The organism is Streptomyces sp. NPDC058239 (assembly GCF_042882185.1).
Lineage (GTDB): Bacteria > Actinomycetota > Actinomycetes > Streptomycetales > Streptomycetaceae > Streptomyces.
In genome coordinates this window covers 352,374-437,871 of sequence record NZ_JBHVWS010000002.1, presented here as the reverse complement: position 1 = coordinate 437,871, position 85,498 = coordinate 352,374, and the positions used below count along the sequence as shown (strand labels likewise).

82 protein-coding genes, 1 tRNA gene and 1 pseudogene are annotated in these 85,498 nt (G+C 70.4%); 47 read left to right on the top strand and 37 right to left on the bottom strand.

All coding sequences use genetic code 11. From position 1 onward, the window contains the following. Window positions 1–68 precede the first annotated feature (68 nt). The 3 genes from ACFVYE_RS04545 to allB all read right to left on the bottom strand — a co-directional run bounded on the left by ACFVYE_RS04545 (window position 69) and on the right by allB (window position 2,965). The gene (locus tag ACFVYE_RS04545; RefSeq protein WP_114247492.1) at window positions 69–398 is read right to left on the bottom strand and encodes a putative quinol monooxygenase; all 330 of its coding nucleotides are present in this window, start codon (window positions 396–398) and stop codon (window positions 69–71) included. Between the two features lie 105 nt (window positions 399–503). Next, window positions 504–1,619, bottom strand: a complete 1,116-nt coding sequence (alc, locus tag ACFVYE_RS04540) for an allantoicase (protein WP_389604031.1) — start codon at window positions 1,617–1,619, stop codon at window positions 504–506. Between the two features lie 2 nt (window positions 1,620–1,621). Continuing rightward, window positions 1,622–2,965 carry an allantoinase AllB gene (gene allB, locus ACFVYE_RS04535; protein ID WP_389604029.1) on the bottom strand — a complete coding sequence of 448 codons (1,344 nt, stop codon included), beginning with the start codon at window positions 2,963–2,965 and terminating at the stop codon, window positions 1,622–1,624. Between the two features lie 341 nt (window positions 2,966–3,306). On the opposite strand from allB, the gene ACFVYE_RS04530 reads away from it, so the two are divergent. Next, window positions 3,307–4,107 (top strand): IclR family transcriptional regulator, encoded by an 801-nt coding sequence (locus ACFVYE_RS04530; protein WP_383979290.1) that lies wholly within the window; start codon window positions 3,307–3,309, stop codon window positions 4,105–4,107. Between the two features lie 37 nt (window positions 4,108–4,144). Here the strand turns inward: ACFVYE_RS04530 and ACFVYE_RS04525 are convergent, their stop codons facing one another. Next, the gene (locus tag ACFVYE_RS04525) at window positions 4,145–4,825 is read right to left on the bottom strand and encodes an ABC transporter ATP-binding protein (protein WP_389604027.1); all 681 of its coding nucleotides are present in this window, start codon (window positions 4,823–4,825) and stop codon (window positions 4,145–4,147) included. Beyond that, window positions 4,822–5,916 carry an ABC transporter permease gene (locus ACFVYE_RS04520; protein WP_383976785.1) on the bottom strand — a complete coding sequence of 365 codons (1,095 nt, stop codon included), beginning with the start codon at window positions 5,914–5,916 and terminating at the stop codon, window positions 4,822–4,824. Before ACFVYE_RS04520 ends, ACFVYE_RS04525 begins: the two co-directional genes overlap by 4 nt. A gap of 110 nt (window positions 5,917–6,026) precedes the next feature. Between ACFVYE_RS04520 and ACFVYE_RS04515 the strand changes: the two genes are divergently transcribed. Together ACFVYE_RS04515 and ACFVYE_RS04510 are read left to right on the top strand one after the other, a co-directional pair. Next, window positions 6,027–7,244 (top strand): sensor histidine kinase, encoded by a 1,218-nt coding sequence (locus tag ACFVYE_RS04515; RefSeq protein ID WP_383976783.1) that lies wholly within the window; start codon window positions 6,027–6,029, stop codon window positions 7,242–7,244. Then, a complete protein-coding gene (locus tag ACFVYE_RS04510) occupies window positions 7,241–7,873 on the top strand; it encodes a response regulator (RefSeq protein WP_383976782.1) in 633 nt (210 codons plus the stop codon). Before ACFVYE_RS04515 ends, ACFVYE_RS04510 begins: the two co-directional genes overlap by 4 nt. 17 nt (window positions 7,874–7,890) lie before the next feature. On the opposite strand, the gene ACFVYE_RS04505 is transcribed toward ACFVYE_RS04510, so the two are convergent. After that, window positions 7,891–8,193, bottom strand: coding sequence for a DUF5955 family protein (locus ACFVYE_RS04505; protein WP_266356559.1), 303 nt, complete (start codon window positions 8,191–8,193; stop codon window positions 7,891–7,893). A gap of 249 nt (window positions 8,194–8,442) precedes the next feature. Here ACFVYE_RS04505 and ACFVYE_RS04500 point away from each other — a divergent pair, with 249 nt between their 5' ends. Next, window positions 8,443–9,048: an NTP transferase domain-containing protein gene (locus ACFVYE_RS04500; RefSeq protein WP_383976780.1), complete on the top strand. Its 606-nt coding sequence runs from the start codon at window positions 8,443–8,445 to the stop codon at window positions 9,046–9,048. A gap of 234 nt (window positions 9,049–9,282) precedes the next feature. Then, window positions 9,283–10,902: a malate synthase A gene (gene aceB / locus ACFVYE_RS04495; protein WP_389604023.1), complete on the top strand. Its 1,620-nt coding sequence runs from the start codon at window positions 9,283–9,285 to the stop codon at window positions 10,900–10,902. A gap of 108 nt (window positions 10,903–11,010) precedes the next feature. On the opposite strand, the gene ACFVYE_RS04490 is transcribed toward aceB, so the two are convergent. Further along, window positions 11,011–11,484 carry an ATP-binding protein gene (locus ACFVYE_RS04490; RefSeq protein WP_383976776.1) on the bottom strand — a complete coding sequence of 158 codons (474 nt, stop codon included), beginning with the start codon at window positions 11,482–11,484 and terminating at the stop codon, window positions 11,011–11,013. Between the two features lie 118 nt (window positions 11,485–11,602). Between ACFVYE_RS04490 and ACFVYE_RS04485 the strand changes: the two genes are divergently transcribed. Together ACFVYE_RS04485 and ACFVYE_RS04480 are read left to right on the top strand one after the other, a co-directional pair. Next, a complete protein-coding gene (locus ACFVYE_RS04485) occupies window positions 11,603–12,463 on the top strand; it encodes a helix-turn-helix domain-containing protein (protein WP_383976775.1) in 861 nt (286 codons plus the stop codon). After that, window positions 12,460–12,666 (top strand): DUF397 domain-containing protein, encoded by a 207-nt coding sequence (locus tag ACFVYE_RS04480; RefSeq protein WP_383976773.1) that lies wholly within the window; start codon window positions 12,460–12,462, stop codon window positions 12,664–12,666. The genes ACFVYE_RS04485 and ACFVYE_RS04480 overlap by 4 nt, the downstream gene beginning before the upstream one ends. Before the next feature lie 239 nt (window positions 12,667–12,905). Here ACFVYE_RS04480 and ACFVYE_RS04475 read toward each other — a convergent pair whose 3' ends face one another. Both ACFVYE_RS04475 and ACFVYE_RS04470 read right to left on the bottom strand, forming a co-directional pair. After that, window positions 12,906–14,096, bottom strand: a complete 1,191-nt coding sequence (locus ACFVYE_RS04475) for a hypothetical protein (RefSeq protein ID WP_383976772.1) — start codon at window positions 14,094–14,096, stop codon at window positions 12,906–12,908. 321 nt (window positions 14,097–14,417) lie between these two features. Next, window positions 14,418–16,706 (bottom strand): glycosyl hydrolase family 18 protein, encoded by a 2,289-nt coding sequence (locus tag ACFVYE_RS04470; RefSeq protein ID WP_389604020.1) that lies wholly within the window; start codon window positions 16,704–16,706, stop codon window positions 14,418–14,420. A gap of 245 nt (window positions 16,707–16,951) precedes the next feature. On the opposite strand from ACFVYE_RS04470, the gene ACFVYE_RS04465 reads away from it, so the two are divergent. The 5 genes from ACFVYE_RS04465 to ACFVYE_RS04445 all read left to right on the top strand — a co-directional run bounded on the left by ACFVYE_RS04465 (window position 16,952) and on the right by ACFVYE_RS04445 (window position 22,568). After that, window positions 16,952–17,024: transfer RNA gene (locus tag ACFVYE_RS04465), tRNA-Arg, on the top strand. Window positions 17,025–17,133: 109 nt separating this feature from the next. Continuing rightward, window positions 17,134–18,270, top strand: coding sequence for a gala protein (locus ACFVYE_RS04460; RefSeq protein WP_389604018.1), 1,137 nt, complete (start codon window positions 17,134–17,136; stop codon window positions 18,268–18,270). After that, a complete protein-coding gene (locus ACFVYE_RS04455; RefSeq protein ID WP_389604016.1) occupies window positions 18,267–20,030 on the top strand; it encodes an ankyrin repeat domain-containing protein in 1,764 nt (587 codons plus the stop codon). Before ACFVYE_RS04460 ends, ACFVYE_RS04455 begins: the two co-directional genes overlap by 4 nt. Window positions 20,031–20,062: 32 nt before the next feature. Next, window positions 20,063–21,355 carry a sigma 54-interacting transcriptional regulator gene (locus ACFVYE_RS04450; RefSeq protein ID WP_389604014.1) on the top strand — a complete coding sequence of 431 codons (1,293 nt, stop codon included), beginning with the start codon at window positions 20,063–20,065 and terminating at the stop codon, window positions 21,353–21,355. 13 nt (window positions 21,356–21,368) lie between these two features. Next, window positions 21,369–22,568, top strand: a complete 1,200-nt coding sequence (locus ACFVYE_RS04445) for a VWA-like domain-containing protein (protein ID WP_383974425.1) — start codon at window positions 21,369–21,371, stop codon at window positions 22,566–22,568. 63 nt (window positions 22,569–22,631) lie between these two features. Here ACFVYE_RS04445 and ACFVYE_RS04440 read toward each other — a convergent pair whose 3' ends face one another. Next, complete coding sequence (locus ACFVYE_RS04440; RefSeq protein WP_383974422.1) at window positions 22,632–23,624, bottom strand: fibronectin type III domain-containing protein; 993 nt, start codon at window positions 23,622–23,624, stop codon at window positions 22,632–22,634. Window positions 23,625–23,835: 211 nt separating this feature from the next. Here ACFVYE_RS04440 and ACFVYE_RS04435 point away from each other — a divergent pair, with 211 nt between their 5' ends. Both ACFVYE_RS04435 and ACFVYE_RS04430 read left to right on the top strand, forming a co-directional pair. After that, window positions 23,836–24,897, top strand: coding sequence for an amidohydrolase family protein (locus tag ACFVYE_RS04435; protein ID WP_383974419.1), 1,062 nt, complete (start codon window positions 23,836–23,838; stop codon window positions 24,895–24,897). Between the two features lie 36 nt (window positions 24,898–24,933). Beyond that, window positions 24,934–25,548 carry a TIGR03086 family metal-binding protein gene (locus ACFVYE_RS04430; RefSeq protein WP_389604011.1) on the top strand — a complete coding sequence of 205 codons (615 nt, stop codon included), beginning with the start codon at window positions 24,934–24,936 and terminating at the stop codon, window positions 25,546–25,548. An 84-nt stretch (window positions 25,549–25,632) separates the two neighbouring features. Here ACFVYE_RS04430 and ACFVYE_RS04425 read toward each other — a convergent pair whose 3' ends face one another. Beyond that, window positions 25,633–27,762, bottom strand: coding sequence for a hypothetical protein (locus ACFVYE_RS04425; RefSeq protein WP_389604009.1), 2,130 nt, complete (start codon window positions 27,760–27,762; stop codon window positions 25,633–25,635). Window positions 27,763–27,871: 109 nt separating this feature from the next. Continuing rightward, window positions 27,872–28,555: an alpha/beta fold hydrolase gene (locus ACFVYE_RS04420; protein ID WP_383974412.1), complete on the bottom strand. Its 684-nt coding sequence runs from the start codon at window positions 28,553–28,555 to the stop codon at window positions 27,872–27,874. Window positions 28,556–28,675: 120 nt separating this feature from the next. On the opposite strand from ACFVYE_RS04420, the gene ACFVYE_RS04415 reads away from it, so the two are divergent. Both ACFVYE_RS04415 and ACFVYE_RS04410 read left to right on the top strand, forming a co-directional pair. Further along, a complete protein-coding gene (locus ACFVYE_RS04415; RefSeq protein WP_389604144.1) occupies window positions 28,676–29,455 on the top strand; it encodes a chitosanase in 780 nt (259 codons plus the stop codon). Window positions 29,456–29,705: 250 nt separating this feature from the next. After that, window positions 29,706–30,584: a chitosanase gene (locus ACFVYE_RS04410; protein ID WP_383974409.1), complete on the top strand. Its 879-nt coding sequence runs from the start codon at window positions 29,706–29,708 to the stop codon at window positions 30,582–30,584. Between the two features lie 94 nt (window positions 30,585–30,678). Here ACFVYE_RS04410 and ACFVYE_RS04405 read toward each other — a convergent pair whose 3' ends face one another. The 7 genes from ACFVYE_RS04405 to ACFVYE_RS04375 form a co-directional block, all read right to left on the bottom strand. Beyond that, on the bottom strand, window positions 30,679–32,133 hold the full coding sequence (locus tag ACFVYE_RS04405; RefSeq protein WP_389604007.1) for a nucleobase:cation symporter-2 family protein: 1,455 nt from the start codon (window positions 32,131–32,133) through the stop codon (window positions 30,679–30,681). 250 nt (window positions 32,134–32,383) lie between these two features. Beyond that, window positions 32,384–33,781, bottom strand: coding sequence for an 8-oxoguanine deaminase (locus tag ACFVYE_RS04400; protein ID WP_389604005.1), 1,398 nt, complete (start codon window positions 33,779–33,781; stop codon window positions 32,384–32,386). Window positions 33,782–33,824: 43 nt separating this feature from the next. Then, window positions 33,825–35,222: a nucleobase:cation symporter-2 family protein gene (locus ACFVYE_RS04395; RefSeq protein ID WP_383974950.1), complete on the bottom strand. Its 1,398-nt coding sequence runs from the start codon at window positions 35,220–35,222 to the stop codon at window positions 33,825–33,827. Between the two features lie 68 nt (window positions 35,223–35,290). Further along, entirely contained in the window at window positions 35,291–36,247 is a 957-nt protein-coding gene (pucL, locus tag ACFVYE_RS04390; protein ID WP_383974953.1) for a factor-independent urate hydroxylase, read from the bottom strand. 7 nt (window positions 36,248–36,254) lie between these two features. Next, window positions 36,255–36,644, bottom strand: coding sequence for a hydroxyisourate hydrolase (gene uraH, locus ACFVYE_RS04385; RefSeq protein ID WP_383974956.1), 390 nt, complete (start codon window positions 36,642–36,644; stop codon window positions 36,255–36,257). Next, complete coding sequence (uraD, locus tag ACFVYE_RS04380; protein WP_383974959.1) at window positions 36,644–37,156, bottom strand: 2-oxo-4-hydroxy-4-carboxy-5-ureidoimidazoline decarboxylase; 513 nt, start codon at window positions 37,154–37,156, stop codon at window positions 36,644–36,646. The genes uraH and uraD overlap by 1 nt, the downstream gene beginning before the upstream one ends. An 805-nt stretch (window positions 37,157–37,961) precedes the next feature. Then, complete coding sequence (locus tag ACFVYE_RS04375) at window positions 37,962–39,146, bottom strand: helix-turn-helix domain-containing protein (protein ID WP_383974962.1); 1,185 nt, start codon at window positions 39,144–39,146, stop codon at window positions 37,962–37,964. A gap of 131 nt (window positions 39,147–39,277) precedes the next feature. On the opposite strand from ACFVYE_RS04375, the gene ACFVYE_RS04370 reads away from it, so the two are divergent. From ACFVYE_RS04370 to ACFVYE_RS04345, 6 genes are all read left to right on the top strand, one after another. Continuing rightward, the gene (locus ACFVYE_RS04370) at window positions 39,278–39,826 is read left to right on the top strand and encodes a flavoprotein (RefSeq protein ID WP_383974965.1); all 549 of its coding nucleotides are present in this window, start codon (window positions 39,278–39,280) and stop codon (window positions 39,824–39,826) included. Between the two features lie 9 nt (window positions 39,827–39,835). Further along, window positions 39,836–40,009: a hypothetical protein gene (locus tag ACFVYE_RS04365; protein WP_383974968.1), complete on the top strand. Its 174-nt coding sequence runs from the start codon at window positions 39,836–39,838 to the stop codon at window positions 40,007–40,009. 732 nt (window positions 40,010–40,741) lie between these two features. After that, window positions 40,742–40,966: a hypothetical protein gene (locus ACFVYE_RS04360; protein WP_383974971.1), complete on the top strand. Its 225-nt coding sequence runs from the start codon at window positions 40,742–40,744 to the stop codon at window positions 40,964–40,966. 361 nt (window positions 40,967–41,327) lie between these two features. Continuing rightward, a complete protein-coding gene (locus ACFVYE_RS04355; RefSeq protein ID WP_383974974.1) occupies window positions 41,328–41,660 on the top strand; it encodes a DUF6233 domain-containing protein in 333 nt (110 codons plus the stop codon). Between the two features lie 26 nt (window positions 41,661–41,686). Then, entirely contained in the window at window positions 41,687–41,896 is a 210-nt protein-coding gene (locus ACFVYE_RS04350) for a hypothetical protein (protein WP_383974977.1), read from the top strand. A 196-nt stretch (window positions 41,897–42,092) separates the two neighbouring features. Next, window positions 42,093–42,224, top strand: a complete 132-nt coding sequence (locus ACFVYE_RS04345) for an HNH endonuclease (RefSeq protein WP_389603999.1) — start codon at window positions 42,093–42,095, stop codon at window positions 42,222–42,224. 46 nt (window positions 42,225–42,270) lie between these two features. On the opposite strand, the gene ACFVYE_RS04340 is transcribed toward ACFVYE_RS04345, so the two are convergent. Continuing rightward, window positions 42,271–42,411 carry a multicopper oxidase domain-containing protein gene (locus ACFVYE_RS04340; RefSeq protein ID WP_389604142.1) on the bottom strand — a complete coding sequence of 47 codons (141 nt, stop codon included), beginning with the start codon at window positions 42,409–42,411 and terminating at the stop codon, window positions 42,271–42,273. A 76-nt stretch (window positions 42,412–42,487) separates the two neighbouring features. Between ACFVYE_RS04340 and ACFVYE_RS04335 the strand changes: the two genes are divergently transcribed. Then, on the top strand, window positions 42,488–43,102 hold the full coding sequence (locus ACFVYE_RS04335; RefSeq protein ID WP_389604140.1) for a tyrosine-type recombinase/integrase: 615 nt from the start codon (window positions 42,488–42,490) through the stop codon (window positions 43,100–43,102). A gap of 146 nt (window positions 43,103–43,248) precedes the next feature. On the opposite strand, the gene ACFVYE_RS04330 is transcribed toward ACFVYE_RS04335, so the two are convergent. From ACFVYE_RS04330 to ACFVYE_RS04320, 3 genes are all read right to left on the bottom strand, one after another. Next, entirely contained in the window at window positions 43,249–43,617 is a 369-nt protein-coding gene (locus tag ACFVYE_RS04330; RefSeq protein ID WP_383974983.1) for a helix-turn-helix domain-containing protein, read from the bottom strand. Continuing rightward, a complete protein-coding gene (locus ACFVYE_RS04325; RefSeq protein WP_383974986.1) occupies window positions 43,614–43,865 on the bottom strand; it encodes a hypothetical protein in 252 nt (83 codons plus the stop codon). The genes ACFVYE_RS04330 and ACFVYE_RS04325 overlap by 4 nt, the downstream gene beginning before the upstream one ends. Window positions 43,866–43,963: 98 nt before the next feature. Beyond that, window positions 43,964–45,169, bottom strand: coding sequence for a lactonase family protein (locus tag ACFVYE_RS04320; protein ID WP_383974989.1), 1,206 nt, complete (start codon window positions 45,167–45,169; stop codon window positions 43,964–43,966). A gap of 224 nt (window positions 45,170–45,393) precedes the next feature. On the opposite strand from ACFVYE_RS04320, the gene ACFVYE_RS04315 reads away from it, so the two are divergent. The 3 genes from ACFVYE_RS04315 to ACFVYE_RS04305 all read left to right on the top strand — a co-directional run bounded on the left by ACFVYE_RS04315 (window position 45,394) and on the right by ACFVYE_RS04305 (window position 48,881). After that, on the top strand, window positions 45,394–46,233 hold the full coding sequence (locus ACFVYE_RS04315; RefSeq protein WP_389603997.1) for a TIM barrel protein: 840 nt from the start codon (window positions 45,394–45,396) through the stop codon (window positions 46,231–46,233). Between the two features lie 47 nt (window positions 46,234–46,280). Beyond that, entirely contained in the window at window positions 46,281–47,180 is a 900-nt protein-coding gene (locus ACFVYE_RS04310) for a 2-hydroxy-3-oxopropionate reductase (protein ID WP_383974995.1), read from the top strand. A 243-nt stretch (window positions 47,181–47,423) separates the two neighbouring features. Further along, window positions 47,424–48,881: a catalase gene (locus ACFVYE_RS04305; RefSeq protein WP_389603994.1), complete on the top strand. Its 1,458-nt coding sequence runs from the start codon at window positions 47,424–47,426 to the stop codon at window positions 48,879–48,881. 377 nt (window positions 48,882–49,258) lie between these two features. Here ACFVYE_RS04305 and gcl read toward each other — a convergent pair whose 3' ends face one another. Beyond that, window positions 49,259–51,034, bottom strand: coding sequence for a glyoxylate carboligase (gene gcl, locus ACFVYE_RS04300; RefSeq protein WP_389603992.1), 1,776 nt, complete (start codon window positions 51,032–51,034; stop codon window positions 49,259–49,261). A gap of 340 nt (window positions 51,035–51,374) precedes the next feature. Here gcl and ACFVYE_RS04295 point away from each other — a divergent pair, with 340 nt between their 5' ends. The 3 genes from ACFVYE_RS04295 (at window position 51,375) to ACFVYE_RS04285 (ending at window position 52,979) form a co-directional block, all read left to right on the top strand. Then, window positions 51,375–52,103, top strand: a complete 729-nt coding sequence (locus ACFVYE_RS04295) for a hypothetical protein (RefSeq protein WP_383976337.1) — start codon at window positions 51,375–51,377, stop codon at window positions 52,101–52,103. A 23-nt stretch (window positions 52,104–52,126) separates the two neighbouring features. After that, a complete protein-coding gene (locus tag ACFVYE_RS04290) occupies window positions 52,127–52,681 on the top strand; it encodes a GNAT family N-acetyltransferase (protein ID WP_383976316.1) in 555 nt (184 codons plus the stop codon). 76 nt (window positions 52,682–52,757) lie between these two features. Beyond that, entirely contained in the window at window positions 52,758–52,979 is a 222-nt protein-coding gene (locus ACFVYE_RS04285) for a hypothetical protein (protein WP_383976318.1), read from the top strand. Window positions 52,980–53,001: 22 nt separating this feature from the next. Here the strand turns inward: ACFVYE_RS04285 and ACFVYE_RS04280 are convergent, their stop codons facing one another. Together ACFVYE_RS04280 and ACFVYE_RS04275 are read right to left on the bottom strand one after the other, a co-directional pair. Next, window positions 53,002–54,609, bottom strand: coding sequence for an AMP-binding protein (locus ACFVYE_RS04280; protein ID WP_389603989.1), 1,608 nt, complete (start codon window positions 54,607–54,609; stop codon window positions 53,002–53,004). Beyond that, on the bottom strand, window positions 54,606–56,282 hold the full coding sequence (locus tag ACFVYE_RS04275) for an AMP-binding protein (protein WP_389603987.1): 1,677 nt from the start codon (window positions 56,280–56,282) through the stop codon (window positions 54,606–54,608). Before ACFVYE_RS04275 ends, ACFVYE_RS04280 begins: the two co-directional genes overlap by 4 nt. Window positions 56,283–56,404: 122 nt before the next feature. Here ACFVYE_RS04275 and ACFVYE_RS04270 point away from each other — a divergent pair, with 122 nt between their 5' ends. Continuing rightward, entirely contained in the window at window positions 56,405–57,247 is an 843-nt protein-coding gene (locus ACFVYE_RS04270) for a response regulator transcription factor (protein WP_383976324.1), read from the top strand. Window positions 57,248–57,262: 15 nt separating this feature from the next. Here ACFVYE_RS04270 and ACFVYE_RS04265 read toward each other — a convergent pair whose 3' ends face one another. Then, window positions 57,263–58,417, bottom strand: a complete 1,155-nt coding sequence (locus tag ACFVYE_RS04265) for a winged helix DNA-binding domain-containing protein (protein WP_383976326.1) — start codon at window positions 58,415–58,417, stop codon at window positions 57,263–57,265. A gap of 130 nt (window positions 58,418–58,547) precedes the next feature. Between ACFVYE_RS04265 and ACFVYE_RS04260 the strand changes: the two genes are divergently transcribed. After that, window positions 58,548–59,423, top strand: coding sequence for a DMT family transporter (locus tag ACFVYE_RS04260; RefSeq protein ID WP_383976328.1), 876 nt, complete (start codon window positions 58,548–58,550; stop codon window positions 59,421–59,423). Between the two features lie 148 nt (window positions 59,424–59,571). Beyond that, window positions 59,572–59,997, top strand: coding sequence for a cold-shock protein (locus ACFVYE_RS04255; protein WP_383976330.1), 426 nt, complete (start codon window positions 59,572–59,574; stop codon window positions 59,995–59,997). A gap of 81 nt (window positions 59,998–60,078) precedes the next feature. Here ACFVYE_RS04255 and ACFVYE_RS04250 read toward each other — a convergent pair whose 3' ends face one another. Further along, window positions 60,079–60,309 (bottom strand): DUF6296 family protein, encoded by a 231-nt coding sequence (locus ACFVYE_RS04250; RefSeq protein WP_383080002.1) that lies wholly within the window; start codon window positions 60,307–60,309, stop codon window positions 60,079–60,081. Window positions 60,310–60,553: 244 nt separating this feature from the next. Between ACFVYE_RS04250 and ACFVYE_RS04245 the strand changes: the two genes are divergently transcribed. Together ACFVYE_RS04245 and ACFVYE_RS04240 are read left to right on the top strand one after the other, a co-directional pair. Next, window positions 60,554–61,006, top strand: coding sequence for a DUF5709 domain-containing protein (locus tag ACFVYE_RS04245; RefSeq protein ID WP_383976333.1), 453 nt, complete (start codon window positions 60,554–60,556; stop codon window positions 61,004–61,006). A gap of 225 nt (window positions 61,007–61,231) precedes the next feature. Further along, window positions 61,232–61,600 (top strand): nuclear transport factor 2 family protein, encoded by a 369-nt coding sequence (locus ACFVYE_RS04240; protein WP_383976335.1) that lies wholly within the window; start codon window positions 61,232–61,234, stop codon window positions 61,598–61,600. Between the two features lie 283 nt (window positions 61,601–61,883). On the opposite strand, the gene ACFVYE_RS04235 is transcribed toward ACFVYE_RS04240, so the two are convergent. Beyond that, window positions 61,884–62,693: an ArsR/SmtB family transcription factor gene (locus ACFVYE_RS04235; RefSeq protein WP_383977601.1), complete on the bottom strand. Its 810-nt coding sequence runs from the start codon at window positions 62,691–62,693 to the stop codon at window positions 61,884–61,886. A gap of 240 nt (window positions 62,694–62,933) precedes the next feature. Here ACFVYE_RS04235 and ACFVYE_RS04230 point away from each other — a divergent pair, with 240 nt between their 5' ends. After that, entirely contained in the window at window positions 62,934–65,351 is a 2,418-nt protein-coding gene (locus ACFVYE_RS04230; RefSeq protein ID WP_389603983.1) for an endonuclease/exonuclease/phosphatase family protein, read from the top strand. A gap of 203 nt (window positions 65,352–65,554) precedes the next feature. Here the strand turns inward: ACFVYE_RS04230 and ACFVYE_RS04225 are convergent. The 3 genes and pseudogenes from ACFVYE_RS04225 to ACFVYE_RS04215 form a co-directional block, all read right to left on the bottom strand. Further along, window positions 65,555–65,815 (bottom strand): annotated as a pseudogene (locus ACFVYE_RS04225) (alpha/beta hydrolase); the annotation flags it as partial. Window positions 65,816–65,834: 19 nt separating this feature from the next. Continuing rightward, on the bottom strand, window positions 65,835–67,085 hold the full coding sequence (locus ACFVYE_RS04220) for a beta-ketoacyl-[acyl-carrier-protein] synthase family protein (protein ID WP_383977595.1): 1,251 nt from the start codon (window positions 67,083–67,085) through the stop codon (window positions 65,835–65,837). Further along, window positions 67,082–67,315, bottom strand: coding sequence for an acyl carrier protein (locus tag ACFVYE_RS04215; protein ID WP_383977592.1), 234 nt, complete (start codon window positions 67,313–67,315; stop codon window positions 67,082–67,084). Before ACFVYE_RS04215 ends, ACFVYE_RS04220 begins: the two co-directional genes overlap by 4 nt. 275 nt (window positions 67,316–67,590) lie before the next feature. Between ACFVYE_RS04215 and ACFVYE_RS04210 the strand changes: the two genes are divergently transcribed. The 10 genes from ACFVYE_RS04210 to ACFVYE_RS04165 all read left to right on the top strand — a co-directional run bounded on the left by ACFVYE_RS04210 (window position 67,591) and on the right by ACFVYE_RS04165 (window position 79,510). Beyond that, entirely contained in the window at window positions 67,591–68,319 is a 729-nt protein-coding gene (locus ACFVYE_RS04210) for a nitroreductase family protein (protein ID WP_389603980.1), read from the top strand. 198 nt (window positions 68,320–68,517) lie between these two features. After that, window positions 68,518–68,679 (top strand): hypothetical protein, encoded by a 162-nt coding sequence (locus ACFVYE_RS04205; protein ID WP_383977586.1) that lies wholly within the window; start codon window positions 68,518–68,520, stop codon window positions 68,677–68,679. 274 nt (window positions 68,680–68,953) lie between these two features. Continuing rightward, the gene (locus ACFVYE_RS04200; RefSeq protein WP_383977583.1) at window positions 68,954–70,507 is read left to right on the top strand and encodes a peptidoglycan-binding protein; all 1,554 of its coding nucleotides are present in this window, start codon (window positions 68,954–68,956) and stop codon (window positions 70,505–70,507) included. 433 nt (window positions 70,508–70,940) lie between these two features. Further along, window positions 70,941–72,395: an MFS transporter gene (locus ACFVYE_RS04195; protein ID WP_383975718.1), complete on the top strand. Its 1,455-nt coding sequence runs from the start codon at window positions 70,941–70,943 to the stop codon at window positions 72,393–72,395. 89 nt (window positions 72,396–72,484) lie between these two features. After that, window positions 72,485–74,062, top strand: a complete 1,578-nt coding sequence (locus ACFVYE_RS04190) for an FGGY family carbohydrate kinase (RefSeq protein WP_389603977.1) — start codon at window positions 72,485–72,487, stop codon at window positions 74,060–74,062. Window positions 74,063–74,137: 75 nt separating this feature from the next. Then, complete coding sequence (locus ACFVYE_RS04185; protein ID WP_383975722.1) at window positions 74,138–75,811, top strand: FAD-dependent oxidoreductase; 1,674 nt, start codon at window positions 74,138–74,140, stop codon at window positions 75,809–75,811. Continuing rightward, window positions 75,808–77,361: an FAD-binding oxidoreductase gene (locus ACFVYE_RS04180; RefSeq protein WP_383975723.1), complete on the top strand. Its 1,554-nt coding sequence runs from the start codon at window positions 75,808–75,810 to the stop codon at window positions 77,359–77,361. The genes ACFVYE_RS04185 and ACFVYE_RS04180 overlap by 4 nt, the downstream gene beginning before the upstream one ends. A gap of 43 nt (window positions 77,362–77,404) precedes the next feature. Further along, complete coding sequence (locus tag ACFVYE_RS04175; RefSeq protein WP_383975725.1) at window positions 77,405–78,064, top strand: glycerol-3-phosphate responsive antiterminator; 660 nt, start codon at window positions 77,405–77,407, stop codon at window positions 78,062–78,064. A gap of 7 nt (window positions 78,065–78,071) precedes the next feature. Further along, window positions 78,072–78,374 (top strand): putative quinol monooxygenase, encoded by a 303-nt coding sequence (locus tag ACFVYE_RS04170; protein ID WP_383975727.1) that lies wholly within the window; start codon window positions 78,072–78,074, stop codon window positions 78,372–78,374. Then, a complete protein-coding gene (locus ACFVYE_RS04165) occupies window positions 78,371–79,510 on the top strand; it encodes a zinc-binding dehydrogenase (RefSeq protein WP_389603974.1) in 1,140 nt (379 codons plus the stop codon). The genes ACFVYE_RS04170 and ACFVYE_RS04165 overlap by 4 nt, the downstream gene beginning before the upstream one ends. An 89-nt stretch (window positions 79,511–79,599) precedes the next feature. On the opposite strand, the gene ACFVYE_RS04160 is transcribed toward ACFVYE_RS04165, so the two are convergent. From ACFVYE_RS04160 to ACFVYE_RS04150, 3 genes are all read right to left on the bottom strand, one after another. Continuing rightward, complete coding sequence (locus ACFVYE_RS04160; RefSeq protein ID WP_389603972.1) at window positions 79,600–80,025, bottom strand: nuclear transport factor 2 family protein; 426 nt, start codon at window positions 80,023–80,025, stop codon at window positions 79,600–79,602. Between the two features lie 105 nt (window positions 80,026–80,130). After that, window positions 80,131–80,709, bottom strand: coding sequence for a dihydrofolate reductase family protein (locus ACFVYE_RS04155; RefSeq protein ID WP_389603970.1), 579 nt, complete (start codon window positions 80,707–80,709; stop codon window positions 80,131–80,133). Further along, window positions 80,706–81,383, bottom strand: coding sequence for a class I SAM-dependent methyltransferase (locus ACFVYE_RS04150; protein ID WP_383975734.1), 678 nt, complete (start codon window positions 81,381–81,383; stop codon window positions 80,706–80,708). The genes ACFVYE_RS04155 and ACFVYE_RS04150 overlap by 4 nt, the downstream gene beginning before the upstream one ends. Before the next feature lie 33 nt (window positions 81,384–81,416). On the opposite strand from ACFVYE_RS04150, the gene ACFVYE_RS04145 reads away from it, so the two are divergent. Beyond that, window positions 81,417–82,454 carry a hypothetical protein gene (locus ACFVYE_RS04145; protein WP_389603968.1) on the top strand — a complete coding sequence of 346 codons (1,038 nt, stop codon included), beginning with the start codon at window positions 81,417–81,419 and terminating at the stop codon, window positions 82,452–82,454. A gap of 34 nt (window positions 82,455–82,488) precedes the next feature. Here ACFVYE_RS04145 and ACFVYE_RS04140 read toward each other — a convergent pair whose 3' ends face one another. Then, window positions 82,489–83,004: a DinB family protein gene (locus tag ACFVYE_RS04140; protein ID WP_383975737.1), complete on the bottom strand. Its 516-nt coding sequence runs from the start codon at window positions 83,002–83,004 to the stop codon at window positions 82,489–82,491. Window positions 83,005–83,236: 232 nt separating this feature from the next. On the opposite strand from ACFVYE_RS04140, the gene ACFVYE_RS04135 reads away from it, so the two are divergent. Further along, window positions 83,237–84,469, top strand: a complete 1,233-nt coding sequence (locus ACFVYE_RS04135; protein ID WP_383975739.1) for an MFS transporter — start codon at window positions 83,237–83,239, stop codon at window positions 84,467–84,469. Here ACFVYE_RS04135 and ACFVYE_RS04130 read toward each other — a convergent pair. Continuing rightward, entirely contained in the window at window positions 84,456–85,184 is a 729-nt protein-coding gene (locus tag ACFVYE_RS04130) for a DUF4097 domain-containing protein (RefSeq protein WP_383975741.1), read from the bottom strand. The two genes, ACFVYE_RS04135 and ACFVYE_RS04130, sit on opposite strands and share 14 nt — an antisense overlap. Window positions 85,185–85,498: the final 314 nt, after the last annotated feature.

Sequence of the window (85,498 nt, the reverse complement as noted above, 5' to 3'; positions counted from 1 at the left end):
CAGGGCTGACCCTGGCCGCCGGCGGCACCCTGCCCGCACCCCCCGCCCCCCCCCCCCCCACGTCCGGATCACCGCGAGCGCGGGGTGAGCTCCGCCATCCGGGACCAACCCTCGCCCGGCACCTCGACGTTGATGATCTCCGGAGTCTGGGCAACGAGATCCGCCATCGTGTCCATCGCCGCGGCGAAGTGCTGCGACTTCACATGGGCCTCCCCGGCCTCGGGGGAGGCGAAGGCCTCCAGCAGGACGAACTGGTCCGGGTTCTCGACGCTGTACGACCACTCGAAGAACACATTGCCGGGCTCCTTCCGGGTGGCAAGGGTGAAGTCCTCGACGGCCGGGAGCCAGTTGTCGCGGTCGGCGCTGTGGACGGTGAATTTGACGGCGATGAAGATCATGCCCCTACGATCCCATATGCCTTGGATGTGGACCGATCGGGCACACCCGGATGGAGCCGGACGGGCTGGTACCGGCCCGTCCGGCTCCCGGTTGAGCCGAAGACCCTAACCGCCGAGCTCGCGGTGGCGCGCGGCCAGTCGTGCGGTGCCCTCCTTGGTCGGTGAGCCGAACAGCCGCAGCCGGGAAATGCCGCCGTCGGGGAAGATGTCGATCCGGATGTGCGTGGCGCGCACCGCCTCCGGCAGGACGAAGCGGTGGTTCGTGTCGGGCTGCAGCCGGGTCCGGGGCAGCACCTCGGTCCACTCGCCGCTCTTCCCGTCGCGTGCGGAAAGGCTCGCCCAGCCTGCCGAGTTGCCCTTCAGATACGCGGTGTCGATCTCCACGGCGCGGATCTCCGCCTGCTCGACGAGCCGGTAGCGGATCCAGTCGTTTCCCCTGTCGCGTCGGCGGCGGGTCTCCCAGCCGTCGTCCATCTTGCGGGACCTGCCCGGCTGGATGGTGTTGGTGGCCGGGGAGTAGAAGCGGTCGGAGGCGTCCTCGACCATGCCGCCGTTCTCCAGGGCGACCAGATCAAAGGTGCCGAGGGCGGCCAGCCAGGCGGGGTCGGGGGCGACCTCGCCGTACACCCGGAGTCGGGCGATCCCGCCGTCGGGGTGCTGGTTGACCCGCAGATGGGTGACACGTTGCTCGGCCGCGACGACGAAGCCATTGGCCGCGTGTCCGCCAACGGCTGTACGCGGTACGAGCGTTGTCCACTTCACGCCGGGCGCGAGGAGTTCCCCGGGCGACGGGGAGCCGGCGACGCAGGCCGCTTCGACGGAGACGGCCTGCGGGTAGTTGCCGCGGAAGTGGCCGGTGTCGACGATGATGCCGCGTACGACTCCGGGCGCGCCGAGCCGTACGAGTGCCCAGTCGTGGTCCTCGTCCGTGGGGTGCGGCCGGTCGGCGCTCGCGCCGCGTCGGCGGCGGGTCTCCCAGCCGTCCATGACCTTGCCCTTGTGGCCGAAGCGCTCGGGATCGAACTCGGCGGGCTCCGGCTTCAACAGATTCTCGCGCTCGGCGAAGAACTCGTCGTTGGCGGCGATCACTCCCGCGCCGAGCCGCCGGTCGGCGAGGTCGACGAGGTCGGTGAAGGGGAAGTCGGCGGTGCGGTAGTCGGCGTACGGATCGCCGCCGCCGTACGGATTCGCGTCGCCGGTGAAGCGGGCTGTCGCCGTCATGGTCAGTGGTTCCTTTCGAGAAGGCGTCCGGTGGGTCCGGCGACGGTGCCGTCCGCCGCGATCCTTGCGCCGCGCAGCCAGGTCGATCTCACGACGCCGTGCAGGGTCCTGCCCGCGTAGGCGGTGACCTGGTTGCGGTGGAAGAGTTCGGCGGGGTCGACGGTGAAGGTCTCTTCCGGGGCGAGGACGGCGAAGTCGGCGTCGCGGCCGGCCTCGATGGCGCCCTTGCGGGTGAGCCCGGCCAGCTCCGCGGGGGCGGCCGACATCCAGCGGACGACGTCGTCGAGCGAGTGTCCGCGCCTGCGGGCCTCGGTCCAGATGGCGGGGAGCCCCAGTTGGAGAGAGGAGATGCCGCCCCAGGCGGAGGCGAAGTCCGGCGTCTTGAGGTCGGTGGTGCACGGCGAGTGGTCGGAGACGATGCAGTCGATCGTCCCGTCGGCCAGCCCGTCCCACAGCGCGTCCTGGTTGGCGGCCTCCCGGATCGGCGGGCAGCATTTGAACTCCGTCGCGCCGTCCGGGACTTCCTCGGCGGTGAGGGTGAGGAAGTGCGGACAGGACTCGACGGTGATCCGTACGCCCTCGCGCTTGGCGGCGGCGATCATCGGCAGCGCGTCGCTGGAGGAGAGATGGAGCACGTGAACCCGGGCGTTCAGCCGCCTGGCGTGCGCGATGAGCCCCTCGATCGCGGTGTTCTCGGCGTCTCGGGGCCGGGAGGCGAGGAAGTCGGCATACGCGGGCCCGCTGCGCTGCGGTGCGGAGGCCAGATGGCGCGGGTCCTCGGCGTGCACGATCAGCAGGCCGCCGAAGCCGGCGATCTCGGTCATGGACCTGGCCAGCTGCTCCTGGTCGAGCTCCGGGAACTCGTCGACGCCGGAGGGCGAGAGGAAGCACTTGAAGCCGAACACCCCGGCCTCGTGCAGCGGGCGCAGGTCCTTGACGTTGGACGGGATCGCTCCGCCCCAGAATCCGGTGTCGATGTGCGCCTTGGGGGCGGCCACCTGCTGCTTGGTGCGCAGATGGCCGACGGTCGTGGTCGGCGGGAGGGAGTTGAGCGGCATGTCGAGCAGGGTGGTGATGCCGCCCGCCGCCGCGGCGCGGGTGGCGGTGAAGAAGCCTTCCCACTCGGTGCGGCCGGGGTCGTTCACATGGACATGGGTGTCGACGAGTCCGGGCAGCAGGACGTCGTCGCCGAAGTCCTCCGACCGGGCCCCGGCCGGCACCTCCGTGTCGTACGGCAGGACGGCGTCGATTCTCCCGTCGGCGACGGCGACCGCCGCGGGGCGCGTCCCGTCCGGGGTGACGACGCGCGTCGAGCGCAGTACCAGATTCACGTCCGCACCGGACACCCGTGCTCCTCACTTCGGACTTTCGGCCACTGGCAAATTCAACGAACTGTTGAAGGAGTCTTCACTCGGGATTCGGGCCCGTCAAGACCCCACTTTCCCCGCCGGGCGGCCGGTGGGCCACCCGCGCCCACGACTGGAGATTTCCACAAAGTAAAAGACCGATTTCGGAGAGCGGAACGTAGCATGGGACCAGTGCGGCGCCGCAGAACTGCCCCGCCGACTGCAGACACCAGGACAAACAGGCTCTGACCGGCCAGGACGCCGCCCCCGCAGCAGTGGGCCGATCGGGAACCGCCCGGTAGGCTGCTGCCTTGCTCTTCCGCCTCGAAAGGACCGTTGACGTGCCGCCGTCCCACGCCAGCACATCCGACTCCAAGCCCGCCGCTTCCAGCGGTGGTGTGCAGTCCCTTGAGCGCGCCTTCGATCTGCTGGAGCGGATGGCGGACGCGGGGGGCGAGGTCGGGCTCAGTGAACTCTCCGCGAGCAGCGGACTCCCGCTGCCGACCATTCACCGGCTGATGCGCACGCTGGTGATCTGCGGATATGTGCGCCAGCAGCCGAACCGGCGCTATGCGCTCGGCCCGCGTCTGATCCGGCTCGGCGAGTCCGCGTCCCGGCTGCTCGGCACCTGGGCCCGCCCGTATCTCGCGCGTCTGGTCGAGGAGACCGGCGAGACCGCGAACATGGCGCTGCTCGACGGCGACGAGATCGTGTACGTGGCGCAGGTGCCGTCCAAGCACTCGATGCGCATGTTCACCGAGGTGGGCCGTCGGGTGCTCCCCCACTCCACGGGGGTCGGCAAGGCGCTGCTGGCAAATACGCCCCCGGAGGAGGTACGGGCACTGCTCGCGCGTACCGGAATGCCGGCCGCCACCGAGAAGACGATCACCACTCCTGACGGCTTCCTCGACGCACTGGAACAGGTCCGCAGGGTCGGCTACGCGGTCGACGACAACGAGCAGGAGATCGGGGTGCGCTGTCTGGCGGTCTCCGTACCCGACTCCCCCACCTCGGCCGCGATTTCGATCTCGGGTCCGGCGGGCCGGGTGACGGAGGCGGCGACGGAGCGGATCGTGCCGATCCTGCAGCAGGCCGCGAAGGAACTCTCCGACGCGCTGGCCAGCAGCGGTTCCACCGGCTGAGGCGTCATGGGGGGAGCCGGGCTCCCCCCATGACGCCTCAGGTCGGTACGGCCGCCGTCAGACGTCCGTCGTCCATCGTGACGGTGCGGTCCACCCGGTCCAGATGGGCCCGGTCGTGCGTGACCATCACGGTCGCCGTCGACCGCTCCGTCGTCAGCGTGACCAGCAGGTCGAGCACTGCCGCACCCCGCTCGTGGTCGAGTGCGCTGGTCGGTTCGTCGACGAGCAGCACCGCCGGGTCGTTCATCAGGGCCCGGGCGATGTTGATCCGCTGACGCTGTCCGCCCGACAGCTGATGGGGCCTGCGGCCGGCCTTGTCCGCGAGGCCGACCGCGTCCAGCAGCTCCAGCGCCCGGCCGCGGGCTCCGCGTACGGCGCCGCCCGACAGATGGGTCATCACCTGGAGCTGTTCGGCCGCGGTGAGGGACGGCAGCAGGTTGGGCTGCTGGAAGACGATGCCGATGCGTTCGCGGCGCAGCGCCGCCTTTTCCGCACGGCCGAGGCCCGCCGTGTCCGTACCGGCGACGACGACCCGTCCCCCGTCCGGGGTGACCAGGGTCGCGGCCACCGCCAGAAGGCTGGACTTGCCGGAGCCGGACGGTCCGACGACCGCGGTGAGCGAACCGGCGGGCACATCCAGCGAGACCCGGTCCAGGGCGGTGAGCCGGCCGTCGCCGTCGGGGTAGGTGAGGGTGACATCGGCGAGGGTGAGGGTCATCGGGCACTCCCGAGTGCGGTGAGCGGGTCGACGGCGGTGATCCGCCGGATGGACAGGGCCGCCCCGACGGCGCCGAGGGTGATCATGACTGCTGCCGGGACCAGGACGGTCGCCGCGTCGAGGACGAACGGCACGGTCCCGCCGCTGACCACCGCGCCGATGCCCGAGGCGAGTGCGGTGCCCACCCCCGTACCGATGGCGAGCATCACGACGGCCTGCCCGAGCGCGTCGCGCAGCAGATACGGGGTGGAGGCGCCGAGCGCCTTGAGGACGGCGACATCGCCGCTGCGCTGGATCGTCCAGACGGTGAAGAAGGCGCCGATGACCAGGGCGGAGATGGCGAAGAGGAAGCCGCGCATCAGCTGGAGCGAGCCGTTCTCGGCCTGGTAGGAGCCGATGGCGGTGAGGGAGTCCCCGAGGGAGAGCGTGCTGGTGCCCGCCGCTCTGTCGCCCGCGGAGAGGTCCGCGCCGTCGGTGGTGGTCAGCGCGATCACCGTGGCGTGCTGCGCCCCGCCGGAGCCGTCGGCCCCCAGGCGCTGCCAGTCGTCGAGCGAGGTCCACACGACCGGCGTATGACTGTACGAGGCATCTGTCGTGACCGCTGCCACGGTCACCTCGCTGCCGCCGAGCCGCAGCCGTTCTCCGGCCCCGGCCCCCAGGTCGTCGGCGGCCTGCTCGGACAGCACCACCTTCCCGGTGCCGACGCGCGCACCGCCGACGGGCGCCAGGCCCCCGTCCGGCTCGACGCCGAAGGCCGAGACGGCGGCCGTGCGCTCCCCCTCGACTGCTGCGGCGTTGAGGGTGCGGATACCGAGCGGCTCCGCGTCACTCACACCGGGCTGCTCGGCCCAGCTCCGCCAGGCGCTCTCCTCGACGGTCGAATTCGTGAAGGACACCGACTGGCCGTCGGGCGGGGCGGCGAACGCGAGGTGGTCTGCGTTCAGCCCCGTGACGGCCGAGGTGTTCTCCCGGGCCAGACCGGCCGTGAGACCGGACAGCAGGCCCACGAGCAGCGTGATCAGCACCACGACCGTGCCCATGAGCGCGAACCGGCCCTTGGCGAACCGGAGATCTCTCCATGCGACGAACATGCTTCCAGCCTCGGCACTCGGGCCCCCGTAAACATCGCCCGGCGGTGGGGCCTGACATCAACCTTTCGATTGACCGGCCGCGGGGACCGTCCGTCTACGCTGGAGGAATCATGGATTCCCGTGCCGATCCCCCGGTCGCCGCCGCGCTGCGGCTGTGTCTGCACGCGCTGCTGGTGGGGCTGCTCGCGCTCGCGGCCCTACGGGCCCTGGGTGACGGGACACCGCATGCCACGGCCGTCGTCGTGGTCACCTGTGTGATGGCCGCCGTGTACGCGGCGGGCGCGCTCGCCCCCGCCGTGCAGCCGCGCGGCCGAGCGGCCGCCGTGTGGCTGGCGCTGCTGGGCGGCGTCTGGCTGCTGCTGCTCGTCCTGTCGCCCGACGCCCTGTGGGTGGCGTTCCCGCTCTACTTCCTGCAGCTGCATCTGCTGCCGACGCGCTGGGCCCTGCCGGCCGTCGCGGCGACCGCGGCCGCCGCCATCGCGAGCTTCGTGCTGCACGGCCAGGCCGTCACGCCCGGCGCCTTCATCGGTCCGCTGCTCGGCGCGGCGGTCGCGGTCGCGACGGTCCTCGGGTACGACGCGCTGTTCCGGGAGAGCGAACGGCGCCGCGAGCTCATCGAGGAGCTGATGGCGACCCGGGCGGAGCTGGCCGAGGCGGAACGTACGGCGGGCACGCTCGCCGAACGTGAGCGGCTGGCCCGCGAGATCCACGACACCCTGGCGCAGGGCCTGTCCAGCATCCAGCTGCTGCTGCGCGCCGCCGAACGCACCCTGTCCGCCGACGCTCCCGCCACCGCCCACGTCCGCCGGGCCCGCGAGGCCGCGCAGGACAATCTCGCCGAGGCCCGCCGCTTCGTCCGCGCCCTGTCGCCGCCCGACCTGGAGAACGGCTCCCTGGCGGCCGCCCTGGAACGCCTTGCGTCCCGCACCACGGGCCCCGGCCTCACGGTGCAGTTCGCGGTCAGCGGCCCCCCGGTGGAGCTGCCGACCCCGTACGAGGTGGCGCTGCTGCGTACCGCCCAGTCGGCGCTGGCCAACACGGTGCAGCACGCCGGGGCGCGGCGTGCGGAGATCACTCTCAGCTTCATGGACACCTCGGTGTCGCTGGACGTCGTCGACGACGGCCGCGGTTTCGCCCCGGGGAGCGGGCCGGTCGCGGCGGACACCGACACCGGCGGCTTCGGCCTGCCCGCGATGCGCTCCCGGGCCCGTTCGCTGGGCGGCACGCTGAGTGTCGAGTCGGCGCCCGACCAGGGCACGGCGGTCGCCCTCACCCTTCCGCTTCCCGTTCCGCTCCCCGACGGCCGGCCAGGACAGGACGCCGCATGACCACCCCCATCAGACTGCTGCTCGCCGACGACCACCCGGTGGTACGGGCGGGACTGCGGGCCGTGCTCGACGCCGAACCCGACTTCTGCGTGGTCGCCGAGGCGGCCACCGCCGAGCGGGCCGTCGCGCTCGCCGCGACCGGCGAGTTCGACGTCGTCCTCATGGACCTGCAGTTCGGTGCGGGCATGCACGGCTCCCGGGCCACCGCGGACATCACGGCACAAGCGGGCGCGCCCCGGGTCCTGATCCTCACCACGTACGACTCGGACGCCGACATCCTGGCCGCGGTCGAGGCGGGCGCCGCCGGCTATCTGCTGAAGGACGCCCCGCCGGAGGAACTGGCGGCGGCGGTACGCACGGCGGCGGCCGGCCGGTCGGCACTGGCTCCGGCCGTCGCCCACCGGCTGATGGACCGCATGCGGACTCCGGCCGAGGCCCTGACCAAGCGTGAGCTGGAAGTGCTGCAGCTGGTCGGCGAGGGCCTGTCGAACCTGCAGATCAGCAAGCGGCTCTTTCTCAGCCAGGCGACGGTGAAGTCCCATCTGGTGCACATCTACGCCAAGCTGGGCGTGGACTCCCGCACCTCGGCGGTCGCGGCGGCGACGGCCCGTCGACTGATCCGCCGCTGATTCCCGGCCGCCGTACGTCAGCGGCGCGGCGGCTCGCCGAAGAGATCCACGGCGACGCGTACGTCCCTGAGCGCGGAGGCCAGTGCGCTGACCGAGCCGATCGCCCCCGCGATCAGCAGCAGCGAACGGCGCAGGCGCGGAATCTCGGGTGCGCCACTGACGGCCATCGCATCCAGCGCGGCCAGCTCGTCCTCGGCGATCCCCCGGTCCGGGAACTCCGCGGGATGCCCCGCCAGCTCCCGGCGGAGTCGGGAGACGGCCGTACGCAGCTCCGTCACCCTCGGATCCTCACCACTGCTGGTCACCCGCGTCTGCCCCACGCTTCGCAACAAAGCACTCCCCCTCGCACATCCTTGTGCCAGTGTTTCGACCGGGTCCCGGACCGCGGTCAAGTGTCCGGGGATGCGCGCAAGTTAACGCCATGACAGGTGCCGAGCGCCACTCCGCAGACAGAATTCGGGGTGTCCCGTAAGGGTGACGTGCAGGTGGCTCCGAGGACGGCGCCGCCCGTCCGTACCCGCCTGGGGCCCGCTTGCGCGAGGAGGGCACATCTGAGGTATCCAGTCCGCATGACTCGGACAACACAGACCCCGGTGGTCGCCGGTCTGCTGCTCGCCGCGGGCGGCGGACGGCGACTCGGCGGCCGGCCCAAGGCACTGCTCGAACACCGCGGCAGGCCGCTGGTGGAGCACGCGGTACGAGTACTGCAGGAGGGCGGCTGCGACCGCGTCCATGTGGTCCTGGGCGCCGCGGCGGAAGAGGTACGAGCACGCGCCGACCTCGCCGGCTGCGCGGTGACCGTCAACCCCGAGTGGACCGAGGGCATGGGCTCGTCCCTGCGTGCAGGGCTCGGGACGCTCTCCGGTACGGGAGCGGACGCGGCGCTCGTCCTCCTGGTCGACCAGCCGGGCATCGGCGCGGACGCGGTGGCACGGGTGCGGTCGGCGTACCGCTCCCGGACGAGTCTCGTGGCCGCCTCGTACGACGGTGAACGCGGCCATCCGGTGCTCTTCGGGGCCGACCGGTGGGCGGACATCGCGGCGGAAGCGGTGGGCGACCGGGGCGCTCGGGCGTATCTGCGGGCACACCGCGATGCGATCACGCTCGTCGAGTGTTCCGATGTGGCTCAGGCGTACGACATCGACACGGTGGAGGACCTCAAGCACCTTGAGTGAAGCCACTGGCACCCGGCGCCGGCACCGCCCCACTTCTGTCGACCCGGAGAATCTCGACATCAACAAACCATTGAACTTCCACCATGAGGAAACTACTATCCACTGGTCAGAAGCCCTCTGCACCTCAGACGGCGCTCACGGCCGTATCCCGGAGCCCTGGCACGCCGTGCCGTTTCAGGCGACCCGGCGGCCGTGAGAAGCCGCCCGCACCGCCCGCTGAAGGAGTGACAGCTCATGTCCGCACCAGCGCCGTCCCCGCTGGCCATCGTCGATGCCGAGCCCCTGCCCCGGCAGGATGAGGTCCTGACCGAAGCGGCCCTCGCGTTCGTGGCCGAGCTGCACCGGCAGTTCACGCCCCGCCGTGACGAGCTGCTCGCCCGTCGCGGCGAGCGCCGCGCCGAGATCGCCCGTACCTCCACGCTGGACTTCCTGCCCGAGACGGCGGCGATCCGCGCGGACGACTCCTGGAAGGTCGCGCCGGCCCCCGCCGCGCTGAACGACCGCCGGGTGGAGATCACCGGTCCGACCGACCGCAAGATGACCATCAACGCCCTGAACTCGGGCGCCAAGGTCTGGCTCGCCGACTTCGAGGACGCGTCCGCCCCCACATGGGAGAACGTCGTCCTCGGCCAGCTCAATCTGATCGACGCCTACACCCGCAACATCGATTTCACGGACCCCAGGTCCGGTAAGTCGTACGCCCTCAAGCCCACCGGCGAGCTCGCGACGGTCGTGACCCGCCCGCGCGGCTGGCATCTGAATGAGCGTCACCTCCAGCTCGACGGCACCCCGGTGCCGGGCGCGCTGGTCGACTTCGGCCTCTACTTCTTCCACAACGCCCAGCGCCTCATCGACCTCGGCAAGGGCCCGTACTTCTACCTCCCGAAGACGGAGTCGCACCTGGAGGCCCGCCTCTGGAACGACATCTTCGTCTTCGCCCAGGACTACGTCGGCATCCCGCAGGGCACGATCCGCGCGACCGTCCTCATCGAGACGATCACTGCCGCGTACGAGATGGAGGAGATCCTGTACGAGCTCCGCGACCACGCCTCCGGGCTGAACGCGGGCCGTTGGGACTACCTCTTCTCCATCGTCAAGAACTTCCGCGACGGCGGCGCCAAGTTCGTCCTCCCGGACCGCAACGCGGTGACGATGACCGCCCCGTTCATGCGCGCGTACACCGAACTGCTCGTCCGCACCTGCCACAAGCGCGGCGCGCACGCCATCGGTGGCATGGCCGCCTTCATCCCGTCCCGCCGCGACGCCGAGGTCAACAAGGTCGCCTTCGAGAAGGTCAAGGCCGACAAGGACCGCGAGGCCCACGACGGATTCGACGGCTCCTGGGTCGCCCACCCGGACCTGGTCCCGATCGCCATGGCCTCCTTCGACGCGGTCCTCGGCGAGAAGCCGAACCAGAAGGACCGCCTGCGCGAGGACGTCTCGGTGGCCGCGGGCGACCTGATCGCCATCGACACCCTGGACGCCAAGCCCACGTACGACGGCCTGCGCAACGCCGTCGCGGTCGGCATCCGCTACATCGAGGCCTGGCTGCGCGGCATGGGCGCCGTCGCCATCTTCAACCTCATGGAGGACGCGGCCACCGCGGAGATCTCGCGCTCGCAGATCTGGCAGTGGATCAACGCGGACGTGGTCTTCGAGAACGGCGAGCACGCCACGGCGGACCTGGCCCGCCGGGTCGCGGCCGAGGAACTCGCAGCGATCCGCGCCGAGATCGGCGACGAGGCGTTCGACGCGGGCAAGTGGCAGCAGGCCCACGACCTGCTGCTCCAGGTCTCCCTGGACCAGGACTACGCGGACTTCCTGACGCTGCCGGCGTACGAGCAGCTGGGCTGAGCCTCCGCTTCCGCACTGACGAACTCCGCCCCCGGTACCGCACAGCACCGGGGGCGGAGATGCCGGGGCGTTCCCCGATGCGACGGGCCGCCCCGCGAGGAGGCGGCCTCAGCGCGTTCCGGCGTCCAGGCCGACCTCCGCCCAGACGCACTTGCCCGGGGCTCCGGTGCGCGGCACGGCACACCAGCGGTCCGCGAGCCGCGAGACCAGGAGCAGGCCGCGCCCGGACTCCTCGTCCGCCGCCGGGCACTGCGGCACCCCGGCCGGGGGAAAGCGCTCGGTGCGCGTGTCGGTCACCTCGATCCGCAGCGTGCGCCCACCGGTCTCCGTCAGCCGCAGATGGAAGTCGCGCCCCGGCACCCGGCCGTGACGCACCGCGTTCGCGGCCAGTTCGGCCGCGATGAGGGTCATCGTCTCGTTCGGCTCCGAGACGTAGGGGTACCCCCATTCGTCCAGCCGGAGCGACACGAGCCTGCGGGCCAGCCGTGCCCCGCGCGCGGTGGCGGTGAAGCACATGGCGAACTCCCGTACCCGCACGCCTGGTTTCGCGCCTCGCACGGACGGGTCAATTGCTTCGTTCATGAGGAAAACCCTCGCGGCGCGTGCGTAGCGTTGACCAGGACGGACGCGCGGACGGCGATCGGCTGTACGCGAGTGCGGCGTGGGCTGTACACGGCACGCCGCGTGACCGGGTGCGGCGGTGCGGACGAGCACGGAGGTGTGGGACATACCGGAGCAGGAGCGGCCGGAACAGACGTACGAGCCGGGGGCGGGCATTCTGGCCTTCTTCGGACGGCAGTTGAAGCTGTTCCGGGTGGCGGCGGGTCTGGAGCGGGCGGAGTTCGGGACCATGACCGGCTACTCCGCCTCGACCGTCGCCTCCTTCGAGCAGGGTCGCCGGATTCCGCCGCCGAGGTTCATCGACCAGGTGGACGAGCTGCTGAACGCGCACGGCGTGCTGAAGGCGGCCAAGGAAGAGGTGGCCCGCGCCCAGTACCCGGCGTTCTTCCGCGACGCGGCACGCCTGGAGGCGGAGGCGGTGGAGCTGTGCGCCTACGACACCCTGGTCGTCAAAGGGCTGCTCCAGACCGAGGAGTACACACGCTCCCTGCTGGTCGAGCGGCGTCCGCTGCTGGACGAGGCGACCATCGAGCAGCGGATCGCGGCCAGGCAGGCCCGGCAGGAGATCTTCGGCCGCTGGCCGGCCCCGCTGCTCAGCTTCGTGATGGAGGAATGGGTGCTCACGCGCGGACTCGGCGGCAGTGCGGTCCGCCGGGGCCAGCTCGAACAGCTCCTGCTGATCGGCCAGAAGCGCAATGTGGAGCTCCAGGTCATGCCCGCGGACCGTGAGGACAACGCGGGAGTCGACGGCCCGTTCACCGTCATCACCCGGCAGAACGGCGACCAGATCGGTTACCTGGAGGTGCAGGGCAGGAGCACACTGATGACCGACCGGGAGGAGGTCCGCGCACTGGCGGCCCGCTATGGGATCATCCGATCGCAGGCTCTCACTCCGCGCGAGTCCCTGGCCTTCATCGAAAAGTTGCTGGGAGAGGTATGAACGTCGAAGAGACCACCGATTCCGCCACCGTGCTGCGCTGGTTCAGGAGCAGTTACAGCGGCGCCGAAGGAGGCGACTGCCTTGAAGTCGCCACCCGTCCCGGCGTCGTCCACGTCCGCGACTCCAAGGACCGCACGGGACCGGTCCTCTCCCTGACCGCGCGGGGCTGGTCCGCCTTCGTCGAGTTCGCCGCCCGGGGCTGACCGAAGGAACACGGCCGCACCACGCAGGGCGGCCTTCTGTGCGCGGCTGCACACGCCGGCGCCGCTCCACCTGCGCGGCACATGGCCCCGCACAGAGCGCAGGGACGCTGTTGGTCGATTCGGGGCCTCGCGTGACGTCGGTTCCACCTGGGGGCGCGAGGGAGAACCCTTGCTCCGCTTCAGCGGTCGTCCGAGCGCGAGGTTCGACCCGGACGAGTGAGGGACGCCCCTGTCCCTCGTCAGGAAGCCGCACGTCGGGCCCCCACCGGGGGCATGGTGTGCAGCAGCTCCAGTCGGCGCTGGACGGCTTCGACCGCCCCGGAGCGTCGGCCGGGAACGCGTCGGCGCAACGAGACCAGAGGCGGGCCGAGTTCCCGCGCCCGCTGCGGGTCGCGAAGTTCCTGCCACTGGTGGTGGGCGCGGTCCACGGCGCCTTCCACGGCGGGGTCGTCCGGGGGCTGTTGCCGGGCAAGTCGGGCGTCGGCGGCAGCCATCCACAACTCGCAGCTGCGCGCCGGATCGTCGGCCAGCCGAGCGAGGTCGGCCCGGACCTCCAGCCAGTGGGTGGCCTGCACGGAGCCCGCGCCGTAGGTACGCAGAGCCCACCCCTCCCACATGACTGCGAGCGACGCCGCCTCGCCGTGCCGCCCCGCGTGGGCGGCGGCAGAAATCGCAGGCAACGGATCCTCTACGGCCACCTCGGTGTTCTCCGAAATCGGAGCGGGCGGCGTCGGAACAGGTGCAGGCGCCTGGTGCGGCCGGCCCGGTACCTGGACGGCCGACGCCGTAGGGACGGGGACGGCTCTGTCGTCGACGGCCAGGAACAGCGCGTCGTCGGGGCCGGCCTGGGCGACGGCCTGTTCATGGAGCTGGGCGAGCGGCGGGTTCATGCCACTGCGCCAGGTGGCGGCGAGGGCCTTCAGGTAGGCCGGTTCCATGATCCGGCGGCGGGCCGGCGGCGCGGTGATCCGGCCGTATACGCGGATCCCATGGCCGAGGACGAGGCCCTCGGCACGGAGTTGCTGCCAGGCGTCAGGGGCGGCGACCATGTCGATGACGACGGTGGTGGTGCCCGGGCGGCGCAGTTTGAGTTCGCCGGCCAGCCAGTGCCAGGGCAATGCGGTGTAGCGCAGGGTGGTCGGCGTGGTCCGGGCGAGTGCGAGGTGGATCAGGCGCTGCTTGTGGTCGAGGTGGAGTTGTCCGGTGATGTAGAGGGAGAGCGGGCCGGGTGCGGCGGCCGCGGCGCGGATGCGGGTGAGGACGGTCTGCGGGTCGGTCGGGTCGGCGAGTTCGACGATGGTGGCCGCCGGCGTGCCGGTCAGGAAGCTGGGCGGGACCGCCGCGAGCGTGGACAGGACGCTGGTTGCGTCGATGAGACAGCCCTTGCCCGCCGGGGCTGCCGCGATTAACAGTGCGGTCCCGGATGCCATGCCGCCCTCCCCGTTGATCATCACAACAGCACCGTAGCCGCTGCCCGGCTTGTGAACGTAGCCAGCGGCCGACTCCTGGACGATGCCCAGTGGGAGGTGGACATCAACAACCACAAGGGCGAGATCAGGGCGATCGCTCGTCAAGCAACCGCTCGCACCCTCCAGGAACAACGCCGCTACGAACACCAGCCCGAGTATTCTCTAGCCCCCGCCTGCGTCCTTCCGGGCCTGCTTCGCCCCGCCGGTCGTTTGACCGGCGGGGCGAAGCACTGCGAAGCGGCTGATGCGGGTGCGCTCCGCGGGGCCGTACGCTCCGTGCCGTTACTTCAGCCCGGTGTCCAGCGCGTTGAGCAGGGTGCCCTGGGCCGTGTCACCGGACATCTCCCAGACCATCACCCCCAGCAGACCCTTGTTCTTCACGTACTCCGTCTTCCTGCCGATGGACCAGGTGTCGTCGAAGGACCACCACTGGTTGCCGGTCCAGCCGTACGTGGACACCGACTGTTCGTCGTGATGGATCGTCATCGCCGGGTAGGCGCCGATGAGGTTGGAGTAGCCGCGGGTGCCGGCCTCCTCCGCGAACTGGCCGGGGGCCGCGCCGCCCGCGGGCTGCCATTCACCTGCGGCTCCGCCCTCGGTGACGTTCTGCCAGCCTCGGCCGTAGAAGGGGATGCCGAGGGTCAGCTTGCGGGGCTCGACGCCCGCGTCCGTGTAGGCCCTGATGGCGGCGTCGGCGCTGAAGTGGAAGTCGTACGGGTCCTGGTCGTCGGTGTGGAGGTTGGCCTGGTGGCCGGTCCGGTTCGGCTCCCAGGAGTTGTCACTGCCTGAGCCGTGGAAGTCGTAGCCCTGGACGTTGGCCACGTCCAGGGAGTCGAAAACCTTGCTCAGGTCCCAGCCGTCGCCGATCTTCTGCGGGTCGGCGGGGGTGAAGGCGGTGAGGAGGCGGTGGCCGCCGCCGAGGGCGTCCATCTGCTTACGGAACTCGGCGAGCAGCAGGGTCAGGTTGGTCTTGTCGTCCGGTGAGTAGTGGTTGCCGGGGTGCCCGGTGCCGGTGCCCGGCCATTCCCAGTCGATGTCGAAGCCGTCGAAGATTCCGGCTGCGGTGCCGGGGCCGCCCGCACCGTTGTACTCGGGCAGGTTGCCCTTGATGTACATGTCGATGCAGGAGGAGACGAACTTCTTGCGGGAGGCGTCGGTCGCCGCCACGTCGGAGAAGTACTTCGAGTACGTCCAGCCGCCGAGCGAGACCACGATCCTCAGGTTCGGGTGGAGCTTCTTGAGCTTCTTCAACTGGTTGAAGTTGCCGCGGAGTTTTCCCCAGCCGTCGTCCGCGACGCCGTCGACGGACTGGGCGGCGCCGAACGGGCGGGCGTAGTCGGCGTCCGCGTCACCGGCGCCGGTGCCCTGCTCGGGGTCCTGCGGGTCGGCGGTGGTGCCCTTGGTGACGCCGTTCAGGCAGGTGAGGTTATTGGGGTCGATGTTGGCGAAGGCGTAGTTGACGATGTCGAGCTTGTTCGCGGCGCCGGAGTCATGGAGGTTCTTGACGAAGTACTGGCGGCCGTAGATGCCCCATTGGACGAAGTAGCCGACCTTGGCGTAGTTGCCCGCGCCGACGATGTCGTCGGTCTTCACCGTGAGCGCGTTGCCGGCCGGGGAGGCGTTGTCCGCCGCGTCACGGGCCTTGACGGTGAAGGTGTACGAGGTCGAGGGCGAGAGTCCGCCGACGGTGGCGGTGGTCGTCGTACCGGAGACCGTGGTGGCGAGTTGGCCGCCGCGGTAGATGTCGTACGCGGCGACCCGCTGGTTGTCCGTCGCGGCGGTCCAGGCCAGGGTGACGGACGAGGAGTCGGTCGCCGTGGAGTGCAGCGAGCCCGGGGCGGTGGGCGGGGAGGTGTCACTGGCCGGGTCGACGGTAGCGACGGCCAGCGGGGCGCTCTCGGCGGAGGTGTTGCCGCGGGTGTCCTTGGCCCGGACGGTGAAGGAGTAGGCGGTCGCCGGGGTCAGCCCGGTGACCGTGGCGGAGGTTGCCGCGGTGGCGGCGGCGACCACCTTGCCGCCGGCCAGGATGTCGTACGAAGCCACGGGGAAGTCGCCCGCCGTGGCCGCCGTCCAGGAAAGCGACGCGGTGCGGGCGGTGACATCGGTCTGCTTCAGTCCGCCCGGCGCGCCCGGCGGCACATCCGCGGAGCCGTCGCACTTGTCGCCGTTGATCCGGCAGCCGGTCGGCGCGGTGATCGGGCCGGTGGCCACGAACCAGAAGCTGTACGGCTCGGTGGTGCCGTGCGCGGCGACGGTACCGTTGTAATGGGCGTTGACCGCGGTGATGTGGCTGCCCTGGGTGGTGACGGTGCCGTTGTAGGAGGTGTCGATCGCCACCCCGGCCGGCAGGTCGAATTCGAGGCTCCAGCCGGTGACAGCGGTGTCGGTGTCGTTGTGCAGGATGTAAGTCCCCTTCCACCACGACCCGTTGTCGGCCGAGGTGAAGGTGGCCGTCAGCCTGCCCGCCGCGTGTGCGGGTGCGGCCTGTAAGGACAGCAGTGCGAGTAGGAGTCCGAGGACGACGACGAGGGCGGTCGACGTTCTTCTTCCGAAGGTCATGTGCCCGAACATGGTTCTCCCTTGAGGCAGGGACCGGTGAGGCGGTCCTGAGGGGGAGCGGGATTCCTTGGTGCCATGGAGCACAGGGGAAACTAAATGGTCTGGACCAACTCGTCAATAGGTACAGACCATTTGCGAGTCGGCCTCCCAGGGACCGGCGACTTCGCCCCGGTCGGAGGTGAAGTCGGGCCTCGGGCGATCAAGTGGAGGCACTGGTGTGCGAATTCGGCATCGATACGGCTAGGATCACGCGCGGCAAGGCTGTAGCGCAGAGGTCGTCGCGCCCTAGCAGCGAGCTGGAGGACGTCGGTTCGAATCCGACCGGTCTTGCCGCCTTTTTCGTGGAGGAGAGTCGATGGCCTCGGTTCGTCCCGAGCGGCCGGGAGAACGCGGTCGCCCTCTCCCGGCCGGGTGCCGACGGGGGACCTGGGGAGTAGTGATGTTGCAGCCGATGCCCGTGCGCTGTCCCGCGATCGAGCACCCGGACATACCGCTCGCCGACGCGGCCCTGCTGGACCCGCTGCTGGAGCGGCTGGAGTCGGCACATCCCGTCGAGGCCGACGAGACGTTTCCGCTCGGCACGCTGCGGGTGGACGGCCGGGTCGATCTCTGCAAGCAGGGGCTCGGTGCGGCGGGCGCGGTCCGGGTGATGCCCGCGGTCGCCCGCTCCCCGCACGCCGCGCATGTGCTGCTCGGCACCAACTCGCTGGGCGACGAAGGGGCGCGGGCCGTCGCCGACGCGCTCGGCCGGGGCGGCCACGGGCTGCGGACGGTCTACCTCGGCTGCAATCGCATCGGGGCCGACGGGGTCACCGCGCTCGCCGGTGCGCTGAGCGAGGACGAAACCGTCAGGGCGTTGTGGCTGAAGCGCAATCCTGTGGGTGACGCCGGTGTCCGGGCGCTCGTTCCGATGCTGCGCCGCAACACCGTTCTGCGCACCCTCGACCTGGTGAACACCGGGCTCACGGCCGACGGCCTCGCGGCGCTGCTCACCGTACTGAGTCAGCGGTCCCGGCCGGTCGAGCGGCTGTTCCTCGGAGGCAACGGACTCGGCGCCGAGGCGGCTCCGCTACTGGCCGCGCTCATCCGCGACGCCGGGGTACGGGAGCTGTACCTTCCGGCCAACCACCTCGGTGACGAAGGGGCCGCCGTGCTGGCGGCCGCGGCCGACCCCGCCCGTCCGGTCCGGCTCGGTCTCGGCGGAAACGGGATCGGGCCCGCCGGTGCGCGCGCCCTGGCCGATGCCCTCGACGGGATCGAGGCGCTCGACCTGGGGCGGCCGCCCTCGGAGCGCAGTCTCGGGGCCCGGTCCAATGTCACCGGTGACATCGGAGCCCATGCGCTCGCCGGAGCGTTGCGCGGCAGCCCGCTGCGGCGGCTGGAGCTGTGCCACACCGGTCTCACCGGGCGGGGCGCGAAGACCCTCCTCGCGGCCGTCGACGCCGACTCGCGTCTGGAGTACGTGGGGTTGGGGCCGGGCCTGCCGCGCAAGGTGAAGCGGTCCTTCGCGACGCGGCTGCGCCCGGACGGCGGGACCCATGCGGACCTGCGCGCGGTGAGGAGCGTCTACCGGTGAACCCGGACACGGCCGCCGGGTACTTCGCGCCGGACGAGATGGCGAGCCGACGTCAGGTCCGCCGGTACGCGGTGCCCCGGTGGATGATCGAGGAGTCGGCCGAGCGGCGGGCGGCCGGCGACTGGCAGGGCGCCTGCGCGGCGGCCCGGTTCGACGTGAAGTTCGACCTTGCCCAGGTGTCCGAACGGTACGGTCCGGACGTGGCCGGAGCGCTCGGGGCCGATCTCCGTCATCTCGTCCCCGACCTGGTGCGCTGGCATCTGCCGCGCATTCTCGGCGGCCGTTCGACGCTCGCCACCGACCAGATCGTGATCCTGGCGGGCTACGGCCGTATGCCGGACGGGCCGGGATCGACGTCGCCGTACCTGTACCTCCGTACGCTCCCGATGGTCGACGGACCGCAGCGGATCGCCCTCCGGTTCGGAACGGCCGGGAAGGGGCGCCGGTCGGCGCCCGGCGTGTTCCGTTCGGGTATCGAGGACTGGCGCACCGCCCGGTATCTGTGGGACGCGCGCCGTACCGGCGAACTGGGCGTACGGGCCGGCGGCGCGGACCGGCCGCCGTTCCTCCACGCCGACGGCACACCGCGCACCGCCGATGAACTGCCCACCGCGGACCCGGGCCCCGGGGATCCGGTGGCCCGCGCCGAGTGGCTGACGCTGCTGCACCAGAACGGCCAGGTGGCCGAGTCCCTGGCGGCGGCGGGAATCGAGTGGGATCCGACACCACCGCAGATGCCTGCGTGGTACCGGGCGACTCCCGAATCGATCGTGGCCGGGCTGGCGCTCGACGTTCCCCACGTGGGGGCGGCGGTCCGGCGGTTCGCTGAGCACAGCCCGGCGGAGCGCTTCCAGATCGGTGGGGACTGGCGGGCCAACATCCTGCTGGAGTTCACGGACCGCGGTCCGCTGCGGATGAGGATCGCCGGGCAACGGGAGGCCGACGACGCGGCCTTCGTGCCCGAGGCGGCCTGGCGCCGGCTGCCGGACCTCGATCTGCTGCGGGCCGGTGGGGTGTCTGCCGGGCAGTTGCACCCGCTCGTCGCCGGGGCCCTCTTCACCGGCCTCGGCCCGGCGGCCGGCCCGCCGGGGCCGACGCCTCCCGCACCGGTGCGGGTCAGGTGCCGCGGCGAATGGCACGAGGTCGTCTTCCGCGACGGGCGGCTCGATTCCCCGCACAGCCCGCAGGAACGACAGCGCGAGAACGCCCTGCGCGCCTTCGGCGGCGCGATCACCGGCTGCTTCGCCGTGGAGCACGCGTGCGTGTCCGGCACGGGACGGCTGCCCAAGTCCCTGCAGGCGCAGCGCCGGGAGCTCTTTCTGCGCGTCCAGCACGGGGACACCCCGGGGGTTCTGGAACTGCTGGACGCGGGGGTCGACCTCCGGGTGCGGGACGGCGGACGGCGCAGCCTGCTCCATGTGCTGCATCTGCTCGACCACGAGCTCCTGCTGCCCCGGCTCCTGGCTGCCGGTCTCGATCTGGAGGCGCAGGATCACCTGGACCGCACTCCGCTCTGCGCGGCGGTCGACGGCGGCGGTTCGCCGGACCTCGTGAAGGCGCTGATCGAGGCCGGAGCACGGATCGACGTGCTCGATCAGATGGAGCTCTCGCTGGCCCAGCTGATCAGCAAGTACCGGCGGACGGACCTCGACTTCCTCAAGGAACGGGTGGAGAAGGAACATCCGGGCATCGGGTCCGAGTCGTGGGAGGAGTGGGAGGAAGAGAGGGACGACGCGGACGAAGAGGACGAGGACGAGTGAGTACCGGAGGACGAGCGGTGGCGGGAGACGCGGTGAGCACCGCAGGACGGACGGCCGCGCGACAGATGGCGAGCACCGGGCAGAGGGTGGGCGTCGCCGTGCACGGCGCCCCCGGGGCGTCACACGCGGTTTCCTCCGCGGGCACCACTCGCGGGCCCCTGGACGCCGCCGACGATCTCAATCGCAGGCTGCGGACCTCGCGCACCGAAGCCGCCACCAATCCTCAACTGGAGGCACTGGCACTGGCGGTGACGGCCAATCAGCCGGTGCTGCTCTGGGGCGAGCCGGGCATCGGCAAGTCGGCCGGGATGGAGCAGCTCGCCGCCGGGCTCGGCCTCGGGCTGGAAACGGTCATCGCCAGTGTGCACGAACCCTCCGACTTCGCCGGTCTGCCCATCGTCGGTGACGATCCGGCCGTGACCGGGGTGCCGATGGCCCCGCCGGACTGGGCGGTCCGGCTCGCGCGCACGGGACAGGGGCTGTTGTTCTTCGACGAGTTGTCGTCCGCTCCCCCGGCCGTGCAGGCGGCACTGCTGCGCGTCGTTCTCGAACGGCGGGTGGGCAGCCTGACGTTGCCGGAGTCCGTACGCATCGTGGCGGCGGCGAATCCTCCGTCGAGTGCGGCGGACGGCTGGCATCTCAGCCCACCGCTCGCCAACCGTTTCGTGCACCTCCAGTGGACGCATGATCCGCGCACCGTCGCACGGGGCATGGCCGGTACGTGGCCCGAGGTCGCGGTCCCGGTCGTCGACGCCGCCAGGGCTGCGGGCTCGGCGGCGCGGGCCCGAGGCGCGGTCTCCGGCTTCCTGACCGCGCGCCCGGGCCTCGTCCATCACATTCCGGCCGATGCGGAGAGCCGGGGCCGGGCCTGGCCGTCCCCGCGGACCTGGGACATGGCGCTTCGGCTGCTCGCCACCGGGTACGCGACGGGCGCCGGGCGGGAGGCGGTGGCCGCCGCGCTGACCGGGGCCGTGGGGGACGGTGCGGGCATCGAGCTGCTGTCCTATCTGGAGAATCTCGATCTGCCCGACCCCGACCGCGTACTGGCGGACCCCGACGCGTTCGCCCTGCCCGAGCGCGGCGACCGGCAGCTGGCCTTCCTCATCGCGGTCGTCGCGGCCGTCCAGGGCGATCTCACCCGGCGCCGCTGGGAGGCGGGCTGGGCGGTGCTGGCGAAGGCCGTGGACGCGGGTGTGCCCGATGTGGCGGCCAGGGCGGCGGTGGACCTGGCCGCGATGCGGGACACCGACTGGCCGGTGCCGGAGGGCATCGACGCCTTCGTGGAAGTGCTGCAGCTGTCCGGCGCCCTGCCGCAGAGCGGCTGAGGCGGGCACGTCGGTGCCGGAACCGGAATCCGCCCCGGGGCGGCCCCAGTTGGACAGGACGAAGCTGCTCGCCGCCCGCTACCGGGCGGCGACCGACCGGCCCTATCTGGCCTCGGCGCTGTATGCCCTGTCGGTGGTGGCGAGCGCCGGGGTGCCGACGATGGGCGTGGACCGGCACTGGCGCTGCTATGTGTCGCCCGCCTTCGTCGATGCGACACCGGTGGCGGAGCTCGCGGCGGTGTGGGTGCACGAGGTGGCGCATCTGCTGCGCGACCACCACGGGCGGGCGGAGCGGCTGCCCGCCGCCGACCAGCGTGACCCGAACCGCGTCAATGTCGCCCAGGACTGCGAGATCAACGACGACCTCATCGCCGACGGGCTGCCTCTGCCGGCCGGCCGGATGGAGCCGCGGCTCTTCGGCCTGCCGAACGGGCAGCTCTTCGAGGCGTATCTCCCCGGTCTGCCGCCGGGCCCTCCCACGCACAACTGCGGGTCGGGCGCCCATGGACAACCGGTGCCCTGGGAACTGACCGGGGCCGACGGGCCGGCACGTCTCGGCCCGGTCGAGGCGGATGCGCTGCGGCGCCACACCGCGGAGGCCATGCGCGCTCACCGGCGCAGCCGGGGCAGCCTCCCCGCGGGCTGGGCGCGCTGGGCGGACCAGGTCCTGGAGCCCACGGTCGACTGGCGGCAGGCGCTCGCGGGCGCGGTGCGGGAGGCCGCCGCGTGGGCCGCCGGGGCGATCGACTACACCTACCGCCGCCCCTCCCGCCGCGGCGCGGCGCTCCGCGGCGTCGTCCTGCCGAGCCTGCGCCGGCCGTTGCCCCGTGTCGCCGTCGTCATCGACACCTCGGGGTCGATGGGTGATGACGAGCTGGCCTCGGCGCTGGCGGAGGTCACCGGAGTGCTGCGGGAGGTGGGCATCCGGGGCAACCGCGTCACCGTGCTGGCCTGCGACGCCGATGTGCAGAGCGTGTCCCGGGTGACGGCCACCGAGCAGATCACGCTGAGCGGGGGCGGCGGCACCGACATGCGGGTGGGCATCACCGCAGCCCTCGCGGCCCGGGACCGCCCGAACATCGTCGTCGTCCTCACCGACGGCTGTACGCCCTGGCCGGACGAGGCCCCCTCGTGCCGGCTCGTCGCGGCACTCATCGGCCCGGACGCCCCGCAGCCCCCGAGGTGGGTGGAGACCGTGCGCGTCACCTCCTGAGGCCGGCCGGGACGTCATGTCACCCACCGCACCGGCCCCGGGAACGACGGACCGTGCTTGGGCTCAGTCGCCGAGGACGACCGTGCGCTGAGCGGAGAAGTCCCCCCACTTCCCGTCAGGCAGCCTGGCGCGGATCTTCATCGAATAGCGGGTACCCCGCGGGTCGCTGACGGTGAGCCGGTAACTCGCCCGGCCTGCGGGCGGGGTGGAGCCCCACACGATCGTGGTGGTCAGCCGGCCGTCCATGAAGAGCTGGTACGCCGGGATCTCGCCGCCCGTCTCGGGCTGCTTCCAGTTCAGGTCGATGACGTACTCCTTGCCCTGGACGCGGTTGGTGATCCGCAGGTCGCCGGGGGCGGTACCGGCCGGTGCGCCCGGGGCGGACGCGGTGGTGAGATCGAGGGCGTCGCTGTCCGGCGAGGAGGTGTCGGCGGCGTCGCGGGCGCGGACGGTGAAGGTGTAGACGGTGCCGGGGCGCAGTCCGGTCAGATGCGCCGTGGTCTGTGTGCCGGGCACGCTGTGGATCCGGGAGTCCTCCTGGTAGATGTCGTACGAGGTGACGCCGACGTCGTCCGTCGATCCGCCCCAGGAGAGGTCTGCCGCTCGGCTGCCGTCCGCCGTTCCGCGCAGTTTCACCGGGCGGGTCGGCGGCTCGTGGTCGGCTGGGGTCGGGGCGGGTGTGGTGACGTTTGCGGCGGCGCTCGGCGCGGAGAGGTTCCCGGCGGCGTCGCGGGCGCGGACGGTGAAGGCGTAGACGGTCGAGGCGGTCAGTCCGTCGACGTCGATCATCACCTTGGCCGCCGGGACGGATTTGACCTTCTTGCCCTTGCGGTAGACCTCGTAGCCGGTGACCGCCTCGTTGTCGGAGGCCGGCTCCCACATGACGTGCACGGAGGTGGCGCTGCTGGCCTGTGCTGTCACATGGCCCGGTGTCGTGGGTTTCCGGGTGTCCGCCTGCGGGGTGGAGCCGCAGGCGGTGAGCGCGGCGAGGAGCAGGGCGGCGGAGCAGGCCGACGCGGCGGTTGCGTGGGGGCGTTGCACGGTCGTGCCTTCCATTCGGCGGCAATGGTCCAGACCTGTATCGCATGGTGTGAGGGTCGCCGACAAGAGGGTGGAGCGGAACGTTCCGCAATGTGCCGGTGTGCGCAGACGATCGTGCGTCGGTGGTCCGTCGGCGGGGTGCGGGTGTACACCAGTGGTTTGCCGGCGGTGCCGGTGTACACAGCGGTCCTTCGGCGGGGTCCCGGATGTGACGTACGGTCGGCTGATGCTGTGCATACGCGGGGTTGTGCTGCCGGAGCGCGAGGAGCGCGAGTTCTGGATCGACGGCGAGGTACTGCGCGCCGGCGGGCCGCCGGGCGGGCTCGCGGGCCGGGACGCGGAGACGATCGTCGACGGCGGCTGGCTGCTGCCCGGACTCGTCGACGTACACACGCATCCCGGGGCACTGGAGCCGGGCGCCCCCTTCGACGAGGAGCTGCTGCGCAGGCAGTTGGGTGAGCACCGGGATGCCGGAGTGCTCGCCGTGCGCACCCCTGGCACCTCGCAGCGGATGCCCGCGTGGGTGGACAAGGATCCTGAGTTGCCGCGCGTGACATCGGCGGGACGGTGGCTGGCCACGCCCGGCCGGTTCTTCCCCGGGTTCGGACGGGATGTGAGCGAGGCCGAGTTGGTGCGCGCGGCCGTGGAGGAGGCGTCCGCGTCGTCCGGGTGGTGCAAGGTCATCGGTGACTGGCGCGCCGACGAACCCGCCGTACCGCTCCCGCTGTTGACCTCGGTGGTGGAGGCGGTGCACGCGGCCGGCGGCAAGGTGGCGGTGCACTGCCAGACCGCCGAGGGCACGCGAAATGCCGTACTGGCGGGCGCCGACAGTCTGGAGCACGGTATGCATCTGGACCCGGCGCTGCTGGACCGGATGGCCGCGCAGGGAACGGCGTTCGTCCCGACACTGAGCGTCTTCGGCGCGAGGGTGGAGGAGATGCGGGCGCGGGAGCCGGGCGTGCGGCGTGATCTCTGGCTGGCCGGCTGGGACACCATGCTCGGCAATGTGCGCGCGGCCCACGAGGCGGATGTGACGGTGCTGGCGGGGACGGACTCCTTCCCGTGCGGGACGGTCGCCGGCGAGATGGACTGGCTGGTACGGGCCGGGCTGCCGGCCGAGGCAGCGCTGGGCGCGGCCTCCTGGACGGCGAGGGCCTGGCTCGGTCTGCCGGGGCTCGTGGACGGCGCACCCGCCGACGTCGTCGCGTACGCCACCGACCCGACCCTGGACCCTGCCGCGCTGGATCACCCGAGCCGGATCGTGCTCCGGGGACGCGTCGTGCGATGAGCGATGAGTTCCGGGCGCCGGAGCAGTCTGCACTTTATGGATACGCACACGGAGACGACACCCACGACTCCCACGATCGATCTGGAGCCTGCGGCCCGGCAGATCGCCGGCCTGCTCGACGGTATCGACGAACAGCGGCTGGCCGGCCCGACACCCTGCCCCGACTACACGGTACGGGAGCTGCTCGCCCACGTGGTCGGGCTGACCACGGCCTTCCGCGACGCGGCGCGCAAGGACTTCGGACCGACGACCGACACCGCCCCCGACGCCGCACTTCCGGTCCTCCGTGACGGCTGGCGCGAAGCGCTGCCTCCGCTGTTGGACGAGTTGGTGGCGGCATGGCGCGATCCTGCTGCCCGGCAGGGGATGACCAGGGCCGGCGGCGTGGATCTGCCGGGCGAGGTGGCCGCGGTGATCGCGCTGGACGAGCTGGTGATCCACGGCTGGGATCTGGCCCGGTCGACCGGCCAGAAGTACGAGGCGGACGAGGCGAGCCTTCGCGTCGCGCTGGCCATGCTGACCCCCGGCGACACCGTCCCCCGGTCCGAGCACATCTTCGGTCCGCCGGTTCCGGTCCCGGGCGACGCGCCGCTGGTCGACCGGGCCGTCGCCATGAGCGGCCGCCGCCCGGACTGGCGGCCGGGCGACTGAGCGGCGGGCAGTCGAGGCCGGGGCGAGAGGGGGCGGCCCGAGGCGCTGGGCCGGGACGGCCGGGGGCCGGACCCGGCCCCCGGGTCAGCTCAGCATGCGCGCCGCCTCACGTGCCTGCTCGCGCAGTCGTTCGTCGGCCGGAGCCATCCCCGATTCCAGGCCCGAGGCCGTCACCCTGAGGTCCCGCTCGGCAAGAGCCGTCAGGCGGCGGCGGTGATCTTCGGTGAGGGCGGTGCGGCCGAGGGCGACGAGCGCCTCCAGCGCGGTCACGGCGTCGGCGTCCTCCTCGGCGGAGTCCAGGACCAGACCCGCCAGACGGGGGCCGTCGAGGGATTCGGGTGCGATCGCGTGCAGCGCGAGCACGGCGGCCGGAGTCTGCAGCCGGTCCGTCAGCAAGCCCTCCAGCGCGGGAACCAGCGGCCGGGCCGCGGCGCCCATGCGGGCCGCCGCCCGTGCGGCACGGGTGAACGTCCAGCGCATCCACGCCGGTTCGACCTCGGCGAACACACCGGCCAGCACCAGAACCGCCTCTTCCGCGTCACCGGTGATCCGCCACAGGGCTGCGGCGATCTCGACGTCGCTGTCCAGCTGCGGGACATTGCGGTCCTCCTCGGGCGCGCTGAGCGCGGACCGGAGAGCGGGCACCAGCCCCGCCGCCTCGGGGCCCAGCTCGGCGGCAAGTCCCGCGGCCTCGCGCACACCATGGCCCCCACGGGCCAGCTGGGCGGCGACCGCCTCCGGCAGGGGGCCGCTCTCCCCGGTCAGTCGGCGCACGGCCGTTGCCGCGGCGAGCCGGCCGTCCTCCGGTCCAAAGCGGGCCGCGGTGGTCAGGAGTTCTGCCGTCGCCGCGCGGTGTTCCGGTGGGCAGACTGCGGCCAGTGCCTTCGGCACCGCCTTCGGGAATCTCGGCAGCGCGGACCGCAGTTCGGGCAGGGCGGCGGACGCCCGGCTCCCCCAGGCACCGAGCAGGGCCGTGAGCCGGATGGGCTCGTTGCCGTCCAGATCGTCCGCGCCCAGGCGGGTACGGATCGCGTCCAGCAGTGCGGGGTCGTACGGGAACGAGGTGTCGGCCGTCCCTCCGATCAGGAAGCCGCACGCCGCACCGAGCGCACGCGGGCGCTGCCCCAGGTCACGGGCCAGCAGGGGCGCGGCCAGGTCCGGGGCCACGGCGACGAGCGCCTCCAGGGCGCGGTCCGCCGGATCACCCGGTCCTGCGGCGAGCCGGGCCAGCACCGGAGCGACAGCCACGGCATGTGTGCCGAGCTTCTTGAGGAGCGAGTACGCCGCCGGTACGGAGGCCGGGTCGGCGGCCAGCGCCTCCATGGGGGCGGCCAGCCGTCCCGGCGCGCTGCGCGAAAGCTGACAGGCGGTCTCGGCCGCCCACAACGCCTCTGCACGCGCTTCGGGCACCGCACTGCGCAGTGCGGCATCGAGCAGGGTGTACGCCGCCTCGCGGTCCTTGTCGGTGTCGCGCAGCAGCAGTGTTTCGACGACATACTGCAGCGGTTCGTTGCGCTCCAGGTCGAGCCGGTCCCGGACGAGCTCGTGTGCGGGGAGGAGGGACAGCATCGCCTCGTGGTGCGCGGAGCTCCACGGCAGTCCGGCGTCCACACAGGCCAGCAGTGCCGCGATCCGCACCTCGCGGGGCTCGTCCGTGCCCATGGCTTCGGTTGCCGCAGCGGCCGTTCCCGCCGGATCCAGATGTGCCATGGCCCCGAGAAGTTCGGCCCGGACGAGGGGATCCGTCTCCACCTTCCGGCGCAGCCGGAGCACCGGCAGCACCTGGCCCGCCGCCCCCGTCATCGCGGCGGCCCACACCGCGGCCCGCCGCAGCCCGGACGCCTCGGCCGCGACCGACCCGAGAATCAGGGGCAGTTGGCCGGCGACGGCCGACCGGCAGGCGGCTTCGTCCGTGTCACCGTGGTCCTCGCCGCCCTCCGCTATCCCGCCGAGCAGTACCAGCAGGTCCTCCGTGCGGTACCCGGCCCCGGCGAGCTGGGCGATGTACGGCACGGCGCGGGCCGTGGCCTCGTAGACCGAGCCCTGATGCAGGATGCTGCCGTACAGCTCCGAGATCGCCTCGGACGCCGCATCCTCGTCGTCGCCGGCCAGTGCCCGCAGGCAGTCGGGCACGTCGGCGGCGCTTCCGTAGGCATGCTGCAGTTCGGCCCACGGCTGGGCGTCGACATCGGCGAAGAACAGTGCGAGTTCCATGGAGCGGATCATGGCACCCGGCGCTGACAACGCCCGGCCGCGTGTGGAGCCGAAGGGCAGCACACGGCAAGGCTGCCGGCCGGGCCGTGGGCCGGCAGCCGATCGCCCTTCAGCTGGTGAAGAACTCCGTGATCTGCTGGGCGACCTGGTCGGGGTGGACCTCATGCACCCGGTGACCGCCCCCGATCGTGATCAGCCGGCAGTCCGGGATCAGCGATGCCATGTCCTGCAGGCGCCCCTGGGGCATGGTCGACTCCGGGCCGCCGGCGATCATCAGCGTCGGCGCGACGATCTCGCCGAGGCCGGCCGCCCACTCGGGGTCGGGGTCGGCCACCTCGGCCCCGATGGGAGCGACGACAGCCCAGTCGTAGTCCACCGGCCCCTCCGGTTCGGCGGCCGGCTTCAGCTCGCTCGGGAACGGCGGCGGGGTCTCCACCAGCACCAGCCGCTCCACCCGGTCCGCGTGCTCCTGGGCGAGCAGATGGGCGACGACACCGCCCATCGAGTGGCCGACCAGGCCCACCCGGTCGAGCTCGCACTCGTCGAGAAAGCCGAGGACGTCGTCCCGCATCAGCTCGACGGAGTACTCGTCCGGCCAGTCGCTCTCGCCATGACCGCGCAGGTCGATGGCGTACACCCGCCACTGTTCGCCGAGCAGACTCCCGGCCGCCTCCCAGCTCGCGGCGGAGCCGCCGAGGCCGTGCAGCAGGACCACGGGCGAGCCGAAGGGGTCGCCCCAGGTCCGATACGCCAGCCGTACATCGCCGACATCCACAACAGACTGATCTTCCATACCCATGACGCTACAGCCGAATGAGCCAAGGCCTTTCACCCGTGGCTCCCCGCGGCCTGGCAGGGTTGAGGAGTGAACGTCGCTCCCCGCCCGCTGCTCATCGCTGTCGCCACTGTCGTCATGGCCGTCTCCGTGCTCTCCGGCTGCTCGGCGGCGGGGTCCGCCGAGCGCGGGCCGGAAGCCGGGCTCGACGATCCGGCGAAGAAGGAGATCGCCATGCAGCTGGTCTCCAGCGCGGAGAACTCCTCGCTCGACTGGAAGGCCCAGTACAAGTACATCGAGGACATCGACGACGGCCGCGGCTACACCGCGGGCATCATCGGCTTCTGTTCCGGCACCGGCGACATGCTGAAGGTCGTCGAGCGGTACGCGGCGGCGCGTCCCGGCAATCCGCTGGAACGGTTCCTCCCTGCCCTGCGCGCCGTACGGGGCAGCGATGCGCACGACGGGCTCGGCCGCCCGTTCACCGAGGCCTGGGCCGAGGCGGCCGTGGACCCCGCCTTCCGGTCGGCGCAGGACACCGAGCGCGACCGGTCGTACTTCGACCCGGCGGTCGCCCGGGCCGAGGCGGACGGACTCGGCGCCCTGGGGCAGTTCATCTACTACGACGCCTACGTGATGCACGGGTACGGCGACACGGACGGCACGGTCGGCTTCCGTACGATCCGCCGCGAGGCGATCGCCGCGGCTGCGCCACCGGCGCGCGGCGGGGACGAGGCGGCCTATCTGAACGCCTTCCTCGACGCCCGTGTCGCAGCGATCCGCAAGGAGCCCTCGCACTCCGACACCAGCCGGATCGAGACGGCCCAGCGGGTGTTCGTGGGCGAGGGCAGATTCGGGCTGGAGACACCGCTGCGGTGGCGGGTGTACGGCGACGGATACCGGATCGACGCCCGTTGAACCCGTGATCGACGGGCGCGGGAAGCGTCCGCCCCGCTGAAGGGCGGCTGGATCCACTCGGCCCGCCTCGACTGCCGAGGCCGGCGCACCTCGGCCCCGCATCGCGCCTTCCGCGCGGTGCGGGGCCTTCCTGCGTCCCGGGCCGCACTCCCAACTCCCTTGTGTCGAAGGGGTGTACGGCGGCCACCGCATTCTGATAGGAAAGCTTCCTAACAGACCGACACAACGACGAACTCCCTTTGGAGGACTGGTGCACGCTCCCCATAAGCGCACCGTACGTCGCAACACCCGCTCCGTGCGCATCGCGGTCATCGCGGTCGGCTTGACCCTCACGGCGATACCCGTCACGGCCTACGCCGGTGCCCCCACACACCCGGCGGTACATCAGCAGACGGCGGCCTTTCAGCATGCCGCCGCCGCGACCGGGCTCGACGATCCGGCGAAGAAGGAGATCGCCATGCAGCTGGTCTCCAGCGCGGAGAACTCCTCGCTCAACTGGAAGGCCCAGTACAAGTACATCGAGGACATCGACGACGGCCGCGGCTACACCGCGGGCATCATCGGCTTCTGTTCCGGCACCGGCGACATGCTCGACCTCGTCGAGCTGTACACCCAGCGCAAGCCGGGCAACGTCCTCGCGAAGTACCTCCCCGCGCTGCGGAAGGTGGACGGCACCGATTCGCACAGCGGTCTCGACCCGAACTTCACCAAGGACTGGGCGACCGCCGCGTCCGACTCGGCGTTCAAGCAGGCGCAGAACGACGAGCGGGACCGGGTGTACTTCAACCCGGCGGTCAGCCAGGGCAAGGCCGACGGCATCGGCACGCTGGGCCAGTTCGCGTACTACGACGCCATCGTCATGCACGGCGACGGCGGCGACAGCACCAGCTTCAGCTCCATCCGCAAACGGGCCCTCTCGAAGGCGAAGCCGCCGGCCCAGGGCGGCAACGAGGTCACGTATCTCAATGCCTTCCTGGACGCCCGGGTCTGGGCGATGCAGCAGGAGGAGGCCCACTCGGACACGAGCCGGGTGGACACCGCCCAGCGGGTCTTCCTGAAGAAGGGCAATCTGAACCTGGATCCGCCGCTCGACTGGAAGGTGTACGGCGACAGCTACCACATCGGCTGACGCACACCCAGGTTCACGGCTGTGGCGCGTACGGCAACACCCGTCGGGGTCTCCGTACGCGCCACAGCGACGTACCGGCCGAAACCGGCTTCGGTCAGTGGGCGGCCACCGGAGCCGCGGCCGCCGGGCTCTGCTCCTGCGGCGACGGATCCGGATGCGGCTTCCTGCCGAGGTGGTTGAAGGCCAGGTTGAGCACGATCGCCACGACGCATCCGGTCGAGATCCCGGAGTCGAGCACGACGAGCGCATCCTTCGGGAACGCGTGGTAGAAGTCGGGGGCGGCGATCGGGATCAGGCCGATGCCCACGGCCGCTGCCACGATCAGCGCGTTCTCACCCTTCTCCAACGCGGCGGTCGCCAGTGTCTGGATGCCGCTCGCGGCGACCGAACCGAAGAGCACGATGCCCGCGCCGCCGAGGACGGGCAGCGGGACGAGCGCGATGACGGATGCGGCCACGGGGACCAGCCCGAGCACTATCAGGATGCCGCCGCCCGCGGCCACCACGAAGCGGCTGCGGACCTTGGTCATCGCGACCAGACCGATGTTCTGGGCGAAGGCACTGCACATGAAGCCGTTGAAGAGCGGACTGATGGCGCTGCCCAGGGTGTCGGCGCGCAGGCCGCCCTCGATGGTCCGCTCGTCCGCCGGACGGTCGACGATCCTGCCGAGAGCCAGCATGTCCGCGGTGGACTCGGTCATACAGACCAGCATCACGATGCACATGGATACGATCGCGGCGACCTCGAACTGCGGTGCCCCGAAGTGGAACGGCGTCGGGAAGCCGACCAGGTCGGCGTCCTTGATGGCGCCGAAGTCGGTGATACCGACCGGGATCGCGATCAGCGTGCCGACGACCAGTCCGAGCAGAATGGCGATCTGCTGGAGGAAGCCGCGCAGCAGTTTGCGCAGGGCGAGGACGATCACCAGCGTGACCGCGGCCATGGTGATGTTGGTCGTCGAGCCGTAGTCGTCGGCCGTGGCATTGCCGCCCTGGGACCAGTTGAAGGCGACCGGCAGCAGCGAGACGCCGATCAGCGTGATCACGGTGCCGGTCACGACGGGCGGGAAGAAGCGGACCAGCTTGCAGAAGTACGGGGCGAGCAGGAAGCCGAGCAGGCCGGCGACGATGATCGCGCCGAAGATGACGGCGATGCCGTCGTGTCCGCGGTCCTTTCCTATCGCCACCATCGGCGTCACACCGGCGAACGAGACACCGTTGACGAACGGCAGCCGGGCGCCGATGCGCCAGAAGCCGAGGGTCTGGAGCAGGGTGGCCAGGCCCGCGGTGAAGAGGCTCGCCCCCATCAGGAAAGCGGTCTCCTTGGGGGTGAGGCCCACGGCGGGTCCCAGAATCATCGGCGGGGCCACCACGCCCGCGTACATCGCGGCCACGTGCTGGAGGCCGCTGGTGAACATCCTCAGCGGGGGAAGTGTTTCGTCGACCGGGTGTTTCCGGTCCGCCGAGGCCGAATCGCGGGCGGGGTCGAGGTGGGGGTCGGCATCGGGTGCTGCGACTGCGTCGTTGCGAAACCTGGGCGTAGCTGCCACGGCGGTTCCTCCGGTCGGGTACACGTCTGCGGCGACGTGGGTGTCAGGGAGGTGGTGCAAGTGGTGCGTTGGTGCAGGTGGGGCAGTTCATGCAGCTGGTGCGGGCAGCTTTCTTCTCCGGTACGGGGGGCGCGTACGTGCAAGTACCCGCCCCCTGCACCGGTTGCCGTGGACCCCGCTCGGGTCCACGGCGGCCGGCCGAGGGCCGTCCCCCTCGGCCGGCCGGTATCGGGGGGGGTGCCCCGGAGCGTCAGGCTCCGGCGGCGATCCGTGCGAGGCGGCGGGCCTCGTCGCGGGTGGCGCGGGCGATGGCGTCCTCGTCCGCGGTGATCAGGTGGTTGCCCTCGACGACCGGCTTGCCGTTGACGAGGGAGAGGGTGACCGGGGCCGCGGCGCCGAAGACGAGTGCGGTCACGGGATCGGCGATGGAGGCGTGGGCGAGGGTGTCCAGCTTCCAGAGCACCAGGTCGGCGAGCTTGCCGGGCTCCAGGGAGCCGATCTGGTCGGCGCGGCCGAGTACCTGGGCGCCGCCGTATGTTCCCAGGCGCAGGGCCTGGCGGGCATTCAGGGCCTTTTCGCGGTGGGCGCCGAGGCGGTTGATGAGGAGGGCGTTGCGCAGTTCGGTGTGGAGTTCGCCGGACTCGTTGGAGGCGGTGCCGTCGACGCCGAGGCCGACCGGGACGCCCGCGGCGAGCATGTCGGGCACCCGGGCGATGCCCGCGGCAAGCCGGGCGTTGGACGAGGGGCAGTGCGCCACGCCCGTTCCGGTGCGGGCGAAGGCGGCGATGTCGGAGTCGTTCATATGGACGCAGTGCGCCATCCACACGTCGTCGCCGAGCCAGCCGGTCGACTCGAAGTAGTCGGTCGGGCCCATCCCGAACAGCTCGTGGCAGAACTTCTCCTCCTCCACGGTCTCCGATCCGTGGGTGTGCATGCGCACCCCCTTGCGGCGGGCCAGCTCGGCGCCCTGTCGCAGCAGTTCGGTGGAGATGGAGAACGGGGAGCAGGGTGCGACGGCGACCTGGGTCATCGCGTCGAACGAGGCATCGTGGTGCGCGTCGACGGTCGCCTCGGTTCCGGCGAGCGCACCGTCGAGGGTCTCCACGGCGAAGTCCGGCGGCAGCCCACCGTCCTTCACGCTGCGGTCCATGGAGCCGCGGGCGAGAGTGAACCGCACGCCCATGTCACGGGCGGCCCCGATGATGGCGCCGGACAGATCGCCGGTCCCCTGCGGGTAGACGTAGTGGTGGTCCATGGCGGTGGTGACGCCGCCGCGGGCCATCATGGCGAGCGAGCCCTGTGCGGCGGCGCGGACCATCGGCTCGTCGATGCGCGCCCACGTCGGGTACAGCGTGACCAGCCAGTCGAACAGGTTGTGGTCGGTGGCGAGGCCGCGGGTGATCCACTGGTAGAAGTGGTGGTGCGTGTTGATCAGGCCGGGGGTGACCAGATGCCCGGTGCCGTCGATGCGGCGTACGACGTTCTCCAGGCCCTCTGGTGCCCGGCCCGCGCCGACGGATTCGATGCGATTTCCCGCGACGACGACATGGCCCGAGGCGAACTCGGTGTCGTCGGCGTCGACGGTCGCGATCGAACAGTTCTCGATGACGATGCGTTCCACGTGCTCAGGAGCTGCCGATGCTGCCATGGTGCTTCCTCTTCTATTCCGGCGGTGTGGGCACGGCAGGACCCTAGGAGGATTTGAGTGCCACAGCCGGGCGGCTGTGGGTGCCGAGATGGTGGAAGAACAGATTGAGCAGGACCGCGACGAGCGCTCCGGCGCTGATGCCGGAGCCCAGGACGGTCTGGGCCCAGGACGGGAATTGTGCGTAGAAGCCGGGCGCGGCGAGCGGGATGATGCCCGCGCCGAGCGCCACGGCGACCAGGATGATATTGGAGCTGTCGTCGAGTCCGGCCTCGGAGAGCGTACGGATACCGCTCACTGCGATCGAGCCGAACAGGACGATGCCGGCGCCGCCGAGCACGGGCATCGGCACGAGGGAGACGACCGCGCCGAGCACCGGGAAGGCGCCCAGGACCAGCAGCGCACCGCCTGCGGCCGCGACGACATAGCGGCTGCGCACCTTTGTCAGTGACACCACGCCGACGTTCTGCGCGAAGGCGCTCGTCGGAAAGCCGCCGAAGACCGGGCCGAGCAGGGTGGCGATGCCGTCGGTGCGCAGTCCTCGGGTGATGGTCCGGCCGTCGGTGCGCCGGCCGCAGATCTCGCCGAGGGCCAGCATTCCGGCGGAGGACTCGGTCATCAGGACGAGCATGACGATGCAGAGCGAGAGGATCGCGGCGGGCCGGAACTCGGGGGCGCCGAAGGCGAAGGGGGTGGGCAGGGCGGCGACCGGGGCGGACTTCAGCGCGGAGAAGTCGGCGAGTCCGAACGGGACAGCGGCCAGGGTTCCGATCAACATGCCCATCAGCAGGGCGACTTGCTTGAGGAAACCGCGTCCGAACCGCTGGATCAGCAGAATGACGACGAGCGTGAAGGCGGCCAGCGCGAGGTACTTCATCGCGCCGAAGTCAGCGGCGTTCTTGTCGCCGCCCTGCGCCCAGGAGACCGGGACGGGCATCAGGGTGACGCCGATGAGGGTGATGACGACGCCGGTGACCAGCGGCGGGAAGAAGCGGAGCAGCCGGCCGAAGAACGGTCCGACGGCCAGGCAGAAGACTCCGGCGACGATCACCGCACCGTAGATCGCGGGGAGTTGGTGACCCGGCGCGGTGGTCTCGGCGATGGCGAGCATCGGGGCGATTCCGGCGGAGGAGGCGGCGTTGACGAACGGCAGCCGGTTCCCGGCGAAGCCACCGACGCCGAGGGTCTGCAGGACGGTGGCGCAGCCGGCGATCAGGAGGCTCGCCGCGATCAGCCGGGTCATGCCCGCCGGGTCGAGGCCGACGGCCTGGCCGATGATGAGTGGAGGGGTGACGACGCCCGCGTACATGGCGGCGATGTGCTGGAGCGCGGCGGGGACGAGCCGCGAGGGACGGAGCTTTTCGTCCACCGGGTGGACGGGGGGCCGAGGTGGGGTGGGACACGGGCCTTCTGCTTCTGCCGGCCCAAGTGCAGGCTGTGCCATGGGGGTTCCCTCCGGTCCGGCCGGTCCCCGCCCGGCTGTGTGCGGGCGGGGACCGGATCGGCGCCGTGTCAGAGGTTGGTCATGTCGACCGGGATCTGCGGTTCGATGCCGTCCCGCAGCACGGTGGCCTCGATCAGGCCGTACGGGCGGTCCGCCGCGAAGTAGACAGCGCTGTCATCGGTATCGTTCTTGAGCCCGAACGGCTCCAGGTCCACCAGGAAGTGATGCTTGTTCGGCAGCGAGAAGCGGATCTCGTCGACCTCACTGCGGCTGTTGATGATGCGCGAACCCATCTGGTACAGGGTCTGCTGCAGGGAGAGGGAGTACGTCTCGGCGAAGGCCTGGAGCATGTGCCTGCGCGTCTGCTCGTAGGACTTCTCCCAGTTGGGCATCCGCGTGTCGTCGCTGGTCCAGTTGTACCGCCACTTGGCGGACACCTCGGTCGCGAGGATGCGGTCGTACGCCTCCTTGAGCGTCGTGTACTTGTCCTTGACGTAGCCCCAGAACTCGGAGTTGGTGGAGTTCATCACCACGAGGTCCTTGAGCCCCGAGATGATCTGCCACTTCTCGCCGTCGAAAGTGATCTGGGTGGTGCGCGTCTCCTGGCCCTTGCGTACGAAGGAGTGGTTGACCTCGTCGGCGCCGATGAACTGTGAGTTGGCGTCCGAGGCGGCGATGCGCTCCCAGGCGTACTCCTCGATCCGGATCCTGGCCGTCCTGATCGGCTCCTGCGACGTCACGAAGTGGCGGGCGAGGTGGATGCCGAACTGTTCGGCCGACTCGATGCCGTGTTCCTTGGCGAACGCGTACACCGTGTTCTTGGTGGTGTCGGTCGGCAGGACGTGGGCGTTGGAGCCGGAGTAGTGGACATCGTCCATGTCGCCGGAGAGGGCGATGGAGACGTTCAGGTCCTTGATGTGGTGGGTGTCGCCGTCCCGCGTGATCCTGACGACGCGGTTCTCTGCCTTGCCGTACTGGTTCTGGCCGAGGATCACAGGGCGGGGGCGGTGGGAATCGGCGGTCATGTCGGTGCTAGCTCCCTCGGTAAACGGAGTAGCCGAACGGGTTGAGCAGCAGCGGTACGTGATAGTGCTCGCCCGGCCAGACGGCGAAAGTGATCGCCACCTCCGGGAAGAACGCACCGCTGTCCCTTACGCGGGGGGCGTCCTGCTGCGCCTCGGCTTGCTTCTTGGAGAAGTACGTCTCGACCTCGAAGTCGAGTCGTACGTGAGTTGTGCCTTCCGGCAGCGCCGGCAGGTCCTTGCACCGCCCGTCCGCGTCGGTTACGGAGCCGCCGAGTGCCACCCAGGCGGCTTCCGGGCCCGAGCGGGCCGCGAGCGAGACGGCGACGCCCTCGGCGGGGCGTCCGACGCTGGTGTCCAGGATGTGCGTGGACACCGATGCGGTGGTTTCGGTGCTCATCAGTCCTTGTCCTCTTCCACGAGACGGGTCAGCCGGATTCGGTTGATCTTCCCGAGTTCGGTGCGCACGATGTCGCGCTCCTGCTCGGGCGAGTTCCCGATCCGGGACTTCACCGCGTCGCGCATCTGCTCACCGGTGGCTCCGGTGGCACAGATCAGGAAGACATGTCCGAACCGCTCCTGGTAGGCCAGGTTCAGTTCGAGCATCTCGGCCTTGAGTTCCTCGGTGGCGTCCGCCATCCCCCGCTGTTCGCGGGAGGAGGTCGGGTCTTCGGGCTTCGGGCGGCCGATCGGCGGGTGACCGGCCATCGCATCGGCCAGATCCTCCGGCGTCAGCGCGGCCGTGGCGGCGTCACCGGCAAGGAGAAGGGCTTGTGCGGTGGCGTACGGGCGTCGGGAGAGGATCGCTCTCCCCCATGCCGTACTGGCACACACCTCGTGCAACGCGGCGGCGGCTTCGTCGTCCGCCAGAGTGTTGAACCGGGCGAGGCCCGGTGTGGAGCTCGAAGTCACGGGAGCCTCCGTGGCTGTTTTCGCTGTGCGTCTCTTCGCGTCGCGTCGGTCGGGCTGCGGATAGCTAACGCCCTCCACAACACCACGTCAACACTTTGTTGAAATTACGCGAATGTAAAAGGCCGTCGCCCGATGCTCCGGACGAGCTCCACCTCGCTCGACGGACGGGGCGTTTGGTGCCCCTGACCTGGCTTGACCGGCAGTTCCGGGCAAAGGGCCGATGCTCTCGCACATATGCCGGGGATGACACTAGCCGTCGCTACGAACACACGTTTGGTTTATCGCCCCTGGCAGCACGGCCCGGCCCACGCCTCGGTATCGAGGTCGTGGGCCCCGAGCCGGTCACGGATGATCCCGACGCTGACCGCACCGGTGGTAAGGGGCTTCTTGCACCAGATGCAGTCACGGCCCATGGACTGGTCCCACGCCAGCGTCCCCGGATCGGGGAGCGGCCGGGAGGCTGGGCCCTCGGCTAAGGCCGTCTTGACTCCTGCTCGGCTTCCCGGGCGGCGCAGGCGGCGGCGTCCGAGCAGGCCCGCGGGAACCAGCTGTACGCGGCGCCACCTTCGGGCCTGGCGCGCTTCTCGCCGAGGTCCCTGTCCTCGCCGACGGTGAGAGCAGTCCTGCACCAGACACAGGACCATCCACGCTGTTGCTGCTCCGTCAGTTTGTCGACTGGCGGTAAGTCCCTCACGGTCATGGCGTCCCCGGCTCGTCTTTGATCAGGTGAGACCAGCGTGACGGGCGTGGGAGGACTCAACGCTCACGAATCTGTGAGCGATGGCAGGTCAGGGCGTGAGCGCGGCTACAGGCCGATCCAGGCAGCCATGTGCCCGAGGGTGTCCGGAGTGCGGCGCGAAATGTGCACCAGGCCCTTGATGGTCTCGCGGGCTCCCGGGTGGTATCGGGTCTGCTCCGGCGCGGCATGCCGGGCGTCGATGATGCTGCTCAGCGCGGCCTCGGTCCGGCCGGTCTCCATTTCCGAGCGGGCCTTGTCGATGAGGAAGTGGGCGCGCCGGGATGTGGCCAGAGCCGTGGGCAGAGTGATCTGCCTGGCCTGGGTGAGGGCTTCGTCGTACTGCCGCATCTCGACCGCTGCCGACATCTTGTGCAGGGCCACGTTCGTCGGCCCGAAGCTGAGCCAGTGGATTTCGGAGGCGTCCCCGGTCTGCTCGGCGCACCGCTTCGCCTCGGTGATATGGGTGTCGACTGCGGTCTGCTGGTCGGCGCGAGCTGCGATGACGGATGCCCCGAGGTGGAGTTGCCCGGTGACGGCCACAACCTCCCGGGTCTGCTCTGCTGCGCCGACGATGCCGTGGCCGGCGGCGACGAGGCGCTGCCCGATCGTGTACTCGCCTTCCCGGAAGTACACCAGGGCCCGCATGTACTGGCGGATCGCGGCCAGGCAGGGGTCGGAGGCCCGGTGGGCTGCCCAGTCCATGCGGTCCAGGGCCACGCTGGAGAGGTCGTAGTAGCCGAGCTTCACCGAGATGTCGTGGGCGGTGCGATATGTCGAGGCAAGGGCCTGCCACAGCTCCGTCGACTGGGCGCGCCAAGCCGCGGTGGTGAGCTCTGCGATCGTGGAGGGCAGCAGGCGGGCGGCGTTCCGCAGATGCGTGGCCCTCACCTGGGCGCACAGCTCATCGGCGCTTGCGATCAGCTGCCCTGCTGGTCGGTCGGGGATGGTGTCGTCGGCTCCCAGGTCGTACAGGTCGAGTGCTTCCCGGATGGGGCGCACGAGTTCGGCGAGGCGGTCCTGCTGCAGTTCGGTCACGTAGGGCTGTCCCGTCAGCACGGTGACGTCGATTCGGAGGGCCTGGGCAACCGCCGCGACGAAGTCGAGGTTCGCCGGTTTGGCGCCGCACTCGACTTGGTTGAGGAGGCTGTACGAGTACGGGAGCCGGTCGGCCAGCTGTCGCTGTGTCAGCCTGGCGAGTTTCCGCTGCTCTTTGATCCGGGCGCCTGTGTGGTCGTCGTCCAGTCTGGGCATACTGGTCTCCGTTCCTGACTCGTCATCCGGAACGGTACCCGCGCGTCCGCGCGCTGGATCCCGCATCGCCCCCGATTCCACCCGGTTCGGGGGCGGTTGCATGTCCGGGGCCCGACGGGTGGGATGGGCACATGACGTCTCGTGTCCTGTACCTGTTCGGTTCTGCTGCCCCACCGGTCTTCGAAGCGGGCAAGGTGATTGAGGAGGCCCAGGGCCACGGTTGGGACGTCTGCCTAGGGCTCACGCCGACGGCTGCGAAGTGGCTGGGACCGCAGCTGCACGAGCTGGAGGCGCTGACCGGTCACCCAGTGCGCTCCGAGTACAAGACGCCGGGCGAACCGGACGTGTGGCCGCCAGCGGACGCGATCCTGCTCGCACCGGCCACCTTCAACACAGTCAACGCCTGGGCCCTTGGGCTGACGTCAAGCTTCGTCGTCGGGGTGGTTGCCGAGGGAATCGGGAAGCGGATCCCGACCGTGACGATGCCCTGCGTGAACGCGGCCTACGTACAGCATCCGGCGTTCGACCGATCGGTGGAAACGCTCCGCGGAGCCGGGGTGACTGTGCTGTACGGGCCGGGCGGGTTCGAACCGAACCAGCCGGGCGAACGGCGCCCCGAGGGCTTCCCCTGGCATCTCGCCCTCAACGCGGTCGGCGCGATTGTCAGTCCTGCCTCCTAGCCTGTTCTCATGTCGATCACCCCTTCGCCTGCCACCCCTGTGCGCTCCCCCGCCGCGGTGAACGCGGACATCCGCGCGCTGTGGGCGGCCGGCCCACTGTCGCCGGCGGGTGAGGCGGAGTATCAGCGGCTGCTGGTGGAGTGGGAGGCCGCGGTCCGGTCGGATGTCGTCGCAGCGGCCTGACCTGCGCGGCTCCGGTCGATTGTCAGTGGCGCCGTTTACGATCCGGCCGCGGCAATCGCTATCCCTGAAGATCTGATCACGCTGGAACGTTCCGCCCTCGCGGAGCAGAAGTAGGCCCTCGCCGAGCCGTACACGCCGGAGGGGAACGGCATGGGACGAGGCAAATACGGCGGCCTTCCTCCTGATTCGCCTCAAGTCGACAGAGGGGTGGGACCTTGAGATCATCGACGGAAGCGTGAGGCCACCCTCTGTGGAGCTGTGGCCGTCATCGGATGCGGGGCCGCCCCATACCTGGGGCCGCCCGGGGCCCTCCCGGCCTCTACCTGAGCTGCGCGACCGTGCCGCTCAGGCGTGGAGCCGCCTCTTCATTCACGCCCGTCCTGTGCATTCCAACCTCTCGGCTGGGCATTTCGTTCGCGTGATGCCCGAAGGGAAGGCAGAACAATGAACGGACGTTTTCGCTTCATCGCGTTGGCACCCCTGGCAGTGTCCTCACTGGCACTCGGCTCGGTGCCCTTCACAGCCGGTTCCGCCCAGGCGGTCGCGCCTGCGGCCACATGCCACGTGACACAAGACCCCGGTATCGACGCCTTCAACGTCATCGCGCAGGGACTCACCCCAGGGTCGCCTTTGAAGCTGCGAGTGGGCGGAATGAATATCCCGCTCGTCCTGCAGGCTGGGGTCGACGGAGGTTTGAACAGCAGCCTTAAGGTGCCTACGAACGCCGGGGTCATGACCCTGCAGGAGGAGGGCGGGCCGAGACTCACATGCGGCACGGTCAAGCAGGCCGAGGAGAAGGAAGTCAACGACCAGTTGGCGATGGGCTTCAAGGCCGGCTTCGCCGCTGCCAAGGAGTCCTGCAAGGCGGAGCTGCCGCCGACCCTGGGCGCCCCGGACCCCAACTACGAGAAGGGGTTCAACGCGGGCACAGCCTCCGCGATAGCCAAATTCTGCTAGCGCTAGCGGGACTGGCACGCCCTTAGAGCCAGCAATGCTCATTGATCCCTGACATGTCAATGAGCATGGGGCCAGCAAGGGAAGAGGACCCGGACAGCCCGTCCGGGTCCTCTTCGAACGCGTATCAGCCCCCCTGGAATGCGCGTCCGCCCCGCTCCCGGGCGCTGTTCCGGGGGCGGGGCGGTTCAGTAGCTGCGCCCAGCCATAGGCGCGAATGTGATGAGTCCACGGTACTGGGCCGGTATGACAACCGGGCCGGACGCAGGTGGCCCCGCCGACGGGGGTGACAGCGGGGCCGAGGCCAGTGTGGCAGGGGTAGACGAAGCTCGCGGCGATCTCCGCAGGAACTAGAATCGAACTTATGTCCGATAGCCCGTCGCGCCTGGCCATGCTGCGCTTCGCCCGCCGCATCGCCGTGCAGCAGGTCGAGCAGATCGACCGCTGGATCGCCGACGAGGAACGCCGCGAAGCCGAGCAGCAGCAGGGGGAAGAGCGCCGGCCGCCAGCACCGGACTGGGTGATGGAGCTCAGCATCGGGCTCGGCGCCCGCCCCATCGAGGTGCACACCGGGCACTGCTACGCCATCGGAAAGCGGCACCGGGCCATCAGCCGCGGCCAGGCCCTCGCCGCACTCGCCGAGGGGATCCGGGCGTGCGCACACTGTCGACCCGACACCGAGCTCGGGGTGCTGTGAGCAGCCGCCCGGCGCACCCTGGAGGGATGAGCGTCCCGATAGTCATCCACGGCCTGTCCCGCACTGGCGGGCGGAGGGTCACCATCAACGGGCAGATCGTCGGGCTCGCGCACGATGACCGCGACCTCGTCGAATTCCTGAGGCGGGCCGGACTCGAAGACGCCTGGGACCTCCTCGACGACCCGCACTGGATCGAATGGCGCGGCGGCCGGGCGCATCGGTACGAAGCGGCGTGAGCAGCTAGGCAGCGGACCGCGCTCAGTCAGACACCATGCGGTATTCGGCGGTGTTGCGCTCGTTCTCGGTTCTCACAAGAACCCCGTCGCGAAGGAGCCGACACAAGGCGCCCCTTGCCTGCACCTCGCGTGCGCAAGATGAAGCAACTATCAGGTCACACCGCACACCCTCGGGTCGCTCGTCCTCGCGGACGCGGTGGGCGTGGACCACATGCAGCAGCTCACACCCGGGGGCGAGGACACGGACGGGAACGTTCAAGCGTTGTGCCGTCCGTGCCACAAGGCGAAAACCAGGCAGGACCTTCGGGCGGTCAGTACGCCGCTCTGACAGCACGACGCCCCGGTACGGGCGTTGGTGATGTGTACCAGGCGATTCAGCGCGGGGGTTCCATCATGCCGGTGTCCTCGTGGTCGAGAATGTGGCAGTGGAGGACGAAATCCCCGATGTACCGTTCGTATTTCGTCCGAGCCGCGAACGCCGCGACCTCGTTGCCGGCCCCGTCTACGACCTTCAGCGCCGCCGGAACGTACTTCCCGTCGCTGGCGACGATGACGGGCTGACCGTTGCGGTACTCGATCGACAGGGTCGCGATGTCTTCGGGCTTGACCTGGTCCGCCGGGATGGGCGTGGCTCCGGTGGGGCGAACTGGTCGGCTTGCGCCGGTGCTTCGTGGACTTCGAGGCGGGCAGCATTCAGATCCGCGAGACGATCACCAGGTTCGCGGCAAGCCGAAGCGGAAGGCTTACCCGAAGTCGACGGCCGGCAGCCGGATGGTTCCGATGTCGGCCCGCGCAGCCCACGCGCTGAAGGGGCACCTGGAGCGGCATCCCGCCGAGTCGTCCCGCACGGCCCCGTCGAGCGGCATGCACGCCAAGGAGCTGGTGTTCCGTGGGCGGCGCAGAGGCGTGCTGGGCAGAAGCAACTTCTGGCGGCTGTGGACGTCTGCGAGCGAAGCTGCGGGCGTCGCCGGGCAGGTGGAGAACCCGGTGACGGGTCGCATCGAGCGGTGGCCGCATGTGCACGACGTGCGGCACGCTTTCGCATCGCGCCTGCATGCGCTGGGTGTGCCGGAGGCTGACGCTCAGAAGATCTTGGGTCACGAGCGCGGGGCGAAGATCACGTGGCTGTATACGCACGCCAGCGCGGGGTCGGTCGATGCGGTGCGTGCCGCCCTGGATCGGGGTGGATTGAGGGTCGTCTCGTAGCGGAGTCCCCTCAAAGTCCACAACGCGTCCACGCGTCCACATCCAATGGGATCACTCCACATCCGGACCTTGAGGGGGTCAGATGTGGGGTGATCTGCGGTTTTACGGAATGCGAGCCTTTCACCTGTGTGGATATCGCTTCCACATCAGGCGTCCTTTTCCCTGTTGAGGTAGTTGTAGACGGTGAAGCGGCTGACCCCCAGCGCACCCGCCACCGTCTCCACGCCGTGCCGCACGGAGAAGGCACCGCGCGCCTCCAGGGTTCGCACCACCGACTGCTTGGCCTTGCGGTCGAGCTCGGCGAGCGGCATGCCGTGCCGGCGCTCCATGGCGGCCAGGATGTGGTCGAGCGACTCCGAGAGCTGGGGCAGCCGGACAGCTATGACGTCTTCGCCCTCCCAGGCCAGCACGACGTCGTCGGCCTGCGCCTGCTCGGGCCCGAGCAGTTCGGCGCCCATGGCGTCGACGAGCGGCTTGACCGCGGTGACGAGGGGGTGGTCCGCCGGTTCGGTCACTTCGAGTCCTCCCCGATGACGTTGACCTGGAGCGACACCCGGGTGGCACCCGATGCCAGGGCTCTGCGCAGCAAGGAGTCCACCGCGGTGAGCACCTGGTCCGCGCCGCCCTCCGCCGTGTTGCCGAAGGGGCCGACGTCCACGGCATCCAGGTCGGCCGTCTGGATGACCTCGCGGGCCACGACCGCGTGGGCGGGCGCCTCGTCGAGATCGAAGGGCTCGGTGGTGAACTCCACTCTCAAGCGCACTGTGTCTCCCTCATGCGTTCGCCACGTCTTCGTGAACCCGCAGCTCGGGCCCGACCCTAACGGACGGGCGCCGGGGCCGTCCGGTTACGGTTTCGCCCTCAACCGCCCGCCGGGCCCGTGCTCCGGTACGGGAGCACGCAGACGGCCGTCGGGGCGGGGAAGGCGTCACCGGTGCGGGTCAGGCCGCCGCTGCGGGCGTCGACCCGGAACACGGTCACCGTGCTCGACCTCTGGTTCGCCGCGAAGAGCAGCTTCCCGTCCGGCGAGAAGGCGATCTGCCGGGGAAAGTCGCCGCCGACGGGCACCGTGTCGAGCAGCCGCAGTACGGCGCCGTCGTCCTCGACGGCGTATCGCGTCAGGCTGTTGTGGCCCCGATTGGCGAGGTAGGCGAACCGGCCGTCGCCGGTGACCAGGAACTGCGCGGGATAGCTGGTGCCGGCACCGGTCCCGGTGGGCTGCGGGGCACCCGGGGACAGGGTGCCGGTGGCCGGGTCGTAGCCGCAGACGACCGCGGTGTTGTCGACCTCGCAGGCCAGGTAGGCGAAGCGGCCACCCGGGTGAAATGTGATGTGCCGCGGTCCGGCCCCGGGGCGCAGGGCCGCGTAGGAGACCGGGTCGAGCGTGCCGCGGTTCTCGTCGAGCCGGTACGTGTACACGGAGTCGTTGCCCAGGTCCACGGCGAGGATGTGGCCGCCGTCCGGGGTGGTGACGATCTGGTGGGCGTGCGGCCCGTCCTGGCCGGGGCCGGGGGGCGGTGCGGTGTGGGCGACCAGGTCCGTGCGCTCCCCCAGCGAGCCGTCGCCCCGGATGGGGTGCACGACGACGCTGCCGGAGGTGTAGTTCGCGGTGAGCAGCCACCTTCCCGTGGGATGGACGGAGAGATGGGTGGGCCCCGCCCCGCCCGTGCTGCGGGTTCCCAGCACCCGGTGGCCGCCGTCCGGTGACAGAGCGACGGCCGTCACCCCGCCCCGGTCCTGCTCGTCGACCGCGTAGACGGTGGCACCCGAGGGGTGCATGGCCAGGTACGAGGGATTGTCGACGCCGGTGATCGCGGGGCCGACGGAGATCGCCCCGGTGGTGGCGTCGTACGAGGCCGTACCGATTCCCTTGCCGCCGCCCTCGGCCGAGGTGTACGTACCGAGCAGCAGCTGCCGGGTGGTGCGCGGGCGAGAACCGACCGCGGGCACGGAGTTCGGCGCACTCCCGGGAGACCGGAGAGAGCCGGGCAGCGCGGGGGCCACGGACAGGGCGGCACCGGCGAACAGGGCTCCGAGGACGGCGCGCCGGCTGGTGGCGTGGTTCATGCGAGGCACCTCGTGTGGGGGTCGGCTGCATCGGATGCACCAGCCACCCTGACCCGCCCCGCACCCCATCGGCAAGCGGCGCAATTCCGGTTGCACCTTGCACAACCCGCACGAAGGCACCCGGCTGAATTCCGGGCACCCCCTTGACAGCTCTCCCAGCTCCGGGCAATCTTCCGTTACGTAGAAACTAACTTCCGCAATACGGAAGGAGCGCCGAAACCCTCATGGGCTACCCGGACCAGCGCTTCGATGTGAACCTTTCGATCCTCTTCACGGAACTCCCGCTCCTGGAGCGTCCCGCGGCCGCCGCCGCGGCAGGCTTCACCGCGGTCGAGCTGTGGTGGCCATGGATCGAGACCCCCACTCCTCCGCAGGCCGAGCTCGACGCCCTCAAGAAGGCGCTCGACGACGCAGGCACCCAGTTGGTGGGGCTGAACTTCTACGCCGGACAGTTGCCCGGCCCCGACCGCGGCGCGCTCTCCGTGCCCGGCTCGGAGTCGGACCGCTTCCGCGCCAATATCGAGGTGGCGGCCGGCTTCGCCGCCTCGGTCGGCTGCAAGGCGCTCAACGCGCTCTACGGCAACCGCGTCGACGGTGTGGACCCGACCGTGCAGGACGAACTCGCCCTGGAGAACCTGGTCGTCGCCGCCCGTGCGGCCGACCGGATCGGGGCGGTCCTGCTGATCGAGACCCTCAACAAGCCGGAATCGCCGCGCTATCCCCTGGTGAGCGCGCCGGCCGGGATCGAGATCGTCGACAAGGTCAACGCGGCGTCAGGGCTCGGAAACGCGAAGTTCCTGCTGGACCTGTACCACCTCTCGATGAACGGCGAGGACCTCGGCCAGGTCATCACTGCGTACGCCGGCAGGACCGGCCACGTCCAGATCGCCGACAACCCGGGGCGCGGCGCGCCCGGCACCGGCTCGCTCCCGCTGGAGGAGCTCCTCGACGAGCTGACGAAGGCCGGTTACGACGGCTGGGTCGGCCTGGAGTACAAGCCGGGCGGCCGGCCGAGCGCCGAGGCCTTCGAGTGGCTCCCGGCCACCGCGCGGGCCGCCCGCTGAGGGCGGCGGACTCCCCCTCGTACACACGCTTATCGGAAGGCACCCTCATGAGCAACAACCTCCCCAAGGTTGCATGGATCGGACTCGGCATCATGGGCTCCCCCATGTCCGAGAACCTGATCAAGGCCGGGTACGACGTCACCGGTCACACCCTGGAGCAGGAGAAGATCGACCGGCTGGTCGCGGCCGGCGGCACGGGCGCGGGCTCGATCGCCGAGGCGGTCCGGGACGCCGATGTCGTCATCACGATGGTGCCCGCCTCCCCGCAGGTCGAGGCCATCGCGTACGGCCCCGACGGCATCCTGGAGAACGCGAAGCGCGGCGCGCTGCTGATCGACATGTCATCGATCACCCCGCAGACCTCCGTGGACCTCGCGAAGAACGCGAAGGACAGAGGCATCCGGGTGCTGGACGCCCCGGTGTCCGGCGGCGAGGCCGGTGCGATCGAGGCCGTTCTGTCGATCATGGTCGGCGGCGAGCGGCCCGACTTCGACGCGGCGCAGCCGATCCTCCGGGCGCTCGGCAGGACCATTGTGCTGTGCGGTCCGCACGGCTCCGGTCAGACGGTGAAGGCCGCCAACCAGCTGATCGTCGCGGTCAACATCCAGGCGTGCGCCGAAGCGGTCGTCTTCCTGGAGAAGTCCGGGGTCGACCTCTGTGCCGCGCTCGACGTGCTGAACGGCGGGCTGGCCGGCTCGACCGTCCTGACCCGCAAGAAGGACAACTTCCTGAAGCGGGACTTCGCGCCGGGCTTCCGGATCGACCTGCACCACAAGGACATGGGCATCGTCACCGACGCCGCCCGCAATGTCGGTGCCGCACTGCCCGTCGGCGCCGTGGTCGCGCAACTGGTCGCCTCGCTTCGCGCACAGGGCGACGGCGGCCTGGACCACTCGGCACTGCTGCGCTCGGTCGAGCGCCTGTCGGGGCAGCCCGTCCGGGCCTGACCGGTCCGGCCCGGACCGGCCCGGACCGGCCCCCGGCCGGCCACCCCGGTCGGCCACCCAGAGACTTCCGGACGGCGTCGGCGCTGACACCTGTCCTGTCGCGCCCAGGCGTCGGCGTCGTCCGGAACACCAGACTCCAAACTTCAACAAACTGTTGACGTCTGGTTCGGGGCGTATCTACGCTCCTGGAGCCTCAAGCCGTCGCAGTTCAGCAGCTCCCGTACGGAAGGTCGCCCCGACACCATGACGCAGCGTGTGCTTACGACCGAGTCAGGCGCCCCGGTCGCCGACAACCAGAACTCCGCCACCGCCGGCGCCGGTGGCCCGATCCTCCTCCAGGACCAGCACCTGCTGGAGAAGCTGGCCCGCTTCAACCGGGAGCGCATACCGGAGCGCGTGGTCCACGCCCGCGGCTCCGGCGCGTACGGCTACTTCGAAGTGACCGACGACGTCACCGCCTTCACCCGCGCCGATTTTCTCTCCGCGGTCGGCAGGCGCACCGAGACGTTCATCCGCTTCTCCACCGTCGCCGACTCGCTGGGCGGCGCGGACGCCGTACGCGACCCGCGCGGCTTCGCCCTCAAGTTCTATACGGACGAAGGCAATTACGACCTGGTCGGCAACAACACCCCGGTGTTCTTCATCAAGGACCCGATCAAGTTCCCCGACTTCATCCACTCGCAGAAGCGCGATCCGTTCACGGGCCGTCAGGAGCCGGACAACGTGTGGGACTTCTGGGCCCACGCGCCCGAGGCGACGCACCAGGTGACCTGGCTGATGGGCGACCGCGGCATCCCCGCCTCGTACCGCCACATGAACGGCTACGGCTCGCACACGTACCAGTGGACGAACGCGGAGGGCGAGGCCTTCTTCGTCAAGTACCACTTCAAGACGAACCAGGGTGTGCGCTCCCTCTCCAGCGAGCAGGCCGCCGAACTCGCGGGCAAGGACGGCAACTCGCACCAGACGGACCTGCTGCAGGCCATCGAGCGCGGGGTGAACCCGTCCTGGACGCTGTACGTGCAGGTCATGCCGGCCGCCGAGGCCGCGGACTACCGCTTCAACCCGTTCGACCTGACCAAGGTGTGGCCGCACAGCGACTACCCGCTGCAGCGGGTGGGCCGGCTGGTCCTCGACCGCAACCCGGACAATGTGTTCGCCGAGGTCGAGCAGGCCGCGTTCTCCCCGAACAACTTCGTGCCCGGCATCGGTCCGTCCCCGGACAAGATGCTCCAGGGCCGGCTCTTCGCCTACGCGGACGCGCACCGCTACCGGCTGGGCGTCAACCACACCCAGCTCCCGGTGAACGCACCGCGCACCGCCGTCGTCGACAACTACGGCCGCGACGGACTGCACGCCACGCGCAACGGTGCGCGCCACGACAAGAACTACGAGCCCAACTCGTACGCGGGCCCCGCCCAGACCGGCGCGGCGCTCTCCGCCCCGCTCGCGATCCACGGCTGGACCGGCACCCACGAGGCACCCGCCCACACCAAGGACGACGACTTCTTCCAGGCGGGAGAGCTGTACCGGCTGATGTCCGAGGACGAGAAGGGCCGCCTGGTCGCCAACATCGCCGGGGGGCTGTCCCAGGTGACCCGCGACGACGTGATCGAGAAGAACCTCGCCCACTTCCACGCCGCCGATGCCGACTACGGCAAGCGCGTGGAGGAGGCCGTCCGCGCCCTGCGCGAGGACTGAGCCTCCCGCTGAACCCTGCTCGCGCCGTGTACCCGGATGAGGGGTGTCACGCGGCGCGGGCAGGTCGAGGTCGCGGCGGCTGTGCGACACCAGTGCGGTGGTGGGGGCCCGGGGTGTCCTGTCTCCTGACCTGAAGGAGATGGGGCTTCGGGCCCGATCGCCGCCGCCGCGACCTCTGTTCTGCTTCACCCGCGCCAGGGCGCGGAGTACGGATACGGTCCCGTGCTCCGCGCCCTTCTCGGCGTTTCCGGCTGCGCCCGGGGTGGCGGCCCCCGCCATCAGGTTCCGTCCTGTCAAATGCCGGACCGGCCGGAGAACGGCGGTGGCCCCCGCCCCCAGCTCTCGGGGGCGGGGGCCACGGGCGGGCCGGCAGGTCGTCAGGACGTTGTGAGCGGGAGGATCGCGGTCGGTGCGTGGGACGGGTCCGTCGCGATGTCCTCGAACTCGTTGACGGACGCGATATCCGTACCGCTCATCGCGATGTTCGTCACGCGCTCCAGGATCGCCTCGACCACCACCGGGACCCGGAACTCCGCAGCCAGCTTCTTCGCCTCCTCGAAGGCCGGCAGCAGCTGTTCCGGCTCGGTGACGCGGATCGCCTTGCAGCCCAGGCCCTCGACGACCTTGACGTGATCGACGCCGTAGACGCCGATCTCCGGCGAGTTGAGGTTCTCGAACTCCAGGTTGACCTGGAAGTCGATGTCGAAGTTGCGCTGCGCCTGGCGGATCAGCCCCAGGTAGGAGTTGTTCACCAGGACATGGACGTACGGGATGCGGTGCTGCGCACCGACGGCCAGTTCCTCCAGCATGAACTGGAAGTCGTAGTCGCCGGAGAGCGCGACGACGGAGCCGTCCGGGTCGGCCGTGGCGACGCCCAGCGCGGCCGGGATGGTCCAGCCGAGCGGGCCCGCCTGGCCGCAGTTGATCCAGTGGCGCGGCCGGTAGACGTGCAGCATCTGCGCACCGGCGATCTGGGAGAGCCCGATCGTGGTGACGTACCGGGTCTCGGGGCCGAAGGCCCGGTTCATCTCCTCGTACACCCGCTGCGGCTTGAGCGGCACGTTGTCGAAGTGCGTACGGCGCTGCAGCGTGGCCCGGCGTTCCTGGGTGGACGCGGCCCACTGCGAGCGGTCCTTGAGCTCTCCGGCCGCCTTCAGCTCGCGCGCCACCTCGACGAACAGTTCCAGCGCGGCCCCGGCGTCGGAGGCGATACCGAGGTCGGGGGCGAAGATCTTGCCGAGCTGGGTGGGCTCGATGTCCACGTGGACGAAGGTGCGGCCCCGGGTGTAGACGTCCAGCTTGCCGGTGTGGCGGTTGGCCCAGCGGTTGCCGATGCCGAGGACGAAGTCGGACTCCAGGAAGTTCGCGTTGCCGTAGCGGTGCGAGGTCTGCAGGCCGACCATGCCCGCGTTCAGCGCGTGGTCGTCGGCGATGATGCCCCAGCCCATCAGGGTCGGAACGACCGGAACGCCTGTCAACTCGGCGAATTCCACCAGGAGTTCTGACGCGTCGGCGTTGATGATGCCGCCCCCCGCGACGAGCAGCGGGCGCTCGGAGGCGTTCAGCATCTCCAGGGCTCGCTCGATCTGCTTGCGGGTCGCGGCGGGCTTGTGCGCCGGCAGCGGCTCGTACAGGTCCGGGTCGAACTCGATCTCCGTGAGCTGGACATCGATGGGCAGATCGATGAGGACGGGGCCGGGGCGGCCGGTGCGCATCAGGTGGAAGGCCTGCTGGACCACACCCGGGACCTGGGCGGCTTCGAGGACGGTCGTCGCGGCCTTGGTGACGGGCGCCGCGATCGAGGCGATGTCGACCGCCTGGAAGTCCTCCTTGTGGAGCACGGCGGTCGGGGCCTGCCCGGTGATGCAGAGGATCGGGACGGAGTCGGCGATGGCGGAGTAGAGGCCGGTGATCATGTCGGTGCCGGCCGGTCCCGACGTACCGATGCAGACGCCGATGTTCCCCGGGCGTGCCCGGGTGTAGCCCTCCGCCATGTGGGAGGCGCCCTCGACATGGCGGGCGAGCGTGTGATGAACCCCGCCGGAGGCCTTGAGGGCCGCGTAGAAGGGGTTGATCGCCGCGCCCGGCACACCGAACGCATTGCTGACGCCTTCGCGCTTGAGGATCTCAACTGCCGCTCGGGCAGCGGTCATTCGAGGCATTGAGTGCTCCTGCTCGGACCTGGTGGAGTCGGGCTCTGTCGCGCCACCTGAGAGCACCAATTCCGCATTAATTCCGCATTGCGGAAACTTGATTCTGTTATACGGAAATCAATCTAAAGTGCGACCGGGCGACCGTCAAGAGAGCGGGCACGGGGCGGCCGGTGTGCGCACCCGTCCACGAAGTACGCCAAGTCACTCCCCAGGACCTCGCTGTTGGTGGACCATGGGGATACGGAGCGGAGTCGGCCCGCATCGGTCGGCGCAGGCGCACTTCGGTGCGCCGAGGTGACCCGTCGCCGGGGCGCGCAACCGGGGCCGGAGGGAGTTCATGGTGGAGTCGGTGCCGGTACGCTGCCCGGCCTGCCGCCGCGACCACACGTACAGCACGCCGGTCTATCCCTGCCCGTGCGGCGCGCCGACCGCCCCGCCCGTGCTGCGCGGCGCCCCGGTCGTACCGATCACGCACCGCACCTGGAACGACGACTGGGTGACGGTGCGCTGTCGCACCTGCGGGCGCCACGACCAGTGGCCGCAGCCGGAGCTGTGCTGCCCGTGCGGGACGGTGCTGCGGATACCGGTCCGGCCCGTGACGGAAACCGGCAGCACCCCCGGACCCGCCCACGGGGCCCGGCCCGACCGGCCGTCCCACATTCCGCTGCCGCGTACGGCGCCGCCGCCCCGGCCGGCGTTCCAGCCCCTGCCGATCCGTACCGCACACGATGCGGTCGCGAGCGCCGCCCTGTATCTGAAGTGGCTGGGCTACCACGATGTCGTACAGCCTGCGGAGCGCTCCCCCGCGCGGATCGATCTGCGGGCCACCGGGCTGATCGCCCAGGTCGACGCGGTCTCCCGGCCGACCGTCCTGCGCGACGTCGAGTGCCTCTGGCTGAACGCACTCAGCGCATCGGTCACGAGCGTGTTCTTCTCGCTCACGGGATACGCGCAGGACGCCGAAGCGCGCGCGGACGGCCTCGGCATCCCGCTCTTCGTCATGGACCGCACGGGAACGCCGCAGCCGGTCAACAGCCCCGCGGACGATCTGATCAGCACCGGCGCCTGAGCCCGGGGCGCCATACTGGCCGTATGCGTATCCGTACCGCCCGCCGCTCCGATCTTCCGCTGCTTCAGGACATCGAGCGCGCCGCCGGCGAACCGTTCCGCGCGCTCGGCATGTCGGCCATCGCGGACGACGATCCCCCGCCGCTCGGACTGCTGGACGACTACCGCCGGGCCGGCCGCGCCTGGGTGGCCGCCGACACCGGGGACCACCCGGTCGGCTACCTGATCGCCGACCCGGTCGACTGCGCGGCCCACATCGAACAGGTCTCCGTCCATCCGTCCGCCGCACGACGCGGCCTGGGCCGCACCCTCATCGACCACCTCACCGGGTGGGCGCACGAACGGCAGCTGGGCGCGCTGACGCTGACGACCTTCTCCCACGTCCCGTGGAACGCGCCGTACTACGCCCGCCTCGGCTTCCGCACGCTGAGCGAGGCCGAACTCACCGACGGACTGAGGAAGATCAGGGCGGAGGAGGCGGAACACGGCCTGGACCGCTGGCCGAGGGTCTGCATGCGGCGCGAGATCCCGCGCGCCGGGCACGACCCGCACCTCAGCGGAACCGACCGACGACAGTGAGTGCAATCGGTCACGTTCGGACCGAGGGCCACAAATGTTCGGTCGGTTGTCAGTGCCGGGCCTTAAGGTAGGGAACATGGCTTTAACTCCACGGCACACACCACCTGTCGACCCGCCGCACACGACCCGACCGACGTCCCCGTCCGCCGCCGAGGCGAACGAGGCGATACGGGCCCTGGTGGACGCGCGCGCCGGACAGGACTGGTCCTCCGTGGAGTCCGCCGCCTACGAAGTGCTGCTGATCGAATGGGCGGCCGCGACCCGGGGCGTTGCCGGCGACATCATCGAGGCCGCCTGACAACGCCCGGGGCGATCCTGTCCTACTGCCCGTAGCCCTCACGCAGTTCGATCTTCCGGACCTTCCCGCTGACCGTCATCGGGAAGGTCTCCAGGATCTGCAGCCGCCGCGGGATCTTGTAGTGCGCCAGCTGTTCACGGCAGTAGCCCGTCACCTCTTCCAGGGTCGGCGGGTTCGCCGGGTCCCTCGGGATGACGCAGGCCAGGATCTCTTCGCCGTAGGCGTCGTCCGGTACGCCCACCACCTGCACATCCGCGATCTTCGGGTGGCTGTGGAGGAACTCCTCGATCTCCCGCGGATATACGTTCTCACCACCACGGATGATCATGTCCTTGATCCGGCCGACGATCTGTACGTAGCCGTCCTCCCGCATCACCGCGAGGTCCCCGGTGTGCATCCAGCGGCCCGCGTCGATCGCCTCCGCGGTGCGCTCGGGCTGCTCCCAGTAGCCGAGCATCACGCTGTAGCCGCGGGTGCAGAGTTCGCCCGCCGCACCGCGCTCCAGGGTCACGCCGGTCACCGGGTCGACGACCTTGACCTCGATGTGCGGCATGACGCGGCCGACGGTGCCGGTGCGGCGCTCCAGGTCGTCGTCGCGGCGGGTCTGGGTGGAGACCGGCGAGGTCTCCGTCATGCCGTAACAGATGGACACCTCGTCCATGTGCATCTCGGCGACGACCCGCTTCATCACCTCGACCGGGCAGGGCGATCCGGCCATGATGCCGGTGCGCAGCGAGGAGAGGTCGTACGAGGCGAAGTCGGGGAGGTTCAGCTCCGCGATGAACATGGTGGGGACGCCGTAGAGCGAGGTGCAGCGCTCCTGTTGAACGGCGGCGAGCACGGCGGCCGCCTCGAAGGCGGGGCCCGGGATCACGATGCAGGCACCGTGCGAGGTGATGCCGAGGTTGCCCATGACCATGCCGAAGCAGTGGTAGAAGGGGACGGGCAGACAGACCCGGTCCTGTTCGGTGTAGGCGACCAGCTCCCCCACAAAATAGCCGTTGTTGAGGATGTTGTGGTGGGAGAGGGTGGCCCCCTTGGGGAAGCCGGTGGTGCCGGAGGTGTACTGGATGTTGATCGGGTCGTCGCAGGACAACTCGGCTTCCCTGGCCGCAAGTTGCCCGGCGGTCACGGATCCGGACACGGCCGTCAGCTCGTCCCAGGACGGGTCACCGATGTAGTGCACGGCGCGCAGGTCGGGGCAGCCGCCGCGGACCTGGTCGACCAGGGCGCGGTAGTCACTGGCGCGGTGCGAGAGCGAGGAGACCAGGAGCGAGATCCCGGCCTGCTTCAGCACGTACCCAAGCTCGTGCGCCCGGTAGGCCGGGTTGATGTTGACCATGACGGCGCCGATGCGGGCGGTGGCGTACTGCACGAGCACCCACTCGGGGCAGTTGATCGCCCAGATCCCGACCCGGTCCCCCTTTGCCACCCCGGACGTCATCAGCGCACGCGCCAATTCGTCGACCGCCGCGCCGAATTCGGTGTACGTCCAGCGTCGCCCCGACGTGACGTCGACGAGCGCCTCGCGCTCACCGAACGCCTCGATGGAGCGGTCGAGATTGCGTCCGATGGTGTCGCCGAGCAGCGCCGTGGTGCCGGTGCCGTGCGCGTAGGACAGCACGCTCATCGCAGATCCCCCTCGTCGTACTCGGTGCCGGTGCCCCGGGCCGTGCGCTCGCGCAGCTCGATGCGGCGGATCTTGCCGGAGACGGTCTTGGGCAGCTCGGCGAACTCCAGCCGCCGGACCCGCTTGTACGGGGCGAGGACCGCCCGGGAGTGCTCGAACAGCACCTTCGCCGTGTCCGGACCGGGCTCCCAGCCCTCCGCGAGCACGATGTACGCCTTCGGCACCGCGAGCCGTACCGGATCGGGGGCCGGGACGACGGCGGCCTCGGCGACCGCCTCGTGCTCCAGCAGGGCGCTCTCCAGCTCGAACGGCGAGATCTTGTAGTCGGATGCCTTGAAGACGTCGTCGGCGCGGCCGACATAGGTGATGTAGCCGTCCTCGTCGCGGGAGCCGATGTCACCGGTGCGGTAGTAACCGCCCGCCATGGCCTCGGCGGTCCGGTCCGGGTCGCCGTGGTAGCCGGTCATCAGACCCACCGGACGGTCCGACAGATCGAGGGAGATCTCGCCCTCGGCCGCGCCGGGCTCACCCGTGACCGGGTCGAGGAGCTCGACCTTGAAGCCGGGGCTGGGCCGGCCCATCGACCCGGCCTTCAGCAGCTGGCCCGGGGTGTTGGCGACCTGTACGGCGGTCTCTGTCTGGCCGAATCCGTCCCGGATGGTGACGCCCCAGGTGCGCCGCACCGTCTCGATGACCTCCGGGTTCAGCGGCTCACCGGCCGCGACGACCTCGCGCGGCGGGGTCTTCAGCTGGGAGAGGTCGGCCTGGATCAGCATCCGCCAGACGGTGGGCGGGGCGCAGAAGCTGGTGACTTCCGAGCGGTCCATCTCGGCCATCAGCCGGCCCGCGTCGAAGCGGGTGTAGTTGAAGATGAAGACGGTCGCCTCGGCGCTCCAGGGCGCGAAGAGATTCGACCAGGCGTGCTTGGCCCAGCCGGGCGAGGAGATATTGAGGTGGACGTCCCCGGGCTTGAGGCCGATCCAGTACATCGTCGACAAGTGGCCCACGGGATAGGAGACATGGGTGTGCTCGACGAGCTTGGGGCTGGCGGTCGTACCGGAGGTGAAGTAGAGCATCAGCGGTTCGTCGGCGTCGGTCTCCCGGTCCGCCCCGAAGGTCTCCGGCTGATCGTCGGCGCCGGTGTACGACAGCCAGCCGGGCACGTCGGCGCCGACCGAGATCCGGGTGTAGTCGCCCGGCACCTCGTCGAACTTGGCGGTGTCGGTGTCCCGTACCAGGATGTGCCGGACATGGCCGCGCTCCATCCGGTCACGCAGATCGACCGGGCCGAGGAGCGGGGTGGCGGGGATGACGACGGCGCGCAGCTTCATCGCGGCCAGCGCCGTCTCCCACAGCTCGACCTGGTTGCCGAGCATGACGAGGATGCGGTCCCCGGCCCGTACCCCCTGGGCGCGAAGCCAGTTCGCGGTCTGGTTGGAGCGGGCGGACATCCGGGCGAAGGACACCTCGGTGCGGCCGCCGTCCTCCTCCACGATGTGCAGGGCGGTGCGGTCGTTGTGCTCGGCGATGGCATCGAACCAGTCGAGCGCCCAGTTGAAATGGTCGGTCCGGGGCCAGCGGAAGCCCTCGTAGGCCGCGTGGTAGTCCTCGCGGTGCTGCAGCAGAAAGTCCCGGGCGGCCCGGAACGTTTCCGTCGCGCTGGTTGCCGACATGTGCCCTCCTCATTGCGGACCGGACCGGTCACTTAACATCATGTAAACAGTGACCCAGGTCTCACCACCCCCGAACGGGGGTAGGCTGCCGAGCCTCCGGAGCCGGGCAGAGGGGCGTCAATGTGCCGGAATCCGTCGATGCGGTCGAGATGCAGGCAGCGCTGCTGCGGCTGCGCCGGACAAGTGGGCTGCCCGTGGCCTTCGGCGGGCTGCTCTCGGATGCCCGGCATGCCCGGATCGTCGAGCTGAACGGGGCGCAGACCGCTGCCCTGCGCGGTCTTGTCATCTCGGCCGGCAGCGGGCTCGGTGGCAAGTCGATCGCCCTGTCCCGGCCCTGCGCGGTGACCGACTACCACTCCTCGCGTCACATCAGCCACGAGTACGACATGGCGGTGGCGGCGGAGGGCCTGCGCTCGGTGGTCGCGGTGCCCGTCGTCGTACGACGCAAGGTACGCGGTGTGCTGTACGGGGCGCTGCGCGAGCCGGTCTCGCTCGGGGACCGTACGTTCGACGCGGCGGTCGCCGCCGCCCGCGATGTGGAACAGGCCCTGGTCGTACGGGACGAGGTGCAGCAGCTCCTGGCCGTGACCCGGGAACAGGTCACGGACCCGAGGGCCGCGCCGGAGGCATGGGAGGACGTCCGCGAGGCCCATCGTGAACTGCGTGCCCTGGTGCCGAAGGTCGCAGACCCGGCGCTGCGCGAGGAGTTGCTCTCGGTGTGCGGGCGGCTCGCCTCGGCGGCCGGTACCCGCGCGCCGCAGCCCTGCGGGGTGCACCTGGCGCCGCGCGAGGTGGATGTGCTGGCCTGTGTGGCGGCGGGGACGACGAACGCCGGGGCGGCACAACGGCTGGGGCTGCGCCCGGAGACGGTGAAGGGGTATCTGCGTTCGGCGATGCGCAAGCTGGGTGCGCACACACGTCTGGAGGCCGTGGTGGCGGCGCGGCGGGCGGGGCTGCTGCCGTAGCGCTACGGCGGGAGCTCACCGTTCGAAGTCGACGAACGTCGTGAACCGGATGTCGTATCCGTTCGCGTCGGTGCCCGCCGTCGCCATGGTGCGGAGCATCCGTACGGCCTCTTCCGCGACGGCGTCGCGGTCGGCCCGGCTCAGCCTGCCGAGCGGTTGCACGGTGAGTGACCTCGCACCGCACCCCGTGCCGGCCCCGGTGCCGAGCCGCCAGATCGCCGCGAGAAATCCGTCGACCAGCACCGTGCCGTACGCCTGATTGCCGTTCCCGTTGCGCCCCCGGTACTGCGGCGGGATGAGGCGCGTACGGTCCGCGTGGCCGAGCAGCACATTGTCGAACTCGGGCAGGAAACGCGGCGGGGCGGGGGTGTCCTCGTCGGGGCGTGGGGCGTCCGGCAGGTCGAAGAGTTCGACGCCGTTCTCGTCCCGGAAGGTGATGAGCTGCGGCCGCAGCCGTTCGAAGACCTCTCGCAGCCGGGTCAGTCCGGCCCACGTCTGCATGTCCTGCACGGAGGCGGGTCCGAAGGCTCCGAGATAGCGCAGCACGGTGGCGTCAGGTGCGGGGACCGGTGCCGACGGGCTGCCGAGCCAGTGTTCGGCGGTGGTCAGAGCTACCTGGCCGCTCCTTCCCCAGACCCCACGCGGGGTGACCTGTACCAGCGGCAGCAGACAGCGGGCGGCCACACCCAGTGCCTGCGGGTCGGCGTGGGGCCACTCGGTGAGCAACGCCTCGCGGATCTCCTTGGGGGTGCGGGGCCGCTCCTCGACGAATTGCCTGCCGACCGCCCCGAGCCTGCCCAGGTCCACCCCGGCGAGCCCCTTGCGGAACGTCCTGAGCTCCCGGTCGCGCGCCGCCTGGACGAGCGGGCGCAGGGTGAGCGCGTCGGCGGCCGTGTGCAGGTGGATGGTGGAGCGCATGGTGACGATACGGACCACCTCGCGGGACTCCATCAGCCCGGCGAGCTCGGCCGGGTCGAAGCCGTCGAGGCGGGCGTGGAGCTGGTAGTACGGCGGCTTGGTGTTCTGTGCCTGGAGGCCGACCAGATGCCCGACCGCCTCCTTTGCGGACATCGCGGTCCGGCGCAGCAACATCTGACGCTCCAGCGTGGCGCGGCCCAGCGTGCGCGGGGAGAGCACGGCGGGTGCTGCGGGGTTCCTCTTCGCGGCCATGGATGGCACGCTACGCGGACTTGCGGACAACTTCGGTCCTCATCGGGTTGCCTGCTCCGATCCGCACGCCCGCCATGCCGCCGCCCCGCAGGACCCCGGATCGTGGGCCCGCCACCCGCATCATGGGTTGGTGATCAGTGTCCTGTTCGCCATCCTGACCGCGATCAGCAACGGCGCGGCCTCCGTTCTCCAACGCCGCGCCGCCCGCACCGTGCCCGACAGCGAGGCGATGCGTCTGTCGCTGATCAGGCATCTGCTGCGCCGGAGGGTGTGGCTCGCCGGGATCGGCCTGGTGATCGTCGCGGCCGTCTGCCAGGCCGTGGCACTGGCCACCGGGCCGATCGCCCTGGTCCAGCCGATCTTTGTGATCGAACTGCCGGCCACACTGCTGATGGCCGGGTTCGTTCTGCGGGTCCGTATCCCCCGGCAGATCTGGTACGCGGTGGCGGCCGTGACGCTGGGACTGGCCCTCGGCATGGCCTCCGCGGCCCCGGGCGGCGGCAGCACGTCCGTGCGGGGAGCGGCCTGGATCACGGCGCTGATCGTGACCGGAATCTTCGAGGCCGCACTGATCGGCGCGGCCCTGAGCACGCGAGGCAACCCCCGGGGCGCACTGCTCGGTCTCGCCGCCGCATGCGGGTATGCCCTCACGGCCGCACTCATGAAGGACGCCATGGCACGGCTCGAAGGGGGCGGCGGAGCGGTGGCGCTCTTGACGTCCTGGCAGCTGTACGCCACCGCCGCGGCCGGAGTGGGCGCGCTGTTCCTCCTCCAGAACGCCCTCCAGGCGGGCATGCTGGTCGCCGTCCAGCCGCCGCTGACCCTCGGTGACGCGCTGATCAGCGTCCTGTACGGGGTGACATTGTTCGGCGAGGAACTGCGCACCGGGTGGTGGGTGCTGCCCGAACTGGTCGCGCTCGCCCTGATCACGGCGGGCTGCATCGAGCTGGCCCGCTCCCCGCTGGCGTCCGGAACCGCGCCCCCGCCCGCACGCAAGCTCAGGTGAGCCCGCCGCCGCCCCGCCGAAGGCACTCGCCCCGGTCGGGGGCGATTCCCCGCCACGGGGTCGCGCCGCCGGGCCGCACAGGGCTATTCTCCGGTCGAGCCATGTGTGGCAAACGGGCAAGGGGCCCGGTTCTTTCTTGGGGGTTGGTGTGGTTTCTGGTCGCGTGGTGCGGTTCGACGGCGCACGGGGATATGGCTTCATCTCACCCGATCACGGCGGTGAGGATGTGTTTCTCCATGTGAATGACATGTTGATCCCCGAGTCCTATGTGCACACGGGTACGGCGGTCGAGTTCGAGATCGAGGACGGTGACCGCGGGCTGAAGGCCTCGTCCGTCCGGCTCGCCGAGGGTCCCGACGGGAAGCCGCTGACCCCTCCGAGGCTCGCCTCGGTCGGTGTTTCCGGGTCGGCGGACGACGACACCTTGTGCGATGTGCTCAGTGCTGCCGAGTACACCAAGGAGGTGACCGACGTGCTGCTGGAGTCGGCACCCTCGCTGACGGGAGCTCAGATCCTGCAGGTCCGGAGCGGGCTGCTGCAGTTCGCCAAGAACCACGGCTGGACCGAGGGCTGACGGGGCGGCGCGGCACCGGCCCGCCTTCCTGTGATGCCGGGGCCCGTCCGGTCATGATCTGCCGGACGGGCCCCGGCTCATTCACGCGCTCGGCTCCCGCACGACCAGTGGGGTGCCAAGCACCTGGTGTCCGCCGCTGGCCAGCATGCGCACCTCTCCCCGGTCGCTGATCTCCGCGCGCACGATTCCGGTCTCGTCCTCGTAGATCGGGTATCCACCCGCCCCCGACTGCGCCGTACGCCGGACGATCACCGTGTCGTCCTCCACGGCGGACGACTGAAATACCAACTGGTAGCTCTCCGGGTAATCCATGGCGGCTCTCCCGATACGGATGGGGCGGGGGCATGCTCCGCCTGCACCTTCCATCGTCCCTCGGACCGGTCTGCCGCGCCCGGGCAGCGGCCCACGGCTGCGGGCTCATACCCAGGCCACTTATCCTGAACCCATACGGGCGGTTCGACGGCACTCGGGCGCTTACCGAATACATGCCCCCTTTCTTCCGAGTCGCGTGCGCGGCATGCACGACCGGGACCCCGAAACCGGGAAGGGACACACCATGAAGGATGCCGACATGGGAGACGATGTCTACCAGCCCCAACAGCCTGAGGCCTCCGACCCCGCCGAGCAGCTCGACATCGAGGACACCCTGGACAACCGGGGGCTGACCGACCTTCTCGACGAGGGCTACTCCCCGCCCGAGCGACCGTGGGCGGTGGAGGATCTGGGCACCACGGCCGCCGAACAGCACAGTGGCGAGCCGCTGGAGGGCCGCCTGGCAAGGGAACTGCCCGATGTCACCGAAGCCGACGGCGACGACCTGGGAGATCTGTCCGACGGTGACGGCGAACTCTGGGACGCGGAGGTCGGTACGGTACGCGCCGGCCGACTGACCCGGCAGCTGGACATCAACGAGCCGGACACCCTGGCGGCCGAGGACGTCGGGATCGACGGAGCGGCAGCATCGGCCGAGGAAGCCGCCATGCATGTAGTCCCGGACAGCCTGGGGTGAGGAGGCGCTTCTTCCCCTTGCACCGACGCCAGGAATGCATCGGCGGGAATACATTGACGCCAGGAGTTCATTACTTCCTCTCTGCCGCGATGTGACATCTCACCGGCGGCGCTCCGACCATGACCTCGGAGGTAATCGACGCCTTCCGCGCCATCGGACATCGTGTTCCTCACGAGCACACGGGAGCCCGGCCCCAGGGGCCGGACGCGAGGAGAGGACAGCACGATGACCGCATACGAGGACGCCGTTCAGCGCTACTTCGTCGCCTGGAACGCGGCCACCCCCGAGGACCTGGAGAAGGCCGTGGCGGCCGCCTTCACCGAGAGCGCCACCTACACCGACCCGCTGGCCGACGTGCGCGGCCACGAAGAGCTCACGGCCACGATCAACGGGGCCCATCAGCAGTTCCCCGGTTTCGAGTTCCAGCTGACCGGTACCCCGGACGGGCACCACGACATCGTGCGCTTCAGCTGGGACCTGGTCTCCACCGCCGACGGCTCGGCGCCTGTCGCCGGGTCGGACGTACTCACACTCGCCGACGACGGACGCATCACTTCGGTCAGCGGCTTCCTCGACCGGGTACCCGGGGCCTGAGCCGAGAGCAGGCGACAGCCGTCATGTGAGCTCCGCCGGTCCGGTGCCGGGACGGCCGTCGCCGCGGTCGACGGTCTCGAACAGCCGGCCGGCGGGGCTCGGGGGGCCGCAGAGCGTTCCGCCGTACCGGCGAAAGGTGCGGTGACCGCGGCCGCCGGCGAGCCGGCCGGTCGATCGCCGCACAGTCAGGTGCTCGCGCCTGCGCCTGCCGCGTTGCCCGCGCATTGCGCTGCCGCGGCGGGCGTCCGGCGCCGCCCCGGAGCCGGCGCCGGACCGCCTGGCGTCATGCCGGCTCGTCGAGGAACTTCCCGCCCTCCAGGAGGGTCTTGAGCGACGAGAGGATCACGACCCAGCCGCCGCTGACGCCCTCCAGCATCTTGCTGTCCGGGCTGTCGAACCCGTCGTGGGTGATCGTCAGCTTGATGCCCATCTCGGGCTCTTCGGCCGGCTCGATGTCGAAGGCGACCTCGGACCGCTCCTGGACGGCCCTGTCCCACTCCTCGTCCGAGGCGAAGTCGAACATCTGGCGGTGCATGGGCTGCAGGGTGTGCCAGGTGTAGGAGAGCCGCTTGCCGGGCTCCGCCTCCAGGACCCGCTGACCGACCTCCTCGAACTCGCCGTCCGGGTCCATCTTCCAGCGGACCGGCGCGCCGGCCTCCCAGGTCGACTCGGGACCGTAACCGCCCATGTAGATCTCGATGGATTCGGGGTCGGTCAACGCCCGGTAGAGCTTCTCGGCGGTGGTCTGGATGTAGATGACATAGACGAACTCGGGCTTGTCCATGGCCGTTCCTTCCAGGGTCTGTTCGAGTCGGGACAGCGCGGTCGGGCGGTGGCGTTCATACCGGCCGATCCAGCGGTCGGCGAACTCCTGGATCGGCACCGGGTTGAGGTGGTGCAGCTTCTCCCGGCCCTGGCGCACGACGGTGACCAGCAGCGCCGACTCCAGCACCGCCAGGTGTTTGCTCACCGCCTGCCGGCTCATGCCCAGGCCCTCACCCAGCTCGCGCAGGGTCTGGCCGCCCCGGGCGTTGAGCCGGTCGAGCAGTTCCCTGCGGCTCGGATCGGCGAGCGCCTTGAATATCGGGTCCATCGCCGCCATCACGGTCACCATCGCCTGTTCGTGTCCTCGGCCCCTTTGCAGCATAGGCAACCTTTTGGTTGCATGTCGAGCCCGGGCCGGCCCGAAGACGCCCCCACCGCACCGCCACGCTCCTCGCCCCATCGCTTCCGGGCCGCCGGAACGATTTCTGGAATTAACTTCTGATGTCTTGTCACGGCTGGTTCTACGCGCATAGCTTTTGCCCTCACCACACTTCGGGAGCAGCCCACCGTGCACATATCCAGACCCCGTTCCGTCCTGCTGGCCGGCGCCGTCGCCGTGACGCTGTCGGCCACCGCACTGCCCGCCGCCTTCGCGGCTCCGTCCTCGACCGCCGTGATCTCCGAGGTGTACGGCGGCGGGGGCAACTCGGGCGCGACACTCGCCCGCGACTTCATCGAACTGGCCAATGCCGGTTCCGCCGCCTACGACCTGTCCGGTTTCAGCGTGCAGTATCTGCCGGCCTCTCCTTCCGCCGGTTCGATGTGGCAGGTCTCCGCACTGAGCGGGTCCGTCGCCCCCGGCGGCCGCTACCTCGTCGCCGAGGCCGCGGGCACCGGCGGCACCGTCGCCCTGCCGACGCCGGACGCCACCGGCACGGTCGCGATGGCGGCCGGCGGCGGAACCGTCGCGCTGGTCTCCGGCACGACTCCGCTGACCTGCAGGACGGCCGCCGACTGCGCGGCCGACACACGGATCGTGGATCTCGTCGGCTACGGCTCCGCGGTCGTACGGGAGGGCAGCGGGCCTGCGACAGGGGCATCGAACACCTCCTCGGTGGCGCGCGGTGCGTCCCTCGCCGACACCGACGACAACGCCGCGGACCTCACCGCGGGCACCCCGACACCGGTCAACTCGGCCGGTGAGACATCCGGCGGCTCCGGTCCACAGGACCCCGGCGGCCCGACCGAACCCGGCACCGTCCGGATCCACGACATCCAGGGCACCACCCGTGTGTCGCCACTGGAGGGCCGGCAGGTGACCGGTGTCCCCGGCATCGTCACCGGCGTACGGACCACCGGTTCACGCGGCTTCTGGATCCAGGACACCGCGCCGGACACGGACGCCCGTACCGGTGAGGGCGTGTTCGTCTACACCGGCTCCACCGCGCCGGGTGTCGCCGTGGGCGACTCGGTGCTGGTCAGCGGCAAGGTGGACGAGTACTACCCGTCGTCGACCACCCAGTCGATCACCGAGATCACCGCCCCGAAGACGACGGTCCTGTCCTCGGGCAACGCGCTGCCGGCATCGGTCGTGCTCGACGCCGTCTCGGTGCCGGACGCCTACGTCCCCTCGGCGGACGGCGGTTCGATCGACTCGCTGGCCCTAGACCCGTCGGCGTACGCCCTGGACCTCTACGAGTCGCTCGAAGGCACTCGCGTCGAAATCTCCGACACCCGGGTCACGGGTGCGACGACCGCGTACGACGAGGTCTGGGTGAGCGTCAAGCCGGACGAGAACCGGACCCGGCGGGGCGGCACGCTGTACTCCTCGTACGACGACCAGAACACCGGCCGTATCAAGGTGATGTCGCTCGACCCGGCCCGGCCCGTCCCTGTCGCCGATGTGGGCGATGTGCTGTCCGGCGCCACCACCGGTGTCATGGACTACGCGTCGTTCGGCGGCTACAACCTCCAGGCCACCGAGCTCGGCACGCTCACCGACAACCACCTGAGGCGCGAAGTCACCCGGAAGCAGAAGGGCAAGGAGCTCGCCGTCGCCACGTACAACGTGGAGAACCTGGACGCCCTCGACGAGCAGGCCAAGTTCGACACCCTCGCCGAGGGCGTCGCGGCCGGCCTCTCCTCCCCGGACATCGTGTCGCTGGAGGAGATCCAGGACGACAACGGTGCGGTGAACGACGGCACGGTCGGCTCCGAGGCGACGCTGAAGCGGTTCACCGACGCGATCGTCGCCGCGGGCGGTCCGCAGTACGCATGGCGGTACATCGCCCCCGAGAACGGCAAGGACGGCGGCGAACCCGGCGGCAACATCCGCAACGTCTTCCTCTTCAATCCCGAGAGGGTCGACTTCGTGGACCGCGCGGGCGGCGACGCGACCACCGCCGTGACCGCGGTGAAGACGAAGAAGGGGGTGACGCTCTCGGTGTCGCCCGGCCGGATCACCCCGACCAGTGACGCGTGGGCCGACAGCCGCAAGCCGCTCGTCGGCGAGTTCCGCTTCCACGGGAAGCCGGTCTTCGTCATCGGCAACCACTTCACGTCCAAGGGCGGCGACCAGCCTCTGCACGGCCGGTACCAGGAGCCGCAGCGCAGCTCGGAGACCAAGCGGGTGAAGCAGGCTGCGGAGGTGAACACCTTCGTCAAGTCGCTGCTGGCCGCGGACGATTCGGCCCGGGTCATCACGCTCGGCGACCTCAACGACTTCGCCTTCTCCCCGACCATGGACGCGCTGACCAGCGGCAAGGTACTCAAGCCGCTGATCACCACGCTGCCTGCGAGCGAGCAGTACAGCTATGTGTACGAGGGCAACTCGCAGACGCTGGACCACATCCTGACCAGCCCCGGCATCCGTCGCTTCGACTACGACGTGGTGCACATCAACGCGGAGTTCGCCGACCAGGCGAGCGACCACGACCCGCAGATCGTGCGGGTGGACGTCAACGCCCGGAGCCACGGCGGGCATTGACCTCCGGATCCTGCGCGAAAGCGCGAGCCGCGGGTGGGGACGACCGGTCGCCGGACGGCCCCACCCGCGTCGAAGAGCGGATCGGGGCCGGCCCGTTCCGACTGCCCGGACCCGCCTCTCACGCCCTCCGCACCGGATGCACACCCGCCGACTGCCGCGGGAGAGCGGCCGGTCCCGGCGCCCGGTCCAGTGTGCGGTCGGTGAACTCCGGCGACGGCGGCGTGCAGGACGTCGTCCCCCGCGCCGGGCGGGAGCGGGTCCGCGCCGCCCGTGCCGGGCAGGTCGGCGGTGACGACGGGGGCGAGCGGCCCCGGGTGCTCGTCCATCCGGGGCCGGCCGTACATACCCTGGAGCGCGCCGCCGAGGACGACGACCGGCTCGGTGTGCGGCGAGGGCTGAAGCAGGACCCGGTAGCCGTAGCGCAGTCCGTGCACCGACAGGGTCCGGATGATCTCCTCGGCCATGACGGTCCTCGCTTCCGGGTCAGGCCCTGGTGAGGACGAGTGCGGCGTTGTGGCCGCCGAATCCGAGCGAGGTCTTGACGGCCACGTCGAAGACTCCCGGCCGGGCCTCCTTGCGCACCACCTCGATGGGGATCTCGGGGTCGGGAGCGTCGAGATTGACTGTGGGCGGCACGAGTTGGTGCTGGAGCGCCAGCACGGTCAGTGCGGTTTCGATGCCGCCCGCGGCACCGAGGGTGTGCCCGGTCATCGCCTTCGTCGAGGTGACCAAGGGGTACTCGCCGAGGACCCGGCGCAGCATCGTGGCCTCGATGAGATCGTTGGAAACGGTCGAGGTGCCATGGGCGTTGACATGGCCGATGTCCGAGGCACCGACTCCGGCGTCCGCGAGCGCGGTGCGCAGCGCCCGCTCGATGCCCAGGCCCTCGGGGTCCGGCGCGACGGCGGAGTGGGCGTCGCTGGAGGCCCCGTACCCGGCGATGTGTGCGCGGATTGCGGCGCCCCGGGCGCGGGCGTGTTCCGGCTGTTCCAGTACGAGGAGTCCGGCGCCCTCGCCGACGACGAAGCCGTCCCGGTGGGTGTCGAACGGACGGCAGGCCGCCCGGGGGTCGTCGCGCCGGGTGGAGACGGCCTTCAGCTGGCAGGCGCTGGCGATCAGCGGCCGGGAGCAGACCGATTCGGCGCCGCCCGCGATGACGATGTCGCAGGCCCCGGTGCGGAGCATCTGGTGGGCGGTGCCGATGGCGACTGTGCCGGATGAGCAGGCGGCGGAGACGGCCTGGCTCGGGCCGTGGGCGCCGAGGTCGGTGGCGACGCTGCTGGCCGCTCCGTTGACGACGGTGAGCGGGGCGAGTTTCGGGGAGATACGGCGTGCGCCGCGCTCGGCGAGTACGGCGTGCTGTTCGTCGTAGAAGGGCAGTCCGCCGTGTGCGGAGCCGATGACGACGGCGACCCGCCCGCTGTCCCAGACCGCGGGGTCGAGACAGGCGTCGGCGACGGCCTCGCGGGCCGCGAGTACGGCCAGCTGCGAGAAGCGGTCCATCAGCCGCGCGGCGGCCACCCCGAGCAGGGCGCTCGTGTCGAGGCCGGTGATGGTGTACATGAAGTCACAGGGCAGGTCGTGGAGTTCGGGCCGCCGCAGGACGGACGGGGCGGTGGCGGCCTCGGAGACCGTGCGCCAGGTGGCGTCGGCCCCCGCACCCGCCGCCGTGACCAGGCCGATCCCGGTGACGGCGGCGGCGAACGGCGCGAGGTGCCACGGGCGGGCCGTCATGCGGCGGCCTTGCGGTGCACCGCGTCCACGAGTTCCTCGACGGTGTCCCGCGAGGTCGGCTGGACATCGTCCGGATCTACGCCCATCCGGTCCTCGACGAGGAGGCGCAGTTCGTCCAGGGCCGGTGAATCCAGCCTGAGTCGACGGAGCGACACCTCGGGCCGGATGGCGAGGGGACCGGTTCCGAAGTTCGCCACCAGCAAGATGTTGATCTCTTCTGCCGTGCTCATGCGGCACTCCTGTGCTCTCGCACGCGGTGACGCCCTGCCGCGTGGGATGTGAGTGCCATTCGGGGGACGCCGGCTGGTCCGGAGAAACCCTTTATACGCCTTCGCGAAGGGGACTCCGGTCCGCGTTACCCCGTGCGGAGGGGGGCCGTCCAGGTGTACGAATCCGCTGGTCCGAGCCGATGGTGCGACTGCGGGAGCGGATCGCGTGTGCCGCCGTCCGGAGGCCGGTCAGCATGCCTCCCGTCGCCGGGGCTTCGCCCGTAGACTCCGCGATCATGACGACAGATATGCCGATAGGTGCGGCCGGGAGCGACGGCCCCGCGCTCTTTGCGACGATGTCCACCATGCGTGCCATGCGCCGTCTCAAGCCGGAGCCGGTGCCCGACGAGACGCTGGAGCAGCTCGTACAGGCCGCCGTATGGGGCCCCAGCGGCGGCAACATGCAGTGTTACGAGTACGTGGTGGTGACCGACCGCGAGGTGATGGCGCGCCTCGCACCGCTGTGGAAACGGTGCGTCGACGCCTATCTGGCGACGACCGGGAAGTACGCGCCGAAGGGCATGGACGACGCGGCGTACGGCCGGATGGTCGCCGCGATCGAGTACCAGCGTGACCACTTCGCCGATACGCCCGCACTGATCGTCCCCTGCTACCGGTTCCCGGAGCCGCGCCTGGACGAGGAGGGGCTGCTGGCTTCCGCGCAGGCGCTCGGGCCGGCCGGGACCGAGCACATGATGAACACCCAGACACGCTTCCAGGCGCTCGCCGAGGGTTCCTGTGTCTATCCGGGTGTGCAGAACATCCTTCTTGCCGCACGGGCGCTGGGACTCGCGGCGAACGTCACCATCTGGCACCTGATGCTGGAACAGGAGTGGAAGGCGGCCCTCGGCATCCCCGAGGACATGCACACCTTCGCCGCCATTCCGGTCGGGTGGCCGCAGGGCAACTTCGGTCCGGTCCGGCGCCGTCCGGTGGCGGACGTCATCCACCGCGACCGCTGGTAGGGCGGCGCCCCCGCCCGGCCCCGGGTGGTCAGCGGGGTCCGGGATCGACGGCACCCTGTGCGCGCTGGGCGCGGGGGCCGGCAACTCGCCCACCGAGATCCTGGTGCCGGTGCTGGAGCAGACGGGCGTACCCACGGGGGTGGGCACCCGGAAGGTGCCGGCCGCCGCCGAGGAGTCGCCCGGCCGTTCATCCCGCGGTTGCCGTACACCGACCGGGCCGCGATCACCCAGGGGTACGCGGGCGTGTACTCCAGCTTCCCGCTCCATGCGGAGAGAGCCGGTGAGCGGTACGGCGTACCGGCGCACGAGATCCTGCGGAGGGTGGGCGAGGCGGGGTACGTCGGCGTCAGGAGTACATGATCACCGATGTGGCGCTGCAGCTCGTCGCCGAACGGGAGCGGGGTGCGGTGCGCGTCTGACGTTCGCCTCTCGGCCCTGCCCGGTGACCGCCGCACAGGTCACCGGGCAGGGCTCCGACCTGCACCTCAACTGCGTTGGAGTGAAAGGGAGTTCAACACGCGATCAAGTGATTGTCATGCCCTGGACACGCCGATACCCTGAGCGGGCTTCGGCCCTCGGCCCACCCCACTCGGGCCCGGGGGCCGTTCTTCTCCCCCACAGAGCAGGAGCAGGTATGCCCAGACGAGCCGCCGCCCACACAAAGCGCCGCGCATCCGTCCTAGCGGCCCTCATCGCCACGGCCCTGGCCGCGTCCGGAAGCCCGGCCTTCGCCGCTCCGGCCGACGACCACTCCATGAACCGGGCGTTCGCACGAGCGGCCGCGAAGTTCGACGTACCGCGTGATCTGCTCGCCGCCGTCGGGTACGGCGAGACCCGTCTCGACGGCCACTCGGGGCACCCCAGCCAGGCGAACGGGTACGGCGTGATGCACCTGGTGAGCAACCCCACGAACCAAACGCTGGAGCGGGCGGCCGTCCTCACCGGCGAACCCCTCGCCGAACTCCGCAGCGACACCGCGGCCAACATCCTGGGCGGCGCGGCGGTGCTGCGCAGTTACGCCGACAAGCTCGGCCTCGACGACCGGGAACGCGACGACGTCAATGCCTGGTACCCGGCCGTCGCCCGGTACAGCGGCTCGACGGGGCAGGTCGCCGCCCTCTACGCCGACACCGTGTACACCTTCCTGGCCCATGGGCTCCACGCCACCGTCCGCGGCGGTGAGCACATCTCGGTGACGGCCCGTCCGGTCTCACCGCAGAAGGGCTCGCTCGACACCACCGACGTACGCACGCAGAGCACCGACTACCCGTCCGCACTGTGGGTTCCGGCCAATGCGAACAACTTCACCGTGGGCCGGTCGGCGAAGATCGACAAGGTGATCGTCCATGTCACACAGGGCTCGTACGCGGGCTCGATCAGCTGGTTCCAGAACCCGACGGCGGAGGTGAGCGCCCACTATGTGGTGCGTTCCTCCGACGGTCAGATCACCCAGATGGTGCGCGACAGCGACACCGCGTACCACGCACGGAGCCAGAACGCCTCGGCGCTCGGCATCGAGCACGAGGGTTTCATCGACGACCCCTCCTGGTTCACGGACACGATGTACCGCTCGTCGGCGGCCCTGACCCGCCACCTGTGCGACCGGTACGGCATCCCGAAGGACCGGGCGCACATCATCGGGCACAGCGAGGCGCCGGGCAATGACCACACGGACCCGGGCCCGTACTGGGACTGGACGCGCTACATGCAGCTGGTGGGCGGGGAAACCGGTGGCGGCAACAACGGTGACGGGCTGAGCTTCACCGCCTACGCGACCCAGCGGAGCGGCTCGACGGGCGCCCAGGTCAAGGCGGTTCAGCAGCTGCTGAGCGAGCAGGGCTACGTGGTGGGCGCGGTGGACGGCAGCTTCGGCCAGGCCACCCAGAATGCGGTGATGGCGTATCAGGCGAACCACGGACTGACGGCCGACGGCGTCGTCGGCGACAGGACCTGGACCGCGCTGCTGTCGGCCGGTGCGACGACGACCCTCAAGCAGGGCGACTCGGGCGACGGAGTGAAGCGGCTCCAGCGCTCGCTGACCGCGGCGCTCGGCTCGACGGTAAGCATCGACGGGAGCTTCGGCCAGGCGACGGTGACGGCGGTGCGCAGCTACCAGGCGAGCCGGGGCCTGACGGCCGACGGCATCGTGGGGGCGAACACCTGGGCGGCGCTGCAGGCGGGGCACTGACGAAGACCTCACGGGCGCGGGGCGGGGCGGGGCGGTGCGGATCGCGCACCGCCCCGCCTTGCGCATGCCGCTCGCGCCTCCCTGTCCCGTGCCGCGCATCGCTCCCCCGCCCCCACAACCCTTGACAGGACACCACGACGCCCCGATCGCGTTCGTCATCTGCACGCGGGGACTGTCACAGGCCGGCGGAGCGCCCTCCCCCGGCGCCGTCAAGCCCGGGTAACCGTTTGAGTAACCTGGCGGAAACCCTTGACGTTTCTCCTGACTCGTTCTTAACCTCACTGCGTAGCTCGTACTTCTTGCAGTTCACGTGCTGCGGCGCTTTCCGCAGTGTTTTGACAGGCACAGACATAGACCACCTGTCGGTGGTTTCGTCATGCCTGTTTTTTTGTGCTCCCCGTGCCGCCGATGGGTCTTCCTCGAAGGCGGATTCATGGCACAACGTCCGAGCGTCAAAGGCGTCGCCGACGTCGTTGCGCTCATCGATGGGCTGGGAAAGATCACCGGCCGGGCGCAAGTCATCTGGTTTCTCGTGTTCGGCGGGCTGTTCCTCGACGCCTATTCGAATGCCGCGCTGAGCGCCGGTCTGGGACCGATGACGTCCCAGATGGAGCTGACCAGCACCCAGGTCTCGATCCTCACGGCCACCGCTCCGGCCCTGGCGATCGTCTTCAACCCGGTCGGCGGCTGGCTCGCCACCCGGATCGGCCGCGTCCCCCCGCTGCTCATCGCCAAGGTGTTCGCCATCGCGGGCGCCCTGCTCGCCGCCTTCGCCGGTGACTTCACCGTCGTCTGGCTCGGCCGGGTCCTGGTGGGTGTCGCGTACGGCATCGACTTCGCGGTCGCCATGGCACTGCTCGCCGAGTACACCCCCGCGAAGCTGGGCGGCCGGCTGAACCTGTGGCAGGCGGTCTGGTACGTCGCCACCACCAGCAACCTCGCGCTCGCCCTGCTCTTCTTCAACCTGGACGTCGGTGCGGACATCTGGCGCTGGTCGGTCGGCTCGGCCGCGGTCGTCGCCGCCGCGCTGCTCGTGGGCCAGTGGCTGATGCTCAAGGAGAGCCCCACCTGGCTGGCGAGCAAGGGCCGTCTGGACGAGGCGGTAGTCAATCTGGACAGGATCTACAGGATCAAGGCCGTCGCCGGCAATCCCGACGAGGCGACCCGCGCCGCCACCGAGGCTCCGGCCATCGGGTTCCGCCAGGCCGGGCTGCTCTTCAAGGGCGAGTACCTGCCGCGCACGGTCCTCTCCTCGGTGATCTCGCTCGGGCAGTCGATGCAGTACTTCGCGGTCGGCTGGTACCTCCCGCTGATCAGCCTGACGATCTTCGGTGAGAGCTTCGAGAAGGCCACCATCGGCTCGATGGTCTTCAACGCCTTCGGTATCGCGGGCGGGCTCCTGTCCGCGTACTTCGGCCGCCGGCTCGGACTGCGGCTCAGCTCCGCCGCCGGATTCGCCGGAGTCTTCGTCGCCCTGCTCGCGATGGGGCTGACCTTCGAGAAGGTGCCCACCGCCGTGGCGTTCCTGCTGCCGGTCCTGTTCATCCTCTGCCACTCCTCGGGCCCCGGCGCCAACGGCAAGTCCATCGCCGCGCTCTCGTACAGCAGTGATGTCCGTGCGCTCGGCACCGGTGTCACCGGGATGGTCGGCAGCTTCGGCAGTGTCGTCGGGCTGTACGTCTTCCCGCAGATCAAGGATTCGCTCGGGCTCGCCGACACATTCCTGGTGCTCTCCGTCGTACCGCTGCTCGGCCTGATCACCTGTCTGGCGATCAAGTGGGATCCGACGAAGGCCGCTTCGCCCGACGAGGTCGCCGGACAGGACCGTGCCGCGGACGCCGCCCGGGCCGGCTCGACGCAATCCGCGAAGTCCGTGACCGCGCGCTGACCGGCCGCGGGACCTGTCACATCACACGATGGTCCTCCCCCTCCGTATCCCTCCGCACAGCTCGCGATGCTCGCAATGAAAGGGCTGCAATGACGCAGACGTTCCCCGGCGCCGCCCCACGGCGCGGTGTGCTGTCCATCGACGAGGGCACCACGGGCACCAGGGCCGGAGTCGTCCTCGACTCGGGCGCCGCCCACGAGGTGTTCTACCGGTCGATCAAGGTCAGCCATCCGGACGACCTCTCGGTCGAGCAGGACCCGATGGAGATCTGGACCGCCACCGTCGAGGTGGCGCGCCGGGCCGTGGGCCGGGCCCGCGAGGAGGGCATCGGCATCACCGCGGTCGCGCTCTCCACCCAGCGGGCCACCGCGATGCTGTGGGACCGGGTCAGCGGGCGGCCGTTGCTGCCCGCGGTGGTGTGGCAGGACCGGCGGTACGCGACCGAGCTCACCGCGTACGAGACGGAGTGGGACGCCGCCCTGCTGGCCCGTCAGGGCCGGCCGGTCGGCGCCCGCGCCCCGTTCCTCTGGGCCGCCCGGCAGATCGCCGCGCACCCGGGGGTGGCCGCCGCCCACCGCGAGGGCCGGCTGCTCTTCGGCACCGTCGACACATGGCTGATCTGGCGCCTCACCGGCGGCGCCGTGCACGCCACCACCCCGACCAACGCCGCATCCACCGGCGGCTATCTGCTGGAGCGGCATGCCTGGGACGAGGAGTGGATCAGCCACCTCGGCTTCCCCCTCGACCTGCTGCCGGAACTCCGCTCCGACGACGCCGGATTCGGTACGACCGACCCGGCCGCCCTCGGGATCGCCGTCCCGCTCGCCGCCTCCATGGGCGACCAGCACGCCGCACTCGTCGCACTCGGCGGTCTCGCCGCCGGGCAGGGCATGTGCGTGTACGGAACCGGCGCCTTCGTCGACGCGGCGACCGGCACCACGCCCGCCTTGCCCCGGCCGGACATCTCCGGGGTGCTTGCCCAGCCCGGCCGGCGGCAGGGCGACATCAGCCACTACAGCCTGGAGGCCTACACCTCCACGGCGGGTTCGGCGCTGCGCTGGCTCTGCGACGACCTGGGCCTGTTCGCATCGCCGAAGGAGCTCGGTGAGGAGGCGGGCCGGGTCCCCACCCGGCCGGGCCGCACCCCGCGTTTCGTCCCGGCACTCGCCGGGGTCCGTACGCCGGTCTGGCACCCGGAGGCCACCGCATCCCTCACCGGGCTCACCCTCGCCACCACCCGCGCCGATCTCGCGCGCGCCGTGCTGGACGGGATCGCGCACTCGGTGTGCGACCTGATCGACGGGGTCGCCGACACCATGGGCACGCCCTTCACCCGGCTCCGGGTCGGCGGCGGCGTCTCCGGCAGCGACCCGCTCATGCAGATCCAGGCCGACCTGACCGGCCTGCCGCTGGAGCGGGTCTCCGACTCCGCGACCGCCAGCCTGCGCGGCACCGCCTATCTGGCCGGTGTCGCCCAGGGCCTGTGGTCCTCGCTCGAAGAGGTCGTCGAGGCGCAGCCGCACGGCCGGATCTTCGAGCCCGCGATCACCGGGGCCGAGCGCACCGCACAGCGGTCCGCCTGGCGCGACGTGCTGATCGCCCACCTCGACGATCCCGCGCTGCTCCCCCTGAAGGACCCCGCACCCAAACCTCACACCCCCCATTGACGGCCCCTCACCGTCGCACTGGCGGCCCGTACCCGACCACGCGGGCGCCGCACCGAAACACCAGGAGTTGATGTTGTGATCACCATGCCCGCCCGGAAACCGCGGCGCAGCGCCGCGGCGACCCGCCGAACGCCGCTGCTGCTCGACCGGGCAGCCCTCAAGCGCCGGCTGGCCGACGACACGTACGACGTGCTCGTCATCGGCGGCGGCATCACCGGGGCGTACGCCGTACTCGACGCGGCCTCGCGCGGGCTGCGCGCGGCGCTGATCGAGAAGGACGACTTCGCATCCGGCACGTCGTCGAAGTCCTCCAAGATGGTGCACGGCGGCCTGCGCTACATCGAGCAGGGCAACGTCAACCTGGTCCGCCACTCGCTCCTGGAGCGTCACCGCTTCCGCAAGAACGCCCCGCATCTGGTGCACCGGCTGCCGTTCCTCTTCCCGATCCTGGAGAAGGAGGGCATTTTCGACGCCCGCCTCGCCAAGGGCTTCGAGGGTCTGCTGTGGACGTACGACCTGGTCGGCGGCTGGCGGATCGGCAAGCTCCACCAGCGGCTCACCGTCCCCGAGGTCCTCGCACAGGCGCCGACGCTGCGCGCCGAGAACCTCAAGGGCGGGCTGATGTACTTCGACGCCCGTACCGATGACGCCCGGCTCGTCCTCACCATCATCCGCACCGCCGCCGCGCTCGGCGCGACGGTCCTCAACGGTGCCAGGGCCGAGGGTCTGCTGACGCAGACGGGCAGGGTGGCCGGTGCCCGGGTCTCGGCGGACGGCGACACCATCGACATCCGCTCGCGGGCCGTCGTCAACGCCACCGGGGTGTGGACCGACGAGCTCGACGCGAAGGCGGACGACGGTCACAAGCCACAGGTACGGCCTGCCAAGGGCGTCCACATCGTGGTGCCGTGGGACAAGGTGCGGATCAACTGCACGGTCACCGTGCCGATCCCCGGCCGGGCCCGCCGCGCGACCTGCACCCGCTGGGGCAACAGCGTCGTGCTCGGCACCACGGACGAGGACTACCGGGGCTCCCCCGACGATGTGCACTGCACCCGTGCGGAGATGGACTTCCTGCTGGAGGGCGCCAACACCGCCTTCGAGGGGAAGCTCACCCCGGACGACGTGGTCGGTTCCATCGGCGGTCTTCGTCCACTGGTCGGCGGCAAGGAGGGCGCGACACTCGACATGCGCCGCGACCACCACATCACCGTCGGCCGCACCGGCATGGTGACGGTGACCGGCGGCAAGCTCACCACCAGCCGGCACATGGGCGAGCTCGTCATCGACAAGGTGATGACGGTCCTCGGCCGCAAGGCGAAGAGCCGCACCGCCGAGCTCCCGCTGCTCGGCGGCGCCGGTTACGACGCCGAGGCCGTCGCCGCGTCCGGTGGCATCGCCGCGCATCTCGGCGAACGCTTCGGCACCGAAGCCCGGTTCGTCGGCGACCTGATCCAGGACGACCCTGCACTGGCCGAGCCGATCGTCGCGGGACTCCCGTACACCAAGGCGGAGGTCGTGTACGCGGCCCGTGCCGAACTGGCCCGCTCGGTCGACGACGTGCTCTCCCGCCGGATGCGCGCCCGCCTGTTCGCCCGGGACGCCTCCGTCGACGCAGCCGAGGCCGTCGGCGCGATCCTCGGCCAGGAACTGAACCTCTCCCGGGCCGAGGCCGACCGCTCGGTCGCCGAGTACCTCGCAGCCGTCCGCCACGAAAAGTCCGTACTCCTCGAAGGGGCAACAGCATGATCAGCCGTCAGACCATCACCCATCCGTTCAACCGGGGCAATTACACGATCGGCGCCCCCAGCTTCGCCAAGTGGGCGCAGAACACCCCGGTCGGGGAAGGCGAAGCCGCCCTCCAGACCGACCCGGTCGAGGTCCCCGAGGCCGTGGTCGAGGCGCTGCGCGAGGCCGCGCACGCGGTGCACACCTCCCGCGACGAAGTCGTCACCCGGACCCGTGACTGGTGGGCCGGCTCGATGATCGGCGAGACCGAGGGCCGTCCGGCGACGCCGAACGCCGTGATCGTCGAGGCGGCCGACGCCGACCAGGTCGCGGCCGTGCTGCGGATCTGCCACGAGGCCGGCATCCCGGTCACCCCGTCCGCGGGCCGCTCCAACGTCACGGGCGCGGCGCTCCCCGTATTCGGCGGCGTCGTCCTGGATGTCTGCGGGCTGAACCGGATCACCGGCTTCGACGCCGAGTCGAACATCGTGGACGTCCAGGCCGGCATGTTCGGCGACCTCTTCGAGAAGCAGCTCCAGGAGGAGTACGGCGTCACCACCGGTCACTGGCCGTCCGCGTTCGCCGTCTCCACGGTCGGCGGCTGGATCGCCTGCCGCGGCGCCGGTCAGCTCTCCACCCGTTACGGCAAGATCGAGGACATGGTCGTCGGCGTGGACGTCGTGCACGCCGACGGTACGCGTGCCACGTACGGCGACTACGCCCGTGCCGCGGTCGGCCCGGACCTGCGCCAGCTGTTCGTCGGCTCCGAGGGCACTCTCGGTGTCATCGTCTCGGCGCGTCTGCGGGTCCACCCGCTGCCGGAGTACGCCGATGCCGTCGCGTTCGGCTTCAAGACCTTCGCCGAGGGCCTGGACGCCTGCCGCAGGATCATGCAGCGCGGTGCGACCCCGGCCGTCCTGCGGCTGTACGACACCCTTGAGTCGGGCACCCACTTCGGCCACCCGGAGACCAATCTTCTGCTCATCGCCGACGAGGGCGACCCGGCCATCGTCGACGCCTCGATCGAGGTCGCGAGGGAGGTATGCGGGGCGTACGGCCCCGAGCTGGACAGCAAGGCGGTCTTCGAGCGCTGGCTGGACGAACGGATGCTGGTCGGCAAGTCCGCCGACGGCTTCGAGCCGGGTCCGGGCTTTGTCGCCGACACCCTGGAGATGGCCGCGTCCTGGACCGACCTCCCGGTCATCTACGACGAGGTGGTCGCCGCGATCCAGTCGGTGCCCGGCACCCTGGCCGCCTCGGCCCACCAGTCCCACGCATACACCGACGGCGCCTGCGTCTACTTCTCGCTGCGCGGCGATGTGGCGCCCCGGTCGCGCCGCGACTGGTACCGCTCGGTGTGGGACGCGGCCAACGCCGTACTCATCAAGCACGCGGCGGCGCTCAGCCACCACCACGGCTGTGGTCTGCTGCGCGGCCCCTACCTGGAGGAATCCCTCGGGGCGGGCTTCGCGACGTTCGTCGCGGTGAAGAAGGCCCTGGACCCGGCCGGCATTCTCAACCCTGGCAAACTGGGCCTTCCCAGCCGATTCGGTACGTCCCCGCTGAACTGACATCAGCAGCCACGAACCCTCCTTCTCCAGGCAGGCCCTTGCCATGACCCCTTCCCCGTCCCGGTCCGGTGCCGCACTCGACCCCCGTCTCGCCTCGGCCTTCGCCGAGGTGCCGGTCGTCGCGTCGGTCGTCGGCACCCAGCCGCTGCGACAGTTCCTGACCGCACCGGCGAAGGTGTGCATCGTCGCGTCGCTCGCGGTGGGGCAGTTGCCCCAGGTGGTGCCGGCACTGAGCCGGGCGGGGAAGACCGTGTTCGTGAACGTGGACAGCAGTCCCGGTCTGGCTCAGGACCGGGGCGCGCTGGAGTTCATCAAGAACATGGGCGCGCACGGCGTGGTCAGCACCCGGCTCTCCCTCATAGAGAAGGGCCGCCCGCTCGGCCTGCTGACGATGATGAAGGTGTTCGTCACCGACCGGTCCAATCTTCGCCGCTCCACGGACGCCATCTCACGCGGGGCACCGGACCTGGTCGAGATCATGCCCGCCCCGATCGTCGCCCGGATGAGCGCGCAGGCACAGCGCGCGATGTCCCCGTCGGTCGCCGCCGGCTTCGTGGAAACCGCCGCGGACGTGGCGCTCGCGCTGGCCCTCGGTTCGGCCGCGGCCGCCACGTCCGACCCCCGCCTCTGGCACCTGCGCCGGGACCAGTTGCCACCGGTCCCGCCCGCCGCCCTGAAGAGGCCCGCCGCACCCCAGGAGTAATCCCCTCATGACATATGTGGTCGTAGCCCGCTACCGCACCAAGGCCGGTGAGGAAGACACCGTTCTTCCCCTGCTCGACACGATGGCAGCCGCCTCCCGCAAGGAGCCGGGCAATCTCGCCTACCGGGTCCACCAGGGCATCGAGGACCCGCGGGCGATCGTGCTGTACGAGGAGTACGCCTGCGAGGCCGACTTCACCGCGCACTGCGCAACCCCGCACTTCCAGGAGATCGTGCTCGGCAAGGTCGCCCCGCTGCTGGAGAGCCGCGACGTGCTGCGCTGCGCTCCGCGTGCACAGGTGCGGTCGTGAAAACCCGTGCCGCGGTCCTGCGCGGGATATCGACGGCCCGCCCCTACTCCGGGACCCGTCCGGTCGAGGTGGAGGAGCTGGAGCTGGGCGCCCCGCGCGAGGGCGAGGTGCTGGTCCGTATCGCGGCCGCCTCGCTCTGTCACTCGGACCTCTCGGTGGTCAACGGCGACCGGGTCCGCCCGCTGCCGATGGCCCTGGGACACGAGGCGGTGGGCATCGTCCAGGAGACCGGACCGGGCGTCAGCCGTGTTTCCCCCGGTGACCATGTGGCCCTCGTCTTCGTGCCCAGTTGCGGTTTCTGCGGCGACTGCGCGGCGGGCCGCCCGGCCCTGTGCGCGCAGGCAGCGGCGGCGAACGGCTCGGGCGCCCTGCTGCACGGCCCGTCGCTGCTGACCGACGCCTCCGGCAGGCCGGTCCACCACCAGTTGGGTGTCTCCGCGTTCTCCGAACACGCGGTGCTGGCCCAGGAGTCGGTGGTGCCGATCCCCAAGGACATCCCCTTCACCGTCGCGTCGATGTTCGGCTGCGCGGTCCTGACCGGCGCCGGTGCCGTCATCAACACGGCGGCCCTGCGCCCCGGCCAGTCGACGGTCGTCTACGGCCTGGGCGGCGTGGGCCTCTCCGCGGTCCTGGGCGCCCGCGCGGCAGGGGCGTATCCGATCATCGCGGTCGACCCGGTCCAGGAGAAACGCGACCTGGCCGTCCGGCTGGGTGCGACACATGCGTACGCCCCCGGCGACGCGATCGAGGCGGTCCGCGAACTCACCTCCGGCGGGGCCGAGTTGGCAGTGGAGGCGGTAGGCAGCCCCAAGGTCATGGCCGAGTGTCTGACGGCCGTGGCGCGGGGCGGCAGGGTCGTGTCGGTGGGCCTTCCCGCCCCCGACCGAGTGCTGGAGGTCCCGGCCCTGGCATTCGCTGGCGAGGGCAAGTCCCTGCTGGGCTCGTACATGGGCGACGCGGTCCCGCGCCGTGACATTCCCAGGTTCCTGGACCTGTGGCGGGCGGGCCTGATGCCGGTGGAGCAGATGCACACGGGCACGCTTCCGCTGGCCGAGATCAACGCGGCGATGGAGGAGCTGGCTTCGGGCCGGGCGATCCGCCAGGTCATCGACACGTCGGGGATGCTGAACGCCTGACGCGTCGCCCGGAATCCGTCGACGGCGCCCCTGCCGGCTGCAGGGGCGCCGTCAGCATGCGCCTGCGGAATCCGGGGACATGTGACATGTCATTCGGGCCGCTCGTTCGCGTCATTCGCATTGGTAGGCGCGCGCCGTACGGCGACCTTGCGACGGTTGATGCGCCACCCCTTCTCCCCACGCACGATCACGTCCTCGTACGTCACACTTCCGCTCGTACCGTCCGCCTTGATTCCGATCCCCTTGGACCGGGCGCGCACCCGATCGTCACCGACTTCGGTGAGGACGACGTTGGTGACGTGATGACTGACGGGGCCGCGTTGCCCCATCGCCCTGGCCGCGTCCCGGAATGCCTCCAGCCCGTGCATCGATCCGTGGCCCAGATCGGAGGCGTCGTAGACGACGTCGGCGGTGAACAGCTCGTCCAGTCGGTCGAGTTCACCGTCATCGACCAGGTGCCATTGCAGGGCGATCAGTTCATTGATGGCCAGGCGGTCCTCAGCTCCGAGTGTCATTCGCCGGTCCTTTCGTGAGATCTCGCGACGGTTCGGCAGTTATACGGGGAGAGCTCTCGTATGGCCCGGCAATGCAGCGGTCTTGCCACCGTGAGCGCGGGGAGTTCATCCCGGTGGAGCAGCCGCCGGGCGTTCGTAGCGCAGGAGAACGACCCCGTTGCCGAAGGTGCGGGTCTCGACCAGTTGCAGGACTGTCCGGGTATCCGATGCCGGGAACAGGGGCTTGCCTCGCCCGATGAGGACCGGATGGACGTAGATGCGGTACTCGTCGATCAGGTCGTGCCGCATGAAGGACGCGGCGAGATCGGCGCCGCCGAGCGACAGATCTCCGCCGGGCCGGGCCTTGAGAGCCTTGATCTCGTCGACGTCGGCCTCCCGCATGATGACGGTGTTCCAGTCGGCCCGCTCCAGCGTCCGGGAGAAAACGATCTTGGGCATGTCCCGCCAGATGGCTGCAAACTCCGCCACAGGGCCGGTAATTGAGGGATCGGAGTCGGCGGTCGGCCAGAACTCGGCCATGAGTCGATATGTCACACGGCCGTCCAGGAAGCCGCCCATGGTCCTGAGCTGCTCGTTGAAGTGACTGTGCAGTTCGTCGTCGACCAGGTGCCAGTCGATTTCACGGTCCGGTCCCTCGATGAAGCCGTCGAGGGACACCGACATCATCAGGACGATCTTTCTCATCGCAGTCCGTTCTTGCCGGAGTCGTCGCGCCATACGAGTGTGTAGCGCCAGAACAGTCGACGCCTGAGCCGCACGCCCGGCAACACCTGGCGCGCCTCGCGAACGATGTCGGAGAAGGTCATCTGCGCCGGCCGGGTCCTGGCGGTCATCGAGTCGGGGCGGAGCGCCTTGCGCCCCTTGTTCTTGATCAAGGCCATGACGGCATTCAACGGAATGGAGGCGAGACTCAGCAGGTGATCCCCGAGGGTCGCCTCGCGGGAGAGGCCGACCACCACCAGGGTTCCGCCGGGCGCCAGATGCTCGCGGAAGTGGGTGAGAGCGTCGGTGAACGGCAGATGGTGGACGGTGGCGACGCAGGTGATGACGTCGTACGGGCCGGGCGGCATCGCAGCGGGCGCGTCCGCGACGGTGAAGGTCACCGGAGCGGCCGGGACGGTCAGTTCACCGGCCCGGGCCACGATGTCCGGGTCCGAGTCGATTCCGTGCACCGCCTTCGCCCGTGTCGCCAGGAGCCGGGCCAGTTCTCCGCTGCCGGAGCCGACGTCCAGGGCGCGGTCCCATCTGCTGGGGAGCTGCCGCAGAATCCACCGGTGGTAGTGGGCGTTGTGGTCCCAGGGGTGGGCGGCGTGGAAGCGATCGAGGGCATGGAAGACTCGCTGCAGCAGCTTTGTCATGACTTGATTCCATCAGACCGGCGGGGACGTGGTGTGAGAGTCGGTACAGCCCGAGCAGCAGCGGTGCAGTGGGTCAAAGAGCACGCCCGGTCCGATTCCGGCTTCCGCGGCGCCTGCTTCAGCGGCTCGACGGTCGGTCTGCCGGACGACGCCGAACTGTCCCCCTTCTCCGACGTGGACATCGTCGTCGTCACCGCCGAGCCCGACCCGCCCGCCAAACCGGGCAAGCTCCGCTTCGAGGGTGCGCTGCTGGAAATCACGTATCTGTCGTGGGACGACCTCTCCTCGGCCGACGGTGTGCTCTCCTCCTACCACCTGGCAGGGAGCTTCCGCTGCGACACGGTCATCGACGACCCGACGGGCCATCTGCGCGGGCTGCGGGCCGACGTGTCGCGCCGGTTCGCCGAGCGGTCCTGGGTGCACCGCAGATGCCTGGACGCGGAGCGCCGGATCAAGACCCGCCTCGCCGCGTTCGACGCCTCGGCGCCGTTTCACGAACAGGTGACGGCCTGGCTGTTCCCGACCGGGGTGACCACCCACGTCCTGCTGGTCGCCGCCCTGCGCAACCCCACCGTCCGACTGCGCTACCCGGCGGCACGCCAAGCCCTCACCGACTACGGACAGGCACACCTGTACCCGGAGTTGCTGGAACTCCTGGGGTGCGCGCGGCTGTCCGCCGGCAGGACCGGGCATCATCTGGACGAGCTGGCCCGCACCTTCGACTCCGCCTCGCAGGTTGCCCGTACCCCGTTCTTCTTCAGCAGCGACATCACCGTCGAGGCGCGGCCGATCGCCATCGACGGGAGCCGGCACCTCATCGAGCGGGGCGACCACCGCGAGGCCGTGTTCTGGATCATCGCGACGTTCGCCCGCTGCCACACCGTCCTGGCCGCGGACGCCCCCGACCTGCACCTCGCACGCCTCCCGGCCTTCCGGGAGGCCGTCGCCGACCTCGGCGTCACCTCCACCGGTGACCTTCTCCACCGTGCCGGGGAGGTCATCGGCTTCCTCCCGCGGCTCCGGCAGACCGCTGAGGAAATCCTGGCGGCCAATGCCGACATCATCGGATGAGGCGGATGAGACGGATGAGGCGACGGGAGCCGGGTCAGTAGTAGCCCGTCTCGCCGTCCAGGATCTCCCTGATGGCGTCCAGATGGCCCGCGTGCCGGGCGGTCTCCTCGATCATATGGAACATGATCCAGCGCACGCTCGCAGCCGAGGCGTTGAAGTCCGGGTGCCGGCCCACGTCGTCGAGCGACTTCGCCGCAACAATCTCGTTCGACACCGCGATCTGCCGGTCGTAGTTGTCGAGGAGCTCTGCGAGCGGGACACCTTCGACCATCATGTCGGCGTCATCGGGCCCGTCGAACTGGGGCCCCACGGCCGGGCGGCCCAGCAGGACGACCTCGTACCAGAGGTGCTCGACCCATCGAAGGTGTGACACGACACCCGCCACCGTCATATGGGGCGAGGACGGAAGGACGGGCCGATGGGCGTCCGCCTCGGAAAGCCCTTCACACTTCCAGCGGGCGACAGCCCGCTGCATGTCGAGCCAGCCGACGAGCTGAGTCCGCTCGTCCGCGTCGTAGGGAGGGCGATTGCGGGAAGGAGAAAGTGACATGGTCGCCGAGGCTACTCGATGCGCTGTCACATCTCACAGCAATTTTCGGCCGCTGCGGCCCTGAAGCGACCCTCCACAACACGCCTCTCACCCTGCTAAGTTGGCCGCATGTTCCTCTCCCGTGCGTAGGACCCCGTACTGGCCCGCACCCCGTCCCACCGGGTGCGGCACTTCGGTGTCCCCGCATGCCCGCAGCGCCGCATGCCGCGCTGCCCTCACGAGGAACGTCCTCATGCTCTCGCCTTCACCCGCGCCCTCGCGCCCCCCTTCGTATGCCACCGTCCTGCGTACCCGTCACGCCTCCCGCACATTCGGTGCCGCCCTGTTGGGGCGGCTCTCGTACGGGATGGTCTCCCTGTCTCTGATGCTGGCGGTGAAGGACACCTCCGGCTCGTACTCCGTCGCGGGCGCCGTCATGGCCCTGTTCGGGGCGACCAGCGTCTTCCTCTCCCCCGCCCGTGCCGCGCTGATCGACCGCTACGGGCCGCGGCGGGCCCTGCCGCCGATGGCCGGTGTCTACGCCGCACTGCTCGCCGCCCTGGCCTGCGTCACATGGCGGCCGGGGGCTTCCTCGCTCCTGCTGGGGGTGCTTGCCGTGACGGCAGGCGCCTGCACCCCGCCGCTGGGGCCGGTGATGCGGACCCTGTGGAGCAGTCTCGTTCCCGACCGTGAGCTGTTGCAGCGCGCGTACAGCCTGGACGGTGTCGCCGAGGAACTGCTCTTTGTCACCGGGCCGTTGCTCGTGGGCCTGGTCATGAGATTCACCGTCCCCGCGGCAGGTGTCGCGATCAGTGCCGCGCTCGTGCTGGTGGGCGCGTTGGCGCTGGTGTCCTCACCCGCGGTGCGTGGTACCGGCGCGGCGCCGTCGGCGGAGAAGGCCGCCGCGTCACAGGACGGGCCCAGCGGGCAGCGGCTGCTCGGCATCGTCGGATTGCGGCACGCCGCGATCGTGGCAGCCGCCGTGGGGCTGTGTCTGGGGGCGCTGGATCTGCTGGTGGTGGCGTTCACCGAGCAGCACCACCGGGGCGCGGCGGTGGCGTGGGTGCTGGCCGCCCTCTCCGCCGGAAGCGCGGTCGGTGGGCTCGCCTACGGTGCTGTCTCATGGCGTGCGTCGAACCGGGTGCGGCTGCCGGTGCCGGCTGTCGGTCTCGGTGTGGCGATGGTCGTGGCCGGGATGTCGCCCAATGTGTACGTGCTGGTCGCGGTGGTCACGGCCGCCGGGGTTTTCGTCGCCCCGGCCTTGACCACCGCGTATCTCGTCGCGGACGAGTCCGTGGGCGCGGACAGCCGCACCCAGGCGGGTGCATGGGTCAACACCGCGGTCAATGCCGGGTCCTCGGCGGGTACCGCGGCAGTGGGTCTGCTGGTGGACCGTCTGCCGCCGGCCGTCTGCTTCGCGGTCGTGGCGGTTCCTGCGCTGCTGTGTGCGGCTGCGGTGGCACGCGGCGCGATCAGCCGTTCCTGACCGTGATGGAACCGTTGGTGGTGGCCAGATCGATCTTGTGATCGCCCGCCGGGTCATTGGCGACGCCGATGTCCTTGTGACCGTGGTGAGTGCTGGCGGCGACCACGTACCGGCCCGTCGGCGCAGTGACGACGATGGCCCCGTTGGACGTCCTGGCCCGGACGTCCTGCGGGTTCACCGGGGTCAGTTCGATCCGGCCGTTGGATGTCCTGGCACGGACGGGACCGGCCAGTCCACGCCCCTCGATCCGGCCGTTGGAGGTGCGCACATCGGCCGGGCCGGTCACTCCGTCCAGCTCGATCCGACCGGAGTGTGTGGTCACGTTCACCGGCCCCACTCGGGCCAGGGCCACGGATCCGGACGAGGTCCCGCCGGAGACCGGGAGGCCCTCGGGCACCTCGACGGTGTAGGACACCGAGCACCGGCTGCCGCAGCCGCTCAGCACCAGAACGCCGTTCTCGACCCGGTGCGACGCGCCTTCGGGCTTGTCCCCCCGGTAGCGGACCGAGCGGTGCAGGGACACGTCGGCGGTTTTCGCCACGCCCCGCAGGTTCACCCGGCCGGAGCCGAGATCCAGCCGGACGGAGGTGATCTTCTGCGACACACGGGCGTCGTCCTCGAAGGTGTTCCGGTCGATCAGGCCGCATGCGCCGAGCCCGATCAGACCGCTCCCCGCCATCGCTGCCGCCGTGAACACCCTGAGCCGGTGACGCATGAATCTCCCCCTGGATCCCGTTCAGCCTGGGCTCCGGCCCGCTCGGGGCCGGTGCTCAGCGCAGGCTATCCAGGTGTGTCAGGGGGCGACCATGGGGCCAACCCCCGGCCCGGGCGGGGGGATACCCACCGATGCGGGCATGGTGATGGTCCATCACTTCAGGCGAGCGGAGCCGCATCAGTCACCGAAAGAGGCGGGCGCCCCCCCCCCGGGGGGGGGGGGGGGCCCCCCAAAACCCAACACACACGGTGCAATGAAGCGCCAAGGCCCGGTTGTATCCAAGAATGATGACCGCCCCGGCCCCCCCCCCGGGT

Excerpts from the sequence above, each read along its gene's own strand:
- ACFVYE_RS04420 (WP_383974412.1), bottom strand. The coding sequence starts at position 28,555 with ATGGAAGATCAGTCTGTTGTGGATGTCGGCGATGTACGGCTGGCGTAT.
- ACFVYE_RS04460 (WP_389604018.1), top strand. The coding sequence starts at position 17,134 with ATGTTGCAGCCGATGCCCGTGCGCTGTCCCGCGATCGAGCACCCGGAC.
- ACFVYE_RS04440 (WP_383974422.1), bottom strand. The coding sequence starts at position 23,624 with ATGGAAGGCACGACCGTGCAACGCCCCCACGCAACCGCCGCGTCGGCC.
- ACFVYE_RS04155 (WP_389603970.1), bottom strand. The coding sequence starts at position 80,709 with ATGAGAAAGATCGTCCTGATGATGTCGGTGTCCCTCGACGGCTTCATC.
- ACFVYE_RS04275 (WP_389603987.1), bottom strand. The coding sequence starts at position 56,282 with ATGTCGGCAACCAGCGCGACGGAAACGTTCCGGGCCGCCCGGGACTTT.
- ACFVYE_RS04515 (WP_383976783.1), top strand. The coding sequence starts at position 6,027 with ATGGATTCCCGTGCCGATCCCCCGGTCGCCGCCGCGCTGCGGCTGTGT.
- ACFVYE_RS04175 (WP_383975725.1), top strand. The coding sequence starts at position 77,405 with ATGACCCCTTCCCCGTCCCGGTCCGGTGCCGCACTCGACCCCCGTCTC.
- pucL (WP_383974953.1), bottom strand. The coding sequence starts at position 36,247 with ATGACCGCCGATTCCCACCGCCCCCGCCCTGTGATCCTCGGCCAGAAC.
- ACFVYE_RS04480 (WP_383976773.1), top strand. The coding sequence starts at position 12,460 with ATGAACGTCGAAGAGACCACCGATTCCGCCACCGTGCTGCGCTGGTTC.
- ACFVYE_RS04510 (WP_383976782.1), top strand. The coding sequence starts at position 7,241 with ATGACCACCCCCATCAGACTGCTGCTCGCCGACGACCACCCGGTGGTA.
- ACFVYE_RS04245 (WP_383976333.1), top strand. The coding sequence starts at position 60,554 with ATGAAGGATGCCGACATGGGAGACGATGTCTACCAGCCCCAACAGCCT.
- ACFVYE_RS04430 (WP_389604011.1), top strand. The coding sequence starts at position 24,934 with ATGGATACGCACACGGAGACGACACCCACGACTCCCACGATCGATCTG.
- ACFVYE_RS04210 (WP_389603980.1), top strand. The coding sequence starts at position 67,591 with ATGACGACAGATATGCCGATAGGTGCGGCCGGGAGCGACGGCCCCGCG.
- ACFVYE_RS04350 (WP_383974977.1), top strand. The coding sequence starts at position 41,687 with ATGAGCGTCCCGATAGTCATCCACGGCCTGTCCCGCACTGGCGGGCGG.
- ACFVYE_RS04360 (WP_383974971.1), top strand. The coding sequence starts at position 40,742 with ATGACCCTGCAGGAGGAGGGCGGGCCGAGACTCACATGCGGCACGGTC.
- ACFVYE_RS04395 (WP_383974950.1), bottom strand. The coding sequence starts at position 35,222 with ATGGCACAGCCTGCACTTGGGCCGGCAGAAGCAGAAGGCCCGTGTCCC.
- ACFVYE_RS04140 (WP_383975737.1), bottom strand. The coding sequence starts at position 83,004 with ATGTCACTTTCTCCTTCCCGCAATCGCCCTCCCTACGACGCGGACGAG.
- gcl (WP_389603992.1), bottom strand. The coding sequence starts at position 51,034 with ATGACCGCTGCCCGAGCGGCAGTTGAGATCCTCAAGCGCGAAGGCGTC.
- ACFVYE_RS04135 (WP_383975739.1), top strand. The coding sequence starts at position 83,237 with ATGCTCTCGCCTTCACCCGCGCCCTCGCGCCCCCCTTCGTATGCCACC.
- ACFVYE_RS04305 (WP_389603994.1), top strand. The coding sequence starts at position 47,424 with ATGACGCAGCGTGTGCTTACGACCGAGTCAGGCGCCCCGGTCGCCGAC.
- ACFVYE_RS04280 (WP_389603989.1), bottom strand. The coding sequence starts at position 54,609 with ATGAGCGTGCTGTCCTACGCGCACGGCACCGGCACCACGGCGCTGCTC.
- ACFVYE_RS04370 (WP_383974965.1), top strand. The coding sequence starts at position 39,278 with ATGACGTCTCGTGTCCTGTACCTGTTCGGTTCTGCTGCCCCACCGGTC.
- ACFVYE_RS04375 (WP_383974962.1), bottom strand. The coding sequence starts at position 39,146 with ATGCCCAGACTGGACGACGACCACACAGGCGCCCGGATCAAAGAGCAG.
- ACFVYE_RS04365 (WP_383974968.1), top strand. The coding sequence starts at position 39,836 with ATGTCGATCACCCCTTCGCCTGCCACCCCTGTGCGCTCCCCCGCCGCG.
- aceB (WP_389604023.1), top strand. The coding sequence starts at position 9,283 with ATGTCCGCACCAGCGCCGTCCCCGCTGGCCATCGTCGATGCCGAGCCC.
- ACFVYE_RS04220 (WP_383977595.1), bottom strand. The coding sequence starts at position 67,085 with ATGACGGCCCGCCCGTGGCACCTCGCGCCGTTCGCCGCCGCCGTCACC.
- ACFVYE_RS04160 (WP_389603972.1), bottom strand. The coding sequence starts at position 80,025 with ATGACACTCGGAGCTGAGGACCGCCTGGCCATCAATGAACTGATCGCC.
- ACFVYE_RS04285 (WP_383976318.1), top strand. The coding sequence starts at position 52,758 with ATGGCTTTAACTCCACGGCACACACCACCTGTCGACCCGCCGCACACG.
- ACFVYE_RS04525 (WP_389604027.1), bottom strand. The coding sequence starts at position 4,825 with ATGACCCTCACCCTCGCCGATGTCACCCTCACCTACCCCGACGGCGAC.
- uraH (WP_383974956.1), bottom strand. The coding sequence starts at position 36,644 with ATGAGCACCGAAACCACCGCATCGGTGTCCACGCACATCCTGGACACC.
- ACFVYE_RS04290 (WP_383976316.1), top strand. The coding sequence starts at position 52,127 with ATGCGTATCCGTACCGCCCGCCGCTCCGATCTTCCGCTGCTTCAGGAC.
- ACFVYE_RS04150 (WP_383975734.1), bottom strand. The coding sequence starts at position 81,383 with ATGACAAAGCTGCTGCAGCGAGTCTTCCATGCCCTCGATCGCTTCCAC.
- ACFVYE_RS04265 (WP_383976326.1), bottom strand. The coding sequence starts at position 58,417 with ATGGCCGCGAAGAGGAACCCCGCAGCACCCGCCGTGCTCTCCCCGCGC.
- ACFVYE_RS04470 (WP_389604020.1), bottom strand. The coding sequence starts at position 16,706 with ATGTTCGGGCACATGACCTTCGGAAGAAGAACGTCGACCGCCCTCGTC.
- ACFVYE_RS04435 (WP_383974419.1), top strand. The coding sequence starts at position 23,836 with ATGCTGTGCATACGCGGGGTTGTGCTGCCGGAGCGCGAGGAGCGCGAG.
- ACFVYE_RS04170 (WP_383975727.1), top strand. The coding sequence starts at position 78,072 with ATGACATATGTGGTCGTAGCCCGCTACCGCACCAAGGCCGGTGAGGAA.
- alc (WP_389604031.1), bottom strand. The coding sequence starts at position 1,619 with ATGACGGCGACAGCCCGCTTCACCGGCGACGCGAATCCGTACGGCGGC.
- ACFVYE_RS04335 (WP_389604140.1), top strand. The coding sequence starts at position 42,488 with ATGTCTTCGGGCTTGACCTGGTCCGCCGGGATGGGCGTGGCTCCGGTG.
- ACFVYE_RS04240 (WP_383976335.1), top strand. The coding sequence starts at position 61,232 with ATGACCGCATACGAGGACGCCGTTCAGCGCTACTTCGTCGCCTGGAAC.
- ACFVYE_RS04190 (WP_389603977.1), top strand. The coding sequence starts at position 72,485 with ATGACGCAGACGTTCCCCGGCGCCGCCCCACGGCGCGGTGTGCTGTCC.
- ACFVYE_RS04490 (WP_383976776.1), bottom strand. The coding sequence starts at position 11,484 with ATGAACGAAGCAATTGACCCGTCCGTGCGAGGCGCGAAACCAGGCGTG.
- ACFVYE_RS04235 (WP_383977601.1), bottom strand. The coding sequence starts at position 62,693 with ATGGACCCGATATTCAAGGCGCTCGCCGATCCGAGCCGCAGGGAACTG.
- ACFVYE_RS04315 (WP_389603997.1), top strand. The coding sequence starts at position 45,394 with ATGGGCTACCCGGACCAGCGCTTCGATGTGAACCTTTCGATCCTCTTC.
- ACFVYE_RS04250 (WP_383080002.1), bottom strand. The coding sequence starts at position 60,309 with ATGGATTACCCGGAGAGCTACCAGTTGGTATTTCAGTCGTCCGCCGTG.
- ACFVYE_RS04415 (WP_389604144.1), top strand. The coding sequence starts at position 28,676 with ATGGCCGTCTCCGTGCTCTCCGGCTGCTCGGCGGCGGGGTCCGCCGAG.
- ACFVYE_RS04425 (WP_389604009.1), bottom strand. The coding sequence starts at position 27,762 with ATGGAACTCGCACTGTTCTTCGCCGATGTCGACGCCCAGCCGTGGGCC.
- ACFVYE_RS04215 (WP_383977592.1), bottom strand. The coding sequence starts at position 67,315 with ATGAGCACGGCAGAAGAGATCAACATCTTGCTGGTGGCGAACTTCGGA.
- ACFVYE_RS04130 (WP_383975741.1), bottom strand. The coding sequence starts at position 85,184 with ATGCGTCACCGGCTCAGGGTGTTCACGGCGGCAGCGATGGCGGGGAGC.
- ACFVYE_RS04200 (WP_383977583.1), top strand. The coding sequence starts at position 68,954 with ATGCCCAGACGAGCCGCCGCCCACACAAAGCGCCGCGCATCCGTCCTA.
- ACFVYE_RS04310 (WP_383974995.1), top strand. The coding sequence starts at position 46,281 with ATGAGCAACAACCTCCCCAAGGTTGCATGGATCGGACTCGGCATCATG.
- ACFVYE_RS04545 (WP_114247492.1), bottom strand. The coding sequence starts at position 398 with ATGATCTTCATCGCCGTCAAATTCACCGTCCACAGCGCCGACCGCGAC.
- ACFVYE_RS04400 (WP_389604005.1), bottom strand. The coding sequence starts at position 33,781 with ATGGCAGCATCGGCAGCTCCTGAGCACGTGGAACGCATCGTCATCGAG.
- ACFVYE_RS04195 (WP_383975718.1), top strand. The coding sequence starts at position 70,941 with ATGGCACAACGTCCGAGCGTCAAAGGCGTCGCCGACGTCGTTGCGCTC.
- ACFVYE_RS04180 (WP_383975723.1), top strand. The coding sequence starts at position 75,808 with ATGATCAGCCGTCAGACCATCACCCATCCGTTCAACCGGGGCAATTAC.
- ACFVYE_RS04520 (WP_383976785.1), bottom strand. The coding sequence starts at position 5,916 with ATGTTCGTCGCATGGAGAGATCTCCGGTTCGCCAAGGGCCGGTTCGCG.
- ACFVYE_RS04475 (WP_383976772.1), bottom strand. The coding sequence starts at position 14,096 with ATGGCATCCGGGACCGCACTGTTAATCGCGGCAGCCCCGGCGGGCAAG.
- ACFVYE_RS04500 (WP_383976780.1), top strand. The coding sequence starts at position 8,443 with ATGACTCGGACAACACAGACCCCGGTGGTCGCCGGTCTGCTGCTCGCC.
- ACFVYE_RS04320 (WP_383974989.1), bottom strand. The coding sequence starts at position 45,169 with ATGAACCACGCCACCAGCCGGCGCGCCGTCCTCGGAGCCCTGTTCGCC.
- ACFVYE_RS04355 (WP_383974974.1), top strand. The coding sequence starts at position 41,328 with ATGTCCGATAGCCCGTCGCGCCTGGCCATGCTGCGCTTCGCCCGCCGC.